Source organism: Flavitalea antarctica, assembly GCF_054461535.1.
Map to the genome: position 1 here is coordinate 1 of NZ_JBTLQG010000020.1, position 110,304 is coordinate 110,304.

The 110,304-nt window shown below is 44.2% G+C and carries 89 protein-coding genes; 63 read left to right on the plus strand and 26 right to left on the minus strand.

Annotated features, from left to right (window positions below):
- Nucleotides 1-1,605, plus strand: a 1,605-nt coding sequence (locus ACX0G7_RS16975; RefSeq protein WP_458924702.1) for a T9SS type A sorting domain-containing protein, incomplete at its 5' end; no start/stop codon positions are given.
- A gap of 188 nt (nucleotides 1,606-1,793) precedes the next feature.
- Here ACX0G7_RS16975 and ACX0G7_RS16980 read toward each other — a convergent pair.
- Nucleotides 1,794-3,107 (minus strand): polysaccharide lyase, encoded by a 1,314-nt coding sequence (locus ACX0G7_RS16980; protein ID WP_458924703.1) that lies wholly within the window; start codon nucleotides 3,105-3,107, stop codon nucleotides 1,794-1,796.
- A 1,036-nt stretch (nucleotides 3,108-4,143) separates the two neighbouring features.
- Between ACX0G7_RS16980 and ACX0G7_RS16985 the strand changes: the two genes are divergently transcribed.
- The 3 genes from ACX0G7_RS16985 to ACX0G7_RS16995 all read left to right on the plus strand — a co-directional run bounded on the left by ACX0G7_RS16985 (nucleotide 4,144) and on the right by ACX0G7_RS16995 (nucleotide 6,100).
- Entirely contained in the window at nucleotides 4,144-4,497 is a 354-nt protein-coding gene (locus ACX0G7_RS16985; RefSeq protein ID WP_458924704.1) for a nuclear transport factor 2 family protein, read from the plus strand.
- Nucleotides 4,498-4,661: 164 nt separating this feature from the next.
- On the plus strand, nucleotides 4,662-5,414 hold the full coding sequence (locus ACX0G7_RS16990) for a hypothetical protein (protein WP_458924705.1): 753 nt from the start codon (nucleotides 4,662-4,664) through the stop codon (nucleotides 5,412-5,414).
- A gap of 101 nt (nucleotides 5,415-5,515) precedes the next feature.
- Complete coding sequence (locus ACX0G7_RS16995) at nucleotides 5,516-6,100, plus strand: molybdenum cofactor guanylyltransferase (protein ID WP_458924706.1); 585 nt, start codon at nucleotides 5,516-5,518, stop codon at nucleotides 6,098-6,100.
- Here ACX0G7_RS16995 and ACX0G7_RS17000 read toward each other — a convergent pair.
- The 5 genes from ACX0G7_RS17000 to ACX0G7_RS17020 all read right to left on the minus strand — a co-directional run bounded on the left by ACX0G7_RS17000 (nucleotide 6,086) and on the right by ACX0G7_RS17020 (nucleotide 14,603).
- A complete protein-coding gene (locus tag ACX0G7_RS17000; RefSeq protein WP_458924707.1) occupies nucleotides 6,086-7,576 on the minus strand; it encodes a rubredoxin in 1,491 nt (496 codons plus the stop codon). The genes ACX0G7_RS16995 and ACX0G7_RS17000 overlap by 15 nt on opposite strands.
- Nucleotides 7,577-7,585: 9 nt before the next feature.
- Complete coding sequence (locus tag ACX0G7_RS17005) at nucleotides 7,586-8,116, minus strand: nitrate reductase associated protein (RefSeq protein WP_458924708.1); 531 nt, start codon at nucleotides 8,114-8,116, stop codon at nucleotides 7,586-7,588.
- Nucleotides 8,076-11,654 (minus strand): molybdopterin-dependent oxidoreductase, encoded by a 3,579-nt coding sequence (locus ACX0G7_RS17010; RefSeq protein ID WP_458924709.1) that lies wholly within the window; start codon nucleotides 11,652-11,654, stop codon nucleotides 8,076-8,078. The genes ACX0G7_RS17005 and ACX0G7_RS17010 overlap by 41 nt, the downstream gene beginning before the upstream one ends.
- A gap of 7 nt (nucleotides 11,655-11,661) precedes the next feature.
- Complete coding sequence (locus tag ACX0G7_RS17015; RefSeq protein ID WP_458924710.1) at nucleotides 11,662-13,005, minus strand: MFS transporter; 1,344 nt, start codon at nucleotides 13,003-13,005, stop codon at nucleotides 11,662-11,664.
- A 740-nt stretch (nucleotides 13,006-13,745) separates the two neighbouring features.
- Complete coding sequence (locus ACX0G7_RS17020) at nucleotides 13,746-14,603, minus strand: alpha/beta fold hydrolase (RefSeq protein ID WP_458924711.1); 858 nt, start codon at nucleotides 14,601-14,603, stop codon at nucleotides 13,746-13,748.
- A 337-nt stretch (nucleotides 14,604-14,940) separates the two neighbouring features.
- Here ACX0G7_RS17020 and ACX0G7_RS17025 point away from each other — a divergent pair, with 337 nt between their 5' ends.
- Complete coding sequence (locus tag ACX0G7_RS17025) at nucleotides 14,941-16,464, plus strand: ADP-ribosylglycohydrolase family protein (protein WP_458924712.1); 1,524 nt, start codon at nucleotides 14,941-14,943, stop codon at nucleotides 16,462-16,464.
- Nucleotides 16,465-16,497: 33 nt separating this feature from the next.
- On the opposite strand, the gene ACX0G7_RS17030 is transcribed toward ACX0G7_RS17025, so the two are convergent.
- Nucleotides 16,498-17,382, minus strand: coding sequence for a helix-turn-helix domain-containing protein (locus ACX0G7_RS17030; RefSeq protein ID WP_458924713.1), 885 nt, complete (start codon nucleotides 17,380-17,382; stop codon nucleotides 16,498-16,500).
- Between the two features lie 185 nt (nucleotides 17,383-17,567).
- On the opposite strand from ACX0G7_RS17030, the gene ACX0G7_RS17035 reads away from it, so the two are divergent.
- From ACX0G7_RS17035 to ACX0G7_RS17070, 8 genes are all read left to right on the plus strand, one after another.
- Nucleotides 17,568-20,750, plus strand: coding sequence for a SusC/RagA family TonB-linked outer membrane protein (locus ACX0G7_RS17035; RefSeq protein ID WP_458924714.1), 3,183 nt, complete (start codon nucleotides 17,568-17,570; stop codon nucleotides 20,748-20,750).
- 11 nt (nucleotides 20,751-20,761) lie between these two features.
- Entirely contained in the window at nucleotides 20,762-22,285 is a 1,524-nt protein-coding gene (locus tag ACX0G7_RS17040) for a SusD/RagB family nutrient-binding outer membrane lipoprotein (RefSeq protein ID WP_458924715.1), read from the plus strand.
- A gap of 77 nt (nucleotides 22,286-22,362) precedes the next feature.
- The gene (locus ACX0G7_RS17045; protein WP_458924716.1) at nucleotides 22,363-23,280 is read left to right on the plus strand and encodes an RraA family protein; all 918 of its coding nucleotides are present in this window, start codon (nucleotides 22,363-22,365) and stop codon (nucleotides 23,278-23,280) included.
- Nucleotides 23,281-23,410: 130 nt separating this feature from the next.
- On the plus strand, nucleotides 23,411-24,889 hold the full coding sequence (locus ACX0G7_RS17050; RefSeq protein ID WP_458924717.1) for a mandelate racemase/muconate lactonizing enzyme family protein: 1,479 nt from the start codon (nucleotides 23,411-23,413) through the stop codon (nucleotides 24,887-24,889).
- Between the two features lie 87 nt (nucleotides 24,890-24,976).
- Nucleotides 24,977-26,131, plus strand: coding sequence for a bile acid:sodium symporter family protein (locus ACX0G7_RS17055; RefSeq protein ID WP_458924718.1), 1,155 nt, complete (start codon nucleotides 24,977-24,979; stop codon nucleotides 26,129-26,131).
- A gap of 88 nt (nucleotides 26,132-26,219) precedes the next feature.
- Complete coding sequence (locus tag ACX0G7_RS17060; RefSeq protein ID WP_458924719.1) at nucleotides 26,220-27,158, plus strand: RraA family protein; 939 nt, start codon at nucleotides 26,220-26,222, stop codon at nucleotides 27,156-27,158.
- 31 nt (nucleotides 27,159-27,189) lie between these two features.
- A complete protein-coding gene (locus ACX0G7_RS17065; protein ID WP_458924720.1) occupies nucleotides 27,190-28,470 on the plus strand; it encodes a mandelate racemase/muconate lactonizing enzyme family protein in 1,281 nt (426 codons plus the stop codon).
- Nucleotides 28,471-28,544: 74 nt separating this feature from the next.
- Complete coding sequence (locus tag ACX0G7_RS17070) at nucleotides 28,545-29,885, plus strand: AGE family epimerase/isomerase (RefSeq protein ID WP_458924721.1); 1,341 nt, start codon at nucleotides 28,545-28,547, stop codon at nucleotides 29,883-29,885.
- A 7-nt stretch (nucleotides 29,886-29,892) separates the two neighbouring features.
- Here the strand turns inward: ACX0G7_RS17070 and ACX0G7_RS17075 are convergent, their stop codons facing one another.
- From ACX0G7_RS17075 to ACX0G7_RS17085, 3 genes are all read right to left on the minus strand, one after another.
- On the minus strand, nucleotides 29,893-30,585 hold the full coding sequence (locus ACX0G7_RS17075; protein ID WP_458924722.1) for a sulfite oxidase-like oxidoreductase: 693 nt from the start codon (nucleotides 30,583-30,585) through the stop codon (nucleotides 29,893-29,895).
- A gap of 88 nt (nucleotides 30,586-30,673) precedes the next feature.
- Nucleotides 30,674-31,150, minus strand: coding sequence for a DUF3592 domain-containing protein (locus ACX0G7_RS17080; RefSeq protein WP_458924723.1), 477 nt, complete (start codon nucleotides 31,148-31,150; stop codon nucleotides 30,674-30,676).
- A gap of 204 nt (nucleotides 31,151-31,354) precedes the next feature.
- Nucleotides 31,355-32,293, minus strand: a complete 939-nt coding sequence (locus ACX0G7_RS17085) for a CE1 family esterase (protein ID WP_458924724.1) — start codon at nucleotides 32,291-32,293, stop codon at nucleotides 31,355-31,357.
- A gap of 362 nt (nucleotides 32,294-32,655) precedes the next feature.
- Between ACX0G7_RS17085 and ACX0G7_RS17090 the strand changes: the two genes are divergently transcribed.
- Together ACX0G7_RS17090 and ACX0G7_RS17095 are read left to right on the plus strand one after the other, a co-directional pair.
- The gene (locus tag ACX0G7_RS17090) at nucleotides 32,656-33,945 is read left to right on the plus strand and encodes a peroxiredoxin family protein (RefSeq protein ID WP_458924725.1); all 1,290 of its coding nucleotides are present in this window, start codon (nucleotides 32,656-32,658) and stop codon (nucleotides 33,943-33,945) included.
- A gap of 111 nt (nucleotides 33,946-34,056) precedes the next feature.
- Nucleotides 34,057-34,599 carry a hypothetical protein gene (locus ACX0G7_RS17095; RefSeq protein ID WP_458924726.1) on the plus strand — a complete coding sequence of 181 codons (543 nt, stop codon included), beginning with the start codon at nucleotides 34,057-34,059 and terminating at the stop codon, nucleotides 34,597-34,599.
- Nucleotides 34,600-34,639: 40 nt separating this feature from the next.
- Here ACX0G7_RS17095 and ACX0G7_RS17100 read toward each other — a convergent pair whose 3' ends face one another.
- Nucleotides 34,640-35,848, minus strand: coding sequence for a PQQ-dependent sugar dehydrogenase (locus ACX0G7_RS17100; protein ID WP_458924727.1), 1,209 nt, complete (start codon nucleotides 35,846-35,848; stop codon nucleotides 34,640-34,642).
- Between the two features lie 235 nt (nucleotides 35,849-36,083).
- Between ACX0G7_RS17100 and ACX0G7_RS17105 the strand changes: the two genes are divergently transcribed.
- Nucleotides 36,084-37,322: a PQQ-dependent sugar dehydrogenase gene (locus tag ACX0G7_RS17105; protein WP_458924728.1), complete on the plus strand. Its 1,239-nt coding sequence runs from the start codon at nucleotides 36,084-36,086 to the stop codon at nucleotides 37,320-37,322.
- Nucleotides 37,323-37,366: 44 nt separating this feature from the next.
- Here ACX0G7_RS17105 and ACX0G7_RS17110 read toward each other — a convergent pair whose 3' ends face one another.
- A complete protein-coding gene (locus ACX0G7_RS17110; protein WP_458924729.1) occupies nucleotides 37,367-38,233 on the minus strand; it encodes a ThuA domain-containing protein in 867 nt (288 codons plus the stop codon).
- A 91-nt stretch (nucleotides 38,234-38,324) separates the two neighbouring features.
- Between ACX0G7_RS17110 and ACX0G7_RS17115 the strand changes: the two genes are divergently transcribed.
- The 3 genes from ACX0G7_RS17115 to def all read left to right on the plus strand — a co-directional run bounded on the left by ACX0G7_RS17115 (nucleotide 38,325) and on the right by def (nucleotide 42,965).
- Entirely contained in the window at nucleotides 38,325-39,665 is a 1,341-nt protein-coding gene (locus ACX0G7_RS17115) for an alkaline phosphatase family protein (RefSeq protein WP_458924730.1), read from the plus strand.
- Between the two features lie 193 nt (nucleotides 39,666-39,858).
- Entirely contained in the window at nucleotides 39,859-42,276 is a 2,418-nt protein-coding gene (locus ACX0G7_RS17120) for an ABC transporter permease (protein WP_458924731.1), read from the plus strand.
- Between the two features lie 104 nt (nucleotides 42,277-42,380).
- Nucleotides 42,381-42,965 (plus strand): peptide deformylase, encoded by a 585-nt coding sequence (gene def, locus ACX0G7_RS17125; protein WP_458924732.1) that lies wholly within the window; start codon nucleotides 42,381-42,383, stop codon nucleotides 42,963-42,965.
- Between the two features lie 5 nt (nucleotides 42,966-42,970).
- On the opposite strand, the gene ACX0G7_RS17130 is transcribed toward def, so the two are convergent.
- Entirely contained in the window at nucleotides 42,971-45,334 is a 2,364-nt protein-coding gene (locus tag ACX0G7_RS17130) for a GAF domain-containing protein (protein WP_458924733.1), read from the minus strand.
- A gap of 156 nt (nucleotides 45,335-45,490) precedes the next feature.
- Between ACX0G7_RS17130 and ACX0G7_RS17135 the strand changes: the two genes are divergently transcribed.
- From ACX0G7_RS17135 to ACX0G7_RS17200, 14 genes are all read left to right on the plus strand, one after another.
- On the plus strand, nucleotides 45,491-46,348 hold the full coding sequence (locus tag ACX0G7_RS17135) for a UDP-2,3-diacylglucosamine diphosphatase (protein WP_458924734.1): 858 nt from the start codon (nucleotides 45,491-45,493) through the stop codon (nucleotides 46,346-46,348).
- Complete coding sequence (locus tag ACX0G7_RS17140) at nucleotides 46,345-47,436, plus strand: glycosyltransferase family protein (protein WP_458924735.1); 1,092 nt, start codon at nucleotides 46,345-46,347, stop codon at nucleotides 47,434-47,436. The genes ACX0G7_RS17135 and ACX0G7_RS17140 overlap by 4 nt, the downstream gene beginning before the upstream one ends.
- Nucleotides 47,437-48,849, plus strand: a complete 1,413-nt coding sequence (locus ACX0G7_RS17145) for a GH1 family beta-glucosidase (protein ID WP_458924736.1) — start codon at nucleotides 47,437-47,439, stop codon at nucleotides 48,847-48,849. It abuts the gene before it with no gap.
- 31 nt (nucleotides 48,850-48,880) lie between these two features.
- Nucleotides 48,881-49,786: an endonuclease/exonuclease/phosphatase family protein gene (locus ACX0G7_RS17150; protein ID WP_458924737.1), complete on the plus strand. Its 906-nt coding sequence runs from the start codon at nucleotides 48,881-48,883 to the stop codon at nucleotides 49,784-49,786.
- Between the two features lie 105 nt (nucleotides 49,787-49,891).
- Nucleotides 49,892-50,647 carry a DUF481 domain-containing protein gene (locus tag ACX0G7_RS17155; protein WP_458924738.1) on the plus strand — a complete coding sequence of 252 codons (756 nt, stop codon included), beginning with the start codon at nucleotides 49,892-49,894 and terminating at the stop codon, nucleotides 50,645-50,647.
- 132 nt (nucleotides 50,648-50,779) lie between these two features.
- Nucleotides 50,780-51,202, plus strand: coding sequence for a LexA family protein (locus ACX0G7_RS17160; RefSeq protein ID WP_458924739.1), 423 nt, complete (start codon nucleotides 50,780-50,782; stop codon nucleotides 51,200-51,202).
- Nucleotides 51,190-52,452, plus strand: a complete 1,263-nt coding sequence (locus ACX0G7_RS17165) for a Y-family DNA polymerase (protein ID WP_458924740.1) — start codon at nucleotides 51,190-51,192, stop codon at nucleotides 52,450-52,452. Before ACX0G7_RS17160 ends, ACX0G7_RS17165 begins: the two co-directional genes overlap by 13 nt.
- Nucleotides 52,452-52,952, plus strand: coding sequence for a hypothetical protein (locus ACX0G7_RS17170; protein WP_458924741.1), 501 nt, complete (start codon nucleotides 52,452-52,454; stop codon nucleotides 52,950-52,952). Before ACX0G7_RS17165 ends, ACX0G7_RS17170 begins: the two co-directional genes overlap by 1 nt.
- 6 nt (nucleotides 52,953-52,958) lie before the next feature.
- Nucleotides 52,959-53,729: an SOS response-associated peptidase gene (locus ACX0G7_RS17175; RefSeq protein ID WP_458924742.1), complete on the plus strand. Its 771-nt coding sequence runs from the start codon at nucleotides 52,959-52,961 to the stop codon at nucleotides 53,727-53,729.
- Between the two features lie 229 nt (nucleotides 53,730-53,958).
- Nucleotides 53,959-56,487 carry a T9SS type A sorting domain-containing protein gene (locus ACX0G7_RS17180; RefSeq protein WP_458924743.1) on the plus strand — a complete coding sequence of 843 codons (2,529 nt, stop codon included), beginning with the start codon at nucleotides 53,959-53,961 and terminating at the stop codon, nucleotides 56,485-56,487.
- A gap of 210 nt (nucleotides 56,488-56,697) precedes the next feature.
- Nucleotides 56,698-57,399, plus strand: coding sequence for a TapB family protein (locus ACX0G7_RS17185; protein ID WP_458924744.1), 702 nt, complete (start codon nucleotides 56,698-56,700; stop codon nucleotides 57,397-57,399).
- A gap of 129 nt (nucleotides 57,400-57,528) precedes the next feature.
- Nucleotides 57,529-58,152 carry a class I SAM-dependent methyltransferase gene (locus ACX0G7_RS17190; RefSeq protein ID WP_458924745.1) on the plus strand — a complete coding sequence of 208 codons (624 nt, stop codon included), beginning with the start codon at nucleotides 57,529-57,531 and terminating at the stop codon, nucleotides 58,150-58,152.
- A 37-nt stretch (nucleotides 58,153-58,189) separates the two neighbouring features.
- Complete coding sequence (locus ACX0G7_RS17195; RefSeq protein WP_458924746.1) at nucleotides 58,190-60,646, plus strand: carboxylesterase family protein; 2,457 nt, start codon at nucleotides 58,190-58,192, stop codon at nucleotides 60,644-60,646.
- Nucleotides 60,647-60,703: 57 nt separating this feature from the next.
- Nucleotides 60,704-62,173 carry an alpha-L-fucosidase gene (locus ACX0G7_RS17200; protein WP_458924747.1) on the plus strand — a complete coding sequence of 490 codons (1,470 nt, stop codon included), beginning with the start codon at nucleotides 60,704-60,706 and terminating at the stop codon, nucleotides 62,171-62,173.
- 276 nt (nucleotides 62,174-62,449) lie between these two features.
- On the opposite strand, the gene ACX0G7_RS17205 is transcribed toward ACX0G7_RS17200, so the two are convergent.
- From ACX0G7_RS17205 to ACX0G7_RS17215, 3 genes are all read right to left on the minus strand, one after another.
- Nucleotides 62,450-62,638 carry a CsbD family protein gene (locus ACX0G7_RS17205; protein WP_458924748.1) on the minus strand — a complete coding sequence of 63 codons (189 nt, stop codon included), beginning with the start codon at nucleotides 62,636-62,638 and terminating at the stop codon, nucleotides 62,450-62,452.
- A gap of 305 nt (nucleotides 62,639-62,943) precedes the next feature.
- Nucleotides 62,944-63,489, minus strand: a complete 546-nt coding sequence (locus ACX0G7_RS17210; protein ID WP_458924749.1) for a YceI family protein — start codon at nucleotides 63,487-63,489, stop codon at nucleotides 62,944-62,946.
- 62 nt (nucleotides 63,490-63,551) lie between these two features.
- Nucleotides 63,552-64,154 (minus strand): TetR/AcrR family transcriptional regulator, encoded by a 603-nt coding sequence (locus ACX0G7_RS17215; RefSeq protein WP_458924750.1) that lies wholly within the window; start codon nucleotides 64,152-64,154, stop codon nucleotides 63,552-63,554.
- 292 nt (nucleotides 64,155-64,446) lie between these two features.
- Here ACX0G7_RS17215 and ACX0G7_RS17220 point away from each other — a divergent pair, with 292 nt between their 5' ends.
- The 5 genes from ACX0G7_RS17220 to ACX0G7_RS17240 all read left to right on the plus strand — a co-directional run bounded on the left by ACX0G7_RS17220 (nucleotide 64,447) and on the right by ACX0G7_RS17240 (nucleotide 69,112).
- Nucleotides 64,447-65,196, plus strand: a complete 750-nt coding sequence (locus ACX0G7_RS17220; RefSeq protein ID WP_458924751.1) for a (Fe-S)-binding protein — start codon at nucleotides 64,447-64,449, stop codon at nucleotides 65,194-65,196.
- Nucleotides 65,174-66,553 carry a lactate utilization protein B gene (locus ACX0G7_RS17225; protein ID WP_458924752.1) on the plus strand — a complete coding sequence of 460 codons (1,380 nt, stop codon included), beginning with the start codon at nucleotides 65,174-65,176 and terminating at the stop codon, nucleotides 66,551-66,553. The genes ACX0G7_RS17220 and ACX0G7_RS17225 overlap by 23 nt, the downstream gene beginning before the upstream one ends.
- Before the next feature lie 8 nt (nucleotides 66,554-66,561).
- Entirely contained in the window at nucleotides 66,562-67,164 is a 603-nt protein-coding gene (locus ACX0G7_RS17230; RefSeq protein WP_458924753.1) for a LutC/YkgG family protein, read from the plus strand.
- A 19-nt stretch (nucleotides 67,165-67,183) separates the two neighbouring features.
- Nucleotides 67,184-67,852: a ribose-5-phosphate isomerase RpiA gene (gene rpiA, locus ACX0G7_RS17235; RefSeq protein WP_458924754.1), complete on the plus strand. Its 669-nt coding sequence runs from the start codon at nucleotides 67,184-67,186 to the stop codon at nucleotides 67,850-67,852.
- 102 nt (nucleotides 67,853-67,954) lie between these two features.
- Nucleotides 67,955-69,112, plus strand: a complete 1,158-nt coding sequence (locus ACX0G7_RS17240; protein ID WP_458924755.1) for an MFS transporter — start codon at nucleotides 67,955-67,957, stop codon at nucleotides 69,110-69,112.
- Between the two features lie 149 nt (nucleotides 69,113-69,261).
- Here the strand turns inward: ACX0G7_RS17240 and ACX0G7_RS17245 are convergent, their stop codons facing one another.
- From ACX0G7_RS17245 to ACX0G7_RS17255, 3 genes are all read right to left on the minus strand, one after another.
- The gene (locus ACX0G7_RS17245; protein ID WP_458924756.1) at nucleotides 69,262-70,116 is read right to left on the minus strand and encodes a dienelactone hydrolase family protein; all 855 of its coding nucleotides are present in this window, start codon (nucleotides 70,114-70,116) and stop codon (nucleotides 69,262-69,264) included.
- A 79-nt stretch (nucleotides 70,117-70,195) separates the two neighbouring features.
- On the minus strand, nucleotides 70,196-70,765 hold the full coding sequence (locus ACX0G7_RS17250; RefSeq protein ID WP_458924757.1) for a hypothetical protein: 570 nt from the start codon (nucleotides 70,763-70,765) through the stop codon (nucleotides 70,196-70,198).
- Nucleotides 70,766-70,847: 82 nt separating this feature from the next.
- Nucleotides 70,848-71,558 (minus strand): hypothetical protein, encoded by a 711-nt coding sequence (locus ACX0G7_RS17255; protein ID WP_458924758.1) that lies wholly within the window; start codon nucleotides 71,556-71,558, stop codon nucleotides 70,848-70,850.
- A 283-nt stretch (nucleotides 71,559-71,841) separates the two neighbouring features.
- Here ACX0G7_RS17255 and ACX0G7_RS17260 point away from each other — a divergent pair, with 283 nt between their 5' ends.
- The 4 genes from ACX0G7_RS17260 to ACX0G7_RS17275 all read left to right on the plus strand — a co-directional run bounded on the left by ACX0G7_RS17260 (nucleotide 71,842) and on the right by ACX0G7_RS17275 (nucleotide 76,839).
- Entirely contained in the window at nucleotides 71,842-73,143 is a 1,302-nt protein-coding gene (locus tag ACX0G7_RS17260; RefSeq protein ID WP_458924759.1) for a T9SS type A sorting domain-containing protein, read from the plus strand.
- Nucleotides 73,144-73,305: 162 nt separating this feature from the next.
- Nucleotides 73,306-74,289 (plus strand): 2-dehydro-3-deoxygalactonokinase, encoded by a 984-nt coding sequence (locus tag ACX0G7_RS17265; protein WP_458924760.1) that lies wholly within the window; start codon nucleotides 73,306-73,308, stop codon nucleotides 74,287-74,289.
- Nucleotides 74,286-74,927, plus strand: coding sequence for a bifunctional 4-hydroxy-2-oxoglutarate aldolase/2-dehydro-3-deoxy-phosphogluconate aldolase (locus ACX0G7_RS17270; protein WP_458924761.1), 642 nt, complete (start codon nucleotides 74,286-74,288; stop codon nucleotides 74,925-74,927). Before ACX0G7_RS17265 ends, ACX0G7_RS17270 begins: the two co-directional genes overlap by 4 nt.
- Before the next feature lie 199 nt (nucleotides 74,928-75,126).
- Nucleotides 75,127-76,839 carry an IlvD/Edd family dehydratase gene (locus ACX0G7_RS17275; protein ID WP_458924762.1) on the plus strand — a complete coding sequence of 571 codons (1,713 nt, stop codon included), beginning with the start codon at nucleotides 75,127-75,129 and terminating at the stop codon, nucleotides 76,837-76,839.
- Here ACX0G7_RS17275 and ACX0G7_RS17280 read toward each other — a convergent pair.
- Nucleotides 76,820-77,878, minus strand: a complete 1,059-nt coding sequence (locus ACX0G7_RS17280; protein WP_458924763.1) for a LacI family DNA-binding transcriptional regulator — start codon at nucleotides 77,876-77,878, stop codon at nucleotides 76,820-76,822. The genes ACX0G7_RS17275 and ACX0G7_RS17280 overlap by 20 nt on opposite strands.
- 335 nt (nucleotides 77,879-78,213) lie before the next feature.
- Between ACX0G7_RS17280 and ACX0G7_RS17285 the strand changes: the two genes are divergently transcribed.
- The 7 genes from ACX0G7_RS17285 (at nucleotide 78,214) to uxuA (ending at nucleotide 89,696) form a co-directional block, all read left to right on the plus strand.
- Nucleotides 78,214-79,092 carry a ThuA domain-containing protein gene (locus ACX0G7_RS17285; protein ID WP_458924764.1) on the plus strand — a complete coding sequence of 293 codons (879 nt, stop codon included), beginning with the start codon at nucleotides 78,214-78,216 and terminating at the stop codon, nucleotides 79,090-79,092.
- 82 nt (nucleotides 79,093-79,174) lie between these two features.
- On the plus strand, nucleotides 79,175-80,590 hold the full coding sequence (locus ACX0G7_RS17290; protein ID WP_458924765.1) for a Gfo/Idh/MocA family protein: 1,416 nt from the start codon (nucleotides 79,175-79,177) through the stop codon (nucleotides 80,588-80,590).
- A gap of 37 nt (nucleotides 80,591-80,627) precedes the next feature.
- Nucleotides 80,628-82,028, plus strand: coding sequence for a putative oxidoreductase C-terminal domain-containing protein (locus ACX0G7_RS17295; RefSeq protein WP_458924766.1), 1,401 nt, complete (start codon nucleotides 80,628-80,630; stop codon nucleotides 82,026-82,028).
- 604 nt (nucleotides 82,029-82,632) lie between these two features.
- Nucleotides 82,633-85,773, plus strand: coding sequence for a SusC/RagA family TonB-linked outer membrane protein (locus tag ACX0G7_RS17300; RefSeq protein ID WP_458924767.1), 3,141 nt, complete (start codon nucleotides 82,633-82,635; stop codon nucleotides 85,771-85,773).
- 18 nt (nucleotides 85,774-85,791) lie between these two features.
- Nucleotides 85,792-87,627, plus strand: a complete 1,836-nt coding sequence (locus ACX0G7_RS17305) for a RagB/SusD family nutrient uptake outer membrane protein (RefSeq protein ID WP_458924768.1) — start codon at nucleotides 85,792-85,794, stop codon at nucleotides 87,625-87,627.
- Nucleotides 87,628-87,731: 104 nt separating this feature from the next.
- On the plus strand, nucleotides 87,732-88,490 hold the full coding sequence (locus ACX0G7_RS17310; RefSeq protein WP_458924769.1) for an SDR family NAD(P)-dependent oxidoreductase: 759 nt from the start codon (nucleotides 87,732-87,734) through the stop codon (nucleotides 88,488-88,490).
- Nucleotides 88,491-88,511: 21 nt separating this feature from the next.
- Complete coding sequence (uxuA, locus tag ACX0G7_RS17315) at nucleotides 88,512-89,696, plus strand: mannonate dehydratase (protein ID WP_458924770.1); 1,185 nt, start codon at nucleotides 88,512-88,514, stop codon at nucleotides 89,694-89,696.
- Between the two features lie 393 nt (nucleotides 89,697-90,089).
- On the opposite strand, the gene ACX0G7_RS17320 is transcribed toward uxuA, so the two are convergent.
- The 3 genes from ACX0G7_RS17320 to ACX0G7_RS17330 form a co-directional block, all read right to left on the minus strand.
- Nucleotides 90,090-90,257: a DUF1328 family protein gene (locus ACX0G7_RS17320; protein ID WP_458924771.1), complete on the minus strand. Its 168-nt coding sequence runs from the start codon at nucleotides 90,255-90,257 to the stop codon at nucleotides 90,090-90,092.
- 52 nt (nucleotides 90,258-90,309) lie between these two features.
- On the minus strand, nucleotides 90,310-90,507 hold the full coding sequence (locus ACX0G7_RS17325; protein WP_458924772.1) for a hypothetical protein: 198 nt from the start codon (nucleotides 90,505-90,507) through the stop codon (nucleotides 90,310-90,312).
- Nucleotides 90,508-90,622: 115 nt separating this feature from the next.
- A complete protein-coding gene (locus ACX0G7_RS17330) occupies nucleotides 90,623-92,122 on the minus strand; it encodes an alpha-amylase (protein ID WP_458924773.1) in 1,500 nt (499 codons plus the stop codon).
- Between the two features lie 523 nt (nucleotides 92,123-92,645).
- On the opposite strand from ACX0G7_RS17330, the gene ACX0G7_RS17335 reads away from it, so the two are divergent.
- The 6 genes from ACX0G7_RS17335 (at nucleotide 92,646) to ligD (ACX0G7_RS17360) (ending at nucleotide 97,437) form a co-directional block, all read left to right on the plus strand.
- A complete protein-coding gene (locus ACX0G7_RS17335) occupies nucleotides 92,646-92,945 on the plus strand; it encodes a hypothetical protein (RefSeq protein ID WP_458924774.1) in 300 nt (99 codons plus the stop codon).
- A gap of 19 nt (nucleotides 92,946-92,964) precedes the next feature.
- Entirely contained in the window at nucleotides 92,965-93,624 is a 660-nt protein-coding gene (locus ACX0G7_RS17340) for an SRPBCC family protein (RefSeq protein ID WP_458924775.1), read from the plus strand.
- Between the two features lie 323 nt (nucleotides 93,625-93,947).
- Complete coding sequence (gene ku, locus ACX0G7_RS17345; protein WP_458924776.1) at nucleotides 93,948-94,742, plus strand: non-homologous end joining protein Ku; 795 nt, start codon at nucleotides 93,948-93,950, stop codon at nucleotides 94,740-94,742.
- Between the two features lie 2 nt (nucleotides 94,743-94,744).
- The gene (locus tag ACX0G7_RS17350) at nucleotides 94,745-95,551 is read left to right on the plus strand and encodes a DNA polymerase ligase N-terminal domain-containing protein (RefSeq protein ID WP_458924777.1); all 807 of its coding nucleotides are present in this window, start codon (nucleotides 94,745-94,747) and stop codon (nucleotides 95,549-95,551) included.
- Between the two features lie 11 nt (nucleotides 95,552-95,562).
- Nucleotides 95,563-96,513 carry a non-homologous end-joining DNA ligase gene (ligD, locus tag ACX0G7_RS17355; RefSeq protein WP_458924778.1) on the plus strand — a complete coding sequence of 317 codons (951 nt, stop codon included), beginning with the start codon at nucleotides 95,563-95,565 and terminating at the stop codon, nucleotides 96,511-96,513.
- A gap of 9 nt (nucleotides 96,514-96,522) precedes the next feature.
- On the plus strand, nucleotides 96,523-97,437 hold the full coding sequence (gene ligD / locus ACX0G7_RS17360) for a non-homologous end-joining DNA ligase (RefSeq protein WP_458924779.1): 915 nt from the start codon (nucleotides 96,523-96,525) through the stop codon (nucleotides 97,435-97,437).
- Here the strand turns inward: ligD (ACX0G7_RS17360) and ACX0G7_RS17365 are convergent.
- Entirely contained in the window at nucleotides 97,434-97,685 is a 252-nt protein-coding gene (locus tag ACX0G7_RS17365) for a hypothetical protein (RefSeq protein ID WP_458924780.1), read from the minus strand. The two genes, ligD (ACX0G7_RS17360) and ACX0G7_RS17365, sit on opposite strands and share 4 nt — an antisense overlap.
- 435 nt (nucleotides 97,686-98,120) lie before the next feature.
- Between ACX0G7_RS17365 and ACX0G7_RS17370 the strand changes: the two genes are divergently transcribed.
- The 5 genes from ACX0G7_RS17370 to ACX0G7_RS17390 all read left to right on the plus strand — a co-directional run bounded on the left by ACX0G7_RS17370 (nucleotide 98,121) and on the right by ACX0G7_RS17390 (nucleotide 105,200).
- On the plus strand, nucleotides 98,121-98,873 hold the full coding sequence (locus ACX0G7_RS17370) for a murein L,D-transpeptidase catalytic domain family protein (RefSeq protein WP_458924781.1): 753 nt from the start codon (nucleotides 98,121-98,123) through the stop codon (nucleotides 98,871-98,873).
- A 73-nt stretch (nucleotides 98,874-98,946) separates the two neighbouring features.
- A complete protein-coding gene (locus ACX0G7_RS17375; protein WP_458924782.1) occupies nucleotides 98,947-99,924 on the plus strand; it encodes a Gfo/Idh/MocA family protein in 978 nt (325 codons plus the stop codon).
- Between the two features lie 6 nt (nucleotides 99,925-99,930).
- Entirely contained in the window at nucleotides 99,931-101,346 is a 1,416-nt protein-coding gene (locus ACX0G7_RS17380; RefSeq protein WP_458924783.1) for a sugar transferase, read from the plus strand.
- Nucleotides 101,347-101,444: 98 nt separating this feature from the next.
- Nucleotides 101,445-104,261 carry a M1 family metallopeptidase gene (locus ACX0G7_RS17385; RefSeq protein ID WP_458924784.1) on the plus strand — a complete coding sequence of 939 codons (2,817 nt, stop codon included), beginning with the start codon at nucleotides 101,445-101,447 and terminating at the stop codon, nucleotides 104,259-104,261.
- A gap of 15 nt (nucleotides 104,262-104,276) precedes the next feature.
- The gene (locus ACX0G7_RS17390) at nucleotides 104,277-105,200 is read left to right on the plus strand and encodes a hypothetical protein (RefSeq protein WP_458924785.1); all 924 of its coding nucleotides are present in this window, start codon (nucleotides 104,277-104,279) and stop codon (nucleotides 105,198-105,200) included.
- Nucleotides 105,201-105,213: 13 nt separating this feature from the next.
- On the opposite strand, the gene ACX0G7_RS17395 is transcribed toward ACX0G7_RS17390, so the two are convergent.
- Together ACX0G7_RS17395 and ACX0G7_RS17400 are read right to left on the minus strand one after the other, a co-directional pair.
- Nucleotides 105,214-105,897 (minus strand): 2-C-methyl-D-erythritol 4-phosphate cytidylyltransferase, encoded by a 684-nt coding sequence (locus ACX0G7_RS17395; protein ID WP_458924786.1) that lies wholly within the window; start codon nucleotides 105,895-105,897, stop codon nucleotides 105,214-105,216.
- Nucleotides 105,898-105,906: 9 nt separating this feature from the next.
- The gene (locus ACX0G7_RS17400; protein ID WP_458924787.1) at nucleotides 105,907-106,281 is read right to left on the minus strand and encodes an STAS domain-containing protein; all 375 of its coding nucleotides are present in this window, start codon (nucleotides 106,279-106,281) and stop codon (nucleotides 105,907-105,909) included.
- A 96-nt stretch (nucleotides 106,282-106,377) separates the two neighbouring features.
- Here ACX0G7_RS17400 and ACX0G7_RS17405 point away from each other — a divergent pair, with 96 nt between their 5' ends.
- The 3 genes from ACX0G7_RS17405 to ACX0G7_RS17415 form a co-directional block, all read left to right on the plus strand.
- The gene (locus ACX0G7_RS17405; protein ID WP_458924788.1) at nucleotides 106,378-108,903 is read left to right on the plus strand and encodes an ATP-dependent Clp protease ATP-binding subunit; all 2,526 of its coding nucleotides are present in this window, start codon (nucleotides 106,378-106,380) and stop codon (nucleotides 108,901-108,903) included.
- A gap of 158 nt (nucleotides 108,904-109,061) precedes the next feature.
- Nucleotides 109,062-109,631 (plus strand): hypothetical protein, encoded by a 570-nt coding sequence (locus ACX0G7_RS17410; RefSeq protein ID WP_458924789.1) that lies wholly within the window; start codon nucleotides 109,062-109,064, stop codon nucleotides 109,629-109,631.
- A partial coding sequence (locus ACX0G7_RS17415; protein ID WP_458924790.1) for a hypothetical protein occupies nucleotides 109,609-110,304 on the plus strand: 696 nt, incomplete at its 3' end. The genes ACX0G7_RS17410 and ACX0G7_RS17415, both read left to right, overlap by 23 nt.

The window sequence follows — 110,304 nt, forward strand, 5'->3', positions numbered from 1 at the left end:
ACGGCCACTACAGTGGTTTTTGCAGTCAACTTCTCTGAATCAGTCACAGGTGTAAATTCGTCAGACTTTGCACTTACCACCGGGGGCACGGCTGGGGGTAACATAACTACTGTCTCTGGTTCCGGCGCTGCATATACTGTAACGGTAAATAATATCACAGGTACCGGAAGTCTCAGGCTGGATCTCAACGGTAGTGGTACCGGAATAGAAGATGGAGCGGGCAATGACATTACCGGAGGATTTACGGGTGGAGAAACTTACAATGTATCTCCAGGCGACCTTACAGCGCCGTCAGTAGCAAGTATTCTCCGCTCTTCTCCAACCACACAGAACACCACGGCCACTACAGTGGTTTTTGCAGTCAACTTCTCTGAATCAGTCACAGGTGTAAATTCGTCAGACTTTGCACTTACTACCGGGGGCACGGCTGGGGGTAACATAAGTAATGTCTCTGGCTCCGGCGCCGCGTATACTGTAACGGTAAATAATATCACAGGTACCGGAAGTCTCAGGCTGGATCTCAACGGTAGTGGTACAGGAATAGAAGATGGAGCGGGCAATGATATAACGGGAGGATTTACGGGTGGAGAGACTTACAATGTATCACCGGGCGATCTGACACCGCCGTCGGTGTCAGCTATACTCCGGTCTTCACCGACTACACAAAACACAACTGCAACTTCAGTCGTATATGCAGTGAACTTTTCTGAATCAGTCACTGGGGTAGATGTGTCAGACTTTACGCTGACTACGGGGGGCACGGCTGCCGGTAACATAAGCAATATATCTGGTTCGGGCGGTGCATACACCGTTACCGTAAACAACATCACAGGTACCGGCAGTCTCAGACTGGATCTCAACGGCAGTGGTACAGGCATACAGGACGGAGCCGGCAATGATATAACGGGAGGATTTACCAGTGGACAAATTTATAATGTATCTCCGGGCGATGCTACACAGCCGTCAGTGTCGGGCATACTGCGGTTTTCTCCTGCCACACAAACTACAACGGCTACCACCGTGGTTTTTGCAGTTAATTTTTCTGAACCGGTCAACGGAGTTGATCCGTCTGACTTTGTACTGACCGCAGGAGGATCTGCAAATGGAACTATTACTAACGTACTCGGGGTATGTGCCAATTATACGGTAACAGTTACCTCTGTTTCGGGAAACGGGACATTAAGGCTCGATCTCAAAAATAACGGAACAGGAATCGTTGATGCTGTGGGTAACCCCGTAGCAGGTGGCTTTACTACAGGGGAACATTACATCATTGACCAACCAGCCCTTGCCGCCCGGATCAAAATAAAAAATACAGCAATGGCCCGGAATGATCTGTCGACAAAAAACATCGAGGCAACGGTATTTCCAAATCCATTTTCTAATCAGACTACTTTCAGGTTCAGATTGCCAGAGACCGGAAAATATTCTGTGCGATTCTACAACAGCAGTGGAGGACTGATATCCCAGGTTGATGAAGGAATCGCCAATGCCAATGTATCTAAGGATGTCAATATCGATGGTTCGCGCCTCGCAGCCGGTTTGTACACGATCAGTATACAGACCCAAACTGAAACAAAAATCCTGAAACTTATAAAAAAATAGCCTAAGCTCAGCAGTCGGATAAGTTATGACTGTGCAAAGGACATAACAGATTAAGCTTAATTAGAAAAGAGGCTGTCTCAATGAATTTGGGGCAGCTTTTTTTTGTGCCATTAATGACTATCAAAAATAGAAAGGCTGCCTCAATTCTTATGTTGAGACAGCCTTTAGTCGATTGGTTATTGAAATTATTATCTCACAATAGTAAAGGTAATAGTAGACGCTGTGCCAGCTGTGCCGGTGCCCTTGGCTCCGGAATAAGGAGTTGCTTTAAGCGTGTAAGTGCCTAATGCTGGCGGATCCCAGTTGCCAAAATAGTAATTGCCATTACCATCATCGCCATGTAGTGAATAAGGCAGACCGCTGTCAATGTATGTTTTTGACTGAGTACCGCTTAACTCCAGCTTTACGCTTCCGAGTGCGGCAGAAGAATTTGCCCGTATATTCAGCTTATCAACATCTATTGTTGCCAGGCTGATTGTGGCTCCGTTAACAATAGTCCTGATATCTTTTTCAGTATGAGCACTAACCAGGGTAAAACCAGTAATCGGACTTGGTGTTGGTGTTGGTGTTGGTGTCGGTGTCGGTGTTGGTGTCGGTGTTGGTGTTGGTGTTGGTGTTGGAGTAGGAGTAGGTGTTGAACTGCCATTTGCAGTTGGTGTCATTTCTGCTAAGGTTGCATTCTCATTACCCAATCTGATATCATCATAATACAACACCCTTTTGCTTGTCTGAGTTGTTTGTGTACCGTTCCAGTTTGATTTATAGATACCCAATTTCCACTCCGGGTTTGTCATACCACTTTCACTACTTAAGCTGTACATATTAGAGCCAGCACGGTTTACAACTTTTTGCCCATTAAGCCATAACTCTAATAACCCATCTGAACCTGTTGAATGTTTTACATGTATAACAAAGGTCAACCATTTGTCTTTGGTAACCGGGCCTAAGTCGATCTTCTCGGATGTAATTTTGTATCCGGGAAACACCGTTAAACGAAACCTGTCTTCTTTAATCCTTAAGCTGATAGCACTGCTCACGTCATGTTCATGCTGCTTCCATTGTCCTATCAATTCGTCACCGGTATCAGGTTTAAAATCAGCTGAAGGAAAATAAACTGCGAAGCTGTACCAACGATTCAGATTTGATGCTACCGGGAACACAGCTTCCGCACGGGTTCCACCATTGTTTTCAGGATCAGTATCCCTTAATTCAAAACGGCCAGATTTGCTTCCCTGGAACACAGGACTGCTGGCTATGTTGAACGCATGTGATGTTTCAAATTGTGTATTTAAACCGCTAAAAGCAGAACTGCCTTCAAAGGTTTCATTATACAAGATGTTTCCACTAATTGCTAAAGCTGAGATAGTTTTTGTAGAGGCATCATCTTCCAGTGCCACTGGTTCTTGGAGACCTCCTTTGTTACACGAAAATAAAACTGATAATACTAGCGACAGGCCAAGCATAGAAGTAGCTTTGCAAGGCAATTTCCTGCATTTTTTCATTGAAAATTGGATTTTTTGTTAAGAAATTAATTTTTGTGGTTAAGTGAAATTTTAATAAAGAACTAAATAGTTTTTGAACTCAGGTAAGATAATTTTTACTAGTAAGCACTATAGTGAACCTGTTGGGGAGTAAGCCTGTCTATACAATTTATCGCAGATCTATAACCGAAAGCCTTTCTAAAATATCTTCTCACTTTCGCAAATATGGTGCCATAGCATGGAATCATTGACAAACTTTTTTATAATAGCTTCCAATATTGATTTCGATCATTTGTGATGATAATTCTTTATTTGAAAGCCTATAATCATGCTTATAGATAGAAGAAACATGTTGGCAGGTCACTTAAGTAGACATACAAATCATATAAGATGATAATGGATTGATTGAAATCAACTATGGGAATGAATTTAAGGAGGAACACAGCGCTTAGAATATCAGAAAAATTTTATATAATGGGATTGCAAAAAAAAATAGATATAACAGTTAGTCTACAACTGCCATCCATGCAGCTATATACCTGCGATCCATCCACGCCATTTGTAATATGATATGCATCCTATTTGTCGACAGACTGATTAAGTCTGCAAGTGGTGATCACCCGTTGGCTTAAATGAATAGATCTGCCCGGTTATCATCCTGTCAAAGGCATGAGAAGCGGCATAATCTTTTGCAAGGGTAACTTATAAGAGTATGCATGTTAAGTAATCTGAAATCATCGTGGAATCTATTAGTTGAGTCCAGATATTATATTTGGTGGTTTGATCACTGTGGCTTCCAGCCAACAGCTTTTCAAAGTAAGGTCTCAACATTCCACACACAGACCGAGTAAATTTCCCAACCACTGTGAATATAAATTTCTAAAACACATGTATTATAAATATGCAAACACACACGGTATATTTGCTGGTAAGTTGCAATGTGAATTTCCTCGTGAAAAGTAAAGTTGCTGAAGTGATGTCCTATTGTAATCCAAGGCATGTCAACAACCCTTACCTTGTTAATTAACTCATGTCACCATTTTCAAATCAAATTACCATGGAAAAAAATTATGAAAAACTTATTAATCATATTTATGCCCGGTTTAATGCAAGGGACATTGATGCCATGCTTGTGCATATGGACAAAAATGTACACTGGCCGAACGGCTGGGAGGGAGGTTATGTAAATGGCCATGATGAATTAAGAAACTACTGGACGAGACAATGGAAGGAGATCGATCCCTTTGTTGAACCGCTGGAAGTCAGTGAGAAAGAAGATGGGAAAATACAAGTCAAAGTTCACCAGGTTGCGAAGGATAAGACCGGCAAGTTGTTGTTTGAGGGAAAGGTCATTCATACCTATTCATGGCAAGATGGATTAATCAAGGGCATGGAAATTGATGATAAATAATTGCCGGTTCTTTGTTTTACTATTTGACCTCTGAGCAATTACAGCAACTAATAGAATTGCAACCAACCGGATTAAATTGTATATTTATTGTGCATTCCCGTTATTGACGCCTGCCCGATGATTGCTCGCTCCGCACTCCATTCGTCATAATTAAATTTATTACAATGAAGTCCTCATCCCTCCTATCTGCCAGGTTACTCTGCCTCTTTTTAGTCTTCGCCATGTCATGCGGTGATCAATCTGATGATAAAGACAATGGAACAACGGACACTGTCGGATCTGATTCCGCTACAGGCACAACAACCGCCACAACAACTCCATCATCCACTTTCGTTACCAGGCCGGAAATTATGATGTTCATAATTCACAAGGTGGCCGACTACGACAAGTGGCTCACGAACTATGAAGAACACGATTCGGTCAGGCTATCCAATGGCGTTCATAATTATGTGATCGGTTATAGCACAACGGATCGTACAAAAATATTTGTGGCCTTGAAGTCTGATCAGGCAGACAAGGCTAAAGCTTTTGGAAAATCTGCTGACCTCCGCCAGGCAATGCAAAAAGGCGGTGTAAGAGGTGCCGCAAATATGAAAGTGTATAACATTACTTTCCAGGATACAGGAAAAATCAGCACCAATCTGCGTTCGCAAACTACGTTCACAGTGAAAGACTGGGACACCTGGCAACGCTCGTTCGATAGTACCCGCCAGATAAGGGTCGATAACGGCCTTATCGACCGGGCTTATGGCCATGAAGTCGATAATAATAAAAAAGTAACCCTCGTGGTGGCCGTTACTGATACTACCAAAGCCTATGCTTTCTGGAAATCCGATCAAATCAAACAATTACGGAAAAATTCCGGAGTTATTGGAACTCCTGAACGATTTAACTTCCGGATTGTAAAGAGGTATTAGTGTAGAAAGGGTATTGAGTGTGGAACGAGGTATTAACTGTGGCACAGTAATCATTTGAAACCATATCCGCCCGGTGGCTATCTTAGCGGAAAGAATATGTATTGATCGGTATCATTTTATGTGGCGGCAGAAGTTCCCGGATGGGCACAGACAAAGGTTTGCTGAAGCTGGATGGCAAAACCTGGGTACAAACAGCTATTGATAAAATGTCCACCCTGGATCTTCAGGTCAAAGTCTCGGTTAATCACAATCAATATCCGGCTTATTCAGCTATTTTCCCACCCGAACAACTGGTAAGCGACAATCAATCACTTATAGTAAATGGCCCGCTGTCAGGCGTTCTGAGTACTCACCTTCAGCATCCTGCCGACGATTTATTTGTACTGGCCTGTGACATGCTCATGATGGAGCCGGCTTTACTTGAAGAACTCATGGCGAGGTACATCTCAGGATTCTCATATGATGCGTATATCTTCACAAACAACAATGAACCCGAACCATTGTGCGGAATTTATACCGCTAAAGGGCTGGCAATAATTCTTAACATACTGCTTGAAGGTAGGCTGATCAGGCACAGCATGAAGTTTATGCTAGAGCAACTCCGGGTAGATGCCATTCCGGTTGCCGAAAATCAAAAACAATACTTCCGGAATTTCAATTCACCTGCTGAATCAGACAGGCTGTAATCCTAAAGTTTTTTTATCAGTTTTTCTGAATTCGTCTTTAGGACCATCACATAATGGACAATGATAACTCCCAGGTAGAGCGATAAATTGAGTTCCCGTCATAATTCCATTTTCAGGTTCACCAATTGCCTCATCATAAACAGTAAGGCATTGGGTACATTGATAGACATATTCCATCAGCTTTTCTTTTCTTTCTTTCCTGGCTGGTACTTCGCGTTCAGAAATTTCGTTTTTGTCGTTCCTGTAATTGTAGAAGGCAGTAACTGACCTTCTTAACTGTTCCCCAAGAAGAAACTTCGGATTATTACTGCTGAAGATGAAACCCGTGCGCTCATTAGGATTAAAATCGAGGGCACACAAAATATCGTATACATGGAAAAATTCTATACCAAACAGGGAGATGAGTGATTTGCGTCTCACCAGGATGCTGCTGAATACTTCACTCTTTTTCCTGGTCTTTATTCCGATACAAACTCCGAAAGTCCTGGTGTCTTGGTTGTTTAATCTTTTCACGAGGTAGTTCTTGAGCATCAGGCCTTCCTTGCAGTTGTCTTCAACCTGGAAGTTCAGTTCGTTCGCGGCGTGGCGGACATTTATCTGGTGTTTTTCCAGCAACCGGTTCCACGAAGCTTTATCTTTTTCTTCAATTCCCTTAACCATGATGGATTTCCAGGGCGTGGAACACAACTGACCGATCTTTGTTTTCAGGCATAACAAACAAAGTTCTTTAAGAAATGAAATACCGAACAGCTCGTCACGGCGATAGATACCGAGCCAGTACTTATTATTGTAACGGTTCAGGCCTTCGTAATAGGGAAGATTGAAGGCGGGTAATGCCGCCGGTTTCTCTGCCGGTTTCACAATAAACTTCCCAGGATCTATTCTCTTGAACAATACAACGCCATTCGCCTGTTTATTATCGTAGAACTCATCCTGGTGCCGAAAAATGGTCTTTTCGATTTCAGCCGAAAGATTAGCTACATCGTTCGTGTAGACCAACTGGTCCCACTCATAAACGGTATTGGTTTTAGGGAAACGGACGAATAAATGCCAGAAATGCTGGGCCGTGGCAGATGCGACCCAATTAATGTTGCCCGTAAGCATGGGGGTGAAGCTCTGGTTACTGTCTGAAATATTAATTTTCAACCTTGGACGGTAGTCTATGCCATCAAAGATATCCTTGTAAACTCCTTCACTCAGCCATGTGTTGTTTATAAAGGCTTCCTCAGCCGGGTAACTGCTGATAATATTCGGAAATTCATCCGCATTTGTCTCGTAGCAAACGTCCAGCCGGATAAGTTCATCCGTCAGCTTTTTCAGATTCTCAGCAGATACATCTATCAGTAGCTGCTGACGCAATCCAATGCTTACCTCATGCACCCCTGATCTTGCGGCCGCAACCAGGATATTATAAAGTTCGCCCGGAGAAATAATACCGCCGGGGAAATTAATTTTTATGGTAACCGATGATTTCATTTTGCTTATTTAATCCGCGAAAACGGTTATTGCCGTCATTAACCCGAATTCTTTTAATGCCTTAGTGAAATTTTTACTTTCATGACCCGGCCTGCACAGTTTCAATAAAGCAAAACGCTGCAGATCGGTCAACTTTCTCCACCGGCTCAGAGAAACAAATACATCTTCTTCGGCCAGTCTCTCCTGCAATATTTCCGGCATCTGGCCCAGGTCCGCCCAGGCTGGGTTCTGATCTTTCACCAGGTCAGTAGCCTCTCGCTGTGAACGTTTTCTCACCAGGGCCAGCAGGTGGTCCCGATAATTTGTTGCTTGTTCAGCATCGCCGCACGCACGCGTGGCCAGCCCGATCCTTTCTTCCACAAGCAGCCTGTTCCATTCGTCAAGTCTCAGTTTTATTCCTGCCAGGTCCAGTTTGAAACGAACAATCATGGGTATGCACCGCATATTTTTCTCGACGAAATCTTCTTCGAAATCAAAGTATTCAAGGCCCGTTATGGCTCTAAACTCCGATGGTGATGTTGACTTTGACTTTTTCTCCATGATGTGATTTTTTTCGCAGTTGTGATTCAAGTATCTGCTTTATTTCAGGGCGGCAACTTCCACAACCCATACCAGCACCGGTTGTCTGGCAAAGTTGTAAATGATCGTGGCATCCCTCCTTAATTTTGTTTAGAAGATTTCCCTCACCGACATTATTACAGCTACAGACCAGGCGGCCTATAACAGGCTCTGCTGATTTGCCCGATCTCAGTAACTGCAGTCGCTTTTCACTCAGTTCGATTCTGCCTTCTATCAGGTTCCTGTATTCCAGGAATTCAGTTTTATCTCCGATCAGTATCGCGCCGATCAATTTGTCGTTATGAATGATACATTTTTTGTAATAACGTTTCGCTTTATCAATAAACACGACCTCTTCATAGGCAGGATCATCGGGACACTCTACCTGGCCCAACGAACAAAGATCTGTCCCGTGCATTTTCAAAATATTCATCAGCAGTGAACCACTATAGTATTTTGAGATATCACCGTTCAGGTATCTTGCCACTATGGCCGCCTGTTGTTCGGCTGCAGCAGTAATGCCGTATAACATTCCGTTGAATTCAGCTATTTCTCCGATCGCAAAAATGTTTTTATCACTTGTCTGGAGGTATTCATCCACCACAACACCCCGTTTGCATTCAATACCGTTTGTTTTTGCTATTTCAATATTCGGGATGGTACCGATGGCAATTACTATGGCCTGGGCTTCAATAAGCAACCCGCTTTTCAACAAGATCCCGGTTGCGGTTTTTGTGCCAAGGAACCGGTCTATCTCATCGTTATAATAGATGTCAACGCCTTTGGCAATAAGCTCTTCATGTAGGAGCTGGCTTCCCAGCGGGTCAAGCTGCCGGTCCATCAACCTTGATATACGTTGTACGATGATTACCTTAACATCCACCTCACGAAGAGATGCCGCCAGCTCTATACCAAGTAAACCCCCGCCTACGATCACTACTGTGCCTTTTGCAGGATCAACATGGTCCCTGAAGCTATCCGCATCAGTTCTGCTCCGCATGGTAAAAATTCCTTTCATGGATGGCACATCGCGCATCAGGGCGGGACGGCTTCCGGTGGCCATCAGGAGAACATCGTAGTTATGAATTTGTCCTTTACTATCGGTAACCGTTTTTGCCTGTTTGTCTATCTTCTCTATACTCACGCCGCGATGCAATGTTATACTGAATTCCTGCTCCTCTGCATCTGTCATTTTCACCAGGTTATCCCATTTCAGCGCCCCGCTGATATAGTCCGGTAACAGTACACGGTTATAAAAAGGAAAGTTTTCTTTACTAAAAACGATCAGTTCATCATCTGCGTTTAGTGCCCGGTAACTTTTAATGAATCCGCAGGCACCAGCCCCGGCGCCGATGATAATGATCTTCTGTTTAGGCTTTGTATATCTCCGGACCTGGACCGTTGAAAATTTAAAATCAGGTTCCTTACTCAGGGGATCTACCAGGTTACTGGTGAGATTATTTGCCCTGTTGAGATCGCTGTTCAGGATCTTTCCCCAGTGCATTGGTAAAAAGCAAACACCTTTTTTGATATCTGTTGAAAGTTTAGCCTTAACCCTCACATTGCCCCTTGCATTTTCAACTTCGACCAAAACGTTTTCTTCGATGCCCCTTTCAGCCGCATCTTCAGGATGAATTTCCAGGAAAGCTTCGCTGATATGTTGCCTCAGCTTGTTAACCTTTCCGGTCTTGGTCATGGTGTGCCATTGATCGCGTATTCTTCCAGTGGTTAAAATCAATGGGAATTCTGTGCCGGGCATTTCAGACGTGTTAGCGTCGGCGACTGCATGGAGAATCGCTTTTTGAGATGGCGTATGAAATTTCTTATCGGTAAAAAGCCGTTTTGTTCCATAACCGTTTACTTCTTTGGTATAGGGCCATTGTACGCTTCGGCGTTCCTTCAGTATGTCGTAATTCAGCGCGCTTATGTCGATGTTTGTACCCGCGGTTAACGCGGCATGTTCCTTATAAATTTCCCCGACACTTTGATAATCAAATCCGGGAAAATTCATCTTCTGTGCAAAGCGACAGATTATCTCTGCATCCGGCAATGCTTCCCCCGGTGCCTCAATGACTTTGCTGAGGTAGCTGATCCGACGTTCTGCATTTGTCATGGTTCCTTCTTTCTCTATCCAGGCGGCAGCAGGCAACACCACATCAGCATATTTTAGTGTTTCAGGTCTGTTACTTACTTCCTGGACCACAACGAACTTTGCATTCTTCAGTCCTTCTTCAGCAAGCCGTGCATTAGGTAGACTGACCAGGGGATTCGTACACAGGATCCAGATGGCTTTCAGTTTTCCGTCATTCAGGGCTTCGAACATCTCGGTGGCAGTTAAACCTGGCTTTGGATTGATGGTTCCCAGCGGGATGTTCCAAAACGTCTCGACTTCATTTCTATGCGCCTGGTTTGAAAGGTCCCTGTGTGCAGGCAGCAGGTTCGCGAGGCCACCGACTTCTCTTCCTCCCATTGCATTCGGTTGACCGGTTAATGAGAAGGGCCCGGAACCTGGCTTTCCGATTTGTCCCGTGATAAGGTTCAGATTAATCAAAGAAAGATTTTTGTTTACGCCAACAACACTTTGATTCAGACCCATCGTCCACATCGTGATGAACCCCTTTGCATTGCCGATATAGGATGCGGCAAGGCGGATATCAGCTTCGTGAACACCGCATATTACTGCAGCTTCTGCTATTGTGCGTTGAAATACCAACGCGGAATAGTTTTCAAAACCTTCCGTGTGATTCCTGATGAAATCAAAATCGATGTTTCCCTGTTCAATCACGCATCTCCCAATGGCATGATGTAATGTAATATCAGTTCCGGGGTTCAGTTGCAGATGAACATTAGCAATCGAACAGGATTGAGTGATTCTCGGATCGCTGACGATGATCCTGAGTTCCGGATTTTTTTCCCGTGCGGCTTCAACCCTTCGCCATAAGATCGGATGGCACCAGGCAGGGTTCGCGCCCGCAACAAAAATGCAGTCTGCCAGTTCAAGATCGTCATAACTGACCGGTACACTATCTTCTCCAAGGCTCATCTTATATCCTGTTACGGCTGAGCTCATGCAAAGTCTTGAATTGGTGTCAATGTTGTTACTGCCTATAAAGCCTTTAATAAGTTTATTGACAACATAATATTCTTCGGTAAGGCATTGGCCGGATGCATAAAAGGCCACCGAATCGGGCCCGTACTTCTCAATAAGTGTTTTAAAAACGGCTGCGGTCCTCCCGAGGGCTGTATCCCATGATACTCTTTGTCTTGGCTGATTACGGCTATAACGCATTTCAGGGAACAAGAGTCGGTCCGATGTATCCGTCACGGTGTAATGGAGGTTCATTCCTTTGCTGCAGAGCATCCCTTTGTTTACGGGATGTTGTTTATCCCCGTCAACTACCAGGTTGCCCTGGGGATCTTTGCCCACCATGATGCCGCAACCTACTCCACAATAGCAGCAGGTTGTTGGCAAAGCTGAACCTTTAGTAACAAAGTCTTTTATCTGGTTTGAATCTCTCACTAAGATGTTATTTATTGATCGCTACCCTTTGAACCACCAGGGAATTTTCAGCCTTTTCTACGTCGGCATTGAAGACGTTAACCCGGGCTGTTTTTTTACTCATGATCCTTGCTGCCATGATCACAACACCAACGCTAAAAACGCATCCGCCCAGATAGAAAAAAGCTTCAGCGTATGGCATCGATTTAAAAAGGAACCCGATAAGCATGGCCCCCACATTTCCCCCCGCACCAACAATACCGGCCACACTTCCAACGGCCTTTTGATTGATGAATGGAACGATGCTGTAAGTAGCTCCGTTGGCCATTTTAAGGCATAGTCCAAAAAAGAACATCATCATAATTGCCATTACTAATTCACCGGAGTTTGCAAAAAGCATGATGCCGGCTCCTTCAAGCAATAGTAAGATGGCCAGCAAACTTACTTTGCCGTTGAAACCATACCTGGTGCCAATCTTGTCTGAAACAATTCCTCCCAGAGCACGGGCGAAAATATTGATCCAGCCAAAAATGCTTGCCAGTAATCCCGCAAATATCAAGGTGGCTTTATAGTTATCGTGGAAATAGGAAGCAGCAAAATTATCAACGGTTATTTCTACCCCGAAGCAAGCGGCATAAGCAATGGTCAGTATCCAGGTACGATAATCTTTAGCGGCTAACAAAAACGTATTTTCTTTTTTTCCTTTATCTGTTTGTGGGAGTTCATCAAAGTTCCCGGCGGGTGTATCCTTTGTATACTTCCAATAGAGCCATGCCATCACCAGCAACATGGCGCCAGGAAAGATCATTGCATACCGCCAGCTATCCGCCTGGCTCACCCAACCGGCACCGACTAAACCCGCGGCAATCAACGGCATCAGGATCTGTGTTGCACCGCCGCCGGTGTTCCCGAATCCACCCGCCGTTGCGTTTGCTGTTCCTTTGATATTAGGTGCAAACATTACCGATGTATGAAACTGGGTTAACACAAAAGAAGCTCCGATTACCCCGATGCCCAGTCTGAACAACAGGAATGTAATATAACTATCGGCTAACCCTATAAACATTACCGGGAAAGCGCAGATCACCAACAACCAGGTGTACACTTTCCTCGGACCAAATTTGTCGGTCAGTCTTCCTATAATCAACCTGGCGAGAATGGTGGCGCTCACTGCAGCTATGGCCACATTGCCTTTTTGAGCTTTGGTCAAATGAAGTTGTTCGCTGACCAAAGGCATGAGGGGTGCAATTCCAAACCAGGCAAAAAAGCAAAAGAAAAATGTTAGCCAGGTGATGTGAAATGTTTGCATCTGGATTCCGCGGCCAGAAAATATGTTCAGTTTTGTGAGCGGCTGATTATGATCAAACGACATAGCTATTATTTTGAAGTTGATGATTTACATGTTCCGATATCAAATCCCTGTTGGCAACAGGATGAAAACTGGAAAGCCATTCCTGGCGAATGACCGCCGGATACGCTGGAGCCTTGAAAAACAGGCTTATCAAGTCTGGAGAGGAGATAATTGAGAATTGCCACTACTGTCATACAGATTCATTGAGTTGAATGTAGTGGCAAGCAATCGTATGGTAAATAGATATATGTAATATCAGAAAGCGTAACCGCTAAAGAATAAGATATTAAATTATGATCTATGTAATAAAACTAGTCATTTTTTAATGACTTTGAACAAAGAAGGAGAAATAGTTTATATTTTATTTATGTTAATTTGTTTGAATGTTGAGTTGTTGATATCGGTTTGTATTGGCCATTGCCGTTATGACTGGAGTTTCGTAAGTACAGTCGATCGTAAAAAAGAAAGGCCGATCGCAAAAAGAAAGGCCGATCGCAAAAAGAAAGACCGATCGCAAAAAAGATAGACCGATCGCAAAAAAGAAAGACTGATTGAAAAAAAGAAGACCGAAAGAAAAAGAAATGCACGTAGAAATAGTAAGACCGACAGAATAAAAGAAACCTATGAAGTGGATATAGCACGCTGACGCCATGGACATGGAAAACTGTCGAAGAAGGGACAGCAAGTATGGAAGACAAGGGAATTGAGACGAAGGGCTACCGAACCGGACAATGAGTTGCCGTAAAAAATTCCACCACCCATTAGTGCTCACCGGCAAAAAACTGATTTATCATCTGAACCACAAGGCCAGGGAGCTGATTGTTCTTATCTCCTGAAGAGATCTCCCCGATATAATCTCCATGTCCCGCTGGAACAATAAGCAGCCTTGCATTGGCTAATGTTTCCGACAAGAACAACGCGTGTTTTGCCAGAACCACTTCTTTATCGCCATTGATCACAAGCGCCGGGGCTGAAATTGTTTTTATCTTTTCAATGGAAATATCCTCGAAACCAACCATCCTGGCTACATCGCGGTTGAACATCTGCATAAGACCAGCCTGGTCATTGTTAACATCGAGATAAGCTTTTTTGAGCGGCATGGGCATCTGATCAAAATTTGCTTGCTTCATGCCTTCAAAAAAACCGGGTACCATGCCCTCCCGTTGAAAAATCGTCGAAGCAAGCACTATACGGTTTACCAGTTCTGAATGCCTGATGGCAAACTGGAGGGTAGTAGTGCCTCCGTTGCTGAACCCAAGAAAATTTGCTTTTTTAATACCTAGCTTATTCAATAACGCAGCTACATCGTCAGCATCCTGTTCAAAACTTAGCGGACGGTCAATATCTTTTGTTCTTCCATGCGCCTGCAGTTCGATGGCAATTACTTTATGCTTCCGGGCAAGTTCAGGAAGAACCTTTCCATAGGTCGATGAGATCGTTGAACCACCGCCATGTAACAGAACAAGTGGTTGTCCACTACCATGAATCTCATAATACATGTTAAGGTTGTTGATAGTGGCATAATTGCCAATGGCGGTTTGCTGTGCTTTCATCGGGAAAGTTATTATCATTGATAAATTGAATACCACGATCAGCGGTAATGGCAATATTTGTTTCATTTTCCTGTCGGTTATTGATCAAGTTTCACCGTTTGCGGCCAGAGACGTAACTCCGGGCGCGGGAATAAATTTACAATGATAAAAAGTCTGAACAATATGGAGAAAAGGCCATTTTAAATGGGGATTTCGGCCAACGGGTTGAAGAACAGGTCATGCTGTTTTCACTGATGTCCAACATTCTGTTTATAATTTGTAATTTACCTGCGACAATGATTGTCTGCCGGTGAGCAATATATCCTCGTTGTGGGGAGACCGCTGGCAAGTTTCGGTTATTCCAGACTGATAGTGACCGTCACCATCGCTTAAAAAAGTTTATAATTCTAAAAACATGCGCCATATGACAAAACAAAAACTGCTGTTTTTTCTATTCACTTCTCTCATTTCAGCGGGCTTTTCGCAAAAAACGGTTACTATCTCTAAAGAAGTACTCCAGGATAAAATTAAGGGAGGATGGGCCGGGCAGACGATTGGTGTTACATTCGGTGGTCCTTATGAATTCAGGTTTAATGGCACCTATATCCAGGACTACCAACCGCTGGTTTGGAAAGATGGTTACCTGAAATCAACGATGATCAATAACCCGGGCCTTTATGATGATCTGTACATGGATCTCACTTTTGTTGATGTATTTGAGAAATACGGGATGAATGCACCGGTTGATTCTTTTGCTAATGCGTTTGCAAATGCCGGGTATATGTTGTGGCATGCGAACCAGGCCGCCAGGTACAATATTCTGCATGGAATAAAAGCTCCTGAGTCAGGTCACTGGAAATATAATTCACATGCGGAAGATATCGACTACCAGATTGAAGCAGACTACGCAGGCTTAATGAGTCCCGGGATGCCAAATACAGCATCAGCGATCTCGGATAAGATAGGGCACATTATGAACTATGGGGATGGATGGTATGGTGGCGTTTATATAGGTGCAATGTATTCGCTTGCTTTTGTTTCTGATGATATTTCTTATATAGTGACAGAAGCACTAAAAACGATTCCAAAGCAATGTACTTACTATCAATGTATAAGTGATGTAATAAAATGGCACAAACAATTTCCGGGCGACTGGCACCGGACCTGGTTCGAAATTCAACAAAAATGGTCCAGTGACATTGCCTGCCATGATGGAATATTTCATCCATTCAATATTGATGCAAAAGTAAATTCTGCATATGTTGTACTTGCGCTTTTGTATGGGCAGAAGGATTTTGGAAAAGCCGTAGAGATTGCTACCAGGGCTGGCCAGGATGCCGATTGTAATCCCTCTTCCGTGGCTGGTGTTCTCGGTACTGTACTGGGCTACAAGAAGATTCCACCCGAGTGGAAATCCGGGCTGAAGGAAGCAGAGGACATTAATTTTAAGTACACTGAAATTTCACTCAACAAAGTGTATGAGATAGGTTTGAAACACGCGTTGCAAAATGTTGCAGCCAACGGCGGAAAGGTCAACGATGATATGGTTACGATAAAAACCGAATCACCAAAGGCAGTAAAACTAGAGCAGGGGTTTCCCGGTCTCTACCCGGTTGCCAAAGTAGATTTTAACCACAACATTACTGAAATATCGTTTGAATTTGAAGGCACAGGATTTTCGTTAGCGGGAGAAGCAAAAAAGAAATCAGGTATCAAAGAGGAATATGTTTTTCGGGCGCTGATTCAAATTGATGGCGGGCATGCCGACACCGTTGAACTTCCTACGAATTTCACACATCGGCGTCTGGAACTTTTTGCTACCTATCCTATTGAGAACAAAAAACACACGGTAAATATTATACTGTTGAATCCAAACGATCAATATGAATTGAAAAGTTATAATTATGTCGTGTTTTCAGACAAACCGTATACTAAAATAAATCGCTGATTATCAAAAGGATTCCGATGAACCTTTACATGCTCAGTTTCGCAATTCGATCATCTTCCTGAAATCGCGCGGTGAATAACCTGTGAGCTTTTTGAAGGTGGTGGCAAAATGCTGCGATGAATAGAAGCCAGTGTCCAGCGCGATGTCTGTCACACTCGCATCTTTACGCCTCAGGAGATTGACTGCTTTTGAGATACGGATATTAATCAAAAAGTTGAGCGGCGAAAAACCGGTGAAGTTTTTTACCTTCTCAGAAAAGGCAGTATGACCAAGACCAACAAGAGAGGCCATCTCATCCACTGTCCATTGATGTGAAAGATTTTCTCTGAGCGATTTTTCCAGTTTTACAAACACTGCAGGGTAATCACGATGCGTACTTTTCTGACGTAACAATGTCCTGGCCAGCACTACAAGTAATTCGTTCAGCAACTGGTTCACGCGCAGTGTATGCCCGATCTCCGAGGAGATGAGTTCCGTCCGGATGTCTTGTAAGAGTTGTCCTGTAGCAGGCAAATGAAGAACCGGCTTATTGTAATGTTCAAATATTCCCTTGATCATGATTTTCTCATCTGAAGACAAATTACACCAGCTACCTGGGAAAATGCCGCAATCAACATTGCCTCCTTCAACATGAATATCGATCCAAGTCACCGCACCGATATCAAAATAATTATGCGTCCCCCCGAACATCATGCCTGGCATCACCACAGCAAGATCTCCCGGATAGAGGACGTGGTCCTGTTTACCAATCGTCCAATTGAATTTTCCTTGTATCACATAGTAAAATCTCAGTGTGTTTTTAGCCGTTACAGGCAGCGAATGAAATTGAATAGTATTGCACTTTCTGAGTGCAAATTCCGCAACATGGGGGAATGGTGCGAGCTCTTTGTTTGTTCGGTTCAGCAGGAAAGAGATCATATTGGCAAGTTGAATCTTTTTCAGCCGTATACTGCAAAATGTCATTACAACACTTAACTAAATATAATCAGATTTCTTTTATGTACATTATTCGCCGGTGTATTTTATTGGAAGTTTATTGTTGCTAAGAAAGGATACTTTGTTAAGTAATTGCAGCCTCCTAACAATCCTCAAACGACTTGCTTATGACTAAAACAACCGTTCCGGCAACCTTGCCGGCTTATTCAAGACTGCTCGCTACCTTATTTTTCCTTTTTTGCTTTTCCGGCGCCATTTACTCACAAACCGTGACAGGGACTGTGACTGACAATCGCAATCAACCGGTACCCGGTGTTACCGTAATGGTAAAACGCACCGGCGAAGCAACAGTAACCAATGCAAATGGAAAATTTGAAATAAAAGCACAGGGCACTGACTCATTGCAGGTCAGCTCCGTAGGGTTTGCAGCGAGAACCTTTGCGGTGGATGGTCGGAGCGATATTACGGTAAACCTCGAGGGTAGCGCCCAGGACCTTGCCGTTATCGTGGTGACTGCCCTTGGTATCAACAAAGAAGCAAAACGACTTGGTTATGCGACGAGTGTGGTGAAACCTGATGAGCTAACCGTGAACAGGACGCCTAACCTTATGAATGCGCTACAGGGAAAAGTCGCCGGCGTAAACATTTCGGGTATGGGAACCGGTCCTGCAGGTACTTCCAAGATTCGTATCCGGGGGCAATCTTCCATCTCCGGACAAAATAACCCGCTTATTGTCATCAACGGGGTGCCGCTTGATAATACAAATTTTGGTACCAATCCAGGATCCGTTGGTGGCGACAATTCCATTGGGGTACGAGGGGGTGGAAACACTTCCGATGGAGGGGACGGGTTGTCAAGTATTAACCCGGATGATATTGAAAGCATGACGATCCTGAAAGGTGCAGCAGCAGCCGCCCTGTACGGATCAAGGGCAAAGGATGGAGTAATAATGATCACCACGAAAACACGGAGCAAAGGAAAAGGTATCGGCGTTACTTATAATCTCAATTATACAAACGAACAACCGCTGGATTTTACGGACTACCAGTACGAATATGGCCAGGGTGAAAATGGCGTCCGGCCAAAAACTGCCAACCCAACTTCCGGGCAGTGGTCGTTTGGTGAAAAATTTGAGCCCGGGATGACCCAGGTGTTGTTCGACAGTGTCGTTGTTCCTTATGTGCCGCAGTATGACAGGATAAAGAAATTTTTCCGAAACGGTCAGAATCTTACAAATACGGTAACTATTGAAGCAGGTGGAGAAAAAGGCGGACTTTATGTGTCGCTCGGCAACCTTGATAGTAAAGGAATAGTGCCAAACAATACGTTTAACCGGAAGACCATGAACCTGGGGTTCAGTTATAACCTCACCGATAAGCTAAGCTTCCAGGGAAACGGTAATTATTCGATTGAAAAAAACAACAACCCTCCCAATATCGCCAACCAGGATAATTCGATACCAACGGTTCTTTATAACATGTCGAACTCTATGCCATTGGATCTGCTTGATCAGAAAAAATACAATGCACAGGGTAACGAGTTTATTTATTCAAGATTTATGAACCGCACCAATCCTTATTGGGTATTGGCCGAACAATTTCAGAATATCAGAAGGGACAGGTTATTCGGAAACTTCTCTGTTAAATACGACATCACTGACTGGTTGTTTATCCAGGGCAGGATAGGCCAGGACTTCTGGACCCGCGACCAGGATTACAACAACTTTCCAACCGGTCATGCTTCAAGAGGACCCGCCCCTGCAGGTTTTGTAAATGGTGTTTTTACACAGGATGCAAGGCGATTCCGTGAAACAAATGCTGACTTCCTTATTTCTTCTGATTTTCAATTTGATAAGATCGGGCTCAATGTAAATCTCGGTGGCAACCAAATGCGCAGACGCTCTGAGCTGAATAGTGTGCAGGTTACTGACTTTGTGGTCAGGGGACTTTACACTGTTCAGAATGGTCGTGCAAAAGATCCTTTGTATGATCTCCAGACAAGAGGTGTTAATTCGTTGTATGGCTCCGCTGAAGTTTCGTTTAACGATCTGTTGTTTATCAACGGAACATTAAGAAATGACTGGTTCTCTACCTTATCAGTTGACAACCGAAGCATTTTATATCCATCCATTTCAGCCAGTTACCTGTTCTCCGAATCATTGAAATCGGTTAGTTGGCTTAACCTCGGTAAGCTGAGGGTTGCATATGCGGAGGTGGGAAGTGATACCGATGTACCTCCGTATGCCGATGTACTTTTTTATCAGATCAACGCTAATCTTATACCCAACCCGGCAGGAGCCACTCAACCGGTTGGCGGACCAAATGGTACGACGGTCCCCAATGCCAACCTTAAACCAATGAGGATCTCTGAGATTGAAGTTGGCGTAGAACTTAAGATGTTTAATAACCGGGTTGGACTAGATCTCGCAGCTTACCGGAAGATCACTACTGACCAGATAGTCCAGGCACAGATCTCTGATGCTTCGGGTTTCATTGATACCCGTATCAACAGTGGTAAGAGTCGTATTCTTGGCTTGGAAGGCTTACTTAACCTCGTGCCCATTCAGTCATCAAATTTTCGCTGGGAGTTTACGGCCAATGCTACTTATAATAAGTCGGAAGTGCTGAGCCTGCTAACGGATAAGCCAGGTGAACGTATAACTGTTGGTACGCACGTTTTTAATGGCGAGTTAAGGCAGATAGTTGGAATGGAAATGGGCCAGATCGCAGGTTTCGGGTATAAACGTGATGCAAAAGGTAACCGCATGTTCCAGACCAATGGAATGCCGGTAAGAACAGATGACCTGGTGACTTTTGGCTCTGCCCTGGCTAAATGGTACGGAGGTTTTCTGAACGCATTTACTTTCAAAGGAATTAACCTCTCGTTCCTGATCGATTATAAATTAGGTAACAAAATGTTATCCGGTACTAATTTCAACATGATTCGTGAAGGGCATCACAAGATGACGCTTGAAGGTCGTGTTGGTGGCGTTGTAGGTAAGGGTGTAAATCCATCCGGAGGAGAAAACACTGCCGCCGCACCCGTACAGAGCTACTGGGAACACCTGAGATCGCAGGCAATAGTTGAACCGGTGATCTATAATGGTGGCTACTGGAAGCTCCGCCAGATCACGCTGGGATATGATTTCACGAAGTATGTTCCCGGTTCCTGGCCAATAAAGGGATTGAAGCTCAGCTTCGTTGCCAACAACGTGCTGATCCTGAAAAAATGGGTGGATAACATAGATCCCGAAACATTCGGTTATACCTCAGATAATCTTGTGGGAATGGAATCGACAGGGTTACCTTCCACAAGGGGACTTGGCTTGAACCTTAACATTAAATTTTAATAGCCGCACATATGAAAAAGATAATTCAATTTTCGCTTTTGATGCTGGTGCTGTTATTCCAGGTTGCCTGTGATAAGGGACTTTCAGAATTGAACGAAAACAAAACCAACCCTACCGCCATAGATCCGCTTTTCCAATTGAATAATGCGGTGATCAATCTGTCATTCCCCACATCTACGCTTAATTATGAAATGGGTATTGTTCAGCAGATGGTGACACCAAATGGCGGGGTACTTGCCGGCGCAAACTTCAACCAGGATAATAAAAGCCTGCTGGGGCCTATCTGGCAGGCATATTACCGGAACGTTATCCGTAATACACGTGATGTAGTTGCATTCACCAAAGAAACGCCAACCCGCAGCAACCTGATGCAGATGGGAAGAATCTTACAGGCTTATGCTTTCATGATTCTCACCGATACCTATGGCGATATTCCTTACACCGAAGGCGGGCTCGGTTATTCAGAGCAATTGTTTCTACCGAAATACGATGCTCAACAGGCTATCTATACAGACATTATTAAGGAATTGACGGAAGCCTCAGCTGCTCTCGATGCTACCAAACCAACGGAGGCAGGTGATATTCTTTATGGTGGTAATATTAATCAATGGAAGAGATTTGGTTATTCGCTGCTGTTAAGAGCAGGCATGCATATTACAAAAGCCGACGCTGGGAAAGCGGAATCGACTGTAAAGGCAGCTTTTGCCGGTGGTGTTATAGTGTTGAATGCGGATAATGCCATTATGCGCCATGATGCTAACTACCTGAACCCGATCGGAAATACGCTTAATGGAACAGAAGGCGCAAATTTTTTCCTTGCGAAACCATTTGTTGATTATCTCAAAAATACCAACGATCCGAGATTACCGGCTATTGCTATCCGTTATGTTGGGGCTAAATCAGGCCCCGAACAAACGCCGGCTGTAGGTACAACCGATCCTACGAAGCAGATAGGTATGCCCATTGGTAAAGACAATGGTACGATAGTAGCTGCAGCAGCGGCCGATGGACTGGTCAGTTTTTACGAGTATAGCCAGGTGGACCGCCGCCGGGTTACCAAGACCACTGCACCAGCCTTTTTTGTGACCGCCTCGCAAACCTTATTGCTGCTTGCGGAAGCAGCGCAAAGAGGATGGGTAACGGCTAATACCGCCAAAAACTATTACGACCTTGGCGTTACAGCACATATGCAGGAGCTTGCAACGCATGATGCTGGTGCCGCAGTACCGGTATCCGCAATTCAACCATATTTGACTGCCAATCCTTTTTCGCCAGCTACTGCAATGCAACAGATAGGTACACAGTACTGGATCTCCTCTTTTCTGAATGGTCCGGAAGCATGGGCAAATTTCCGGCGCACCGGTTTCCCTGTGTTGACACCTAATCCTTATGCCGGTGATATTCCCCCGAACACCTTTATCAGGCGAATTACCTACCCGGTTTCCGAAATATCTGCAAATACAACAAACGTAAACGAAGCAATTGCAAGGCAGGGTGCAGATAGAATGGATACCAGGGTATGGTGGGACAAGTAATAGGACCGTTGAAAAATCAATCCAGGACCTGAATTTTCATGATCCGGTACCATATTTTAAAATTAAATGTAAAACCAATGTTTAAGATCGTTTTGTGCCTGTTCATGATTTGCTATGGAACCGTCTACTCGCAACAGGTTTCATTGACTGCGGACCAGGTAAAACAACTGACGGCAGAATGGAAAGGCGAAAGGTTTCCTGATGGTCGTCCTAAGGCACCCGCTAATTTATTAACCAGGTTAAAAAATATATCTATTGAAGAAGCCTGGGGTTACCTGCGTAACAAGGGATACCAGAATCAATATGAGGGTGAATGGATAATTATCCGTCCTGATTCAGCAATGGTTGGACAAGCAGTGACTGCCCAATACATGCCGATGCGTGCGGACTTTGATAAAATGATCAAAGACAAGGGTAAGGAGGAGAAAAGATCAGGCTCACCGAATTCATGGCCGATTGATGTATTGAAGGAAGGGGATATTTATGTTGCTGACAGCTATGGTAAAATAGCTGATGGTACCCTTATTGGTGATAACCTTGGCAATTCCATCTATGCCAAAACCCATAGGGGTGTAATTTTTTATGGTTCCGTGAGGGACATGGAAGGGTTACTTGCCATCAAAGATTTCAATGGCTGGATAAAGGGCATTGATCCATCGTATATCCAACAGATGATGCTGGCCGGCATAAACCTTCCGGTACGCATCGGTCGCGCCACCGTACTTCCGGGTGATGTAATTCTTGCAAAAAAATACGGAACCATATTTATTCCTCCGCATCTGCTTGAGGACCTGGTCATAAACTCAGAATTTGTGCAACTGAAAGATGCATTTGGCCACCAGCGTTTAATCGAAGGCAAGTGGACACCTGGTGAAATAGACCAGCAATGGACAGATGAAATTAAAAAAGATTTCCTTCAATGGTTGTCCGAAAGAAAAAATCTTCCCATGACAAGGAAAGAACTCGATGAGTTTATGAAAGGCCGCACCTGGTAACCGATCAGCTGCGCCTTCCTGAATAAGATAAAATATCAACCAGCTCCCTGAGCAATATCAGGCTCAACACTGTAATTCCCCGCGGATCAACATCCGGGTCAAACTGTTATTAACGCCATAAATAATTTTCATGACACCATCACAAAAATTTCTTGAAAAACTTGGATTGAAAGATGAGCAGCCTTTACCGGATCAGGGTATAAAAAGCGATGCTTATGAAAATGGCCGCAGGAACTTTCTTAAGATGTCAACACTTGGTGGGATCAGTCTCGGTGGTGCATTGATCGCTACGCCGATAGAAGACATCCTCGCACAGACAACTCAGAAAGTTAGCCGCAACTCAAAACCATCGGAGTTGAAAATAACTGACATGCGGTACTGTGTGACCAGCGTATTGGGACGCACGGCAATTATCCGGATCGACACAAACCAGGGGATTTATGGTCTTGGAGAAGTAAGAGATGGCGCCGATGTAAGATATGCCCTGATGCTGAAGAGCAGGATACTTGGTCAGAACCCCTGTAACGTGGAAATGCTTTTTAAGTCCGTCAGGCAATTCGGCGGACAGGCAAGACAGGCCGGCGGAGTATGTGCAGTTGAAACGGCGCTGTGGGATCTTTGCGGTAAAGCTTATAACGTTCCATGCTGGCAACTTCTCGGGGGCAGATACCGCGACAAGGTGCGCCTGTATGCCGATACTCCCGAATCCCAGGACCTGGAAGAGTTCAAGGCAAAAGTTAAATACCGCACAGTTGACCAGGGATATACCTGGCTCAAAATGGATGTGTCAATTGGCATGTTGCGTGGCATCCCGGGAACGCTGGTAAACAGCGCATTCTGGGGACAGGGCCTTGCACAGTGGAACGGGGATTATATGTCATATGCAAATGCTGCACATCCATTTACCGGGATCCAGATAACTGAAAAGGGTCTGGAGGTAATGGCCAAACGTGTTGCCGATGTGCGTGCTGTGATCGGGCCTGAAATTCCACTCTCAACCGATCATTATGGACATTTTGATCTCAACAATATGATCAGGTTTGGAAAATCTATAGAAAAGTATCGGCTCGCCTGGCTTGAAGATATGGTTCCCTGGCAGATGACCGAACAACATAAAACCATAACCGAGGCGTTGGAAACCCCGACATTGACCGGTGAAGATATTTACCTGTTGCAGAACTTTAAGCCTCTGATTGATACACATGCAGTCGATATCGTTCATCCGGATCTTGCATCATCGGGTGGACTGCTGGAAACGAAGAGGATAGGTGATTACGCAGAGGAAAAAGGAATCGCGATGGCTATGCACCAGGCCGGTACTCCCGTTTCTTTTATGGCCAATGTACATTGTGCGGCTGCTACCCAAAACTTCCTGGCGCTTGAACATCACTCAGTTGATCTGCCCTGGTGGGAGAGTCTTGTGAAAACAACAGACAACAGGAAGCTGATTGATAAAGGGTTTGCGCCATTGCCACTGGAAGCACCGGGTCTCGGGATCGAGCTTAATGACGAAGTAGTTAAGCAACACCTGCATGCAAAAGATAAGACATACTTCGCTCCGACACCAGACTGGGATTCTTTGAATTCACATGACCGGACCTGGAGTTGACCATGGAAGGATTTTGATTTCTGGCCGGTTTTGTCGTTTTGATCCGGACCCCATTATGTACAGGCTTTAATAAAATGCTGATAAACCATGACCAAAGCTGTTAATGCTACCTATCGGATTTTTTACGGATTATCAGCATTGTTTTTCATTTGCTGGCTTGTCATAACAATCATGGCCAGGCATGATCTTGCCGGCTGGTTCCTTATGTTGTCACTCGTAAGCCTGGCCATTGCTGTGCGTGGAAATAAACTGTTGAAAGGCTTATCCTTTACCATCATCATATTCGGGGTGGTTAGCCTTGCTATGTACTACCCCCAGCATTTTAAAACCATTGGAGATTTCAAGCTTTCCGGGCTGATAGTCCCATTGTTGCAGGTAATCATGTTCGGCATGGGGACTGAGCTTAGCATAAAGGATTTCAACAATGTATTGAGAATGCCAAAAGGTATTATCGTCGGCATTGTTTGCCATTATACCATTATGCCTTTGATCGGATTTGCCATTGCAAATCTTTTTGATTTTCCAAGTGAAATAGCAGCCGGGATTATCCTTGTCGGATGTTGCCCGAGCGGTCTTGCATCCAATGTAATGTCTTATCTCGCGAGAGCGAACCTGGCGTTATCGGTATCGGTCACAACGGTGTCAACCCTGCTTGCGCCCTTTGTAACGCCCTTGCTTATGCGCTTGCTGGGAGGCGGATTCGTTGAGGTTCATTTCTGGGATATGATGTGGGACATCACGAAGATTGTCATCATTCCGATAGCCGGCGGACTTGCATTTCATTACCTGGTAAGAGGTAAGTTTGGCTGGCTGGATAAGGCGATGCCTTTATTATCAATGGCCGGAATTGCGCTGATCATTATGGTCATTACAGCAGCCGGTAGGGACAGCCTGCTGAAGGTTGGCGGATTACTTATAATCGCAACATTTATTCACAACGTAGCTGGTTTTGTGCTGGGATATTGGTCGGGCCGTTTGTTGAAATTTGCTGAAAGTGATTGCCGCACAATTGCACTCGAAGTCGGAATGCAAAACGCAGGATTGGCATCAGGGTTGGCCCTTACTATGGGCAAGCTCGCCACGGTTGGTCTTGCTCCGGCTATATTCGGCCCGATGATGAATATTACCGGTTCCTTCCTTTCCAGCTGGTGGCACAGTCGTTTGCCAGAAGATGCGCCCGGCCAGGGATCGATCGGATTGCATCCGACTGAGAAGAACATAACACCGGTTGATACCAGGTAGCGAAAGAATAAACCTTACTGCTGCGTGTCTACTAACTTAATATGGAGCCTGTTGCCCCGATTAATGTGCTGCCTAAAAATTTCTAGCCATGAACAAGAAATTATTTTTCCTTTTGCTGTTTATAGCAACTTTTATCGTCGGTTCAATCTATGCCCAGCAGATCTCTAAAGAAGAATTGATATTCCTGACTCCTGAATGGAAGGGTGAGCGATTCGCTGATGGCAGGCCAAAGGTGCCTGATGCTATTTTAGCCCGTATGCGTAAAGTGAGCCAGGAAGAAGCGTGGGCTGTTATGAAAAACGAGGGTTATGGATACCAGGTTGCTGAGAACTGGCAACAGATTAATCCTGATAGTGTACTGGTAGGGCGTGCGGTGACTGCCACCTTTATGCCAGCCAGGCCGGATGTGTGGGGTGCGATTGATGCGAGAGGAAAAAAAGCAGGTAAAAAAGGACAAAACAGCTGGCCCGTGGATTTGCTTGTGAAAGGCGATGTGTATGTGGCCGACCAGTTCGGTGCCCATCGTAACGGACCAACCATCGGTGATAACGTTGGAAATGCTATCTATGCTAAAACCGGGAATGGTATTGTATATGACGGCGCCATCCGCGATATCGAGGGCCTGAAAGAGATAGGTGGATTTACATCCTATTTCACAAGTTATAATCCTTCGTATCACAATCCGACAGGGGACCTGAATACGATGATTATTGGTATTAACCAACCAACAAGAATACGTACGGTCACCGTTATGCCCGGAGATATCGTATTAGGTAAACAGGGTATAGTAAGTTTCATCCCGCCTCATCTTGCCGAAAAAGTAGTGACGACTTCAGAGATTGTCAGGTTAAGGGATATGTTCGGACATCTTCGTCTGAAGGAAGGGAAATATACAGCCGGGCAGATAGATTCGAAATGGTCGGATGAAATTGAAAAAGATTTTTCCAAATGGCTGAATGATCATATAAATGAACTTCCGGTTCCAAAAGAACAGATACAGGAGTTTTTGAAAACAAGGACCTGGTAACATTTTTTTTAAAAAAATTAAATCTGCAATTATGTCGCATTCGCCATCAAGAAGATCTTTTCTTTCCAAAACCGCCATGGCTTCAGCCTTAGCGTCGCTGGCACCTTTTGCGCTTTTTGGCAAGGGGATAGAAGATGCAGTAGAAAAGACACCCATTGCATCTCCTCCTGCGGATCTCAAAATAACCGGCGTCAAATGTGGGTATGTACGGGGATCGGTATTTGTAAAGATTACTACCAACCAGGACATCTGGGGCTGCGGAGAAGGAGTTGATGCCATACCCGGTACATATCATCTTGTAAAAAATTTCGGTGCCAGGCTTATTGGCAAAAGCCCCTTGAATGTGCACCGGCTTTTTGAAGACATCAGGAGATCCGGCTTTTTCCAGGGAGCCCAGGCGGGTATGTATATCGCTGTACTTTCTGCCATTGAAACAGCGCTCTGGGATCTCGCGGGCAAGGCACTCGGCCTACCGGTTTACCAGTTGCTCGGTGGCAAGTTTCGTGATAAGATCCGTGTTTATTGCGACACCGCCCTTTACCAGAGAAACCTTCCCACACCCAAGGACTTTGCCGATGCTGCATTGAAATCAAAACAAATGGGTTTTAATGCTATCAAGTTTGATCTTGACCAGGCTAATGACCCTAACAAATACGACGCATACAATTGGACCGCCAGTCCCGCAGAGCTGCAACGGATGGTTGATCAACTGGCCGCAGCGCGTGAAGCAGTAGGACCAAACATTGATATTTGTGCGGATATGCATGGACGTTATGATGCTGTAACTGGTCAACAGATTGCAAAACGGGTTGAACATCTCAACCTCATGTGGCTGGAAGAGCCCATTCCTGCCGAAAACCCGGAGGCTTATAAACTTATCTCAGATTCCACCACCACTCCAATCTGTGCGGGAGAAAATCATTATCTCGCTCACGGGTTCCGTCCACTACTGGAAATCGGGGCAGTAGATATCGTGATGCCGGACCTTCAGAAGGCCGGGGGGCTGGGGGAGGGACAGCGCATCGCCAATCTTGCCAATCTTTATTATGTTCCCTTTGCTCCGCATATGGTGGCTTCATTTCTTGGTGCAATGGCTTCGGCCCATGTTTGCGCCTCTGTTCCAAATTTTATGGTACTGGAATGGCAATCCTATTTTCATACTGAGCCAATGTTCAAAGAGATTGTTACTTATGAAGGTGAATGGGTCAAGGATAGCTTTATCACACTATCAACAAAACCAGGTATAGGGGTGGAAATTAACGAAGAAGGGATGAAGAAATATGCCATCAAAGATGTCCCCTTTTTTGTGTGATACAAATCATATGTACATGACTGATATTTTTGGGTCAATTTCCATGTACATTTGGCTCTCGTAATGTTTGACCTATGACAAGAGTTGTGAAGCTTATTCTGCTATCTGTTTCCCTTTTCTTTTCCGGTAGCTTCAGTTTTGCCCAGGTAAAACAACCGCTGGATTCAGTGCTGGCGCAGATGAAATATTCAGCGAAGAAAGAATTGATTGAAGTTTATTATCCCAAAAACCTTGACTCCTTATACGGTGGATACCTGACCGATTTCTCATTCGATTTCAAACCTTCAGGTAAGCAGGACAAGATGATCGTTACGCAGGCGAGGCATGTATGGACCACTTCAAAGGCGACACTATTTTATAAAGACACCGCTTACCTTTCGATGGCGCGTCACGGGTATTTTTTTCTCCGGGATAAGATGTGGGACAAACAATACGGTGGATTCTATACACTGGTAAACAGGAAGGGTGAGATGATATCCGATACCAAGCAGGCATACGGCAATGCATTTGGTTTATATGCACTTGCCGCTTATTATAAAACATCCAAAGATCCCGCGGTTCTTGAATTCGCAAAGAAAGCTTTTGCATGGCTTGAGAAAAACAGTCATGACCCGGTTCATAAAGGATATTATCAACACCTCGAAAGATCCGGGAAACCAATAAAGCGTAGTTCAGGAACTCCATTGTCTTCAGATCTCGGTTATAAGGATCAGAACAGTTCAATTCATTTGCTGGAGGCGTTCACCGAACTATATGCGGTCTGGCCGGATCCGCTGGTTAAGACCAGATTACAGGAAATGCTTCAGCTTATCCGGGATACCATGGTGCATTCCAAAGGTTATCTCCAATTGTTTTTCACGCCTGACTGGAAACCCGTTACCCACAAAGATTCAGCACGCGAAGTTATAATGGAGCGAAGGTCACTGGATCACGTTTCTTTCGGACATGATGTGGAAACTGCTTACCTGATGATGGAAGCAACGGAAATCGCCGGCAATCATAATGATAAAAAGACTGCTCTTGTCGGCAAACGTATGGTCGATCATGCCCTGCTTAATGGCTGGGATAAGGTTTTGGCCGGGTTTTATGACCAGGGTTATTATTTCAGGAATGCAGATACGATCAGCATCATCAAACAAAGTAAAAACTGGTGGGCTCAGGCTGAAGGATTAAATACTTTGATGATATTTTCCCGGCTGTATCCGTCAGATCCATTGAATTATGGTGATAAGTTTCTTGAATTATGGAACTACGTTCAGTTAAATCTTATTGATCATGTTCATGGCGACTGGTATGAAGAAGGGATAGATCATAGTCCTGAAAAAACAAGGTCGCCTAAATCACATATCTGGAAGGCTACCTATCATAATTTCAGGTCATTGATTAATTGCATACAAATGCTCGAAAAGAAATAAGACCGGGTTACATATACCGGTCATCGCGCCAGGGGTATGCCGTATTCGAATATCCGTTTCTTTCCCAGAAACCCAACTTGTTATGTGTCAAAAATTCAATGCGGTTTATCCACTTAGATCCTTTCCACGCATAAAGTTGTGGCGTTATCATTCTCACGGGACCGCCGTGTTCTGTAGGTAAGGGTTTGCCTTCATAGGTGTGAACGAGCAGCACGTCTGGTTTCAAAGCCTCTTCCATTGATATGTTGGTAGTGTACTCATCATAGCCATAACACAGGATATGGGTGGCAGTTTCTTTCACCTGCGCGAGAGCGGCGAGGTCCAGCAAACGCACACCTTTCCAGTTCATATTCAGTTTTGACCACGTGGTCACACAGTGGAAATCGGACACGTCGTCTGTTTGAGGTAATGCCATAAAATCATCCCAGGTAAGAACCACAGGATTATCAACTGCACCATCCAGCTTAAGCCGCCATTCTGCTTGTGAGATCCTGGGTTGCGTTCCGAGATCAAGTACCGGCCATTTTTTTGTTTCCGTTTGTCCGACCGGGATTTCCGGCATACCGTGCCGGTTCGATTTTCCGGAGCCCATGGGCTTCAAATCCGATACTGATGGCGTTTCCTTTATTTTGTTTTCAAAACGTGCCTTCAGTTTCATCCTTGCTTCAATGATCCGTTGTAATTTTTGAGATTCCTCCATCGCTATTGAATTTTAACATGATCAATACCTCAATGAGAAACAATCATTGATGTGAAGCAAATATAGAATATGAAGGATAAATAACGAATCAGCAATTAATCGGGGGCCTCCGGATCACTTCGTGCCTGTTATGAAGAAATACAAAGGGCTTTCTTTTTGATAACCTGATGTGATTATCAGGCGGAACGATGTGTCGGTTGAGACTTATGACGAACAGTATAAGTATAGGTATTCCGCCGGCAAGCAGTGTGCCCAGCCAGATTGACAGAAATGTATTTAGCCGGGCATCGTCAGGGACTGACGTATTGTAGCGCACGGGAACCTTATCGCCCGGTTTGAAGCTCAGGTTCGCGCTGCTGTTAAACCAGGTTGTATCATTGTCATGTTCGAAGTAAAATACGGAATAGGTAGAACGGAGCATGTCCCCTGCATTACCCATTCCTTCAAAAGACATAACTCCTGTAGTGGTTTTGGTTTTCGAAATCCAGATAAGTTTGCTCACCACCAAAGGTGTAGCAACCAGGCACGCCAGTATCAGAAAGAACAATGAACGTCTTATGACCATTTGACCATGTTAACCCGGTGAAAGTAGTATTAACGTGACAAAGTTGTTACTGATTTTGTGAAAGGGGGAAAAACATCGTGAAAGTCATGTTAACATTCAAAAATTCCGGTTATCAGGGTAACTGAAGTTGTGGATTACGCCTATCAGGTAGCTGATGTCTTTGATCACGCTTATCAGGGTGACTAATCTTGTTGGCCACGATTATCAGGGTAACTGGTGCTGCTGAAAAAATTCCCAGAGAAGATCATTCGCGTTTATAACCCTCGAAGGCTCGTCACCCACAACACTTCCGGCTTTGCCTCCCGGCCAGGAATGTCCTCCATCTTTGGTAAGATAATAATTGATGCTCACCTGGTACTTGCAATCAAACCATTTGTAAAAGGTATAACCGGCATTATCAGCCAGCTTGCTGGCTTTTGTTCCACAGGCATTAATATCAGACCAGGCATTTAATACCGAATCAATCGGAGCAAAATATGCCTTTGACACCCCATCACCATATCCGCCTTTATACGGAACGTTGGAATCATTCACCGAATGCATATGGAGAACCGGTACCGGCCTGGATGCATTACAGGGTTTGGTAACGGACATACTTGAAGCGTTTGGTGCTATGGCTGCAATTTTCGCCGAAAGCTCACAGGCAAGACGATAAGACATGATGCCACCATTCGAATGACCCGTAGCATAGACCTTCTTTGGATTTATCCTGTAACCGGCAACGAGCCGATCGATGAGTTGACTGATAAATTTCACATCGTCAATGTTTTTTTCAACAGCATAATCGCAACAGGTACCTCCGTTCCAGGTTTGCGCTTTCAAAAGGCCGGTGCTTTTCACACCGTTTGGATATACCACTATAAAGTTCGAGTTGTTGGCTTTGTCGGTTAGACCCGTGGAATTTTCAAATTGTTCGGCTGTTCCTCCACCTCCATGCATGGCGATTACCAGCGAAAATTGATTTTTTGATTCATAATAAACCGGGGGAAGATTTAAGAGATAAGTCCTTTCAAGCCCGTCAACCGTGATGGTCCCGGAAAACCTGAACGCCTTTTCTGGTCCGGAATCGCCATTTTTATCGCAAGCCAGGCTTAATACAGTGATAGATAGAATCATTATGCGAAGAAATATCTTGATATTCATGTTTGGGCTTTTACGGTTATAAGGACTTCGGATGGATGTTTATGACTTACAGAACGTTAACGGGTTTAATATGGTATTCGATTTCTCTTGAAATCCGCATTCCTGTTCACAATCAACAACTTCCTAAATTAATTTTTTGGTAAACCCTATCTGTTTAATAGACTGATAACTTTTCTGTATTAACTTTGTCCCAGTTCTTAAAAAAGTTTTTCCGAAAAGCTCGGTTTTTCAGAAAGCACAGTTTTTCAGAAAGCACAGTTTTTCAGAAGAAAGAGAGTGTTTCATGTGTTTTCCTAAATGGTTCTATTAAAAATTTATTTACTCACTATAAATTGGTCCGGAGCCTGGCTAATCATTTTAGTATGACATTAAATTTCGTATCAGCTTTGTCGATACTTCTCTTATCCTTATTCGTGGAAACAAATGTTGATCGTACCCGCAATAAGGTGGAAGATTCAGATAAGGTGGAAGATCAATCTCCGGCTTCACTGAGCCTGCCCATTGACGGCAAATGGCGAGGCGAGTTTGAAATAAGGCCAGGACTGAAAGTTCCATTCATATTTGAATTTGCAAAAGGGAAGAACAATAAACCATCTGTTTATTTTCTGAATGGAGATGAAAAGTTCGAGGGTGGTACCGTAAAACAAGTAAATGATTCGGTAATTGTTTCACTTGATCAGTTCGATAATGAGTTGGCCTTAAAACTGGCAGGGGATAAATTATCTGGTGAGTTGAGAAAACAAAACAGCAAGATTCCCGGAACACCGCTGACTGCCACTAAAAACATCAACTACCGTTTTAAAGAAAGTTCCTCTTCTGTACCTGCGACGGATATCTCGGGAACCTATGATATTGTATTTAAAGCTGCAGACGGAACGGAGGAGAAAGCAGTTGGTCTTTTCACACAGGAAGGCAATACTTTAAAAGGTACTTTTCTGCGGATTACCGGTGATTCAAGATACCTGGAGGGAACAGTTGATGGAAACAGTTTCCAGCTTTCATCTTTTATCGGCTCTTCCCCATCTTATTATAAAGGCCAGGTGGGAAGTGACGGCAAGCTGACCGGTGAAACAATCGGCCTAAAAACCAGCCAGCTTTTTACAGGAATACCCAATGAAAACGCGGCGCTGCCAGATGCATCTACGCTTACCTTGATGAAGCAGGGATATAGTTCGCTGGATTTTTCTTTTCCCGATGCCGACGGAAATCTGGTGTCGCTGAAAGATGAAAGATTTCGGGGCAAAGTAGTGATTGTAACCATCGGTGGAACCTGGTGTCCTAACTGTATAGATGAAGCGAATTTTTTATCACCCTGGTATGAGAAAAATAAAAACAGGGGAATTGAGGTTGTCTCAATACACTACGAACGTCAGACTGACCCGGTATTTGTAAAGAAGGCACTGGAACGTTTCCGCGAGAAATTTGATATCGGTTATGTCCAGGTGTTTGGAGGCAAGGCAGATAAGCAGGCAGTTGCAGCCTCATTGCCCGCATTGAATACATTCCTCTCTTTCCCGACAATGATCCTGGTGGACCTTGAGGGAAAGGTAGCTAAGATCCATACCGGCTTTTCAGGGCCGGCGACAGGAAAATATTATGATGAGTTCGTTAAGGAGTTCAATCATGACATTGACGGATTGTTGAAAAAGTAATTGTAATCGATTATTTTCAGAGTGGTATATACCTCTGATGGCGTATATACCAGAACAAAAGCCGCGGACCCGCGGCTTTTGTTATTCCGATAATATTATTATTTTGGGATTATGAAAACTGAAAATCCCTATCCTGCAAAAAAACCACACAGGTCGCTTTTAACTGCAATTACATTTCTGCTTTTGGCAACATCTGTATATGCGCAGGATTTGTTCCCGTTGAAACGAAAGCCATATGTGTTAAAGGTTGAAGTAGACAAGAAAACTACTTATGAAGAAAGTCTCCCCGAACAAAATTACGTTTTGCCCGACCTCACCGTTCAGCTTTATCCCGGCGAAACCGTTTACATAGAAATTGAACAGGAGAATCGGGTTGTCAAAAATGTAAGGGCAGTAACTGAAAACAAGTTTCCCGAAAAGACCCTTATCATGAGTCTTTCCCAGGTTTCAAAAAAGAAAGTGCACCAGGCCATGATGCTTAAGATATATAACCCTTTCGGCTATGCGCTAAAGTACGATGCCAAAACTTATTTGCTTAATTACAAAAACTGGGTTAATGCCCGGGTTCTGCCCGTACAGCCTGGTCTTACTTCTTTCGAAACCTGGCCGGAAATCGTGATCTCTGCAGCCGTCGGCAATCTTTCATTTGAGTAGTGAGTAATGATCCACCCGCACACCTGCTTCATGACCCGAGTTATTTTCCAATCCTGTAAAGCCTGCCCTGGTCAGTAACAGCATAAAGTGCACCGTCCTTTCCCTGTGTTATGTCACGGAAGCGTTGAACGAGTTCAGGAAGCAATCTTTCTTCACCAACCACTTTGTTGTCTTTTATGATGAGCCTGGCCACGTGCTGGCCACTCAAACTGCTGATAAAAAGATTATTCTTCCACTCCGGCATGTTATCTCCTGTGTAGAAGGTCATACCACTTGGTGAAATCACGGGATCCCAGTAATAAACCGGCTGAACCATTCCATCCTTTTGCGTCAGGCCATCACCAACTTTTGAACCGCCATATTCAATTCCGTAAGTGATTGTTGGCCAGCCATAATTTTTACCCGGTTGAACCAGGTTGAGTTCGTCACCACCGCGGGGACCAAATTCATTTTCCCAAAGATCACCGGTTTGGGGGTTGATGGCAAGTCCCTGGACATTGCGATGTCCATACGAATACAGTTCAGGCCTTGCATCTGACTTGCCGGCGAACGGATTCCCCTGAGCAGGTTTGCCATCTTTTGTGATCCTGATTATTTTTCCTAGTGCAGAGTTAAGGTGCTGTGCCTGCGGACGGGATTCTCTGTCGGATCTTTCCCCTGTGCTGATGATAAGGTTACCCGTCTTATCAATCACGATCCTTCCTCCATAATGAAGATTGCTTTTGAACGCCGGGGTAGCCCGGTAAATTACTTTGACATCCTGGATCGATTTGTCATCTGCCGACAATTTGCCTTTGGCTACGGACGTGAGGTTTCCATCATCAGTTTTTTCAGAAAACAACCAATAGACCATACGATTAGTCCCAAACTCCGGATCAATCGCAAGTCCCAGTAATCCACCCTGACCGGCTGGGTTCACTTCCGGGATTCCGGTCACAGGTTCACTAACCTGTCCCTCAGGTGTAGCTATCCGCATCTGCCCGCGTTTTTCGGTGATCAGGAACCTTCCGTCGGGTAACATGGCAATGCCCCAGGGACTCTTCAGATCGGATGATAATAACTTTCCCTGGAAAGCAGTTTTGGTTTTCACTGCCGGGATGCGGGTCTGACCGGCAAAAGAAGGCTTGTAATCGCTGTTTGGCGATTTTGTTTCTACTGGGCCAAGAGTGTCCGCCGCCTGGTACGCGCTGGCGCTGCTAACAATCATACTCATTAAAAAGGCGGGCATTGCCCTGAACGCTTTGTACATTTTTTTGGATTTTTATTATTAGATGCTGAGCTAACCGGGGTTGCCGGAGCACAGACTTTGCATGCAATTGTTGAGCCTATAAATATAATGCTTGCTTAACTGGCAACCCGAACATTCGGGTAAAAGATATGTTTTATGGTTCCGCATGACTTTTGCTGATAAGTCTGAGACAAATTGCCAGCGGTTTTGGTTTATGCTTACTTTTACTTCTTATTCAAACGTATAAATTATTAATATGAATAGAATTTTTCCTCTAACAATCCTGGTGGCTGCAATTGTTTTTTCGGCCTGCGATGATAACAAATCTCCTGAAACAGCGGCAGCCACCGCTGATACTGCCAGCGCCGGCTCATCAGTCGAAACAAAAGAACCCAATACGAAATACAAGCCTGCTTTCGAGGGGCAAACCCGTATAGGAAGTGTGAAATCAACTACTTCATACGAGGGCAAGGCGATATCTTCAGACCTTAAAAATCCCTGGGGAATTACCGTGCTACCGGATGGTCGCCTGTTGATTACTGAAAAAGCGGGTACACTTCGAATCGCTACGACTGCCGGGCAGGTCAGTGCACCAATTACCGGTCTTCCCAAGGTTGATCCTGCAGGCCAGGGTGGCTTATTAGGAATCACGGTTGATCCGGCATTTGCGACAAACAGGATGGTTTATTGGGTATTTTCCGAACCATTGCCCGAAGGAAACCTTACTTCTGTGGCGAAAGGCAAATTATCCGCAGACGATAAAACGATCGGGGGTGCGACTGTGATTTACCGGGCAACGCCTGCCTATAAAGGCGATAAACACTACGGAGGAAGAATCCTTTTTGATAAATCAGGCAACCTCTTTGTGAGCACCGGTGAGCGTTCAGATATGGTTACCCGTCCCCAGTCACAGGATCTAAAATCAGGGCTTGGAAAAGTGGTGCGGATTACAACGGACGGCAAACCTGTTTCAGGCAATCCATTGGCAACTAACGCCAATGCCAGGCCGGAGATTTATTCATATGGACATCGCAATGTACAGGGTCTTGCATTTCACCCGCAGACCGGTGACCTTTGGGAAGTGGAATTTGGTCCACGCGGCGGTGATGAACTCAACCGGATAGAAGCCGGCAAAAATTATGGCTGGCCAATCATTACTTATGGCATCGAATATGGTGGCGATAAAATTGGGGATGCTATCACTCAGAAAGATGGTATGGAACAACCAGTATATTATTGGGATCCCGTTATTTCGCCAAGCGGAATTACGTTTTATTCTTCAGACAGCATACCTGAGTGGAAAAATAACCTGTTTATCAGCGCCCTCAGTGGTCAGCACATTGCGAGAATTGTGATTCAAAACAATAAAGTGACCGGCGAAGAACGACTGTTGGCAAGTGAAGGTCAGCGTTTTCGTGATGTTACCCAGGGCAACGACGGTGCTTTATATGCCGTTACCGATCAGGGTAAATTGTACAGAATAGGAAAGAAATAAACATAGAAAAAGAAATAAATCTTGAAGTGGATAGTGACTGATCACTATCCACTTTTTTTCTTCCGGCCAAGATATAATACGGTATTCAGGACGAGCCTGTTTTGAATGGAATTAGTGAACGTAAACGACAGCTCGTTGTTTGTCCCGTTTTCATAATCAATATCATTATGGCCCATGTTGAAATAAACCATGTTATATTTTTTATTGGTCCATACAACAGGATAATATCCGCTAACCCATATCTCATGTTTTTTTGGACCGGTGCCCAAAGGAAAACTGCTTGAATCTATAGAAAGCAGGATGTCGATATCCGGGTTTGTTCTCAGGTCGTATTGCCAGCGGTACCATTCGTTTGGTGAAGATTTAAATATTGCCGGCAGTCCCGCCATCGCCGGGTGGTTCTTCTTCTCAATCCTCAGAAAAGCGGAAGTCGGTCTCCATGTATTGCTTTTATATTCTCCCGCACCAAGAAATTCCCGGTGATACCAGTTCCAGTTCTGCGGAAAGTCAGACGAGGTCAACGCAAACCCGGCAAAATGAAATCCCATCCAGGCACCTCCTGTCTTCATGTATTGCTCAAAAGCCCTCCGCTGATCGTTATCTTCGGGACGGGTATCCAGGAATATAACCAACTGATACTTGCTGAGCGTTGCCAGGTTCATGTTGTTCCAGGCAGATGTAGTATCATATGAGAAGTTGTTTTTTGCAGCAACATCTGCAAACCAGCGATTGGCTTCCTTAACAAAACTGATATGTGCTTTATCGTTACGGCATGTAAAAAACGCAATGGCTTTGAAGGACTTCTCCGGCCCGGGCCACTTATCCGTGAAAGCCGGGTTCGCTGATACGAAATTGGAAAACAAAAGACCGAGTGAAAAAGCTTTCCTGAGAAGATAAAGACGGGCAGGCATCGGAAGATTTATTTACAGGTTAAAAATAGGGTTTTAATTTTTTTTCAACCTGTTTGTGTTAAGCGTTGAAACAAGCCAGAACTTAGTACCTATGAACGCTTCATTTCCGCTGAAAAATTTGACTGTATTCTTTTTTACAACGTTGGTAATTCTTACTGATGCGAATGCCCGGTCTGAACAGGCAGGCCTTGGCATAAAAACAAAGATGGATAAAGGCTCTGCAAAGAGAGCGTTAAGACCAAAGAAGGTGTTGTTTGTTATAGTCGATGGGATTCCCGCGGATGTTATTGAGAAGGTTGAAACACCCGGGCTTGATACTATAGCGAAATACGGAAATAATTTAAGGGCAACTGTAGGGGGTAAGAAAGACAGTTATTCTGAAACACCGACTATCTCTGCTGTTGGATATAATAGTCTGCTAACGGGTACCTGGGTAAATAAACACAATGTCTGGGACAATGACATTGCGAATCCTGATTATCATTATCCGACTATTTTCAGGTTATTGAAAGATCAGTATCCTCAAAAAAAGACCGGGATATTTTCTACCTGGGAAGACAACCGGACAAAACTTGTAGGGGATGGCCTTCACATGACAGGTGGATTGAAAGTCGATTTCGTGTTTGATGGCCTGGAAAAGGATACGATAACCTATCCGCATGATGCTGAAAAAAAATACATTCACCTGATTGATGAAGAGGTAGTGAGAACTGCTGCTGAAACAATAGTAAAACATGGACCTGATCTTTCATGGGTTTATCTCGAATATACCGATGATATGGGCCATAAGTTTGGGGACGGTCCGCAGTTTTATAATGCCGTTGAAATAATGGATAAGCAGGTAGCGAAACTTTGGTCATCTGTCAAAGCAAGATCTGAGGCAAATAACGAAGACTGGCAAATATATATCACGACTGATCATGGCAGAGATTCGATAAATGGAAAAGGACATGGCGGTCAATCTGAAAGGGAAAGATCAACCTGGATCGTCACGAATGCGCCTGATGTAAACCCTTATTTTGTGAAACACCGACCCGCTATCGTTGACATTATGCCATCAATAGCGCGCTTCATGAACATTTCTATACCGCGCGCGCGGTTGATGGAAATAGATGGCACGTCGCTTACGGGGCGGCTGTCTGGCGTAAATGCATCGGCGGTTTCAGATAAGAATAAAATCATGGTCAGGTGGCAGGTTTTGGATACATCCGGAACAGCTAAGATCTGGCTGGCCACGAATAACAAACACCGGCTGGGGATCCCTGACAAATATGTGCTTGTTGCGACGGTGCCGGTAGCGGCAGAACAGGCTTCGATTGATATTACGCGATTCAAATCCCGGTTCTATAAAATTGTCATCGAGATGAAGGAAAATATGTTGAATTGCTGGGCCGGCGATGATCTTAAGGTGCAGGTGCAAAAATACAAGTAATCAATACTCCACCCGGTTGTCACTACCGCTTTCCAAAACGTGACAATGATTGTAACAGAACCGGACACATCGTAAGTCTGCAATCGTTGCGAAGCCTGATTTTCAATGTGCTGGCAACATGGCACCCCTCTTGGAGGTGTTTACCTGACCCATACAGGAAGTAAAATGTTTCTCAACCAATCAATTTAGTCCAGTGATACAAAGCTATTTCAAAATCGCCTTTCGGAGTTTATGGCGAAACCGGGCATTTTCCCTGATCAATATATTTGGCCTGGCCACCGGTCTGGCTACCTGTATAATTATCATGCTGTTCGTAAAGCACGAACTCAGCTACGACACTTATAGTAAAAAAGCAGATAGAACGGTCCGTGTGGTTTTCCGGGGAAAGGTACAGGGCCAGGAAATGCGCGAAGCCAATGTGTTTCCCCCGGTCGCAAAAACTATGTTGAAAGATTACCCTGAAGTCGAAGAGGCTACAAGGCTAAGAGTAGGCGGTGCCCCGGTAGTCGTGACAGGGAACAAAACGTTCAATGAGAGAAACATTGCGATGGCTGATCCTAACTTTTTTACTTTATTTACGATACCCCTTTTATTGGGCGATGTAAAGACAGCCCTTATAGAACCTAACAGCCTGGTGATCACTAAGGAAGTGGCAGCTAAGTACTTTGGGAACGCTAATCCCATTGGAAAGATGCTCACCTTCAAAAACTTTGGTAAAGATTTCCGGGTAACCGGCCTGATCGATAAAATACCGGAAGCTTCACATTTTCACTTTGATATGTTTGCTTCATTAACTGATGTCACTGATGCAGCTTCTAATTCCTGGATGACCTCGAATTATTATACCTATCTCGTGCTTAAACCAGGTTACGATTACCGCAAACTACAGGCGAAGTTACCGGCAGCGGTTGAGAAATATATGGGACCTCAGCTTAACCAGGCTCTCGGGGTTAGTCTGAAGGAATTCAGGGCCGCCGGAAATGATATTGGTTTATTCTTACAGCCTCTCCGGGATATCCATCTTCATTCAGATCTTACAAACGACCTGGAACCCGGGGGCAATATCAGCTACGTATATATCTTTAGTGCGATTGCGTTGTTTATGCTCGTGATTGCATGTATTAATTTTATGAACCTCTCAACTGCGAGTGCAGGAAAAAGGGCGAGAGAAGTGGGTATAAGGAAAGTAATGGGTTCATTGAAATCGCAGTTGATCTGGCAGTTTCTCATAGAATCCCTGATCATTACCACTATAGCCATCTTCATCTCACTGGTATTTGTTGAATTCGCATTGCCATTATTCAATAAACTGTCAGGGAAAGAGCTGCAGCTATCGATCGCTATCTCTTCCTGGTTTGTCCCGGCGCTTTGTATAACGGGTATCATTACCGCATTTTTTGCGGGAACATATCCTGCGTTTATCTTATCCTCATTTAACCCCGTTAAGGTACTCAAGGGTAAAATTCAGCCATCAAGGGGTAACGTGAGTTTACGCAGCGGTCTTGTGGTATTCCAGTTTGCTATATCAATTGTATTGATGGTGAGCACGGCAGTAATATATAGTCAGCTTGCATATATCCAGAATAAGAAACTTGGGTATAATAAAGAGCAGGTAGTTCTGATACCGGGCGCGCAGGAACTGGGGGCAAAACAGGATTACCTGAAGGACATTCTTCGTCGCGACCCACGCGTTGCAGCTTTCAGCAGTTCGGGGTATCTTCCTGCGGGACCAAGCTACGGTAATAATTTTTTTGTATTTGAAAAGAACTCGGCTGATCAGATCAAAACACTTCGCTATGATGTAGATGAAAATTACGTTCCAACATTAGGTATGGAAATGAAGGAAGGCAGAAATTTTGCTGGCGATTTTGGAACAGATTCAAGTGCAATAATAGTCAACGAAACGGCAGCCCAAGCACTTGGATGGAACGGCAATGCGATCGGTAAAAGACTTACGCATTCGGATAACAATGGTATGGCAAGAAACTATGATGTAGTCGGAGTGGTGAAAGACTTTCATTTTAAATCTTTGCATGAAAAGATATCTCCTCTGGTTATGACCTATAGCAGGAATTCAGGGCAATTGATAGTAAGAGTTAAAACAACAGACATTGCGGGAGTGATCAGGGAGATAGAAGCCGGCTGGAAGTCATTGAAAATGGACCGGCCATTCGAGTATTCATTCCTTGATGAACAATTTTATAATACCTACAAGTCCGAGCAGAATACGGGTCAGATACTAGGTATTTTTGCGGGTCTTACGATTTTCGTAGCATGTCTTGGTTTGTTCGGCCTGGCCACATTCACCATAAGACAAAGAAACAAAGAGATTGGTATCCGGAAGGTTTTAGGCGCCAGCGTTTCAGGCATCGTGGTGTTGCTGTCAAAGGATTTCTTAAAGCTTATCTTAATTGCTTTCCTTATTGCCGCTCCTGTCGCCTGGTTTGTGATGAACAAATGGCTGCAGAACTTCGAATACCGGATAGGGGTTGCCTGGTGGGTATTCGGTATAGCAGGTTTGTCAGCGATGCTCATTACCTTATTTACGGTCGGCTTCCGGGGACTTAAAGCGGCCATGATGAATCCTTCCATTGTATTACGCAATGAATAATAGCGAATCTAAATACGGGTTGGCCGGGACGGAAAAAGCCTTCAGAATACTTATTTTCGATAATAGTAATTCTTTAGTAACGTAACCGCACCGTAAACTGGTTTATGATTCTGCCGATTTTATCTTATGGACATGACATACTGAAAAATCCTTGTGAACCGGTTGCAACTAACCGGCCAGATCTTTATCCACTTATTGACAATATGTGGGAGACAATGTATAATGCCAAAGGTTGCGGACTCGCCGCTCCGCAGGTTAATCACCCTTTGCAGCTGTTCATTGTAGACAGTAAATCGGCATTTGAGTCGTTGAAACCAGCCGAACGGGAGTTTTATTTTGGCAAAGAGGACAGAGGTATTGTCTCCACATTTATTAATGCCAACATCGTCCACCGGTCAGCCGAAACATGGGAAGAACTTGAAGGATGTCTCAGTGTTCCTAACATTGCAAGGCCTGTAACCAGGTCAATGAGCATAACCATCGAATACTCAGACCAGGAATTTGTAAGGCACCTAAAAACCTTTACAGGCACCACTGCAAGGATCGTTCAACATGAGTATGATCACACACAAGGAAAACTGTTTTTAGATTATCTCAAACCAGTTTCCAGGAAGATGTTGAGACCGAAGCTCCGTAAGATTTCAACGGGTCTGCTGCCTGCCAGATATTTAATGACATATACTCAGTAAAGTCGTCAGCGTTGAAACTTAACTCTAAGTGCTTTTAAGCCGGTAACTCCCTGCAAATCCTGCACTTCGAGTTCTTCGATTGACTCCTGGATCATACCTGAAAGCTGCAGCTCGTTGAGATAGGACCGGTATTGTTTTGCTTCCTCTTCATCAGCAAAAACGATTGCAAGGCTGCCCGGTTCGGTAAGGCGGTTCCGTGTTCCTTTCAGATAGGCTTTGTCTATACGCTTTTTTATGATCTCATATCTTGCGTTGTAGCTTCCGTCAACATCAAAACGTTTTTCGTCCATCCTGAACCGGATAGCAAGCGGCTGGGTATATAACAGGATGAGCGTTGTTACCTCGAGCCTGATGGGAAGGTAATCACGCATCAGAAAATGTGCTTTTTCCATTTCACAAAGCGTCCGCAGTTGCCACAGCCTTAGCTTGTCAAGTTTCCGGGAGGAGAGATTTTTTCCGGGTGCAATGGAATCTCCTATATAAAGACTATGATCTAAGCCGTCTGTTTTGAATCTTTCAAAATAATGGGGAAATATCTGTTGGGCTTCGACCTGTCTGTCGTCAATGATAGCAGCCATTTTCTCATTGATGCTTTTCACCGAACTGTCGAACAATCTCCGGTGATAGTGATAATCGCCAACCTGTTTATCGATGTGGTAGAAATAATCTATTATGTCGTTTGTTAACGGATGGTCGGTAATCCGATCCAGCAATCCATGCACATCGCTCCCGAGATAATGCGTGATGAGTTGTTCCGTTCCGGCATGAACAGGGAAAGCAAGCTGGCTGATAAAATTACCAATATGCGAAATAACAGTAGAATAATCAGTAGTCTTGAAATCACCGGTATCACCATCCTGCGGGGCTTCATCACTGTTCACAACGCCAGTTGCTCCTGAACGAGCCACACTTGCAATATCATTCACCAGGCGGTATACATCGGTAAGTTGCCTGAGCAGATCTTTACGGGTGGCTTCATTCCGTGCATCAGAAGAACCTTTGATATCAATTTGCCCGTATAATGGAAATACATTTTCGAAAACTATTTCAGGTAAACCAGAAGGATCACTAAGCAGATCATTATTGATCGCTTCGCGGGCTGCATCCCGGAACCGCCAGTAAACACTTGGATGAAGAGATGTATAATTTCTCTGGATCACAGCCTGCACCCGGTTTTGAAACTGTGACACCATGCTTTCGATAGTATCTGTAAGAAAAGGCATAATAACGTCAAGCTTAAACGCGTTGATGCTATTCAGTTCTTTTTCTTTTGAGGAAACAACTTCCAGCACGGCAAATATTTTCCTGTTTTTAACTATAGGTGCGAAAACAGCGCTTCTGATGCCCTGGCTGATCAGCCGTTTTACGAGAACGCTGTCCGGGTATTGACTTTGAAAAGCAGCACTATCCGATATCGCAAAGTATTTTTTATTCTCTATAAGTTCATGAAAGGAAAGATCACATAAGACACCTTTTGCCGGTTCTTTTACCGATTGATTTAATAGAAAACTTTTTATTTTAAAACCCATGCCTTCACCCTGGAAAACGCCCTGGCTCTCATCAAAAAGCGTGAGGCCCGTGCGGATCCGGGGATTCTTGAATATAGATCTGAAAATTGTTTCAACACTTTCCTGTAGGTCCTGCGGTTGAAGGGTAAGTAACTTTTCCTTAAATAACGAAACTGCATTTTCGATGGTAACGTCCACCAGGGTCATGATGGCAAAGCCTTTCAGAATATAACTACCCGCCGGAAATTTTCGTTTCCATAAATCAATGTCGTCATAGCTGTCCATCAGTTGGTCGATGTCTTCCCTGGAAATATGAACTGAGCGGGGAGTGGGGGAAATTTCCAGGAAATCACCGTTATAAAGTATCCGGTAATGTTTGATGACACCATTTGCCATTGGGATGTCATAGAACAAAGGCTTTGAAAAGTCGAGGTTGGTACCGTAAAGTTGATTGAGGATGAGGCAGCAGCTTAAAACATAAAACTGGTGATCGTCAAAATCACGGATCCGGAAGTCAAAATGCTCCCCGGCATCTGCAAGGATATTTTCGAATCTTTTTGTGTGGTTGAAGATTATGCCTGTATAGGGTAAGGTAACCGCTTTTATTTCATTTAATGTGAGGGCTGGTGGAAAATAATCTATTAACAAACGGCGAAGACGATCAAGATGATCGCTGATCTGGGAATAATCTGTTATCCCGGTTAAGAGGGCCGGTGCGTTTTTTAATTGCTGTAAGTCTTCAAGCAGCTGGGTCCTGTTGTTTGTCAACGGGTCATCCAATGCCCGTTCAAGGCGGTCGATGAGTTGGCCAAAAGAAAACTGGATCAGGAAAGGCGACTCCTGAAATGCCGGAAAAAGCATCGCGAATTTTTTTAAAGTTAAGCAAAAAGTTAACTGTCAATTAATATCAGGCTAATTTACAGGTAACATTGCCTTCGCAACTTTACATATTATTTGTTAGTGCGGTAATGGCTAACGACAGGCAGTAACCGAAGCCTGGAAAATAAAAACCAACGGATGAAAGTAAAAAAACGTAAGGTTGATGTTATAGTTATCTCCGATGTTCATCTTGGCACCTACGGCTGCCGCGCAAAAGAATTACTTCATTATCTTAAGAGTATAAATCCGGGTATCATTGTGCTGAATGGTGATATCATCGATATCTGGCAGTTCAGCAAACGATACTGGCCAAAGAGCCACATGAAGGTTGTTAAACATCTGATGAATTGGATAACCAAGGGCAAAAAGACATATTACATTACCGGCAATCACGATGAGATGCTGCGGAAATTCGAAGGATTGAAAATGGGGTCCTTCAGCATTGTGAATAAACTGGTGCTTGAACTGGAAGACAACAAAAGAGCCTGGATATTTCATGGTGATGTGTTTGATGTAACAATGCAACATTCTAAATGGCTCGCTAAACTTGGTGCCATTGGTTACGACACGCTGATCCTGATCAATAGCGTTGTGAATTTCATATCCGAAAGGGTATTTAGAAAAGGGAAGATCTCCCTATCAAAAAGAATTAAGAACAGCGTTAAATCAGCGGTAAAGTTTATTAACCAGTTTGAACAGACAAGTGCAGACATCGGCATCAGCCAACAATACGATTACGTGATTTGTGGTCATATCCACCAACCCGGGATCAGGGAAATGACAAATGCCAATGGTTCAATTTTATACCTGAATTCAGGAGATTGGATCGAAAACCTTACTGCTCTTGAATACCATAAAGGGGAATGGAGTATTTATAAATTTGCCGAGCGCGGTTTGCTCGACATGGTACTGAATAATGAGGAGGAAGAGACGGAATTATCGAACACCCAGTTGTTTTCCAATTTGCTTACAGAATTCAGGATGATAAAAAAATGAAAATATTATATGCAATACAGGGAACCGGTAATGGACATGTTGCCAGGGCAACGGAAATAGTTCCCCTGCTCAAAAAAAGGGGCGAGGTGGATGTGCTGATAAGCGGCAACCAGTCTGATCTCGGGCTCCCGTTCCAGGTTAAATACAAGATGGGAGGCCTTGGTTTTATTTTTGGCAAAAAAGGTGGGATCGATTTACTTGCTACCTATAAAAAAAGCCATCTCAGGCAGTTACTGAAAGAAGTAAATAAATTGCCAGTAGAAGATTATGATCTTATCATCAGCGATTTTGAACCTGTGTCTTCCTGGGCCTGCTATCTCAAAAACAGGACCTGCGTGGGACTTAGTCACCAGGTTGCCGTAATGAATAAAAAAGCACCACGTCCTGAAAAGACAGATGCGATCGGGAAGGCAATCATGAAATCATATGCACCGGTTACAGTGAGTTATGGATTTCATTTTCAATGTTACGATGAAAACATGTTTACACCGGTGATTCGCAGTGAAGTCAGGAAACTTACTCCAGGGAACCTTGGTCATTACACTGTTTATCTGCCAGCCTATAGCGACAAAAGAATAATCATTGAACTATCGAAATTTGAAGGCGTTAAATGGGAGATCTTCTCCAAACACTTTACCCACACCATCTCATCTGAACATATAAAGCTGATGCCAGTGAGCAGTGATGCCTTTTTAAAAAGCATGGCGTCCTCGCGGGGAGTGCTATGTGGCGCAGGTTTTGAAACACCCGCTGAAGCATTGTTTCTACAGAAAAAGTTATTGGTTATTCCGATGAAAAATCAATATGAGCAACAGTGCAATGCGGCAGCTCTTGAAGCGATGGGAGTGCCGGTAATAAAAAGTCTGAAAGAAAAACATTTGCATGTTATCAGTGAATGGATAAAGTCTGGCTCAACGGTCCCTGTTGAGTACCCGGATCAAACAGCGGATCTTCTCGACCGCATAATTGATAAGCATGCTGTGCATGCCACCACGCTTTCTTTGTCTCCGCTTGAACCTGAAACACTAACGGTAAAAAAGCTGAAGGGATTGACCATCAAAAAAATTTTATTAAAACTTTCTAATTAGATGGCTTTTTCGAAGGCTGATTTCGGCGATAATTTCGCCTGGGGCATTTCATCTGCTGCATTCCAGATTGAAGGTGCATGGAACCAGGGAGGCAAGGGTGTTTCCATCTGGGACGAATTTTCACATAAAAAAGGTAAGATACGGAACGGGGATACAGCTGATATCAGCTGCGATTTCTACCATAAATTTCCGCAGGACCTTACGCTGATGCGTTCGATGAATATCCAGCACTTTCGCTTCTCTCTTTCATGGAGCCGGATCTTTCCTGCAGGAACGGGGAATATCAGTAAACCAGGTGTTGACTATTATAATCATCTCATTGATTTTTGCCTCGAACTTGGGATCGAACCATGGGTAACATTGTATCATTGGGATCTTCCAATGGAATTGCAATGTAAGGGCGGATGGTCAAACCGTGAAGTGATTCACTGGTTCGAAAACTACGTGGCTTTTTGTGTCAGAACATTTGGTGACAGGGTGAAGAAGTGGATAATCCTGAATGAACCAATGGTATTCACCGGTGCAGGATACTTTCTTGGGATACATGCTCCTGGCAAAACCAACCTGGATGGATTTTTAAGCGCAGTGCATCATGCCGCCTTATGCCAGGCTTTGGCTGGTGCAGTGTTAAGATCATCACGATCTGATATCAGGATTGGAACCACCTTCTCCTGTTCCCTGGTTCAACCTGCTTCGGGGTCGCCCGCAGACGCGATGGCAGCATCCCGCATGGATACATTGTTTAACAGGGTATTTATAGAACCACTGTTGGGTGAAGGCTATCCCCTGAAGGATCTGAAGATATTGCAACGGCTGGAACCGCATATAAAAGATGGGGATGAACAAAGGCTGAAGTTCGATATGGATTTTATAGGTCTGCAAAATTATACAAGGGAGATTGTGGCCCACTCATGGCTGGTACCTTATATGCAGGCAAAGATTATTAAGGCTGATGAACGGAAGGTCGAAAAAACAACCATGAACTGGGAAGTATATCCACCCTCCATATATGCAATGATTAAACAATTTGGCTCCTATAAAAATATTCCACCAATTATTGTAACAGAGAATGGCGCTGCTTTTACGGACGTTGTCCGTGATGGCGTGATAGATGATGCAGAAAGAAAAAAATATCTGCAACGTTATATTGCAGAGGTATTAAAAGCAAAAACAGAAGGTGTAAGGGTCGACGGTTATTTCATCTGGACCTTTACCGATAACTTTGAATGGGCGGAAGGATATGAACAGCGCTTTGGAATCGTGCATATCGACTTCCCCACTCAAAAAAGAACGATCAAATCATCCGGATTATGGTATAAAAAATTTCTTTCGGGACTGCCTGTTGATTTAAATAATGGGGAAGAAGTAAAAAATACGGAGGAAAACATTTCCGACGATATATTTGCCCTTTAGGCGATGCCATTACACCCAAAAATTATTGCATATGAAAAGTTCCTTCAAACTGATTGTTGAAAATGCCTCAAACCTGTCCTGCAGTTTTCAGAAAATTATCTTCCGTAAAATGGCAATGCTGGCGTTTTGTTGCCTGTTTATGTTTGCCACCCAGGCCCAGCTCCTGAAAGTGGCCACTTTCAATGTGAGATATGATAACAAAAGAGACACAGGGAATCTCTGGGTTGACCGGGCACCGGTGGTTTCTGCCCTAATAAGATTTCATGACTTCGATATTTTCGGTACCCAGGAAGCGTTGAAAAATCAGCTTGATGACATTAGCCAGGCTTTGCCGGAGTATACCCGCTATGGACTTGGCAGGGATGATGGAAAAGACAAGGGAGAGCACTCAGCAATATATTTTAAGTCGGGTGAATTCAAACTCTTGAAAAGCGGTGATTTCTGGTTGTCAGAAACCCCCGATAAACCATCACTGGGATGGGATGCGACCTGTTGCAACAGGATATCCTCCTGGGTGCAACTGCAGCATAAAAAATCAGGTAAAAAATTTTATGTGTTCAATGCACATTTCGACCACCAGGGTGTTAAGGCAAGAAAAGAAAGTGCCATCCTCATACTTAAAAAAATAAAAGAGATTGCCGCGGGACAACCTGTGATCTTTACCGGGGACCTGAATGGTTCTCAGACCAGCGAGTGGTATCTTACACTTGCTAATTCTGATATGCTGACAGATTCTTACAAAGGCGTTAAATATCCCTATGCTAACAACGCTTCTTTTAATTCGTTCGGCAGGGCAAGAAAAGGATATGAAATCATTGATCATATCTTCATATCCAAGCATTTTGCCCCAAGCAAATGGGGAATACTTACAGATACATACCATGGCAAGTTTCCATCAGATCATTTTCCTGTTGTCGCATACCTGACCCTGAAATAAAAATCTATTATTACCCCATAATTACAAACTGGCCTGATATTTTTGCCAATACGCCGGATGCTCCAAAGGCTACCGGCGTATTATTTTTTAGAAACAATTTCAAAAATGAGGCAAAAAAGAATTTCGTGGATATTACCATTGTTGATAACAGGCATTTTGCTTGCCCGGGAACACCGGGTGAATGCGCAGTTTAACGATAGCATAACCCGACACATTGCTTATACCTCTACAGGTGTGATCAACAAAACGAATGATGGCGATTCATACGTGTTAAACAATAATCTCCGCTTTGGTATCAGGCGAAAGGACGTTTCTTTAAATGCTGCAGCAAGCTGGATCTACGGAGAACAAAATGACCGGCGGACCAATAACGATTTTACAAACGCGCTTGACTTCAATCTTTTTAAAACATTTAAGAACTTCTATTACTGGGGCCTGCTGACTTATGAAAAAAGTTTTTCGCTTAAGATCAATGATCGTGTACAGGCGGGGCTTGGTGTTGCTTACAACATTGCCGACAAAAAACAGCTTTACATAAACGTCAGTGAAGGTGTGCTTTACGAGAAAAGTGATGTATTCCTGAATGATACCACGAGGGAAAAAAACACTATCCTGAGAAATTCATTCAGGTTCCGGTATCGGTGGGTCATTAAAGAAATGATTACCCTTGATGGAACCCATTTAATTCAGAATGCATTTTCTGACGGCGACGATTACATCATCAAATCAGTTAATGGCTTAAGCTTCCGTTTATATAAATGGCTGAATTTTACGACCGCTCTTACTTTTAACAAGGTCGGAAAAACGGATCGCCAGAATTTGCTGGTAACATTTGGTTTGACAGCCGAAAAGTATTTTTAATATTTCCCCCTCACTATTAAACGATTACAGATGACAATCAAAACAATCTCAATTTCATTTTGCTAAATAATTTAGTATTTGGTACTTTTATATTGATAGCCTGATTAACTTTTTGATAAACGCCGCAAACACATGGAAACCAGTGAAATGACGATAGCTTTGTTCAGCAATAAAGTGCATGCAGGATTTCCATCACCTGCAATGGATTATATGGAAGAGCGGATCGATCTGAACAAAGAATTCATCCGGCATCCGCTCGCGACATTTATTGTTGAATGTACCGGCGACTCTATGATCAATGCTTTCATCCCACCAAAGGCAAAACTTATTGTCGACCGGTCCATAACGCCAAAAAGCGGCGACATAGTGCTGGCTGTGATCAACGGAGAATTTACGGTTAAGTTTCTTAAGAAAAATGACTATAACTGTTTTCTTGTTCCTGCAAACAGCAAATACAAAGAGATAAAGGTACTTCCGGAAATGAATATGGAAGTATGGGGTGTTGTCACAAGTATTATCACTGATACCAGGGATGTAAAAAGATGTATGCTTTAGTAGATTGTAATAATTTTTATTGCTCATGTGAGCGGTTGTTTGATCCGAAGCTGGCGGGGGAGGCGATTGTCGTGTTGTCAAACAATGATGGCTGCGCTATTGCCAGGAGTGACGAAGCTAAAGCCCTGGGTATTGATATGGGTACCCCGGCGTTTATGATCCAGCATTTGGTTGATAAGCGTAAGGTAAAGGTGTTTAGCTCCAATTATACCTTATATGGCGATATGTCGGATCGGGTTATGAAAACGCTGGGTGGATTTGTTCCGTCAATGGAGATCTATTCCATCGATGAAGCGTTCCTGGATATGCACGACCTGCAATATTCGGATTTATTGAACCTTGGCGTTGAGATACGGCGGACTGTAAAACGCAATATAGGGATACCGGTAACGGTTGGTATTGCAGCAACCAAAACATTAGCTAAGATGGCTAACAGGTTCGCCAAAAAGCAGCGGAAGGACCAGGGTGTTTTTTGGGCGGCTAATGACGAGCTTGTCAGGGAAATGCTTCAGAAGACTTCCGTCGAGGAGGTGTGGGGCATTGGTCATCAGCATGCATTGCAATTAAAAAAGCGGGGAGTATATACTGCATACGAATTTTCAAAGATGCCCGAGGAATGGGTTCGTGTGAATATGTCGGTGGTTGGCCAGCGGCTGCTTAACGAGGTGCGTGGAATTCCTGCTATCCAATGGGAGCTTGAGACGCCGGCAAAAAAGAATATCTGTACTTCAAGGTCTTTTGGTTACCTGCTTAAAGATATTGAACTGATAGGTGAAGCCATTTGTAATCATGCTGCAACCTGCGCTGCGAAGTTAAGACAACAAAAATCCTGCTGTTCCACTGTTCATGTGTTTATACAGACAAATCTGCATAAGATAAATGATCCCCAGTATTCGCGGTCTGTTAACATCGAACTTGAAAAAGCCTCGAACGATACCAGTGTAATACTCAAGGCTGCTACCCGCGGCCTTAAACTTATTTTTAAAGAAGGTTTCAGGTACATGAAATGTGGTGTTATTGTTTCGGACCTGGTACCTGAGGAAAGTATACAACAAAGCATGTTTGATCATGCTGACCCTGCGAAATCAAAATTGGTTATGAATGCCCTGGATTCCATCAACAAAAGTCTTGGAAAAGAAATTGTCAGGTTTGCGGTGCAGGGTTATGAAAAAAAATTCAGATTGAAAGCGGCCCATCTTTCAAAAAAATATACGACAAACATTGATCAGCTGGTAAAGGTTAACAACTGATGTTACAACCGTTCGAAAAGTTTAAGAGCAGTTACATCGACAGGTTAATGGACCTGAACAAGGTTTACCTGGTAACGCAGACCTATACCCGGGTGGGATCTGCCAGCCCGGGAGAAGAAAAGATCGGGTTACTGTTGTCCGACTATGACGACCTTGGCCTCGCTAAGATTCACTATAAGGCGGTAATCAATGACCGTTTCGGCTCAATCATTCATTTGTCCAAACCTGCTCATCGCCAAAAGCTGGCGGACATGACAGGGCCCGGCTCCCGCTATGAAGTTTTTTGGGCGGTAGTAAAAAGCAAAATCCAGCTTGAGCAGCAGGTGAATAAGAAATACAAGGACCGGATGCGTGAATACATCACAAAAAACACCACCTGGCGCCTTGAAAGAGATAGCGGAATCAGGCCTTCTGTTCAGCTGATATTCGGTGAACTTTTTATTGTAATCAAACACGGAAAGCAAGTTGTAAGAGTTAAATTTGAAGAACTTGAAAAATGACCGGTTATGTGTTATGATATCTCGTTTACCGTGAACATTAAAGAATTGGGTGATTACTTTCCAGACCTGATTTATGATACGCAGATCTCTATAAATTTTGATGCAACAGTGCATATCATGGCTCATGGATATGGCGAACACCCGATTATCTACCGGGACAGGAGTGATCTGTTGACACATTGCCGGCTGATGGAATGGGGGTGTATACCCTTTTATGTAAGAGAGGAAAAATCATTTCTTTCACAGAGAAATACAATGCTTAATGCACGAAGCGAACGAATACTTGAGGACAACAAAAGTTATTGGTTTAAGATCAGGAACCGGCGTTGCCTGATTCCGGTATCCGGAATTTATGAACACCGGGAAATTCCGGGATGGAAAAAAAAGGTGCCATATTTTATTCAGCTGCAGCAGCAGCCCGTATTTTTTCTTCCCGGTTTGTATTCAGTTGCTGAATTGCCTGATCTTGAAACAGGTGAGATGGTTAAACGGTATACCTATACGCTGATAACACGCAATGCAAACAGCGTGATGATGAAGATTCACAATGGTGGTGATAATAAGTTTCGCATGCCTCTTTTCCTAACGTTAGACATGGCAAAAGAATGGCTCAGCGAGGATCTTAGTGCCGGGCGATACAAATCGATTCTTGATTTTGAAATGCCATCTGAGGAGTTGAAGTATCATGCGGTTTTTACTATCAGGGGCAGAAGCCCGAGACCGGATAATAAAATGAAACATGAAATATGGGAATGGGAAAACCTTCCTGAATTATAATCCCCTGTCGGTTTATTATTGTCATCAACACCTGGTAATCTCTCCTTATGATCACCGGTGATAACGTTACTCCTCCCGGTTTACGGGATGTTGCCTGGACATTTTATACTTAATTTTTTCGTTCTTTATTTTTTTTATTTCATATCGAACTATCGTACATTAGAATACAAGAAAGACTCCACTATCCTTCCTTTATTTACCTTTTTCTATAAACCGCAAAAGCTTATCTATGACCAAATCTCTACTCAACTACGCATGTAGTTTAGGCATGCTATTGTGTGCCATCACCCCAACATTCTCGCAGGTACCCGGCAATCCCAGCCTGGAAAAAGTAAACCGGCCGAAGTTTCTTCCTGATAAAGCCGGTTCAAAATTAAGTCCTGAATTAAGAACATTGGTATCAAAAGCAAAGTCAGGTGACGTAACGATTCTTGCGAAACCTGTCCCGGGAAAAATCCCAGCTGGAATTGAAAGCCTTCTCCAGATTTATGATGGTAAGGTTGTGATTGATGCCACTGTAGACGGAGATCAGACCGAAGCAAAACTTCAGCTTCAAAAAGCCGGTGCCCGGATCACCGGATCCTTTGGCAGGGTTATTTCGGCATTGATTCCAATTGAGTCATTACCCCAATTGGAAAAATCATCACAACTCCGTTTTATCAAACCTTCTTATAAGCCCAGGCATCAGCATCAACCGGTGGCAAGCCGTGTGGCAACTCAACAACATTTATTTCAATCTGCTCCCACTCAAACGGTGTACAGCCAGGGGGACACTGCACAGGGATCCGATATAGCCAGGAAAAAATACAAGGCTGATGGAAAGGGTGTTAAGGTTGGAATTCTCTCAGATTCTTATAACAACCTTGGAGGGGCCGAAATGGGTGTGCTGAACGGTGAACTTCCTGGTGCAAAGAATCCCTACAACTATAAAAAGCAAGTGAAGGTTTTGGTGGACCTTGATTCGGGTGGTATAGATGAGGGTAGGGCAATGGCCGAAATCGTTCATGATGTAGCACCGGGCGCTGAAATCGCCTTTAATACTGCTTTCCTCGGCCAGGCTGCTTTTGCTCAGGGAATTGTGGAACTCGCAAAAATTGGCTGCCAGGTTATCACTGATGATATCTACTACTCCGATGAGCCATATTTCCAGGATGGTATTATAGCCCAGGCGATCGACAGGGTTGTAAAAAACGGCGCGACATACTTTACGGCTGCTGGCAATTCGTCTACAAGGTCCTATGAAATGAATTATAAGCCCAGCGTTTATGAACCGTTAGGACCAGGCTGGGGCACCGCCCATAATTTTGCCGCCCCAGGGGCTCAGCCGATCTATTATCAACCGGTTTATGTGCCGCTGGGAGGAGTATTTACTATCGGCCTGCAATGGGATGATCCCTTCTTTTCCGCTGGAGGAATGGGAGCCGAATCGGATGTTGACCTGTTTATCTTTAATCAGGCAGGTGATATAATCGCCTGGTCATTCCAGGACAACCTTGCCAGCGGTGACCCGTTAGAGTTCACAGGATTCTATAACAACAGCACCAGTAATACTTTTTATATCAGTATTGTCAAATATTCGGGACCCAATCCATCCCGTTTGAAATATATCATGTATGACCAGGGATCATTTTATTCCAACGTTCCGATCCCGGGCCAGTTTGCGCCATCGATTGTGGGTCATTCCAATAGTGCAGGAGCAATTTCAACTGCAGCCAGCTGGTATAAGGCAACACCTGCATATGGAGTGGACGTTCCCCTGGTTGAAGGATTTTCTTCGCTTGGCGGAACAATGATTTATTTTGATAAGGAAGGCATCCGTATCCCTGCGATCCAACGTAAGAAACCAGACATTACAGCGCCGGATGGAGGTAATACTTCCTTTTTTTACAGTGATGATACCGGTGATCCTGATGTCTTTCCGAATTTCTATGGCACATCCGCCGCTGCACCACACGCTGCCGCTGCCGCTGCCCTGATGATCGATGCCCAAAAGCTAAACACTTTGACCCCTGCACAGATCCGCGGCATTATGGCATCCAGAACTTACGATATGGATAACCGTTATACTCCGGGTTTCGATAAAGGTTTCGATTTTAATACTGGCACAGGTCTGCTGAGAGCGGAACTATCAGTGGGAGAAGTTAAGTTCCCGAATCTGTACATTAAAAATCTTGAGCTCGTAGCGCTTTGTTCTGACGATCCCGGAAAGACGAGGAATTGGAAAATAATTAATCCTAATCCCTTCGAAGTAAAAGTACATTGGTTCCTTACCGGCTTCGGGCAGGATAATAAGACAACGGTTCAACCGGGCGACACATACTTCAGCACCCAGACAGCCTATTACCGGAACAGGCCTGTACCAAATATCGTGATACTGGATTGGGAAGACAACTTTGGATTCACCCGGTTTGACCTGGCTTCTGCCACAACCAACGAATGTAAAAATGATGTTGCAGTCACTGGTGTGCTCTCAGCAGGAGATCATGCAGCAATTGTAAAAGAAAAACCCGTGAAACCGGAGATTGCCGATGTGTTTCCAAATCCGAGCCGCTCACAATTTAAATTATATTTATCCCTCAATAATCCCGGTAAAGCTGATTTAACCTTATATAGTGAAAGCGGCAAAATGCTCTATCGCAATAACGTCCAGGGAAGCGGGATCTATGATATTGATGCCAGCACTTATACGCCTGGTTTATATCTGCTGAAAATAAAACAAGGTTCGTTCACCAAAACGCTCAAACTCATCAAACAATGATGCACGCATAAGTAGTCATTGCCGATCTTAAATTTCCAATGGCAAAAACAAAACAGCGAAGGCGGTGGTGATCACTGCCTTCGACTGTTAATTGCAGGTGATCCTGCATCTTGTACCCGATGTTTGGATTCAAAATTTAGTAGATCTACCTATAGCCACGAACCGCCGGGCCTGTAACTTTCAACTAATTGTTAATCTATATTACGGTATATGAAGTCTTTATTATCACTGTTGCTATTATCAGGTTTGGGTTTGCATGCTTCTGGCCAGATCTGCAATACTTACTATTTCATGAAGGCGAATTCAACGGTTGAACAATCGCACTTCGATGAGAAAGGTAAGCTCAGTTTGAAAACAGAATACAAGGTGGGTGAAGTAACTCCTGTTGACAACGGATCGGAGGCGGCAGTGATGCAGAAAGTTGTTGATAAAGATGGTAAGATCATTTCAGAAGGAAAAGCCAACATACATTGTGACGGTGACAATCTTTTTATAGATATGAAACTTAGTATGCCGGTAGGTCCGGTTGCTCCGGCCGGAAATGTGGAAGCAACTTCGCGAAAAGTATATATGCCATATCCAAAAAATATGAAGCCAGGTGACAAGCTTGAAAATGCCCGGTTTTCTATGTCGGTTGACCAGGGTAGCATTGTTCAGTCTATGGAAATGTTTGTGCGTAACCGGCAGGCCGAGGCTGAAGAAAGCATAACCACACCTGCAGGAACCTGGAATTGCGTGCGTATCAGCTTTGAAATGGAGATGGTCAGCCGCGCTGCCGGAATACCTATACGTGTCAGGATGAAAGGTAAAGAATGGTATGCACCTGGATTTGGTGTAGTCAAAACCGAGTCTTTGAAAAACAATGGCAAGTTGGCCGGCACCTCGGAAATCACCAGCATTAAAAATTTATAAAGATTAGATCCCTTTTCATATAATCCATCAATTAAAGGCACTCCCACATTTTGAAATTATTATAACACGGTAAAGCCTTTGCCGGTAAAAATGTTATATTATTGCTGGTAATAACCCCCTTAGCCTAATATGCGATTTTCAGAATATGTGTACAAAACGTACCACAGGATCCTGCTTGAAAAACTCATAGCGAAACATGCATATCATATCTCCGGCTCAATGTTGGATGTCGGTGCCCTTAATCCGAGGTACAATCACCTGTTCAAAGCTTCTGTAACTTCTGTTGACATCATCGTAAATGAAAAGCTGGGAGTGAAATATGGTGACATTGAAAAAGGTCTGGATTTCAACGACGGGACCTTTGACAGTGTCATTTGCATAGAGGTTTTGGAATATCTCGATAACTATCAAAATGCAATTGATGAGATCTACCGGCTACTCAAACCGGGCGGTAAAGCTTTCATAAGCGTACCTTTTGTTTATCGTGATCACACCGATAACATACGGTTCACCGAAAAAATGCTTACTTCAAAACTTAAGAAGTTTAGTTCCGTTTCAGCGATCCGTATTGGCAATGGTTATATCATTGTATGGGATATCCTAAAGAAAAAAATCTTCGGAATACGATTTAAGCTACTGCGTTATATTTTCTTCATTTTATTTCTTCCATACCTGGGACTTCTTAAATTATTAAATGTTGAAAAGATCAGGGATGATTTTTATTCCGGTTTATTTATGATGGTGGAGAAGTAAGGGCAAAGACATTTAACTTTACCCAAAACCAATTTTAATGCGGGTATTGTTATTTGTTTTAATGTTTGGCCCAATTAGTTTATCGGCCCAGGACACGTTTTATTTTAAGAAAGGGCTTGTAGTCAATGCACCTGTACGATATGGCCGGGAGGCCCTTTATACGGATGAACTTGCCTGGCAACTCTACCAGGGCAATCTTAAGTCACCGGTTGATAGCGCAACTTTTATGCAGGATGATAAAGGTGCGCCGGTAATATGGAAAGCCATTGTTGCAGATAGTCTCAACCGCCTGCGAAGCAGCGGCGGTGGCTTCGGCCCGGGTCGCAGGGGACCAACCTATCTCTACCTGAGTTATCAATCTGAAAAAGAAAAAACAGTGCTCGTAAATATGAGGGGCAACGCCGGATTTTATCTGAACGGGGTTCCCCATATGGGAGATGCTTATGGTTCCGGATGGCTTTATGTTCCTGTAAAACTTAGAAAAGGTCTTAATGAGTTTTATGTCAGGGGTACCTTTGTTACCGCATCGATGGTTCTGAATCCGAAACCTGTATTATTAAATACAGAAGATCCAACAGTTCCATCCCTGATGATCAATAACCCCGAAAAAAAGAGCCTGGCAGGGATTGTGGTTATTAATTCATCTTCTAAAGAAATAGTAAACGCAACAATCAAAAGCAGGCTTGCAGGAAAAGAAACCGAAACGAGGATCCCTGCTATACCGCCCATGACTATGCGAAAGGTGATTGTTGAGCTTGATGCTTCTGGTGTTACTACGACCGGCAAGCATCGCTGTGAACTTACGTTGTTACAGAAATCCGGCCAGATCGACACCGCGAGCCTGACTCTTGAAGCTCCGGCTGCCGGAGAGCAATACAGTTCCACTTTCATAAGCGACATCGATGGGAGCCTTCAATATTATGCCGTCACACCGCAAATAAATCCCCAACCTTCCGGTAATGCGCTTTTCCTGTCTGTGCATGGCGCAGGGGTTGAAGCAATAGGGCAGGCCAGGGCCTATAAATCAAAAGACTGGGGAACACTGGTTGCTGCTACTAACCGGCGTCCACGCGGATTCAATTGGGAGGACTGGGGCAGGATCGACGCCCTCGAAGTACTCGATATCGCCAGGAATAAATTCAAACCCGATCCCCGGCATGTATATCTTACAGGTCACTCTATGGGTGGACATGGAACCTGGTTCCTGGGCGCTACTTATCCCGACAAATGGGCGGGTATTGCACCTTGTGCAGGTTATCCAACGCTCAAAGGATATGGTTCAGCTGATGGCCTTATACCAGACAGTAGTGTGAACCCAATTGAAAAAATACTCATAAGATCCAGCAACCAGAGTGACGTGATAAAACTCGCCGGAAATTATAAAGCTTTCGGGGTATATGTATTTCATGGGGATGCTGACAGGACCGTTTCTGTAAACTATGCAAGACAGATGAAGAAAATACTGGCAGACTTTCATCCTGATCTTAGTTATTATGAGTATCCTGGTGGCGGACATTGGTTCGGTGATCAGAGTGTTGACTGGAAGCCTATATTCGATTTCTTTAAATGGCACAGTATTCCGCATGATACCACACGGAACACGATAGACTTCACAACTGCCAGTCCTGGCATTTCTTCATCGATGCACTGGGCAGCGATTATTCAACAGGTTCATCCGCTCGACTACAGCAAAGTCCGGTTAAGCCGGAACCTGGCATCGGGACAGATAACCGGTACAACAGAAAATGTACATGTAATTAAGCTTAACCTTGAACACTTCAAAACAGGTACCGAGGTTAAGATTATGTTGGATGGAGCTGTTGAAATCAGGCATACACTTTCGGCCAATGTTGATACCATTTACCTTCAGAAACAGGATAACCAATGGGTGAAGACGAACGCGCCGTCCGCCGAAGCAAAGGGACCTCATCGTTATGGTACTTTCAAGGACGCGTTCAATCACCGGATGATCTTTGTTTATGGAACTACCGGCAATGCTGTAGAAAACGAATGGGCATTGAATAAGGCGAGGTTTGATGCGGAGACCTGGTACTATCGTGGTAACGGGGCGGTGGACATCATCAGCGACAAGACATTTGATGTGTCAAAATATGCCGGTCGGGGAGTGATACTTTTTGGAAACGCCAACACAAACAGCGCATATAATAAGCTGCTCGATGGTTGTCCCATCAGGGTGGAACGTGGCAAAATAACTGCCGGTGATAAGTCATGGACGGGCGACGATCTGGCTACTTATTTTGTATGGCCGATCAGGGGTTCTGCTAATGCGTCTGTGGGAGTCATTTCCGGCACGGGACTTAAGGGAATGCGTGCAGCGAATGCAAATCAGTATTTTGCCGGTGCAAGTGGTTTCCCTGATTTTATGATCTACTCGATCGATATGCTTCACGAAGGAACAAAACATCTCAAATCAGCCGGTTTTTTTGATAACAACTGGAAACTTACAGATGCCGGTCAGCAATCCGTGGAATAGAAGCTGGTCCGTCACTACCTGTATAAACCTCATCAACACTCAGATCAAATCACAAGTATGAGAATAATTTCCTTGTTAGGATTTGTGCTTTTCATGGCTTTACTTTCTTTTACTGTAAAGCCTTTCAAAACATATGCACCAGCGGTTCAACCGCCGCCACCGGTTTTACCGGTGCCAACAGAAAAGCAACTGTTATACCATGAGATGGAAATGAATGCATTCATTCATTTTACCACCAACACCTTTACGGATCTTGAATGGGGCATGGGCGATGAAAGTCCGGCCATCTTCAATCCCACATCCCTTGACGCAGGGCAATGGGCAAGGATCGTAAAAGAGACAGGATTTAAAGGCCTCATTTTAACAACAAAACACCATGATGGATTTTGTTTGTGGCCTTCAAAATATACTGACCATTCCGTAGAGAAGAGCCCTTATAAAAACGGCAAGGGTGATATCGTTAAAGAAGTATCGGAAGCCACCAGGAAGGCGGGTCTCCGGTTCGGTGTTTATTTGTCACCATGGGATCGTAACCGCGCTGATTACGGTACCCCGTCATATGTGGAATATTATCGTAACCAATTGAAGGAACTGTTTACCCAATACGGGCCGGTTTTCGAGATGTGGTTCGATGGGGCAAATGGCGGAAAGGGCTACTATGGAGGAGCCAATGAAACCCGGAAAATTAATAGTGCGACTTATTATGACTGGCCGAAAACCCTGCAGATAATCAGGTCTATTCAACCCGGGGTTTTGTTCTTCAGTGATGCGGGGCCAGATATCCGTTGGGTAGGAAACGAAAGGGGAACAGCAGGTACCACAAACTGGAATACGATAACGAATGATACTTTATATGCCGGCAAGCCAGGTATTGAAAAGTTATTGAACACCGGGAGTGAGGATGGTAAGAGCTGGGTCCCTGCCGAAGTAGACGTTTCGATAAGACCAGGTTGGTTCTATCATGCCAAAGAAGATTCGCTGGTAAAATCGCCAGAAAAATTATTCGAGATTTATCTCACATCGGTGGGCAGGGGATCAAATCTGCTGTTGAATATTCCGCCTGACAGAAGAGGCCTAATACACGAAAATGATATCCGTGCATTAAACGGCTTCAAGGCAATCAAGGATGCAGCATTTAAAACCAACCTCGCAACCCGTGCACGATTTTCTGCCAGTAATATAAGGGGAAAGGATAAACGATTTGATGCCGGGAATGTTAATGATCAAAGCAAGGATAATTACTGGGCAACGGATGACGAAGTCCGCCAGGCGCAGCTCGAATTAAACTTCGAACAACCTCAAACTGTAAGCTACATTGTATTGCAGGAATATATTAAACTGGGTCAACGTATAAAATCATTCACCGTTGAAGCAATGGTTGACGGGTCATGGACAGAAATTGCCACCGGTACTACTATAGGTTATAAGGTAATCAAAGCAGTGAAACCGGTATTAACAAAAAGGATAAAAATCAACTTTAATGACTCCAAAGCCTGCCCCGTTATTTCAGGGGTTGCTGTTTATTGATTGCTTCTTTCTATGTCTTATGCTTTCATGTCTTATGATCTATGTGTCCATTAATACTTCTTTCTGCGTCGTCAGTGTTGTATGATGTGATCGCCCGTACGTTGAGAAACGTCATCATTTGTATATTGATAATAGCTGAGTAATGCTGGTGTATGTAGACCATAAGTGATTAATGCCGGGCTATAAAAAATGGGTGGCAGTGAAACCCACAGCCACCCATTTTTTAAAACTCATTGCCCCAACGAGTTGTTGTGACAATGTGCTACTAATGCTTAGTTATCCTAAGCCTTTTAGCCAGGTAACGAGTTCATCTTTGCTTTTTCCGAGTTTGGTCTGAAGACGACCTAATAATTCGTCATCTTTCCCATCCTCATATTTCAAATCGTCATCAGTTAAATTACCATGTGCCTGTTTGATCTTTCCTTTGATCTCGTTCCATCTGCCTTTTATTTCAAGTTTATCCATAACTTATGTTTAGATATGGATATAAAGAATTGTGCCAGCGGGGGCTCTGTCCTACATCGCATATTTTCATAGACTTATGGATGATCAGCTGAAGCCCCGGGCGGCCACTGAGCAATGATTTCAACAAACCGGGCCAAAAAAAAGCATACATTTCTGTACGCTTTTTTTAAATTTTTGTCGACACTATTAAGCAGTGACTGCATCCAGGTGCTTAACAGGCATAGCTTTCAGACGTCAGGCAGTAAGTGCGTTCAGGTGCTTAGCAGGAACTGCTTCCGGCGGTAAACAGGAATTGCTTCCAGTTGTTATGCAGGAACTGCTTCCAGTTGAGCAACCTGGACGTTTGCAATAAGCTTGATATCTTCTCCAAGTGCAAGTCCACCTGCTTCCGTAACAGAGTTGTAGGTAAGACCGAATTCCTTCCTGTTTATTTTTCCTGAAACTTCAAAGCCATGTTTAACGTTGCCATAGCCATCTTTTTCACTTCCGCCATATTCCACGTCGAGTGCCACCGGGTTTGTGACACCGTGCATGGTCAGGTTACCTTCCAATTTATAATCATCACCTTTCACCTTTGTAAATGATGTTGATTCAAAATCGATAGTCGGATATTTTTCGGTATCAAAAAAGTCAGCTGATTTCAGGTGTGCATCCCGCTGCGACTGATTGGTGTCAATACTGTCAACATCTATTGAAAATGTCACCTTCGCATTTTCAAATTCACCTGATGTTGAAACTGCTTTACCGCTAAAAGATTTAAATGCACCGGTAACAGTTGATATTACCAGGTGTTTCACTTTGAAATGTACTTCAGAATGTGTAGGGTCTATAGCCCAGATTGTTTTTGCCATGATTGTTCTTTTGATAAATGTTTATATAATAATTGAAACTGTTTAATGCTTATGGAAACTGCTTAGTGCTTAATCCCTGAGAGGAAATTGTTGACCGATTCGTTAAGTACCGGGTCGTTCAAGTCAGGCATTTCTTTATCCTGTGCCAACATCTTAATGGAAACAAGTCCATGTAGCATAGACCAGAAACTTTTCATCTTTACAAAACTTTCTGCCTCGCTGATCGTTCTGCCCTCATTCACAATCAGCATTGAGTTCCGCAATGTCTCAGTAAATGCTTTCACTTCTCCCATCTGGTTTACTGTTTCGCAACCAGGCATTCCCATGCCGTACATCAGCTGGTAGTATTCCTGGTTTTCAAAAGCAAACGTCCAGTAAGCTAAAGTCACTGCCTTCAGGTGTTCAAGCGGTTGGGTTTCCCTCCTGCCGGCGTCCTCCAGGTTTGTATTGAGGATCCTGAAACCTTGCCTCGTAAATTCATTTAGAATTGCTTCCTTGTTTTCGAAATGGTCATATACTACCGGGATGCTGTATTCTATCGCGTCGGCGATTTTCCGGATGGATAAACCCTGCCAGCCTGATTCCAGCACCAGTTTCCACGCTGCCTTGAGTATTGAATCGTACACTTCCTCTTTCTGCCGCTGCCTTCTTTCTATTGTTCCCATTTTATTAATCGTGTTAGACTTCCTAACTGCGTTAGCAAAACTAATACTGTATTCAACAATTTCCAAATTAATGTTCAAACTTTGAACCTAATCAAACTCAATAGGGACAAGTGATTCGCAATATTCAATGTGTAAACATCAAATTGTCAGTCGTTTACGGGGTTTCAGCAAAACCAAAATATAAAATGTTAAGATTCCGGCTGCCCGGCACAAAATCAGTTGCATAGCACATCGCTGACTGGCTATTTTCTTAAAAACATCTCGGCAGTAATAAATAAATTGCTGGTTCTTTATGAAAGTCGGTCTCTTCATTCCCTGTTATATTGATCAATTTTATCCAAAAGTGGCTATTGCCACTATGCAACTACTTGAAAAGCTGGGTTGTGAAGTAGTCTTCCCCCTGAACCAAACCTGTTGTGGCCAGCCAATGGCTAACAGCGGTTATGAAAAACTTGCGAAAGGTTGCGAACAGAATTTCCTTGAAAACTTCCGGGGGCTGGGATATATCGTTTCACCGTCAGGGAGTTGTGTGCTTCATATCAAGGAGCACCTGCATGATAGCCGGAACCCGGATGAAGCAGCGGCCATCAGGCAAAACATTTACGAGCTGACAGAGTTTATCACTGATATTCTGAAAGTGGATAACCTGCCCGCGAGGTTTCCTCACAAGGTTGGCCTTCATGTTAGCTGTCATGGACAAAGGGGGCTTTTCCTTTCGTCTATGTCCGAATTAGTGAGTCCGGCATTTTCAAAACCCGAACAACTTCTACGGATGGTTGAGGGATTGTCTTTGTCGAAGCCGGAAAGGGTTGATGAATGCTGCGGTTTTGGCGGATCATTCTGTGTATTTGAGGAAGCTGTCTCTGTTAAGATGGGTAAGGATAGATTAACGGAACATGCAGCCAACGATGTTGAAATTATTACCGGTACCGATGTAAGTTGTCTTATGCACCTGGAGGGTATATTGCGCAGGCATGGCAGCCCGGTTAAGGTGATGCATATTGCTGAAATTTTAAACCATGGAACCAATGGCGGCACTTAGTCATTCAAAAGCGGCCGCAGCATTTATTGCTGACGAGAAACGAACCGACTGGCACGATGAAACGCTGTGGTTCGTTCGTGAAAAACGTGACAGGGCCGCACATACTGTTACTGAATGGGAGAACTTGCGTCAGCTTGCTTCAGATATTAAAGATCATACCTTGTCTGATCTTGACCACTATCTCTCCGTATTTGAGCAGAGGGCCATACAAAACGGCATCAGGGTCCACTGGGCAGCCGACGCTTTGGAGCACAACGCCATTATTCACGGGATCATCAGGGATCATAAAGTGAAGAGGATAGTCAAGAGTAAGTCCATGCTTACCGAAGAGTGCCACCTCAACGACTACCTGATCAGCCAGGGGATCGAGGTCGTCGACACTGATCTTGGTGAAAGGATCGTGCAATTCAGGAATGAAGCTCCGAGTCATATTGTGCTCCCTGCCATCCACCTCAAAAAGGAGGATGTAAGTGCCACTTTTCACGAACACCTGCAAACTGAAAAAGGCAACAACGATCCGCAATATCTTACTGAAGCGGCAAGGCAGCATCTTCGCGACAAGTTCATCCAATCAGAACTAGCTATAACCGGTGTAAATTTTGCCATCGCAGAAACCGGTGGTTTTGTGGTTTGTACAAATGAAGGAAATGCGGACATGGGCGCCCATGCGGCCGCCATCCATATAGCCTGTATGGGCATTGAGAAAATTATTCCCAGGTCGGCTGATCTCGGGGTTTTTCTCAGGTTACTCGCCCGGAGTGCGACCGGGCAGCCGATCACAACTTATTCAAGCCATTTCCATCGGCCAAGGGAAGGGCAGGAAATGCATATCGTTATTGTTGATAATGGGAGAACACGTCAGCTGGGAAGGCCGGATTTCAGGAATTCACTGAAGTGTATCCGTTGTGCCGCGTGTTTCAACACTTGTCCGGTTTACCGGAAAAGCGGTGGACACAGCTATCATAATGCAGTAGCGGGTCCGATCGGAGCGATACTTTCGCCGAATATAGACATGAAGAAAAACGCTGATCTTCCTTTTGCCTCTACTTTATGTGGTTCCTGCAGCAATGTGTGCCCGGTTAAAATTGATATCCACAACCAGCTCTGGAAATGGCGGCAGGTACTGGCCGAAGCCGGTCACACTGGAAAATCCAAAACGATTGCCATGAAGATCATGGATATAGTGTTGAGTAATCCGGCGGTTTACAGGGTATCAGGTAAAGCTGGGAGATGGTTCATGCGCATTTTTCCGGCACTTTTTAAATCGAAGCGTTTTAATCCCTGGTATAAACAAAGGGAGATGCCCGATCCGCCACGGGACAGTTTCCGGGACTGGTATCTGAAAAACAAGAAATGAGTGGTGAAATGAACTCAAGAGAAAAGATATTAAGAGAAATAGCGGCAAACAAACCCATGAAACTGCAGATACCATCACTTCCTGTGTCACCTATCGACGTGGAACGATTTGTAAAAGTTCAGAAGTTCAGAACCATACTTGAAGGCATAGGCGGAAAGGTAGTGGAGGTGAAGGATACCGGCGAAATTGAATCGGCTTTGATGGCTCTGAAGGGGGAGGGGTCCAAAGTCGCCTGTCTGTGCCCCGTGGTAGGCGAGGGTAACGTAGTTGTAACGCCAAAACAATCTGCAGCTGAGCTTGAGGCTATCGATACGGCGTTTATCACCGCTTCATTTGGTGTTGCAGAAAATGGTGCAGTGTGGCTTTATGAGTCACAGTTCGTAAATCGCCTGCTCCCGTTTATATGCCAGCACCTGGTTATACTGCTTGATGCCGATGCTGTATTATCAGATATGCATGAAGCGTATCGTTGCATTGAAGTAAACAAAGAGGGATATGGTCTCTTTCTTGCGGGCCCGTCCAAGACGGCAGACATTGAGCAGTCACTGGTAATCGGTGCTCATGGAGCAAGAAGCACAACCGTCTATCTGCTCGATCCAAATAAACAATGAAAAATCAGAGATAAGATCCATGGATGCTAAAAAAATTGCTGCTGAAAAAGCTGCCACTTATGTGGAGAATGAGATGATCGTTGGACTGGGCACCGGATCCACCGTTTTTCATGCGATACACAAGCTCGGTGAAATGGTAAAACAGGGCCTGGCTATAAAAACCGTATCCAGCTCCCTTCAGTCCGAGCAGATCGCGAAAGAGCTTAACATACCTTCCGTTGATTTCGCAGAGATTGATCATATTGACATTTATATCGACGGTGCCGACGAAGTGGATAAAGATCACAATCTTATCAAAGGCGGAGGTGGCGCCCTGCTGCGGGAAAAAATCCTGGCATTTAACAGCCTGCGTTACATAGTAGTGGTGGACGAGTCTAAACTGGTAGATAGCCTGGGCAATTTTCCACTTCCGGTTGAAGTCATTTCCTTCGCCATGCCGCTCACTTTATCGCATATCCGTTTATTGGGTGCTGAGGTAACTATTCGCCAAAAAGATGGCAAAGATTTTATAACAGACAATGGAAACCTGATTGCCGACTGCAAGTTTGGTTCTATCACAGAGCCGGTTTTGCTGAACCAGAAACTTCATGAGATTCCGGGTGTCGTGGAAACAGGATTGTTTTTAAAGAGCGTTGTCTCTGAGGTGATTGCGGGCTACCCGGACGGAACTGTCCGTGTTATTGCTTAAATTACCCAATAACCATGTCGGGAGACGGATGATTTGCCGGGAAAGAATTTTATCTTTGTGATCCGTAAGGATTGCTGCCATAGTACATCAAATACAGCGATCATGAGTCTTTCACTATCTTTTCCTACACAACGTTATTACCGGGTTGGAGTCAGCGTTTTCTTTTTTCTGCAGGGACTTACCTTCAGCACCTGGGCGAGCCGGATACCGGACATAAAAAACTTACTGAATCTTACCGATGCGGGGCTTGGCGCCGTGTTGTTTGCATTACCTGTGGGCCAGTTGGCCGCCATGGGTTTATCGGGTTACCTGGTGAGCCGCTTTGGCAGTAAAAGAACACTTACCATCGCGGCCCTGATGTATCCTGCGGGACTGGTACTCCTTGGCACGGTTACCACAGTGTGGCAACTTGCAATGGGGCTGTTCTTCTTCGGGATCTGCGGTAACCTGAGCAACATCTCAGTGAATACCCAGGGTGTTGGAGTCGAAAGACTTTACCGGCGCAGCATCATGGCTTCTTTTCATGGTCTCTGGAGTCTTGCCGGTTTCCTCGGCGGGCTGATCAGTTCGTTCATGGTTGCGGATCATATACCACCGTTCACGCATTTTTGTATCATTTATGTAGTTGCTTTTATACTGATGATCCTGGCAAGACCCTATGTACTGCCAAGGGATCCGAATCATGGCCAGGCGACTAAGGGAAAGTTTTTTGTGAAGCCTGACAATTATATTATCAAACTGGGGCTGATCGCATTTGCATCCATGATCTGTGAAGGCACCATGTTTGACTGGAGCTCTATCTATTTCGAAAAAGTAGTAAAGGCGCCGGTAGAACTTAGCCGGGTCGGGTACGTTGCTTTTATGAGCACCATGGCCGGAGGGCGTTTTGCCGCAGACTGGCTGGTTACCCGCTTTGGCATTAAGCGGATCCTGCAGATAAGCGGAATTACTATTGTAAGCGGGATGTCACTTGCAGTGGCATTACCCACATTAATTCCTGCAACTATAGGCTTCCTGATGATCGGGATAGGCGTTTCTTCTGTCGTGCCGTTGGCATATAGCCTGGCGGGAAAATCGAAAACAATGTTACCGGGCCTGGCATTAGCAGCAGTATCGTCCATTGGGTTCCTCGGCTTCCTGATCGGTCCCCCGATCATTGGTTTTATCGCCGAACTGCTTAGCCTTCGCTGGTCCCTTATCCTGGTTGCTCTGCTTGGACTTGGAACAACAATTCTGGCCGGCAAGATCCGGACTCAATAAGTCCGTGCGAACAAGACAGAGTGATAAGGCAGAGTGCACTATTAGTTTTCATATCATTATCACAATCCTTCAGGCTTCTCAACAAAGAGCTAGAAAATTAAAAAGCCGGACTTCCCATGGAAGCCCGGCTTTTCCAATTGAAAAGAAAACTATTTATTGAAGATCTTACTGAAAAAGGACTTCATGTCATTAAAAGAAGAACTGTCCGCAGCAGCATTATACGCGATGGGCATCTTAAATTTCTTCGCGTTTTCATCGGCTTCAGGATTGGTAAACGCGTGGGTAGCGTTGGGATAAGATTTAAAGGTGAGATCAGCACCGACTGAATCCATTGATTTTTTAAACTGGTCAACCTCTGCTTTTGGTACAAAGGAATCAGCCTCGCCATGACAGACCAGGACGCTTGCTTTCAAAAGATCTTTTTTGGCGGGCACGCCGGCAAGACCACCATGAAAGCTTACCACGCCTTTAAAGTTTTCTCCAAGTTTAGCCGCATTCAAAACCATCGAGCCACCAAAACAGTAACCTATTGCCGCGATATTGTTTGTATCAACCTGGCTATAACTTTTTAATTTCAAGAGGGCAGCATCAATCCTCGATTTGCCAAGCGCAGGGTTAGTATAAAAAGGTGTTACTAATTTCTGGGCCTCACCCGGATCTCCAGCCAGGATGCCATTACCATAGAAATCAACAGCCATCGCTACATAACCCAGTTCCGCCAGCTGTCTCGCACGCATCTTTGGATATTCATTCAATCCCCACCATTCGGGAACAATAATTACAGCAGGCCGTTTTTCCGTAGAATTTTCATTGAATGCTACAAAACCGTTCAGCGTTGTGGTGTCGTCTTTATAGGTAATATTTTCCTCTTTGATACTGGCCGGAGCAGCGGCCGTAGTAGCCGAGTCAGCTGTCGATACAGGGTTATCGGACTTTTCTGAATCATCTCCGCAAGCGGTCATGGCAAAGACAGGCATCAAAAGGCAAAACAGGATTTTTTTCATGTGTTTTTTTTTTGGATGAACAGCTGGGTCATGATATTGTTCATTAATGCGGGATTGTCCATTAACGAGATCTTGTCGATCAACGACGACGGGTGGCCCTGACAATGTCCATATTACGGCGGAGCTCCGCAAATCTGTTTTCAAAAGTATTCAGGCAATCATACTGCGCGTTACCGTAAGATTGTGATGCCGGTTTTTTTCCATAAGAAACATACTGCCGGAGGGCACGGTTTTCCAGGAAATATAACTCACCCCGCCTTATCTCATCCATATAGGTGGCAGCATTAGGAGCTTCGATTCTTTCCATGCAGATCAGTTCGTTTCTGTCGACATAATAAACTTCTGTGATCTCGGATCCCTGCAACAGGTACCTTACCTGGAAAATGATCACGCGGTCATTATCCAGCGTATAGTGCCAGGTTTCTTTAATAATCTCCTTGTTCTTCAGAATTCTTTCTGCATAAAACATTATCTGGGATTGCATCGAAAGACTATCGGCTTTCTCAACAATCTCATCAATACGTGTTTTCCAGTCCCGCCGTTGTTGTGCAGGGAGCACCAGAGTAATGGTCAACAGCACCGCCAGGATAGCAATTTTTTTGGGGAGATCCCGTCGCACAGCCCGGCTCTTCAATTCCCGATTTTCCATATTACTAATATAAGATTATTCCCAAAAAAAAACCGGGGCACTGCCCCGGTTCGATATAATTTATTTCAGTTTCCTGAATGCATCATGACTTTGGCATCTCAAAAATCTTAGGATCAATCTCCTTATTTATCTCGATCTTTTTTACAACTGATGACATGGTGAATCCACCAAAGTCAACTTCCATGGCATAAGGCATTACAAAACCAAAATCGGTCTTTTTATAGTCCGAAAAATTAGTGGTAACCTCCACATCCTGTCCCTGCATATTTCCTTTTGCAACGGCTTTGATGATGTAGTAAGTAGTGCCGTCCAGGAAATAGGTTGATTCTGTGCCATTGCTGGTTACTTTCAACTTGTGGTTGTTGCCGTCTTTGCCGGCATACTCTACTTTACTGCCTTTTTCTGCATAATTATAAAGTGGTCCACCCGTAAAGATCTGGCCCCTGGCTGCCTTGTATTGTTCTTCGGGGACAGGTTGTGCTTCAGAGGCACCCGTCATCGGGTTGATGCTCCATCCACCCTTATCCGTAAATACCTGTACAATCTTTTGACCGCCCATATCGATTTCAGCTTTGAAACCCACACCGTTCAGGATATAGGTTGTGTTTGGCGCTTCATTGCCCATCACGTTCATAGTGCTTTCCTGGACAATGGATTTTATCTGGCTGATTTTCTCTTTTCCACCCAGGGCCTCAATATGTTTTGCGACTATTTCATCTGCTGTCTGAGCCATTACTGCCACGGAACTAAATAGTGCTGTTAATCCGGCGAGGCAAAGCTTTACTTGTTTCATTCTTGATTGTTTTTTATGAATTTATTTAAAATTAACCGTCAAATATCAATTGTCTGAAAATATATGCTGATTGGTAAAAATGGTGGAGCGGCAGGCATCACAGAGATCAAATCCTGTTCCGCTTTCTACGCCTCCCGCCCCTTTTTTCCATCTCCCGGACCGGCATTCCGGAATTGGGAATGATGACCAAAACCGGACAACTTCAAAACATTGATTTACAGTAAGTTACAAAGTGGCACCGGCCTTGTAATTATGGGTACATCTGTAATCACAACAAAACATTATGAAAACTATTTTTACCTTCTTTTTCTCTCTTCTTCTCCTGGTTGCCGGAGTTCAGGGCCAGAAAACATATACCATCGCGGCAAGTGAATCCTGGGACAACAAAAGCACTTATCCTAACCCTTGTTTCAACTGTACGTTTAACCTTGGGTCGGATGTGATCCTCACACTTGAAAGAGATGTTACTCTTTCTGATGTCGTTTTCAACGGTGGTACAGTAGTAGTAGACAAAAAGAACCTGACCTTCTGGACCAACGGTGGTAAAAATTACTTCAACTCAACAAACCTTATCTTTAACGGAAACGGAGACTTAACAGGAAACGGACCAATCGTTGTTAATAATTCCAAATTCAGCTTCAACAACAAATCAAAGTTTACTTCAAATCATAGTCTTGAAATGGTTTCCAGCCTGGTCAGTTTCAATGACAATTCATCTTTTCTTGGACAGGGTACAAAAGTTTCTCTTACCGACAGCCGCATGGTAGCAGGAAACGGTCTTTTGAGCAGCAACGCTTTTATCAAGATGAATGGAGCGAAACTCATCCTGGAAGATAAAACTTCAGGTGTTGAAGCCCTTAATTCAAACAACTACTACTTCAACTGGTCAGACTACACATCCACAGTACTTAACCAGACTATCAGGACCACCAATAACACAACCAATTGTGGTGGCTCCGCATTAAACAGTTGTTCAGCGCCGATTGTTTACGGACCGATAGCTTTAACTTATTCAGGTCTTGGATCTGCCATTATTCTGCCGGTAATAATCGCCGATTTTACAGTAACCAATAATACAAATTCGATAAACCTTAGCTGGTCAACAAAACAGGAGTCAAACAGCGCTTACTTCCTGGTAGAGCGTAGCAATGACGGTACCAGCTGGTACCAGGTTGGAAAGGTAAAGGCAAGTGGTAACAGTTCAGTTTCTGTCAGGTATAACTTCAGTGATCTGACAAAAGTAAGCGGTGCCGCACATTATCGTCTGAAGATGATTGACCTTGATAACAAATATGTTTACTCTGATGTAAAGTCGATACGTAATGCAACAGCTGCAGTGGTAAAAGTATTTCCAAACCCGGCTTCGGATTATGCTACTATTACCCTGGATGCGAAGGCAGGTAGCTCGAAGATCCGGTTGATCAACCAGAACGGGCAGGTTGTTGCTGAGAAGATGGTGACAGCGGGAAACAGTGTCGTTAATTTATCACTGAAACAATACCAGGCAGGAGCCTATGCTATCAATATTGCCGATGAGAATGGTGGAAGCCAAACAATCAAATTAGTGGTTCAGCATAACAAATAAAAAATTAGCAGTTTAGAATAATAAATATAAAACCGCTTTTTGTTTAGTTCATAATTACAGTTTACAGATTTACAGATCAAGGGCACGGATTAACACAGATAAAAATGTGCTAATCCGTGTCTTTGTTTAATTATATTCTCAGGTAGCTTTATCTTCATGGCGATGACATCACCAGCTAACGGTAAAATCTTCAGTTGCGATTGGGGGACCAGTAATTTCAGGCTGCGCCTCATTGACATAGAATCTGCAAATATCATAGACGAAATAGCCACGGGCGAGGGAATATCCACCGTGTTTAATTCCTGGTCCGGTTCGGGAACTCACAGGCATCAGTTCTATGCGGCAGTACTACAAAAAAACATATCCATAATTTCCGGGAGGTCCAATTCAAAGATCGGGAACATACCTGTTCTAATTTCAGGGATGGCGTCTTCAACCCTCGGCATTACCGAACTTCCTTATGCCGCCCTGCCTCTTCATGCAGATGGATCCGCGCTTGTTTATAACAAGATCAGCGTTGATGGATTTCCCCATGATATATTTTTGATTTCGGGTGTATCATCTGAAAATGATGTCATGCGCGGCGAAGAGACCCAATGGATAGGGTTGATGCAGCATCCCCTTTTCCGAAATGTCCCGGAGCAGTTGTTTATCCTTCCAGGCACCCATTCGAAACATATCCTGGTTAAAGAAAAATCGATAGTGAGCTTCAAAACATATATGACCGGGGAATTTTTTAATTTATTATCTACCATGTCGGTTTTGAAAAACAGCGTGTCCGTTAACCCGGCCGCACTTGAGGCGGACAGTGAACGGGACGCTTTTATTAAAGGCGTCCGGGCAGCCGCGGGCAGGAATCTGTTGCATGAAAGTTTTATGGTGAGGACCAATGAACTGTTTGGCCATTTCAATAAAAAAGAGAATGCATCCTATTTAAGCGGGCTGCTGATCGGCAGCGAATTGCTGCACCGTGGAGAAGTAAAGGTTGTGCTGGCGGCAGGAGATGCGCTCGCCAGGCCATACCAGCTGGCCCTTGAGCATTCCGGGATACCTGTCGACTTAACAATATGCTCACCCGCAATACTTGACAAATCGGTTATAATGGGCCAATTGACTATTTTTAAAAAAATTACGGGAGTCAAATGAAAAAGTTTTCATGGGATGCTTTCAATGCAGTCCCTGTTGTTGGCATTATCCGGAATCTGCCAGCCGGCGATATTTTACGGATAGCCACAAGTTATGCGGATGCCGGCATGACGACCATCGAAATCACACTTAATACGCCGGGTGCATTACAATCTATTACTGATTTAAATGCTGCTTTGGGTGACCGGCTGAACATAGGTGCGGGTACGGTTTGTTCAATGGAAGAGTTAGACCTGGCCATTAGTGCCGGTGCGGGGTTTATAGTAACCCCGGTAATTAATGAAGCAGTGATAAAAAAATGCGTGGAGAACAGGATCACTATTTTTCCAGGCGCATACACCCCTTCCGAAATCTATCACGCCTGGGCGCTTGGCGCTGAGATGATCAAGGTTTTTCCGGCAACAAGACTTGGCGTAGAATATATAAAAGATGTGCTTGCACCTTTAAATAAGATAAAACTGATGCCGACCGGGGGTGTGTCACTCGATAACTGTGAAGCATACTTCAGGGCCGGCGCGAGCGGGGTAGGGATGGGAAGTAATCTTTTTCCGGGCGAAATGATTGCCTCGAAAGATTGGGTAAGGCTTGAAGCACATTTCAGGGATTATGTGAATATTATTAAAGCGATGAAACGTTGACGTTGATTTCCCGGAATCCATTACCTTGATATCTTATCAGGGATGAAACTGTCTTCATAGTGTGATTGACCGGAGGAAAGTATGAGCCAACATTCAAATCAGGATCGAAAACGACTTCAGGGTCTTAACGACCAGATAAAAGCATAAAGCACAATTAAACAATTTATATCTCCAATACATATTATTTCAATTAAACCATATGAAATACAGAAGCAGCGAATGGTTCGGTAAAAAAGATAAAATGGGTTTCATTTACCGGAGCTGGATGAAAAACCAGGGTTTCCCGGAAGATCTTTTTGACGGAAGACCGGTAATCGGCATCTGCAATACCTGGTCGGAGCTGACCCCCTGTAATGCCCATCTCCGCGATATAGCAGAACATGTAAAACGTGGGGTTTACGAGGCAGGCGGATTTCCACTGGAGTTTCCGATCATGTCGTTGGGAGAAACATTGCTGAAGCCTACGGCAATGCTGTTCAGGAATCTTGCGAGCATGGATGCAGAAGAATCCATACGCGGGAATCCTCTTGATGGTGTTGTGTTGCTTACGGGCTGTGATAAAACTACTCCTTCCACGCTGATGGGCGCCGCCAGTGTTAACATTCCAACTATTGTTGTTCCCGGCGGGCCGATGCTTAACGGTAAATACCAGGGGAAAGATATTGGCAGCGGGACCCATGTCTGGAAATTTGACGAAGATGTGAAGACCGGGAAGATGACCGCAGACGAGCACCTCTTTGCCGAAAGTTGTATGTCGCGGAGTGCGGGGCACTGCATGACTATGGGCACCGCAAGTACCATGGCCTGCATGGTGGAATCACTGGGGATGACTTTATCAGGTGCGGCTGCTATTCCTGCAGTTGATTCCCGGAAGAAAGTCCTTGCGCAGCTGTCCGGTCGCAGAATTGTGCAGATGGTTAAAGAAGATCTCAAAATTTCGGATATACTTACCCGTGAGGCTTTTGAAAATGCGATAAGAGTGAACGCGGCGGTAGGAGGATCTACAAATTTTATCATACATCTGACGGCAATAGCGGGTCGGGTAGGAGTGCCGCTTAACCTTGAAGATTTCGATGATCTCGGTTCAAAAATACCCTTATTGCTCAACCTGATGCCTTCCGGTAAATTCCTGATGGAAGACTTCTATTACGCCGGTGGTCTGCCTGTGATCCTCAGTGAACTGAAGGAGCATCTCCATATGAATGCGATGACTGTGAGTGGTAAGTCTCATGCCGAGAATATCAAAAACAATTATTCCTGTTATAATTCCGATGTGATTTATAGTTACAACGAACCATTGATCAAGGAGGCGGGTATAGCGGTACTGAAAGGAAACCTTGCCGAGAATGGTGCTGTTATTAAACCTTCAGCTGCCACACCCGCGCTGATGCAACACCGCGGCAGGGCGGTTGTGTTTGAAAACATTGAAGATTACCATGCAAGGATCGATACACCCGGGCTGGATATTGATGAAACCTGTGTAATGGTCCTGAAAAACGTTGGTCCGGCCGGTTATCCCGGTATGCCGGAAGTGGGCAATATGGCGCTTCCAAAAAAATTGCTTGATAAGGGAATAACAGATATGGTTCGCATATCTGACGGGCGAATGAGCGGAACTGCATATGGAACCGTTGTCCTCCATGTTTCACCGGAAGCAGCGATAGGGGGAAATCTTGCTTTAGTCCAAAATGGTGACATGATTGAACTGGATGTGCAAAACCGTCGTCTCAACCTTGAAGTCAGTGAAGAAGAGTTGGTGAAGCGGAGGTTAAACTGGGAGGTGCCATCACCTGTGGCAGACAGGGGTTACGTGGGTTTGTATGTGAAACATGTGCAACAGGCGCATCTGGGGGCAGATCTCGATTTCCTTGTAGGAGGTTCCGGGTCAAAAGTTACACGTGACTCCCATTGATATAGATGATTCGATGTTTTTTTAAGGAAGAACCACGGACATTTAAAACGGTTTCGAGGCGAAGTGTCTCGTATTTCGACGGCGGTGATTTTGACTCAATAAGGTCGATCAGCAGTTCAGCCGATCTTTTGCCAATTTCGAATGTTGGTTGACTGATAGAGCTAAGCGAAGGATCAAGATAATCGTTCAAAGGATTATCTGAAAAACCAATTAGTGCACAATCCTGTGGTATGCGGAGGTTCAGTTCTTTCAGGACCACCACGCAACGCATTACCACCCGCTCCACTGAAGCCATGATGGCATCAGGCTTCTCGTCACCTGAGAACAGGCTGCGGATTGCTTCGTCAATGGCCGTGGGGTTGAAATTGCAGTGTTTGACCCAATCATTGTTGATCGGCACCTTATATTTGGTCAATGCGTCCCGGAAACCTTTCAACCTGTTTTTTGTGATGGATAGATTTTTGGAAATGGTCACATGTGCAATTTTCCGATATCCCTCTTTCACCAGGTGCTCTGTTGCCAGGAAGGCGCCCCTGGTGTCATCGACCACTACCTTATGTGTATTGATCTTCTCATGCACCCGGTCAAACATTACTACGGGAACACCTCTTTCTATCAGCTCCGTGATATGATTGTAATTATTTGTTTCATTTGAAACTGCGATGATAAGACCATCCATTCTCCTGGTGTTCACCAGCTGGGTATTTATGACTTCCCTGTCGTAAGTTTCATGCGTTTGGAAAATGGTGACATGGTACCCACTTTTGTATGCAACTTCTTCAATGCCCGCGATACTCGAAGAACAAAATGTGTTGGCAATTTCAGGCACGATCACCCCAATTACTTTGCTGCGCTTTTCTTTTAAAGATAGCGCAATAGGGTTAGGGCTATACTTCAGTTTAGCAGCCAGTTCCTGGACGATCTCCCGTGTTTCTTTTTTTATTTCGGATCCACCCCGCAGCGCACGTGATACTGTGGAGACCGACAGTTTCAATGATTTGGCAATATCCTTGATCGTAACGTTGTGCTGTGCACTCATGCCATAAAGATTAGAAATATTTCACAACAATTGCCGATAGGATAAAGATTCTTTAATTTTTGCGCACAATCCGCGAATTAGCTTTTATGCAAACGTTACCGGTAACGGTTGAGTTTATTTTTCCGCCAGAACCTCAATTTATAATATCTTCCGACTAGAATATTGTATGTATTTTTAAACGGCAGGATAACGATTGCCACTTGCATGCTGATGAAAATATGACCCAAACTGCTGTATCAGCTGTATTCCCAATACACTGATCATCCTGGTTGCCATTATTTCGTTTTCGTGTCTCGTTGCATGCTTACCTGGAATGCAAAACAAAATAACTGTAAATGATACGTTTCGAATCGCCCCGGATTTTTTCAATTTCCTGCAGATGGTGTTTGCCCGTTGTGTTAATATTAGTATTGCAGGCAGCTGTTTTGATCCTCGTGCCTGTCGGCACTTCCGCCCAGAAAACAAAAAGCAATGTAAAATGGAAGCAGGTCTCCGTGCTGGTATATACAAAAAATGGTAAAGGTTATGTGCATACGAACATTCCATTCGCGGTTGCAGCTATAAAAGAGATGGGAACACAAAACGGATTTTCTGTTGACGTTTCTGATGATCCGTCTGTTTTTACTGATGAAAATTTAAAAAAATACAGTGCCCTGGTATTCACCAGTACGAACAATGATGTGTTTGACACAGATGCACAAAAGGTAGCCCTCATGCGCTATGTGCAGGCCGGTGGCGGCTTTGTGGGCATACATGCGGTTACAGGTACAGAAAGAAAATGGGAATGGTTTAAAAGACTGGTCGGTGGAACTTTTGTCCGCCATGCCAAACACCAGAAGTTTAAACAGGTGGTGATCGATAAAAACCACCCATCTACTGCTGCAATTCCTGCCAACTGGGAAAATGCTGATGAATGTTATTATGTCACAACGATGAACCCTGATATTCATGTGGTACTCGCACATGATCTGACTACAGTTGAGGATAAGGACAAACCACTCTGGTTTGGTAATTCTTATCCTTCTGCCTGGTATCATGAGTGGGATGGCGGCCGCCAGTTTTATACTGCTCTTGGACACGATGATATTATGTACAATGATCCGATCTTCAGAAAGCATATCTTGGGGGGCCTGGAATGGGTGGTGGCTGGTAACCGTAAGCCGGATTATTCCAAAGCCCGGGCAAAAAGCCCGGACGATCCTTTGCCTTATTAAAGCTCCTGATGAGTGCTGCTGATCATTTCAGTGTAATCTTGTAAACACAGATCTTTATTGAATTACAATTAACTTGAGCTATATGAAAAATACAACTGCTTCCAATTCCCGCAGGAACTTTCTTAAGAACACCGTGAAAGGGGCCGCAGGCACGTTAGCGATCTCAGCTTTTCCTGCTTCAGCATTTCCTACCATAGTTCCAGCCAGCGTAATTGGAAAGAACGCACCAAGCAACAGGATCAACATAGGCGCAATAGGTATTGGCCGCATATCAACAACCCATGATCTGCCCGGAGTACTGCGATATAATAAGGCAACAGTAATGGCAGTCTGTGACCTGGATTCAAGAAGATTGAAACAGGGGATGGACCTTGTAGATGGTTACTATGCAAAAAAATCCGGTAAATCATATACAGGTACAAAAACCTATGAAAACTATGAGGACCTGGTTGCCAATAAAGATATCGATGCGGTCGTGATCAGTACGCCCGATCACTGGCATGTGATCCCAGCGATGGCCGCTATCCGTGCAGGCAAGGATGTTTACATGCAAAAGCCGGCTTCGCTCACCATTTCAGAAGGAAGAATGCTCAGCAATGAGGTCCATAAAACGGGCAGAATATTTCAGATCGGAAGCCAGCAACGCTCTATGCCTCAATTCAAACGAGCCTGCGAGCTTGTCCGCAATGGCCGTATCGGGAAGGTTCATACTGTTTATGTCGGGCTTCCTATTGATAACCCGGCCGAATGTACGGTTGAAAAGGAAATGCCGGTACCATCAAATCTGAATTACGATAAGTGGCTGGGTTCAACTCCGAAAATCTGGTATACAGAAAAACGGGTGCATCCACAGGACGGTGGCTATGGCCGCCCGGGATGGTTACGTTGTGAGCAGTTTGGTGCTGGCATGATAACCGGTTGGGGTGTGCACCATTTCGATATTGTAAACTGGGGACTTGGCTATGAATATACAGGACCAGTAGAAATTATGGCTAAAGCCGAGTATCCTGCAAAGCAGTTTCTCTGGGATGTGCATGGCCCTTATAAAAATGAATTCACCTATGCTGATGGAGTGAAGGTTCATGCGAGCAATGAATATCCCAATGGAGTGAAGTTTGTGGGATCGGAAGGATGGATATTCGTTACGCGTGGTAATTATTCAGTGACTGCAAGTGATCCGGTTTCAAACACTAAATCAAAAGCGCTTGAAGCGAGCGATCCGAAGATCCTCACATCGGAAATTGGACCGGATGAAATTCATTTGTATGAGAGCAAAGATCATCATGCCAACTGGCTTGACTGTGTTATCAGCCGCCAGCAGCCTATTACACCAATCGAGGTTGGTCACCGGGCATGTTCCGTTTGCCTCGTCAATCATACAGCAATGAAACTCGGAAGAAAACTGCAATGGGATCCTATGGCGGAAAGATTTATTAAAGACGATGAAGCTAACAAATCGTTGTCCAGGAAACAACGGGCTCCATACCTGGTTTCATAATGCTTTTGTACTTTTATCTTTCTCAAATAGTCGAATAATGAAGTTGATAACATATCTGGGCGCAATGGTAGTCTTAGCGGGTCTGGCAGGTTGTGGCGGTGAAGGCGAAAAGGAAAAGCCGCTTGCAAGCCAACAAAAGACAGATGCCGCTGCAGTAAAGCTGATAACATTGGACCCCGGGCACTTTCACGCTGCCCTCGTTCAAAAAACAATGTATCCCGGGATAGACCCGGTGGTTCATGTTTATGCACCTGAAGGTCCGGAGGTAGCCGCCCATCTTGCCCTGATAGATCAGTATAACACCCGTCCTGAAAACCCTTCAACATGGAAGCAGGTAGTATATAAGGGTACCGACTACCGGAATAAGATGTTAAGTGAAAAAAAGGGAAATCTTGTTGTATTATCCGGCAACAACCGTCATAAAACCGAATTCATCCAGGAGTCCGTCAGCGCCGGCCTTAATGTTCTGGCTGATAAGCCAATGGCGATTAATAACGGTGATTTTCTTTTGCTTACAAGATCTTTCCAGGAGGCTGAGGCAAAGAAAGTATTGTTGTATGATATCATGACTGAGCGTTCAGAGATCACCAACATACTTCAAAAAGAATTTGCGGCTGTTCCCGAATTGTTTGGAGAACTTACAAAGGGCACACCTGAAAATCCGGCGATCACACTTGAAAGCGTTCACTACTATTATAAATTTGTTTCGGGCAAGGCGCTTACCCGTCCTGTCTGGTTTTTTGATCCCATGCAACAGGGAGAAGCAGTAGCCGATGTTGGTACGCACCTTGTTGACCTGGTACATTGGGAATTTTTTCCAGAACAGGCACTGAATTATAATTCAGATATCGTTATGGGGAAATCAAAGATTTGGTTTACCCCGATGACTTTATCGCAGTTCTCAGCAGTAACGAAGAAAGATAGCTTTCCCGAGTTCCTGAAAAAGTATGTAGTGAAAGATACCGTCTTACAAACGCATTCAAACGGGGAAGTGAATTATAGTGTTAAAGGGACACATGTCAGGGTAATAGCGAGGTGGGATTACCAGGCCAAAGAAGGCGGTGATACTCATTATGCCATTGCAAAAGGTTCAAAGGCGCACCTGATCATCAGGCAGGGTAAGGATGAAAAATATATGCCCACATTATATATTATGCCTGTCAAAGGCGAGAAGGCGTTTGATAGTGCAGTATCAGCTGCGGTTAATAAGATCGCTGCCACCTATCCGGGTATCTCGGCAGTTAAATACAAAGATGGGTACGAAATAAAAATCCCCGGGTCATACAAGGTAGGTCACGAGGCTCATTTCGGCCAGGTAATGGAGAGATACCTTTCTTATCTCAAAGAAGGCAAGCTGCCAGCCTGGGAAGTGCCCAACATGCTTACGAAGTATTATATAACAACTAAAAGCGCAGAAACAGCAGAAGTTGGTAAATAAATAGCTTCATGGATATAATGAATGAGCACGTACAGTGAACCCTGTTGATAAGCTGGTTCAGTGAAATTAGTTACTGAGGATGTTCAGTGAATTCAGTTAATAAGGACGTTCAGTGAACTTAGATTAATAAGGACGTTCAGTCAGATTAGATAATAAGCAGCTCAAGTGATCAGGAGATAAGCAGCACCAATTTTCATTGGTCAAACATTTCGATAACGTTGTCGTGATTTTATAAAGAAATGTTAAATAAGTGTAGGTTTTCATTTCAAGTAAGCTTATTTTTAATACCATTTTTATAATCCTCAACCCACGAACGAACTTGCCAAATACTGAAGTGAGAAAGGCAAATCATACCAGCTATGATTGCGCTTAATAGTTTCTGCAACTTGACTCCAGCATAGGCAGTTCATATAAAAAAGATAAAAGCGGTTGTTCTATACCGGTAGTTTCAATTGAAGCTTACCGGGTCAATATTATTGTTCCGATATCCTATTTGATTAACCAGAACTTCCAGTATCCACAATTCATATATCCATATATATGAGTTAAGGCTCTGATATACATCTTGAATTGCTGTTTTATTTCTTGCTAAAAAACTAACGCTATGCTTGCACCATTTTCTTCGCGACTATGTTCGCTACTATCTTTTTTAACCCTTGTATTTTTTATTCCATTAACTCTGTCAGCCCAGGATGTTACGATAAGTGGCACTGTAACTGACCAGACAAACAAAGTTCCTATGGGAGAAGTATCTGTGTCGTTGAAGGGTTCAACGATCGGTACAACCACCAATGCGAACGGTCAGTATTCATTGAAGGTTCCTTCATTGAAGGGCACCCTTGTTTTTACTACTGTAGGTTATTCCAGCCAGGAGGTTGACATCAACGGCCAGGCTGTTGTTGACGCCTCACTTGCATTGTCCAGCGCTAATCTTAATGAAGTGGTGGTTATCGGTTATGGAACAACAGCTAAAAAAGATCTGACGGGTTCTGTTGGATCTGTGAGAGCAACACAACTTGAAAATGAGAACCCTGCGAGTGTACAGGATGTACTCCGTGGAAATGTTGCCGGTCTCAATATTACTCAAACCAATGCTGCATCAGCAAAGGGTGGTGGTGATATACTGATCAGGGGTAAATCGTCTATAAGGGCAGGAACATCTCCGTTAATTGTCCTGGATGGTGTTATTTACCCCGGTCAGCTGGCGGATATAAATCCCAACGATATATTAACGGTTGACGTATTGAAAGATGCGAGTTCCGCCGCAGTTTTTGGTGCTAAATCTGCAAGCGGCGTTATATTGGTAACCACAAAAAAAGGAACAAAGGGGAAGCCTACGATCACGGTCAACTCGAATGTTGGGTTTAGCCAGCTTGCCCAGAACGAACAGCTATATGACGGGCCGGGTTTTGTATCCTGGAGAACCGATGTTCAGAAAGCAAGAAACTTTGGCAGTAACAAACTCTATATTTTTGACGATCCCAATAACCTGCCTCCAGGCGTTACGGAAGATCAATGGCGCGATGGAAGAACAGGCAACACAACTGATATCTGGCTGGACAGGCTCGGATTGAGACCAATCGAAATAACAAATTACAAGCAGAATAAAACGATTGACTGGTATGACCTGATGTTCCAGAATGGTTTCCGGCAGGATCATACAGTGAGTTTATCCGGTAAGAAGGAAGAGGTCTCTTATTATATGTCCCTCGGATATACTGATAACGAAGGGGTAATCATCGGTGATCGTTTTAAAACCTTCAGAGCACGTGTAAACCTTGAAGGTCGGATCGCAAAATTCCTTTCTGTAGGAGCAAATATTCAGTTCGCAGACAGGGACGAGAGCCAGGTTCCGGTTAACTGGGGCCAGATGGTCAATGCATCACCTTATGGAGAAATTTATGATGCTGATGGCAAAACCCTCAGGGAAAGTCCGAATGACGATCTTGGGAACAATGCCAACCCTTTTAATGATAACACCTATACAAACAGGCTTCAGAAAAACAATACTTTGTTTGCTTCGCTGTATGCGAAAGGTGACCTGGGTTATGGATTTTCATACCAGGTAAATTTCACACCCAGTTTTGATTTCTATAGGTATTTTAATGGTGTCTCTGCAAAACATCCTACCTATCGCGCGAGAAAAGGAATCGCCACCCGCACGACCGAAACAAGGTACAACTGGCAGGTTGATAACCTGTTGAAATGGGATAAAAGTTTCGGACAACACCAGATAAACGTCACACTCCTTGCAAATGCTGAAAAGTACCAGTCGTGGAGAGAACAAATAGACAATGAAGGTTTCGATCCAAGTGATGTGTTAAGTTACCATAACATCGGTATCGGTATCAGACCAATAGTGTCGAGCGACGATCAGTATAGTACGGGAACTGCTTTGATGGCAAGAGCAAACTATACCTTCAAGGATCGGTATATGCTGACAGCGTCTTTCCGACGTGATGGTTACTCGGCATTTGGTGAAAAAAATCCGTATGCAGACTTTCCGGCGCTTGCATTGGGATGGGTGTTTACTGAAGAAAAATTTATGGACGCCATCAAGGTCCTGAACCATGGTAAATTAAGGTTTTCCTATGGAGTGAATGGCAATCGGGACATACCGAGATATGAGGCTTTAGCCGATCTTACCAGCGGAAAATATCAGTATATCACAGCAGCCGGGGCAATCGTTCCTGTTTCGCAGCTTTGGGTATCAAGAATGGCAAATCCTGATTTAAAGTGGGAGCGCACAACTTCTTATAATGCAGGCCTCGACTTCTCTCTGTTCAATAACCGGTTAAGTGGTTCGTTCGATATGTATTTGAAATCAACGGCTGACCTCCTAATCCTCCGCACACTTCCTACAGTTATCGGTTTCGATAATGTATTGTCAAATCTTGGTGAAGTGCAGAACAAAGGTTTTGAGATCACGCTCACCAGTACCAACATAAATAATAAGAACTTTGTCTGGAGATCGACTGTTAACTTCTGGCTTAACCGCAATGAGATAAAACACCTTTACGGTCCGCAGAACCTGCTGGATCCGACTGGTAAGGTTATCGGTACCTACGAAAAAAATGATACTGTGAACCGCTGGTTTATAGGTCATGATCTTGATGCAGTCTGGGATCAGAAAGTGATTGGTGTGTGGCAGGCTAATGAGGAAGCAGAAGCTAAAAAATATAAAGTACAACCCGGAGATTTCAAACTCGAGGACAAAAATGGTGATGGTGTGTTGAATGATCTTGACCGCCAGTTCCTGGGATATCGCACGCCAAGATATCAGTGGACTTTCAGAAATGAATTCAACATCTACAAAAACTTCGATTTTTCATTCCAGTTGTATGCTATGTGGGGCCAGATCAATGATTATAACCAGGCAAAAAACAATGCTGGATTCCAGGATCGGCAGAACTCGTATATACTGGATTACTGGACCGCAGAAAATCCCACAAACCGCGCGGCAAGATTGTATTCAAGCAATGGCCAGTCATCTTTTTCAGTGTATCGCAAAACTTCCTTTATCCGTCTTAATAACATAGCACTTGCTTACACAATTCCAAAGGCCATTACACAAAAAGCAAAAATTGAAAGTCTCAAGATGTATTTTACGATAACAAATGTTGGATTTTATGCTCCTGATTGGGAATTCTGGGATCCGGAGTACAGGAACAGGGCGAGTGATGGGGCTATTTCCACAGCTATCTCCCCGAGAATATATCAATTTGGGATAAATCTTAATCTATAATCTTTCCAACTCGTGTATATGAAAAGTATAATTCAAAAGACAACTATAGCAGCTGCTCTCACCGTTGCATTGAGCGGGGTAGTGAGTTGTGGTAAAGAATACCTGAAACCCAAGCCTCTTTCCTTTTTTACTCCTGAGAACGCGTATACAGATGCTGCCGGAATGCGGGCCGCGCTGGTGGCCTGTGCAAGAAATGCGCGTATAGAGTATTACGGCGACAATCCGCCAATTCTGACAGAGATGGTTTTCTCTGAAGTAACCGCTGAAGGAACCACAGATAAATCGGGACCCGCCCAGGATCTGAATCTTTGGATAACGCCTGATGCTGCAACCGCATACGATGATGCGGATCATGCCCGTCTGCAGTTTTATTGGAGAGAAGGATACAGGGGGATTAAATATGCAAATACGGTAATAACCCGCATTGATGATGCTACTTATAAAAATGAAGCTGAGCGTAACGCCATTTTAGGATCTGCCTATTTTCACAGGGCACTACGCTATTACCGGTTAACTCACCAATTCGGGGATGTTCCTGCGGTCATGATTGAATATGATTATGCTAAGCTGGATTTCTTTTCAACTAAGAGAGAGGTGATACTTCAACGTATGAAGGAGGATCTTGAATTTGCCGCCAAGTGGGTTACAGATGGTGTGAACCGTGGAGAAGTGTCAAAAGGTGCAATAAACCATCTGCTAACAAAAATCAACCTGGCTTTAGGAAAGTTTGATGATGCCATCGCTTCTGCGTCTGCGGTGATCAACGGTGGAACATATGCGTTGATGCGGGCTCCGTTTGGTGCCACAAAACGGAACGTGATCTGGGATCTCCACAGGCCTGAAAATAAATCACTCGGAGAAAATAAGGAAGGTCTTTTTATGCTCATTGATCGCTTTGGTGATGGCCAGTTTGATGGAGGTATGCGAATCATGCGGCAGGCGGTTCCATATTGGGGTACCAATATTACTACACCTGACGGCAAAAAAGGAACCAATGACGCTGCTACTTCAACTGCAATTCCTGATTTCTTCCCCCAGTCCAACCTTTACGGGCGGGGAATAGGCAGGGCCAGACCTACCAACTACAGCCAGTATGATATTTGGACAGATCCGAATGACCTGAGGCATGCAAAAGGTAACTGGATGACCATGGAGGATTTGGTTTATAATGATCCTGCTCTTAAAACCACCAATAATCCATGGTATCTTAAGCCGGTACAGTTGCGGAGTGCATCAGGAACATTACTTTGCGTAGACACCATCAGGAGTTATTTTGGATGGCCGCAGTATAAGGTCTTTATTCCCGATACAGAGAATACCCCAATGCAGGGTGGTCACACTGACTGGTATCTTTTCCGCCTGGCGGAAACCTACCTGTTAAGAGCTGAAGCTTATTTTTGGAAAGGTGATCTTGCAAATGCCGCGGCAGATGTTAACCAGGTCAGGACAAGGGCGCAGGCCGCTCCGATTGCACCCTCTGCTGTTAATATTGGATCCATCCTGGACGAAAGAGCAAGGGAGTTGTTTTATGAGGAACCCCGCAAAACTGAACTTACCCGAATTTCTTACATATTTGCAATGACAGGCAAACCTTCAGAGACTGGTAAAACCTATAAGATGGACAACTTCTCTGATGTGAATTATTTTTATGACAGGGTGAAAGAAAAAAATAACTTTTACAAAAACGGATTGCGTACAATTCACAATGATCAGTATACGATCAGTCCATACCATGTGTTATGGCCTGTTCCTTCGAATGCGATCCAGGCAAATACATTGGGGGTTATCAATCAAAACAAAGGATATTTTGGATATGGTGGTAATGCACCGCCGTTAACCGAAATTCCTAAGTAAGCTCCGGGAATGTGGAGTTTAAAATTATTGATAAACCCGCTGCTAGCCCGGCGGGTTTTTCATATAACATCACACAAAGGTCAGATAAACTAAAAAAAATTCAAATGAAAAACGTGTTTGATCTCACTGGCAAAACAGTGCTTGTTACGGGCGGTGGCACAGGCCTGGGTCTCGCTATTTCGACTGCCATGGTTGATGCCGGGGCAAAGGTAGTCATCGTTGGTCGGCGCGAGGAGATGCTAAAAGAAGCTTGCGGATCGCTTGGGACGAACGCTTCCTATAAAGTTTTTGATATCGCCAATCTTGAACACATCCCCGCTTTTGCCAGGGAAGTTGAAGGAGAGGTTGGCAAGGTTGATGTACTCGTTAATAATGCCGGCATTAATATGAAAAAGGAGTTTCTTGACGTGACCGATGCTGACTTTGAATCCATCATGCGGATCAACCAGCAGGCGGCGTTTGCGCTTTCACGTGAGTTCGGCCGGTCGATGGTCAGCCGCAAGGGAGGTTGTATCATTATGATCAGTTCGATGGCCGCCAAATACGGAATCCCAAAAGTTATTTCGTATACAGCGGCAAAGTCTGCCGTCGAAGGTATGACGCGTGCGATGGCTGTTGATCTTTCGCCTTCGGGGGTCCGTGTAAATTGTATTGCCCCGGGGTTCATTGAAACCGCGATGTCGGCAAAAGCGTTGAACAATGATCCGGAGCGGAAGGCAAGGGTAATGGGACGTACACCTATGGGCTTTATGGGTAAACCTGAAGACGTGGGCTATGCAGCTGTGTTCCTGGCGTCCGATGCAGCCAAATACATTACAGGTGTCAGCCTGCCGGTCGATGGCGGTAATTCCATCGGATTTTAATACTTAAACTAAAATTGCTTCATGAAAATACATCCATTACAAGAAACATGGCGCTGGTATGGGCCAAATGATACGGTAACCCTGAGTGATGTCCGGCAGGCTGGTGCTTCCGGCGTTGTATCTGCTATGCACCATATTCCGCACGGCGAGCTCTGGCCGATGTCAGATCTGCATGTAAGAAAAAACGTTATTGAAGCTGCCGGCCTCGTCTGGAGTGTCGTTGAAAGTATACCGGTGCATGAAGACATCAAAACACGATCGGGCCGGTACAAGGAACTGCTGGAAGTGTATAAACAAAACCTTCGGAATGTCGCCGCCTGTGGCATTAGAACAGTCTGCTACAATTTTATGCCTGTCCTGGACTGGACACGTACCGAATTATATCATACAATGCCGGATGGTGCAAAAGCTCTAAGGTTCAGCTGGACAGATCTTGCCGTTTTCGATATACACATTCTTAAGCGAAAAGGTGCCGAAGCAGATTACACTACGGAACAATTGCAACAGGCTGAGTTGATCTTCAAAAAAGGCGATCCGCATTATCTTGATACACTGTCTGACAATATCCTTATGGGCGTGCCCGGCGAAGCAAGTATAACCACAGGTGCCCTGATCGACAGTATTGATATCTACAAGGCAATCGGCGCAGAGGGTCTTCGCGAGAATCTCGCTTACTTCCTGGAATCTATTATGGATACCTGCGAAGAAAATGGCATCAGGATGACTATCCACCCCGATGATCCTCCATTTGACATACTCGGTCTGCCAAGGATCATGAGTAAAAAATCTGATCTTGAATACATCCTCAACCGTGTCAATCGTAAGGAAAACGGAATTTGTTTTTGTACGGGATCCCTTGGGGCCGGGAGACACAATGATCTGCCGGATATCCTTCGTACAGTTGGCGACCGTGTTTATTTCGTTCACTTGCGTAATACAAAAAGAGAAGCCGATGGCAGCTTTTATGAAGCCGCCCACCTTGAAGGTGATACGGATATGTACGAAGTGATGAAAGAGCTGCTAAAGATCCAGGCAGACAGATCAGAGCCTATACCTTTCCGGCCGGATCATGGTCACCAGATGCTTGATGATCTTCAGAAAACAACTGCACCCGGTTATTCGGCCATTGGTCGTCTTCGGGGATTAGCTGAACTCCGGGGGCTGGCATATGGTATCACGGCGTCCTATAACCGAAAAAAACAATGACCATGTTTAGTGTTTGCCGTGTACCGGTATAAAGTACCCGGTCCATACTTTTGTGGTCTCCGGGTAGTATTCATCCTGAAGTGTCCAGGTAGTATTCATCCTGAGGTATCTGGGTAATATTCGCCTTGAGTTATCAGGGTAGTAGGTGTCAGGGTAGTATCTCCCGAAGTATCAGGGAGGTGTTCCTGTTTGACATTTTCGGGTAATTTTCTTCAAGGGGCGTTAGTGAATTCCCTTATGGGGTGATTGGGTAAAATTTCATATCAGGATATTCGGACTCATGAATACCATAGATTTGGGTCCCGTGAGTCTTATTCTATAAAAGTAAAAGTGCGGTCCCAACAGGAACCGCACTTTTTTTGATCATACTCTCAGTCAGAATACCTACTTCAACTAAGGTGTTCTTCTCCATCCGCCACCAATCAATGATAGCAAGAAGAGAACGATGAAAATGTAAAATAATATTTTCGCAATTCCGGCTGCACCAGCGGCGATTCCGCCAAATCCAAAAATAGCCGCGATAATTGCGATGACCAGGAAAATTATTGTCCAACGTAGCATAGTGAAAAAATTTAAGTGGTGATTAAAATGGATCAAAGATTACTGTGACATATTAAAGTGGATCGTGCTTCTTGCTCCGACGATACGGCCGCGGCTCAATTGGCATTTCCCAATTATTGAAAACTTGCTTATCCAGATATTTCCTGGATTTTGAAATCGGTTTTAGCATAGTACTATTGATCAACTCATCTACCTCCCTGCCACTCATTACCCGGAATTTTGCATCCGACTTTACGTGTTTGATTTTCATATGACTGGCGTTTGATCGATATGTTAAAATATAATGCCAATGCCAGCACGCTATGTTTTTGAAAAGTTGAGGAAATCTGTACCTACTTTGCCGAAGTCGCTGCTCAAATGGGGAATCAGTTTTTAACTTTAGACAATGCTTCCTCGCGAATCCATACTGATACCGATCCTTCGTTAGCATAAAATTCAGCCATACCATCACTGTTAATAACAATCTTGTCCGCCCTGTTTCCACATGCATCAACAAATGTTTTTCCTGCGTGGTGTTTCCCTGCCAGCATAGTTTTAAACCCTTCACTGCCGTTACTCATCAGCACAACACAACCGGACAAAGGGATTTCCCAATTTCCTTCCCTTACCCAGCCAATAGTATTCGCGTGGTCGAAGTAGTCATGTTGGTTGCCATAGCAAAGTTCCCGTCTTACAATCATCATCTCCCTGAGACCCGGTACAGCGTTTAACTCAATGTGAATTTCCTGGTCATCAATCACCTCGGAGTATTTGGTTCCGAAGATGCTTGGATAAAAGATACAGGGTAAACCCTGTTCACGTAGAAGTATAAGCGCATTTGCCAACGGTTTAAACCAATAGTCGACCGTTGATTCAAGAGACTGCAAAGGTTGTGTGTCATGATTGTCAACAAAGGTTATGCTGCAACCGGGCCGTCGTTGGGTAAGTGTATCATCAAAGATGTGCCTCATGTCATAATCCTTGCCTTCTAAGGAAGCGCGGTAAAAATTGTGATGTAGTGGAACATCGAATAAGCGGGTTTTGCCCCCAAGCGTATCAATATATTTTTCAAGGATCCCGACGTCTGTGCTCCAGTATTCCGCAATGCAGAAAATATCTTTTTTATAGTGGTCATTCAGAAAGTCCAGCCATTCATTAAAAAAATGCGGGGTGATATGTTTGACGGCGTCGAGCCTCAGACCATCTATTCCCGTCTGATCAATATACCATTTGCCCCAATGCTTTAATTCTTCGCGTACGTAAGGATTTCTGAATTCAATATCATTGCCCATGAGATAATCAAAATTGCCTTTTTCATTGTCAAGCAATTCCTCCCATTTATCACCATATTCATTCTGTATAGTATAGATCGAATTATGCGGTCCGGAAACGCCGGTAAAGCATCGCCAGTCCCAGATGAATTTTGAATACTTCCCTTTGCGTCCGGGAAACAGGAATTTAGTATATGCCTCAATCTGATGCTTTTCACCAATTAATTCATTACGATCCTCTTCATTAACCTGGTAAACATCTACCAGTTCCTGTTCATCACCGCCGTTTTTGTGATTCAACACTATATCTGCAATTACTTTTATTCCTGCTTTCTGAAGCCTCCTGATTGCTCTCAGGTATTCTTTCTTCGTTCCGTATTTAGTTCTCACTGTTCCTTTCTGATCGAATTCACCAAGGTCAAAATGGTCATAAACAGCATAACCCGGTTCATGAATACCCCTCCAGGATTTATATGCCGGTGGCAACCATGCATGGGTTACTCCGAGCGAAGCAAGAAAATCTGCCTGTTCTCCGCAATGGTTCCAGAACTGACCATCCTGTGAAATATACCAGTGAAAGAGCTGAAATATGGTTTCGTTTTTTGTTGTTCTCATTTTACTTTTTGTTATCACTCACATCCCGTCAAACCGGTAGTTATTATTACTCACATTTATCATTACACCTATTTATTATCACTTATTATTACACACATTTATTATTACACACATTTAATATCACTTATTATTACACACATTTAATATCACTCACATTCCCGTTAACCGCGGTAATGCTTATTTTCCCTATACCAGCTTTCGTTTGATTCAAAGGCCGCTGAATCATGTTACTGTACCTGTCATAACACCTCGTAACGGAAATGGTGAAGTGGTTTGCAGGTGTGTTGGCGAAATTTCATACAGTTATACCCGCAGGAGCCAGACTGTGGAAAATATTCTACAAAAACGACCCGGGACGTCTCGCTCCGGCTTCTCCCCATGTGCTAAAACCAAACCAAAACGCCCTCAGCGGATTGATTCCCTCATTGACAATGGCTTACACAGTTCTTGTTAGTTTCCCGGTATGAGAATTATGTCAGATGAGGTAGGTTAATCACTAGTTAATCACTCTAAACCTCCCCATATGAATAGTGGTATTTCCTTCAAATTCAATTTTGAGACCGATGACTTCTCTACGGCGCATGAGTTGTTGCCAAGAGTCTTAGATAGGATCAAAACACTACAGCAGTTTAATGCTGGCTATAAATCGGTTGAGTTGAGCCTGTTGAAACCGGGGCAAGGCAAGAAAACTGCTTGTCTGACAATACATGCCCATGACAGTGTGATAAGGGAAGAATCCAGGGAAGAAGCATGGGAGCATGCAATAGATATGGTCTTCAACCAGGTGGAAGCAACACATGATAATGCAATTAAACTCGACTGATAAAACAAAAACATAGTACATGGATATTACCAAACCACACCCGGTAAATGTTAGCAGTTCCGAACGACTGATTTCAGCTGCGGCAGGATCTTTTCTCGTGATCAATACCTTAACTTCCGACAAGTTCAGCCTGCTTAAATTGTTTGCCGGCGGTTATCTGTTATACCGCGGCATCAGCGGTAACTGCGCGCTTTATACTGCTGCAGGCAAACCTTCGACAATCCCGGGCGAAAATATCAATATCCGTTTACAGATGTTTGTGGCTAAGCCGAGGGAATCTGTCTACCGGGCATGGAGAAATCTTGAAAATCTTCCACTGTTTATGTCTCACATAACAGAAGTAAAGCCCGTATCTGATAACATTACAGAATGGACAGCGAAATTGAATGGAAACCCGATTCCCTTAAAGTGGCGTGCTTCTATAGTAAGGGATCTGCCTGACCATGAACTGACCTGGCGTTCGCTACCTGACTCGATGATTGATAACGTGGGGAAAATCGAATTTCGCGATGCGACCGAGGCGCCTGGCACAGATATCCATGTTACCATCAGTTATAAACCACCATTGGGAATTGTCGGAGATGCAGTCAGCTCATTTTTTCATCCATCAATAGAGAAGATAGTTAGAACGGATGTGTATTCTTTTAAAGAATTCATCGAATCAAACGTCAACTATTAATAAGGTTAGGCAGCAAGTTTCGGATAAAAGGTTCGGGAACAAGGATGCGGGTAATAATGCCCGGATGGCCGGATCATAATGCCAGGGCAATAAGATTTGGATATTCATGCGCTGGCAATATGGCCCGGGAAGTAACATTCTGAAAATACATTTTGGATAACATGTTTCGGACATTAAGTTTCAGATAAGAAGTCACAGACTATGCGATTCGGACAACAAGTTTCTAATACTGCAGTTCGGCAAAAACAAAAGGTTGACGATAGACTGACGTTTTAAGATTGAGCGGCAGGGCTCAGATTAATTCACGCTAAATCATTTTTCTTATGAGAGCTATATGGTCGGGAGCCATTGGTTTTGGACTCGTAAACATTCCGGTGAAACTTTTCAGTGCCACCCAGGGAAGCGAACTCAATCTTGATATGCTTGATAAAAAAGATCATGCAAACATCAAGTTTCAACGTGTGAATGCAGAGTCGGGCAAAGTGGTAGAGTGGAAAAATATTATCAAGGGCTATATGCTTAACGGAAAATATGTGATCCTCGATGAGGATGATTTTGCGAAGGCAAGTCCTGAGAAAAGCAAAATCATATCCATTGAAGAGTTTGTGAATGGAAAAGATATAGATAGTATTTATTACGAAACTCCTTATTACCTGGCTCCTGACAAATCCGGGGAAAAAGCTTATGCGTTGCTGAGAGAGGCGCTGGAAAAAAGTGGCAAGTACGGCCTGGGTACCTATGTGTTGAGAAACAGGGAACATCTTTGTGTATTAAAACCGCTTAAAAATGCCATCGTATTAAATACCATTCGCTTTGCGGAAGAGATCCGCGATGTAGGTGAGCTCAACATTCCAGCCGGCAAAGAAGTAAAACCCGCTGAATTAAAAATGGCCCTGTCTCTCATAGATCAGCTTACTGAAAAATTCGATATATCAAAATACAAGGACTCTTATACTGATTCATTGCTTAAGGTTATTCGTGCAAAAGCCAAAGGCAAGAAAACCGAGGTTCCGCAGTTGCGTATCGTGCATAGCAATGCAAGAGATCTTATGTCACAGCTCAAGGCAAGCCTTGGCAAAAAGGCTGCTCCCCCAAAGAAAACTAAAAAAGCTTCCTGAATATGAGCCTCGCCACTTATAAAAAAAAGCGAAACTTCCGTGAGACTTCCGAGCCACTTCCCGTGGTTGGCAAAGAGAGAGGTGCCAGAACCTTTGTTATCCAAAGGCACAAAGCAAGCCGGTTGCACTATGATTTCCGGCTCGAAGTAAATGGTGTATTAAAAAGCTGGGCGGTTCCCAAAGGACCTTCTCTTTACCCGGCAGATAAGAGACTTGCGATGATGGTGGAGGACCACCCGCTTTCATATGGCAGTTTCAAGGGTGTTATTCCGGAAGGAAATTATGGAGCGGGGATCGTTGAGATCTGGGATAAGGGCACCTTCGAACCTGAAGAGATGGACGATGTGTCTGATAAGGCCATAGAAAAGACCATCAAAAATGGCATGCTAAAATTCTCTTTAAAGGGTCGGAAGTTGAAAGGTAGCTTCGCACTCATAAGAATAAGAGGAGCCGAAAGTAAAAACTGGCTGCTGATCAAACACAGGGACCAATATGCCACTAAAGGCCCTTACAACAGTGAGGATGATACGGCTGAAAATTCTCCCATCAATAAATTTCTCCGGAAGCAGGAATCGGCCGAAACCGTGTCTGAAAAAAAGTCATCAAAAGTGAAATCAGGAACAGCGGCCCCGGCAAAGAAGAAAACCACAGCTTTGAAAAATGCAGCCGGGGTGAAGAACAAACCTACGGTTTTGAAAAATACTGCCCCGGGTAAAAAGAAGTCAGCGATACCTAAGACAGCCAGCCCTGCCACTAAGAAAAAATCAACAAAATCGGCTGCTGTAGCCTCCAATGTAAAAAAAAAGTAGCTCCGCCATCAGTGAGATCTTCTTCAACCCGGATAAAGGTCAAAGAATATATACAGCCTATGCTGGCAAGCCTTACCAGCGAACCCTTCGATGACAAAAACTGGCTGTTTGAAATCAAATGGGATGGGTATAGAGCTATTGCGGAACTAAAAGGTAAAGAGGTTAAACTTTATTCCAGAAACGGTATATCATTTCTGCCCTTATATCCGGCGGTCGCAGAGGCCCTCGCTTCATTAGATTTAAATGCGGTACTTGATGGGGAGATAGTGGTGCTCGACCGTAAAGGCAGATCAGATTTTCAAAACCTTCAACAATTTGCTTTATCCAAAGACTCGTCCCTTGTATACGTTGTGTTTGACTGTCTTCGCCTGAAAGGTAAGGATCTGACGGGCCTTGCATTAACTGAAAGAAAAAGACAGCTTCAGCAATTGTTACCTTCTTCTCATCCCATGATCCGTTATTCAGATCATATCCTTCATAAAGGAAAAGCCTTTTTTAATGCTGCCTCAAAAAAGAACCTCGAAGGCATTATTGCAAAAAAGGCGGATAGTTTATATGTTGAAGGAAAGCGTTCAAAGGAATGGCTCAAAGTTAAACACCACAATACGGAAGAGGCGGTAATTGCGGGGTACACATCCCCACAGGGGAGCCGCCAACATTTTGGGGCACTGATCCTGGCCGTACGCAAAAACAAAGGCTGGAAATATATCGGGCATACCGGCACTGGTTTTACCCATAAGATCCTCGCTGAAGTTTACCAAAAGCTGCAGCCCCACATCCGTTCAACAAGTCCCTTCACAGAGAAAGTGAAGGTTAATGGTAAGGTCACCTGGGTTGACCCGGTACTTGTTGCTAATCTCAAGTTTACTGAAAAAACCAGGGACGGAATGCTAAGGCACCCGGTTTTCCAGGGTTTAAGAATCGACAAAACTGCCCGTGAGACCGGCCAAAAAGGACACTAAAATGTTGCTATGTCAAAAGAGAAGCTCATCAAAATCGGTGGAAGAGAGTTAATGGTTACTAACCAGGACAAAATCTATTTCCCCGATGAAAAGATAACCAAGGGACAGGTACTGGAGTATTATCAAAAAGTATATAAATACATTAGTCGATATCTGAAAGACAGACCGCAATCATTAAGACGTAATCCGAATGGAATTAACGACGGCGGTTTTTTTCATAAGGATGCCGGGGATCTTGCTCCATCGTGGATGAAAACAGTAAAGATCAATTCCGGGTCGGAGGGTAAAAAGATCGATTACCTGGTCTGTAATGAAAAAGCAGCTTTGGCTTTCATGAACAACCTGGGCTGTATCGAAATCAATCCATGGAATTCCAGTCTTGGCAGTATCAACAAACCGGATTACCTGATCATGGACATCGATCCATCGGACAATAATACTTTTGAACAGGTAATTGACACCGCTCTTGTTATTAAAGAACTGCTTGATAAAGCCGGGGCAAAATCATACTGTAAAACATCCGGGTCCACCGGCCTTCACATTTATATTCCATTGAAGGCTCAATACACCTACCTCCAGATCAGGAAGTTCGCAAAAGGGCTCGCAACGTTAACCCAACAGCAACTGCCGGAAACTACCACCATCGAACGTCCTTTAAACAAAAGAAGGGGAAGGATTTATGTTGATTACCTGCAAAACAGGCGCGGCCAGACACTTGCCTGTGCCTATAGCCTCCGGCCAAAACCGGGGGCAACTGTTTCAGCACCTCTCGAATGGAAAGAGGTGAAACGGGGATTGACTATCCGCCAATTCGATATGTTTAATATATTTAAAAGACTCGAGAAGAAAGGTGATCTTTTCACCGGAACGCTTACAGGGAAGACCGATCTTAAAAAATGTTCAAAGGAACTGGGAATTTATTAGGCGGTCATCCGAAGAAGTGATTTGGCCTTTTCCACTCCGGCGGGAGTGATGCTGATGGCAATCGATCCAAGTTGCCTGATGATGATCAGCTGCTCCATGGCAAGAAGTTCCAGGTGCGTTTTGATATCATCCCATCCAAACATCTGCCTTACTATTATCTCTCTTGTATTACACAGGTAGGTGTGAGGACGGGAATCCTCCTTCACTATGTTATAAATTGTTTGTAGAGTATAGTATTGTTGCTCCATAATGATGTTGATAAATATACGTAGGAAAAATACGATTGTTGCCAGAAGTTATGCACATGAGCGTCTGAATTTTGGAATCTTTAACGACAAGATCCGGATGGTTTTAAGACATCAAAAACCCTGAATAAAGTATCGGCTGCCAGAGCATTTTTCAGACGTTCCGACCAACTCCCTGAACGCAATACTGCAAATTAACGGCCATTGAATTAGAGACGGTCGGCCCAAAGGACCCGCTTTTTTTATCACGAAAGCCCTGACGAACCCGCATTTTGTTTAGCCGGAAAACCCGCGACGAACCCTTTTTCTGACCAGGGCTATTGGTTTTCCGGGGATTTAACCATATTTTTAGTGAAAGGCCCACGTACCTGGGCAATTAAGCGCTTCCATTTCCGTTGAATTATCTTTTCCCATTCACCACTGAAAGTTGTACAGAAGATGAGATTCAAGTTCAATAACGGATTTATTATGTCGCTCCTTACCGTAATGCTCCTGTGTTCAGGCAACGCGGTGCTGGCAGGTGATAAAGATTCTGCGGACAATGCCAATCTCAAAAAGCTGAAGCCTTCCGGTGTCAATGGTTCTCCAAAAACGGCTATGGCCCTCATGGCGATCTACGACAGCCTCCACCTTGACGAACTGGGTTTGAATCCTAAAGTCTTCAGGATGGCGCTCAAGGGGATGGAAAGATTACGGAAAGCAGGCAAACTCACCAACGACCGAATACTTTCCATTGTTGACTTTAGCCAGCCAAGTGTACAGAAACGATTATATGTGATTGATATGGAGAACTGTGTTCTCTTGTATAACACACTGGTTGCCCATGGTATGAAGTCTGGCAAGGAAAAGGCAATGTCTTTTTCCAATAAACCCTCATCCTATAAGAGCAGTCTTGGTTTCTACGTCACCGACCGTACTTACAACGGAAGCAATGGTTATTCACTGCGCCTCCAGGGATGTGAAAAAGGATTCAATGACAATGCAGCAAAAAGGGGAATTGTGATCCATGGCGCAGATTACGTGAACGAAGAATATATACAGTCCCAGGGTTATATAGGCCGTAGCCAGGGTTGCCCGGCACTGGCACCTTCACTGAGCAAGCCATTAATTGATGATATCAAGGATGGCACCTGTCTCTTCATCTATCATCCGAATCAACTCTATCTGTCCAGGTCCAGCCTCGTTAAATAAGCTACGACGGGAAATCTCTGAATATCAATCTTTCATGTAATTATCGATTATCTTTGATGATCAATTATCGATTATGCTAAAGGTTGGAGTATTTGGCGTCGGTCACCTTGGAAAGTTTCACTTGAACAATTGGAAAGAAATAAACCAGGTTGAACTGGTTGGTTTTTATGATCCCAATGATGATGCCGCGCAGGACGTGATTGGCAAATACCAGATCCCACGATTCCTGGACCCCGAACGCCTGATGGATGTTGTTGATGCTGTCGACATCGTTGCGCCAACCAATTTTCACTTTGGCTTGTGTAAACTGGCTATCCGCAAAGGAAAACACGTATTTGTTGAGAAACCGCTTGCCAATACCATGGACGAAGCCAGGGAACTCGTCAAACTCGTAAAGGAATCAAACATCAAGTTCCAGGTAGGACACGTTGAACGCTTCAACCCCGCCTTTCTTGCAGTACAGGACATCGAGCTTAATCCAATGTTCATTGAAGTGCACCGCCTGGCGCAATTTAATCCCCGTGGCACGGAGGTGAGTGTTATCCTTGACCTCATGATCCATGATATCGATATTATTCTCAAACTCGTTAAAAGCGAGGTCAAACATATTTCTGCCAGCGGAGTAGCAGTTATGACGGATACACCGGATATTGCGAATGTGAGGGTTGAATTCAACAATGGCTGCGTGGCCAATCTGACATCGAGCCGGATATCCATGAAGAAGATGAGAAAGGTGAGAGTCTTTCAAAAAGACGCCTATATAGGCATCGATTTCCTGAACAAGAAAACGGAGGTTATCAAGCTCAAGACCCCCCAGGACCTGGATGCATTTTCATTTGAGCTCGACCTTCCTAACGGCGGCAAAAAATCTATTGCTATTCTCAACCCCCAGGTGCCTGAGGTGAATGCGATAAAACTCGAGCTGGAGAAATTCCGGGATGCTATTCTGAACAATACACCAACTATCGTTTCCGAGGTAGATGGGTATCGCGCAATGGACGTAGCCCACCAGATTCTCGAAAAGATAAAAAATAATACAATCGCATCCTGATATTCGATGCCATTATCCAGAAAACTACATAGCAGTTGGTATGTTCTGAGCGATTTTATAGCAGCAATACTCGCCTGGATAGTGTTGTATTTTGTCAGGAGATATCTGCTCGGAGAAACGATTGTGAATGATGGCACGCTTTTCCTTAATCAGCGGTTCTGGCTCGGCCTTTCGATTATCCCCGTGGCTTGGATAACCTTCTATTCTATACTTGGCTCCTATAATTCCCTTTATCACAAATCCACCATGAATGAAATGACCATCACCTTTGTAAGTGGGGTGATCGGGTGTACCATTATTTTTTTCCTGATCGTTATAAATGATCCCCAGAAAGAATACACTTACTATTACAAATCACTTTTCTTTTATGCCGTGGCGCAAATTGTATTTACCTGGATCGGCCGCCACCTGATCTTATCTGTCATCAATCGCCAGATTCGCAGTGGTGCGGTCAGTTTCAACACCTTGCTGGTCGGATCAGACACCATGGCCGTCCGCATATATAAAGACACGAAAAAGGGACTACTCCGGTACGGCTATCATTACAGGGGGTATATCAGGGGTGGTGGGGGAGTTAATGGCATCAGTGAACTGCTGCCGGAGTTCGGGGACATTAATGAAATGGGCCCGGCGATAGACAAGAATGGAATTCAGCTGGTGGTCATTGCCCTGGAAAGGTCGGAAAAGGCAACTGTAGAAAAAATAATAGAAGTGTTGAGCGACAAAGATGTAGAGATACGGATAGTGCCCGATACGCTTGACATACTTTCAGGATCGGTCAAAGCCAACTCACTGTTCGGGCCGGTCCTATCTGGAATTAAAACCGGCCTTATGCCGGAATGGCAACAAAATATCAAACGGTTGCTGGATGTTGGGATTGCTTTTTTGTCCCTGATCATATTTTCTCCACTATTGTTTTATGCAGCAATAAGGACCAGGCTCTCTTCCCCCGGTCCCGTTATTTATTCGCAGGAGAGGATCGGGTATAAAGGGAAAAAGTTTTTAATATTCAAGTTCAGGTCCATGTTTGCCGATGCTGAACGCGAAGGTCCACAGCTTTCTTCGGAAAAAGATCCGAGAATAACAGCCTGGGGCAGAACCATGCGTAAATGGAGAATAGACGAGCTGCCCCAGCTATGGAACGTCCTCAAAGGCGATATGAGCCTGGTTGGTCCCCGGCCGGAACGTAGTTTCTACGTTGCCCAGTTAACCAGGGCTTCCCCTTATTTCCGTTATCTTTTGAAAGTAAAGCCGGGCCTCACCTCCTGGGGGATGGTCCAGTTCGGTTATGCGAGCACCGTTGAAGACATGCTTGAAAGAATGAAATATGACCTGATCTATATTGAGAATATATCACTTGCGCTGGATCTGAAGATTATGTTGCATACAATCAGGATCATTTTTAAGGGGAAAGGAAGATAAGTACAAGATACGATCAGCAATCAGTGCAGACGGTAAGAGGAGGATTCCAATAAAGATCACCGTCCTGCGTTGTATATTAACTTAAAGCTTATGACGACATGCGATTAGCCAGGTTTTTGTTTTTGATGATTTGTGTTTTGCATTTGAGGGATGCAAAAGCACAGGGTGAGTACTGGCAGCAAGAGGTGCGGTATAATATTGAAGTCAGTCTGAATGATGTTGAACATACGCTTGATGGAGTCATTAGCATAAATTACCGCAACAACTCACCGGACACACTGGCTTTTATCTGGTTTCATATCTGGCCAAATGCTTTCAAAAATGATAAGACTGCTTTCAGCGAGCAACTCCTGCGCAATGGCAAAACAGCATTCTATTTTTCAAAGCCGGAACAAAAGGGATACATAAATAAACTCAACTTCAAATCCGGGTCGGTGTCCCTGGAGATGGAGGATCACCCATCATATATCGATGTGGTAAAGGTGCTGCTGCACGAGCCGTTATTGCCTGGACAGGACAGAGATATTTCCACGGCTTTCCATGTGAAGCTTCCGTACAATTTCAGCAGGGGTGGGCACAACGGAACCGGGGGCCAGTCTTACCAGGTAGTGCAATGGTATCCCAAACCGGCAGTTTATGACAAGCAGGGCTGGCACCCGATGCCATATCTTGACCAGGGGGAATTTTACAGCGAATTTGGTTCTTATGATGTCAGGATCACGCTACCAGCAAACTATGTAGTCGCAGCTACCGGGGAGTTACAGGACCAGGAAGAGATCGACTGGATGAAGACCCGGGCCACGGCGCCTGCAAGGAAAAAATCAAAACAACCTAAAAACAAAAACTCCTTCATGTTGCCTGTAAAGCAATTGGAGGAAATCGCTTCTGATACCCGTACCAAAACCCTCCGTTATCTGCAGGATAGTGTTCACGACTTTGCTTTTTTTGCTGATAAATATTTTATCGTTCGTTCCACAGACATTGTATTGCCTTCGGGACGCACGGTGAAAGCCTATAGCTTTTACAGGGAGGAATCTTCAGAAGAATGGAAAGAGAGTCTTGTCAGGGTGCGCGAGGCCGTCCTTTTCAGGTCGAAATTACTTTTTGAGTATCCATATAACTCAATCAGCGTTGTTGATGCAGACTTTGGGATCGGGGGAGGAATGGAATACCCGATGATATCCAACCAGAGCAGCGGCCTTGGACAGGAACAATTGATGGAGATCATAGAACATGAAGTGGGACACAACTGGTTCCAGGGTGTATTGGCCACCAATGAAAGAGATCATCCATGGATGGATGAGGGAATGAACACCTATTATAATCTTCGGTTTGTGAGCAGAAACTCAAATAACGCTTCCCGGCGCGCAGCGACCGCGCGGCAGTTCTACTATCGTGAAAATCCGGCGACCAGTCAGCCCATGGCTACTGCTTCCGCAGATTTCAGGCAGGATAATTATTACTCAACGGCATATTATAAAACCGCTGAATGGCTGAGCGCCCTGGAAAAGTTGCTTGGCAGAAAGGTTTTTGATTCGGCAATGAAGCGGTATGCTGAAGACTGGAAGTTCCGTCACCCGACACCGAATGACTTCAGGCATTCCATTGAACAATACTCCGGCAAGGATCTTACTTCACATTTTAACCTGCTGTATTCAACACAAAAAGCACCCGCCAAAGCTCTAAAAAAAAAACTGGTAAGCGGACTTAGCCCCGGTTCCCACGGCAGAGATTCAGTTGATTACATTGATGTGTTGCCTGTACCAGGCTACAACGTTTCCGATGGTTTCATGATCGGTGCCGCGATTCATAATTATGCGCGTCCTTTGAACCGATTCCATTTTCTTGTTAGTCCTTTATATGCCACCCGTTCCGGCCAACTTAATGGTATTGCTGATCTGGATTACAACTGGTACAACAGCGGTAAGATACAGAAGATCACCGCCGGCCTTGCTTTATCACGTTTTTCGACATCGACAGCAAACGACAGCAACAGTAACCGGATCAGTACGGGTTTTGTAAAGATCGTTCCATCATTGAAACTATCTTTCAGTAAACCTTCGCCTTTGAGTAATATGGATAAATGGTTGGAATGGAAAACTTTCGTGATCGGAGAAACAGGATTCAATTATCAATTAAAGATATCTGATGGAAATTATTATCCTGAGAAAACGGCTATACAATACCGTTATATCAACCAGTTGACTTTCGGTATCTCAGACAGTCGTGTATTATATCCCTATGATGCATCGCTTCAATTGCAACAGGCTAAAGATTTTTACCGGGTTAACCTCAACGCAGCATATTTTTATAACTATGCATCGGGAGGTGGGATGAATCTCCGCTTCTTTGCGGCTAAGTTTGGATACGTTGGCACACTGTCGACCAATAAAACTTTTGAAACGTCGAGGTACCAGCCCAAACTCACTGCGGTTACAGGTTACGAAGATTATACCTACAGTAATTATTTTGTGGGAAGGCTGGAATCGGAGGGGTTGGGTTCCCAGCAGATCATGATGAGGGATGGCGGACTTAAATTAAGAACGGATATGTTCCAGGACCTGCAGGGACGCTCAGATAATTGGGTGACATCAATCAATTTCAGCACATCCATTCCCAGGCAGATCCTGCCGCCGGTAGTGCCTTTAAAAATATTTTTTGATCTTGGTACATATGCCGGAGCCTGGAAAGAGGATGCTGAAGGAAGCAGGTTCATGTATGTAGCAGGCTTACAGCTTTCACTCTTCAGGCAGGTATTGAATATTTATGCACCGCTGATCTACAGCAAAACTTTCGGTGATAATCTTAAGACGGTTCCGGAAGAAAATAAGTTTTTAAGAAAAGTATCATTCAGCGTGGATATACACAGCCTGCAAGCAAAACGGGTAGTCAGCAAGTATAATGTTGAGCTTTAAATTTTCATGGTAACCATGCAGCGAGCCGATCTTCAACCAGTGTTGTTCCTTAGGTCACAGATCGATGATCTGAAATGGAACCGGACGGTTAAAGCTTCACCTGGCGCGGTCATCTATGGTCTTACGAATTCGCTTGATATTCTTGGTGGCTCCTGGATGGCGCTGGTGGCCGGAGATTACCAATATGTATTTCCGCTACCATACAGAAAAAAATTTGGTATAAGATATCTTTATACACCTTCATTTATACAACGGCTTGACGTTTTTGGCATTGATTGTAAGGACGAAATCCGCGCTTTGTTCCTGGATGCACTCACACGGTATTACAGTTATGCAGATATTGACCTCGCTTTTAGCAGCGCAAATAAAAACTGGATCGCCAGGCAAAGGATAAATTATTTGTTGCCCTTAAATAGCAGTTATGAACTGATTGCCGGGGCTTACCACGACGAGGCGAAAAAAAGCCTGCGGAAAGCGAACTCACGGCATTGCAGGTTTACTTCCGGGGTTACTCCGGAGGTCGTAATTGCCATGTACCGCCAAACATATGGTGAAAAAGCCGGCCGGCCGGATGCTGATTATAAAGCGATGCTTGCTTATGCCGGGGAGGCTCAAAAAACGGGTAACCTGTTAGCCTGCGGCGTGGAAAACAAGGAGAACGGAGAGCTATTATTTGGCGCGATGTTTTTTCTTTTTAATGAAAGGATCTATTACCTGTTGGGTGCACCGACCCAAAACGGCCGGGTGGCCAGGGCCGGATATTTCATGATAGACTCCATAATCCGCCAATATTCCGGCACGGATAAGGTACTTGATTTTGAAGGCTCGGAGATACCCGGGGTTGCAGAATTTTATCAGAAATTCAGTCCCCGGCCTGAGATTTACTATCACTTGCATTATAACGCTCTTCCCGTACCCGTCAGATGGTTCAAAAGATGAACTTTAGTGATAGTTATAGGTGAGAGACCCCTGACTGTCGTAAGAGTTCTGCAGCAATTACAAGGTCAATTGGCCGGGTGATCTTGATATTGGACATTTCTCCCTCAATAAGATGAATACGCACCCCCGTTTTTTCTACTACCGTTGCTTCATCGGTAAATGAGGGATCAAATTCCTGTTCAAAAGCCTTTAACAATAATTCGGAACGAAAAGTCTGGGGTGTCTGAATGAGGTGAACTCTCGTGCGGTCTACCGGTTCATTGTCATCACCGCTTGAGATCCTTATACTATCTGTGGCTGGTATGGCAGGTATTGCATTCCCTTGAAGGATCGCTTTGTTATAACATCGGGTTATCAGGTTGTCTGTGAGCAGGCACCGTACCCCATCGTGTACGAACACGATTGATTCTCTGTCAACCTCTTTTAAGCCATTCTTAACAGAATCAAAGCGCGTTCGCCCGCCCGTTACCACCCTTACAGCACCTCCATAAGCCGGATTCCCCGCGACCGCATGACCCCTTGTCATATGGGCCTGGGGAACCACAAGTATGATGGTGATATCAGGGAAAGCTCTCTTAAAAGCCATGATAGCATAGTGCAATAATGGTTTTCCAAGCAAATCGAGGAATTGCTTGGGTATTAATGTGCCCATACGTTCCCCGCTTCCGCCGGCAACTATTATTGCGTAAGTGTTCATTGGTAATACTTAATCCCCGCCCATTAGTTCTCTTTCAATTTCTTCCATCTGAACGATGTCCCAGGCCTCACTTTCAGTAGGAGTAATGTTCAGCCGGGAAGCGAGGTCGTTGTGCTCCAGTGTTTCTTCAACACCCTGCTGTAGATTGCAGATCACGAATGAACACTGCTGGTCATAAAAGTGCTGCTGAATTTTTAATAAATGGTCCGCCGCAGCACTATCCATCTCCCTGATGTCTTCACAATTAAGCACAACATTCCTTATCTGATCTTCGACAAAAGGAAGCAGGTATTCATCAAGCTCCGCTGTCATATTAGCAGCGAGTTTAGGTTCCCTGATCGTAATGACATGGAATTTCTCTCTGGTATCAATTTTGACCTGCATACACTTAATTATTATAACCGTCGTTAATATTTTGACGGCGTCAACTTTAGTCAAAAATATTTGTTATTATTGTATCATTCACAACAAATTAGAAAAATGGACAACAATTTTTCAGCCCAGGTCAAGGAGATCATTTCTTTTAGCAGGGAGGAGGCGTTACGGCTGGGGAACGATTTTATCGGTACGGAACATTTGTTGCTGGGCCTGATCCGCGAAGGTGATAATACCGCCGTTCGGATCTTAAAGAGTTTTAACGTCGATTTGTACGAGCTACGGAAAGAAGTTGAACTTGCAGTAAAGGATAAAACCGGTAAGAACATCGCCAACATTAATAGTCTGCCATTAACAAAACAAGCAGAAAAAGTTATCAGGGTCACTGTTCTCGAAGCGAAGGCATTAAAAAGCCCGACGGTAGAAACGGAACACCTGATGCTATCAATTCTTAAGAACAAGGAAAATATTGCTACTCAAATTTTAAATCAATTCGACGTGGATTACGATTTATTCAGAAACGAATTAGGCGTGGTCAAAAGCAACGACGTACGCAGTGAATACGCTGATGAGAACGAAGACGATTTTGATGAGGAAAAGAAGTATTCACAACAGAAGTCACGTGCTGCCGGCAACGCAAAAAGCAAAACACCGGTGCTTGATAATTTCGGACGTGATATCACCCGTCTCGCTGAAAACGGATCCCTTGATCCGATAGTAGGTCGGGAGCAGGAAATTGAAAGGGTGTCACAAATACTTTCCCGCAGAAAGAAAAACAACCCGATCCTTATCGGTGAACCCGGGGTTGGTAAAACAGCCATCGTTGAAGGTCTTGCATTGCGTATTGTGCAGCGCAAAGTTTCACGTGTGTTGTTTGACAAAAGAGTTATCTCTTTAGATCTTGCTGCCCTGGTTGCAGGTACCAAGTATCGTGGTCAGTTTGAAGAGCGGATGAAAGCTATCATGAACGAACTCGAGAAGAACAGGGATGTCATCCTGTTTATCGATGAGATTCATACTATAGTTGGTGCCGGGGGAGCCAGTGGCTCGCTTGATGCATCGAATATATTTAAACCAGCTCTTGCCAGGGGAGAACTTCAATGCATAGGTGCATCCACACTGGATGAGTATCGCATGTACATTGAAAAGGACGGCGCACTCGATCGTCGTTTTCAGAAAGTGATCATCGAACCCCCAAGCGTTGATGAAACTATACAGATCCTGAATAACATCAAATCTAAATACGAAGATTATCACAACGTAACATACAGCAACGATGCTATTGAAGCCTGTGTTAAACTGAGTGACCGCTACATTACCGACAGACTTTTGCCTGATAAGGCGATTGATGTAATGGATGAAGTGGGCGCACGTATCCACCTGAAAAATATCAACGTTCCGAAAGAGATCCTTGACCTTGAGAAAAAGATCGAAGATGTGAAGGTTGAAAAAAATAAAGTGGTAAAAAGTCAGAAGTTTGAAGAAGCCGCTTCACTTCGCGACACTGAAAAACGCCTCCAGGAAGACCTTGAGAAAGCGAAAAGTCAGTGGGAAGAGGAAAGCAAACATAAACGTTACCCGATCGACGATGAAGCTATTGCAGAGGTGGTCAGCATGATGACCGGCATTCCCGTTAAACGGATGGTGCAGGCAGAAAGCGATAAGCTGCGCAACATGGCCGTTGATATGGCAAACATGGTAGTCGGCCAGGATGAAGCGATCAGCAAAGTAGTGAAGGCCATTCAGCGTAACAGGGTCGGTCTTAAGGATCCCAAAAAGCCGATAGGTACGTTCATCTTCCTCGGACCAACCGGGGTAGGTAAAACGGAGCTCGCCCGTTCACTGGCACGTTACATGTTCGATTCCGAAGACGCACTCGTTCGTATCGATATGAGTGAGTACATGGAGAAATTCACTGTGAGCCGTCTGATCGGCGCTCCTCCGGGATATGTAGGTTATGAAGAAGGCGGACAGCTTACTGAGAAAGTACGCCGTAAACCTTACTCTGTCATCCTCCTGGATGAGATTGAAAAAGCTCACCCGGATATTTACAACATCCTGTTGCAGGTGTTGGATGATGGCCAGCTTACTGACGGCCTTGGACGTAAGATCGATTTTAAGAATACCACCATCATCATGACCTCAAATATTGGTGTCCGCCAGTTGAAAGATTTTGGTGACGGGGTTGGATTCACAACTGCATCAAGGTCACAGAATGCAGATGAAAACAATAAAGCAGTAATAGAAAAAGCACTGAAAAAAACGTTTTCGCCTGAGTTTCTGAACCGGATAGATGACGTGATTATCTTCAATTCATTAACAAAGGAGCACATCTTCAAGATCATCGATATCCTGATGAAGGGTGTTACAAAACGACTTGTCAACCTGGGCTTTTCGCTGGAACTTGCAGAAGACGCAAAAAACTTCATTGCTGAGAAAGGATATGATCAGCAGTTCGGAGCACGTCCATTGCACAGGGCCATTCAAAAGTACCTTGAAGATCCCCTGGCAGAAGAAATTCTCAAGATGGCTATCAAGCCGGGAGATATCATGGTCGCAGAACTGGATAAGGAAAATTCCAAACTTAGTTTCTCGTTGAAGTCTCCAACCAAGGAGAAATCAGAAGCTTAAGTTTAGATTGGGAAACTTTAATGAGTTCACTACTCAACAGTGAAGAAACATAATAAACGGGCTGCCAATATTGGCGGCCCGTTTTTGTTACTTATCTTTCAATCCGGACCTGCACCCGGCCCGGTTACCCCTATTTATAACGAAAGTAATGTTATTGAATGTTTAGAACTGCGGCAAAGCGCGTGCTTTTTCTCTCGTTTCTACACGCTCTCAAGAAGAGGGATTTCAAAGCTTTTGTTTTCGTTATCGTCTGTATATTGTTTCAATTATTTTTCACTTTTGTCAAACTGGAGTTTACGCCGTTTTTTCTGTTCGGTATGTATTCTGAGCAGTTTACAGGCTCCGATACTCTATCAAAAATTGTATTATTGGTAAATGATAAGCCAATAGAATTTTATAAACCTACGCCGGGTGAAAAAAGTTTGCTGGAAACGAATACCATCAATTATGTGGATATGAAGAGGAACAATAACACCGATTTGTTGAAGACACGAATCGAAAGCAGGTATCCATTTATCTATGAATCGGTTTTATATCCTTACTTCGCCCAACGTATCTATAATACTCCACAAACACAGCAGCAATTCAAAGACTGGCTTAAGAAAAAGTGTTCCAGGCTTGCAGGCAGTGAAAAAGTAGTAGTCAGGATTATAGAATTAACTTATGTTCTGAACAGGGCTACGATAGATCCCAATCTCACTAAGAATGAAACACTTGAGGTTCTCTGATTATGCTTTACTTGTTTCCACTAACCGCATGCACCTGCAGCGCGTTTTTTATTCAGTGGTCCTGTTGATACTGGCGTTAAACCTGTTGAACCATAACCTGATTTCACAGATAGGCCCGAATCCGCTTCTGAACCAGGATACGGATCCGGTTTACCTGTTGTTTATGGCTTCTGGTTTTGCACACTTCATAACGGGCTGGGCCGCACCTTATTTTGATGCACTATTAATCATTCCCTCCGTTGCTTCGATTATTCTTCCCCGTTATAAGATCTTCCCGCTGTTGTTCTTAATACTTTATTTTATATACTTTATAATTTTTAACATGTTATCCGGTCATCACTACACCAACGTGGGTGTATTGATCATGTCCATCGCTTTCATATTTACCGGGCAAACCCGTTTTGTTACTGCCTTCAGTATGTGCCGGTTTTTTTTATGTTTCATGATGTTTAGTGCCGCATGCTGGAAGATCGTGCGGGGTAATCTCTGGAATGTCGACCAGACCAACGTTATGTTAATCACCACTTATCTTGACCAACTCGTCTCCGGTAGTAGTTTCGCAGTCAACAACCTGGTGAAGTGGTTAATACGGCATCGGGCCTGGGCTCATTCGATATGGATCGTCCTGATACTGATTGAAGCAGTTTTTATTTTGGGGTTTATAAGTCTGAGA

Coding starts and splice junctions, on each gene's coding strand:
- ACX0G7_RS16980 (WP_458924703.1), bottom strand. CDS start 3,107: ATGAAAAAATGCAGGAAATTGCCTTGCAAAGCTACTTCTATGCTTGGC.
- ACX0G7_RS16985 (WP_458924704.1), top strand. CDS start 4,144: ATGGAAAAAAATTATGAAAAACTTATTAATCATATTTATGCCCGGTTT.
- ACX0G7_RS16990 (WP_458924705.1), top strand. CDS start 4,662: ATGAAGTCCTCATCCCTCCTATCTGCCAGGTTACTCTGCCTCTTTTTA.
- ACX0G7_RS17000 (WP_458924707.1), bottom strand. CDS start 7,576: ATGAAATCATCGGTTACCATAAAAATTAATTTCCCCGGCGGTATTATT.
- ACX0G7_RS17005 (WP_458924708.1), bottom strand. CDS start 8,116: ATGGAGAAAAAGTCAAAGTCAACATCACCATCGGAGTTTAGAGCCATA.
- ACX0G7_RS17015 (WP_458924710.1), bottom strand. CDS start 13,005: ATGTCGTTTGATCATAATCAGCCGCTCACAAAACTGAACATATTTTCT.
- ACX0G7_RS17020 (WP_458924711.1), bottom strand. CDS start 14,603: ATGAAACAAATATTGCCATTACCGCTGATCGTGGTATTCAATTTATCA.
- ACX0G7_RS17025 (WP_458924712.1), top strand. CDS start 14,941: ATGACAAAACAAAAACTGCTGTTTTTTCTATTCACTTCTCTCATTTCA.
- ACX0G7_RS17030 (WP_458924713.1), bottom strand. CDS start 17,382: ATGATCTCTTTCCTGCTGAACCGAACAAACAAAGAGCTCGCACCATTC.
- ACX0G7_RS17035 (WP_458924714.1), top strand. CDS start 17,568: ATGACTAAAACAACCGTTCCGGCAACCTTGCCGGCTTATTCAAGACTG.
- ACX0G7_RS17040 (WP_458924715.1), top strand. CDS start 20,762: ATGAAAAAGATAATTCAATTTTCGCTTTTGATGCTGGTGCTGTTATTC.
- ACX0G7_RS17045 (WP_458924716.1), top strand. CDS start 22,363: ATGTTTAAGATCGTTTTGTGCCTGTTCATGATTTGCTATGGAACCGTC.
- ACX0G7_RS17050 (WP_458924717.1), top strand. CDS start 23,411: ATGACACCATCACAAAAATTTCTTGAAAAACTTGGATTGAAAGATGAG.
- ACX0G7_RS17055 (WP_458924718.1), top strand. CDS start 24,977: ATGACCAAAGCTGTTAATGCTACCTATCGGATTTTTTACGGATTATCA.
- ACX0G7_RS17060 (WP_458924719.1), top strand. CDS start 26,220: ATGAACAAGAAATTATTTTTCCTTTTGCTGTTTATAGCAACTTTTATC.
- ACX0G7_RS17065 (WP_458924720.1), top strand. CDS start 27,190: ATGTCGCATTCGCCATCAAGAAGATCTTTTCTTTCCAAAACCGCCATG.
- ACX0G7_RS17070 (WP_458924721.1), top strand. CDS start 28,545: ATGACAAGAGTTGTGAAGCTTATTCTGCTATCTGTTTCCCTTTTCTTT.
- ACX0G7_RS17075 (WP_458924722.1), bottom strand. CDS start 30,585: ATGGAGGAATCTCAAAAATTACAACGGATCATTGAAGCAAGGATGAAA.
- ACX0G7_RS17080 (WP_458924723.1), bottom strand. CDS start 31,150: ATGGTCATAAGACGTTCATTGTTCTTTCTGATACTGGCGTGCCTGGTT.
- ACX0G7_RS17085 (WP_458924724.1), bottom strand. CDS start 32,293: ATGAATATCAAGATATTTCTTCGCATAATGATTCTATCTATCACTGTA.
- ACX0G7_RS17090 (WP_458924725.1), top strand. CDS start 32,656: ATGACATTAAATTTCGTATCAGCTTTGTCGATACTTCTCTTATCCTTA.
- ACX0G7_RS17095 (WP_458924726.1), top strand. CDS start 34,057: ATGAAAACTGAAAATCCCTATCCTGCAAAAAAACCACACAGGTCGCTT.
- ACX0G7_RS17100 (WP_458924727.1), bottom strand. CDS start 35,848: ATGTACAAAGCGTTCAGGGCAATGCCCGCCTTTTTAATGAGTATGATT.
- ACX0G7_RS17105 (WP_458924728.1), top strand. CDS start 36,084: ATGAATAGAATTTTTCCTCTAACAATCCTGGTGGCTGCAATTGTTTTT.
- ACX0G7_RS17110 (WP_458924729.1), bottom strand. CDS start 38,233: ATGCCTGCCCGTCTTTATCTTCTCAGGAAAGCTTTTTCACTCGGTCTT.
- ACX0G7_RS17115 (WP_458924730.1), top strand. CDS start 38,325: ATGAACGCTTCATTTCCGCTGAAAAATTTGACTGTATTCTTTTTTACA.
- def (WP_458924732.1), top strand. CDS start 42,381: ATGATTCTGCCGATTTTATCTTATGGACATGACATACTGAAAAATCCT.
- ACX0G7_RS17130 (WP_458924733.1), bottom strand. CDS start 45,334: ATGCTTTTTCCGGCATTTCAGGAGTCGCCTTTCCTGATCCAGTTTTCT.
- ACX0G7_RS17135 (WP_458924734.1), top strand. CDS start 45,491: ATGAAAGTAAAAAAACGTAAGGTTGATGTTATAGTTATCTCCGATGTT.
- ACX0G7_RS17140 (WP_458924735.1), top strand. CDS start 46,345: ATGAAAATATTATATGCAATACAGGGAACCGGTAATGGACATGTTGCC.
- ACX0G7_RS17145 (WP_458924736.1), top strand. CDS start 47,437: ATGGCTTTTTCGAAGGCTGATTTCGGCGATAATTTCGCCTGGGGCATT.
- ACX0G7_RS17150 (WP_458924737.1), top strand. CDS start 48,881: ATGAAAAGTTCCTTCAAACTGATTGTTGAAAATGCCTCAAACCTGTCC.
- ACX0G7_RS17155 (WP_458924738.1), top strand. CDS start 49,892: ATGAGGCAAAAAAGAATTTCGTGGATATTACCATTGTTGATAACAGGC.
- ACX0G7_RS17160 (WP_458924739.1), top strand. CDS start 50,780: ATGGAAACCAGTGAAATGACGATAGCTTTGTTCAGCAATAAAGTGCAT.
- ACX0G7_RS17165 (WP_458924740.1), top strand. CDS start 51,190: ATGTATGCTTTAGTAGATTGTAATAATTTTTATTGCTCATGTGAGCGG.
- ACX0G7_RS17170 (WP_458924741.1), top strand. CDS start 52,452: ATGTTACAACCGTTCGAAAAGTTTAAGAGCAGTTACATCGACAGGTTA.
- ACX0G7_RS17175 (WP_458924742.1), top strand. CDS start 52,959: ATGTGTTATGATATCTCGTTTACCGTGAACATTAAAGAATTGGGTGAT.
- ACX0G7_RS17180 (WP_458924743.1), top strand. CDS start 53,959: ATGACCAAATCTCTACTCAACTACGCATGTAGTTTAGGCATGCTATTG.
- ACX0G7_RS17185 (WP_458924744.1), top strand. CDS start 56,698: ATGAAGTCTTTATTATCACTGTTGCTATTATCAGGTTTGGGTTTGCAT.
- ACX0G7_RS17190 (WP_458924745.1), top strand. CDS start 57,529: ATGCGATTTTCAGAATATGTGTACAAAACGTACCACAGGATCCTGCTT.
- ACX0G7_RS17195 (WP_458924746.1), top strand. CDS start 58,190: ATGCGGGTATTGTTATTTGTTTTAATGTTTGGCCCAATTAGTTTATCG.
- ACX0G7_RS17200 (WP_458924747.1), top strand. CDS start 60,704: ATGAGAATAATTTCCTTGTTAGGATTTGTGCTTTTCATGGCTTTACTT.
- ACX0G7_RS17205 (WP_458924748.1), bottom strand. CDS start 62,638: ATGGATAAACTTGAAATAAAAGGCAGATGGAACGAGATCAAAGGAAAG.
- ACX0G7_RS17210 (WP_458924749.1), bottom strand. CDS start 63,489: ATGGCAAAAACAATCTGGGCTATAGACCCTACACATTCTGAAGTACAT.
- ACX0G7_RS17215 (WP_458924750.1), bottom strand. CDS start 64,154: ATGGGAACAATAGAAAGAAGGCAGCGGCAGAAAGAGGAAGTGTACGAT.
- ACX0G7_RS17220 (WP_458924751.1), top strand. CDS start 64,447: ATGAAAGTCGGTCTCTTCATTCCCTGTTATATTGATCAATTTTATCCA.
- ACX0G7_RS17225 (WP_458924752.1), top strand. CDS start 65,174: ATGGAACCAATGGCGGCACTTAGTCATTCAAAAGCGGCCGCAGCATTT.
- ACX0G7_RS17230 (WP_458924753.1), top strand. CDS start 66,562: ATGAACTCAAGAGAAAAGATATTAAGAGAAATAGCGGCAAACAAACCC.
- rpiA (WP_458924754.1), top strand. CDS start 67,184: ATGGATGCTAAAAAAATTGCTGCTGAAAAAGCTGCCACTTATGTGGAG.
- ACX0G7_RS17240 (WP_458924755.1), top strand. CDS start 67,955: ATGAGTCTTTCACTATCTTTTCCTACACAACGTTATTACCGGGTTGGA.
- ACX0G7_RS17245 (WP_458924756.1), bottom strand. CDS start 70,116: ATGAAAAAAATCCTGTTTTGCCTTTTGATGCCTGTCTTTGCCATGACC.
- ACX0G7_RS17250 (WP_458924757.1), bottom strand. CDS start 70,765: ATGGAAAATCGGGAATTGAAGAGCCGGGCTGTGCGACGGGATCTCCCC.
- ACX0G7_RS17255 (WP_458924758.1), bottom strand. CDS start 71,558: ATGAAACAAGTAAAGCTTTGCCTCGCCGGATTAACAGCACTATTTAGT.
- ACX0G7_RS17260 (WP_458924759.1), top strand. CDS start 71,842: ATGAAAACTATTTTTACCTTCTTTTTCTCTCTTCTTCTCCTGGTTGCC.
- ACX0G7_RS17265 (WP_458924760.1), top strand. CDS start 73,306: ATGACATCACCAGCTAACGGTAAAATCTTCAGTTGCGATTGGGGGACC.
- ACX0G7_RS17270 (WP_458924761.1), top strand. CDS start 74,286: ATGAAAAAGTTTTCATGGGATGCTTTCAATGCAGTCCCTGTTGTTGGC.
- ACX0G7_RS17275 (WP_458924762.1), top strand. CDS start 75,127: ATGAAATACAGAAGCAGCGAATGGTTCGGTAAAAAAGATAAAATGGGT.
- ACX0G7_RS17280 (WP_458924763.1), bottom strand. CDS start 77,878: ATGAGTGCACAGCACAACGTTACGATCAAGGATATTGCCAAATCATTG.
- ACX0G7_RS17285 (WP_458924764.1), top strand. CDS start 78,214: ATGATACGTTTCGAATCGCCCCGGATTTTTTCAATTTCCTGCAGATGG.
- ACX0G7_RS17290 (WP_458924765.1), top strand. CDS start 79,175: ATGAAAAATACAACTGCTTCCAATTCCCGCAGGAACTTTCTTAAGAAC.
- ACX0G7_RS17295 (WP_458924766.1), top strand. CDS start 80,628: ATGAAGTTGATAACATATCTGGGCGCAATGGTAGTCTTAGCGGGTCTG.
- ACX0G7_RS17300 (WP_458924767.1), top strand. CDS start 82,633: ATGCTTGCACCATTTTCTTCGCGACTATGTTCGCTACTATCTTTTTTA.
- ACX0G7_RS17305 (WP_458924768.1), top strand. CDS start 85,792: ATGAAAAGTATAATTCAAAAGACAACTATAGCAGCTGCTCTCACCGTT.
- ACX0G7_RS17310 (WP_458924769.1), top strand. CDS start 87,732: ATGAAAAACGTGTTTGATCTCACTGGCAAAACAGTGCTTGTTACGGGC.
- uxuA (WP_458924770.1), top strand. CDS start 88,512: ATGAAAATACATCCATTACAAGAAACATGGCGCTGGTATGGGCCAAAT.
- ACX0G7_RS17320 (WP_458924771.1), bottom strand. CDS start 90,257: ATGCTACGTTGGACAATAATTTTCCTGGTCATCGCAATTATCGCGGCT.
- ACX0G7_RS17325 (WP_458924772.1), bottom strand. CDS start 90,507: ATGAAAATCAAACACGTAAAGTCGGATGCAAAATTCCGGGTAATGAGT.
- ACX0G7_RS17330 (WP_458924773.1), bottom strand. CDS start 92,122: ATGAGAACAACAAAAAACGAAACCATATTTCAGCTCTTTCACTGGTAT.
- ACX0G7_RS17335 (WP_458924774.1), top strand. CDS start 92,646: ATGAATAGTGGTATTTCCTTCAAATTCAATTTTGAGACCGATGACTTC.
- ACX0G7_RS17340 (WP_458924775.1), top strand. CDS start 92,965: ATGGATATTACCAAACCACACCCGGTAAATGTTAGCAGTTCCGAACGA.
- ku (WP_458924776.1), top strand. CDS start 93,948: ATGAGAGCTATATGGTCGGGAGCCATTGGTTTTGGACTCGTAAACATT.
- ACX0G7_RS17350 (WP_458924777.1), top strand. CDS start 94,745: ATGAGCCTCGCCACTTATAAAAAAAAGCGAAACTTCCGTGAGACTTCC.
- ligD (WP_458924779.1), top strand. CDS start 96,523: ATGTCAAAAGAGAAGCTCATCAAAATCGGTGGAAGAGAGTTAATGGTT.
- ACX0G7_RS17365 (WP_458924780.1), bottom strand. CDS start 97,685: ATGGAGCAACAATACTATACTCTACAAACAATTTATAACATAGTGAAG.
- ACX0G7_RS17370 (WP_458924781.1), top strand. CDS start 98,121: ATGAGATTCAAGTTCAATAACGGATTTATTATGTCGCTCCTTACCGTA.
- ACX0G7_RS17375 (WP_458924782.1), top strand. CDS start 98,947: ATGCTAAAGGTTGGAGTATTTGGCGTCGGTCACCTTGGAAAGTTTCAC.
- ACX0G7_RS17380 (WP_458924783.1), top strand. CDS start 99,931: ATGCCATTATCCAGAAAACTACATAGCAGTTGGTATGTTCTGAGCGAT.
- ACX0G7_RS17385 (WP_458924784.1), top strand. CDS start 101,445: ATGCGATTAGCCAGGTTTTTGTTTTTGATGATTTGTGTTTTGCATTTG.
- ACX0G7_RS17390 (WP_458924785.1), top strand. CDS start 104,277: ATGCAGCGAGCCGATCTTCAACCAGTGTTGTTCCTTAGGTCACAGATC.
- ACX0G7_RS17395 (WP_458924786.1), bottom strand. CDS start 105,897: ATGAACACTTACGCAATAATAGTTGCCGGCGGAAGCGGGGAACGTATG.
- ACX0G7_RS17400 (WP_458924787.1), bottom strand. CDS start 106,281: ATGCAGGTCAAAATTGATACCAGAGAGAAATTCCATGTCATTACGATC.
- ACX0G7_RS17405 (WP_458924788.1), top strand. CDS start 106,378: ATGGACAACAATTTTTCAGCCCAGGTCAAGGAGATCATTTCTTTTAGC.
- ACX0G7_RS17410 (WP_458924789.1), top strand. CDS start 109,062: ATGTTTAGAACTGCGGCAAAGCGCGTGCTTTTTCTCTCGTTTCTACAC.